General features: G+C 35.6%; 95 protein-coding genes, 1 tRNA gene and 1 pseudogene (2 of these 97 only partly in view). 71 read left to right on the forward strand and 26 right to left on the reverse strand.

Annotated features, from left to right (window positions below):
- From tuf to L3049_RS12895, 11 genes are all read left to right on the forward strand, one after another.
- Window positions 1–1155, forward strand: the 3' portion of a protein-coding gene (gene tuf, locus L3049_RS12850; RefSeq protein ID WP_275110217.1) for an elongation factor Tu. 33 nt of this gene lie to the left of the window's left edge; only the last 1155 of its 1188 coding nucleotides appear in the window; the start codon falls outside the window, past its left edge; the stop codon is at window positions 1153–1155.
- 43 nt (window positions 1156–1198) lie between these two features.
- Window positions 1199–1274 (forward strand) — tRNA-Trp (locus L3049_RS12855).
- 16 nt (window positions 1275–1290) lie between these two features.
- Complete coding sequence (gene secE, locus L3049_RS21655) at window positions 1291–1482, forward strand: preprotein translocase subunit SecE (protein ID WP_275123968.1); 192 nt, start codon at window positions 1291–1293, stop codon at window positions 1480–1482.
- A gap of 16 nt (window positions 1483–1498) precedes the next feature.
- Entirely contained in the window at window positions 1499–2047 is a 549-nt protein-coding gene (gene nusG / locus L3049_RS12860; protein WP_129251813.1) for a transcription termination/antitermination protein NusG, read from the forward strand.
- Between the two features lie 23 nt (window positions 2048–2070).
- Window positions 2071–2514: a 50S ribosomal protein L11 gene (rplK, locus tag L3049_RS12865; RefSeq protein ID WP_275110218.1), complete on the forward strand. Its 444-nt coding sequence runs from the start codon at window positions 2071–2073 to the stop codon at window positions 2512–2514.
- Window positions 2515–2534: 20 nt separating this feature from the next.
- Window positions 2535–3227, forward strand: coding sequence for a 50S ribosomal protein L1 (gene rplA, locus L3049_RS12870; protein WP_275110219.1), 693 nt, complete (start codon window positions 2535–2537; stop codon window positions 3225–3227).
- Between the two features lie 33 nt (window positions 3228–3260).
- The gene (gene rplJ, locus L3049_RS12875) at window positions 3261–3779 is read left to right on the forward strand and encodes a 50S ribosomal protein L10 (protein ID WP_275110220.1); all 519 of its coding nucleotides are present in this window, start codon (window positions 3261–3263) and stop codon (window positions 3777–3779) included.
- 38 nt (window positions 3780–3817) lie between these two features.
- Window positions 3818–4186, forward strand: coding sequence for a 50S ribosomal protein L7/L12 (gene rplL, locus L3049_RS12880; RefSeq protein ID WP_275110221.1), 369 nt, complete (start codon window positions 3818–3820; stop codon window positions 4184–4186).
- A gap of 110 nt (window positions 4187–4296) precedes the next feature.
- Window positions 4297–8109 carry a DNA-directed RNA polymerase subunit beta gene (gene rpoB, locus L3049_RS12885; RefSeq protein ID WP_275110222.1) on the forward strand — a complete coding sequence of 1271 codons (3813 nt, stop codon included), beginning with the start codon at window positions 4297–4299 and terminating at the stop codon, window positions 8107–8109.
- Between the two features lie 81 nt (window positions 8110–8190).
- Entirely contained in the window at window positions 8191–12456 is a 4266-nt protein-coding gene (rpoC, locus tag L3049_RS12890; RefSeq protein WP_275110223.1) for a DNA-directed RNA polymerase subunit beta', read from the forward strand.
- 131 nt (window positions 12457–12587) lie between these two features.
- Window positions 12588–12914 (forward strand): DUF3467 domain-containing protein, encoded by a 327-nt coding sequence (locus L3049_RS12895; RefSeq protein ID WP_275110224.1) that lies wholly within the window; start codon window positions 12588–12590, stop codon window positions 12912–12914.
- A gap of 53 nt (window positions 12915–12967) precedes the next feature.
- Here the strand turns inward: L3049_RS12895 and L3049_RS12900 are convergent, their stop codons facing one another.
- Window positions 12968–14431 (reverse strand): carbon starvation CstA family protein, encoded by a 1464-nt coding sequence (locus L3049_RS12900; RefSeq protein ID WP_275110225.1) that lies wholly within the window; start codon window positions 14429–14431, stop codon window positions 12968–12970.
- A 509-nt stretch (window positions 14432–14940) separates the two neighbouring features.
- Here L3049_RS12900 and L3049_RS12905 point away from each other — a divergent pair.
- From L3049_RS12905 to L3049_RS12975, 15 genes are all read left to right on the forward strand, one after another.
- Window positions 14941–15816, forward strand: a complete 876-nt coding sequence (locus L3049_RS12905) for an electron transfer flavoprotein subunit beta/FixA family protein (protein WP_275110226.1) — start codon at window positions 14941–14943, stop codon at window positions 15814–15816.
- Window positions 15817–15866: 50 nt separating this feature from the next.
- Window positions 15867–16886 (forward strand): electron transfer flavoprotein subunit alpha/FixB family protein, encoded by a 1020-nt coding sequence (locus L3049_RS12910; protein ID WP_275110227.1) that lies wholly within the window; start codon window positions 15867–15869, stop codon window positions 16884–16886.
- Between the two features lie 57 nt (window positions 16887–16943).
- Window positions 16944–18659, forward strand: a complete 1716-nt coding sequence (locus L3049_RS12915; protein WP_275110228.1) for an acyl-CoA dehydrogenase family protein — start codon at window positions 16944–16946, stop codon at window positions 18657–18659.
- A 198-nt stretch (window positions 18660–18857) separates the two neighbouring features.
- Window positions 18858–19892: an outer membrane beta-barrel protein gene (locus L3049_RS12920; protein ID WP_275110229.1), complete on the forward strand. Its 1035-nt coding sequence runs from the start codon at window positions 18858–18860 to the stop codon at window positions 19890–19892.
- Window positions 19893–20535: 643 nt separating this feature from the next.
- Window positions 20536–21870 carry a glycerol-3-phosphate transporter gene (gene glpT, locus L3049_RS12925; protein ID WP_275110230.1) on the forward strand — a complete coding sequence of 445 codons (1335 nt, stop codon included), beginning with the start codon at window positions 20536–20538 and terminating at the stop codon, window positions 21868–21870.
- A 93-nt stretch (window positions 21871–21963) separates the two neighbouring features.
- Window positions 21964–23274, forward strand: a complete 1311-nt coding sequence (locus tag L3049_RS12930; protein ID WP_275110231.1) for a glycerophosphodiester phosphodiesterase family protein — start codon at window positions 21964–21966, stop codon at window positions 23272–23274.
- A gap of 26 nt (window positions 23275–23300) precedes the next feature.
- The gene (locus L3049_RS12935; RefSeq protein WP_275110232.1) at window positions 23301–24653 is read left to right on the forward strand and encodes an OprO/OprP family phosphate-selective porin; all 1353 of its coding nucleotides are present in this window, start codon (window positions 23301–23303) and stop codon (window positions 24651–24653) included.
- Between the two features lie 149 nt (window positions 24654–24802).
- Window positions 24803–25999, forward strand: a complete 1197-nt coding sequence (locus L3049_RS12940) for an OprO/OprP family phosphate-selective porin (RefSeq protein ID WP_275110233.1) — start codon at window positions 24803–24805, stop codon at window positions 25997–25999.
- 105 nt (window positions 26000–26104) lie between these two features.
- Complete coding sequence (locus L3049_RS12945; protein ID WP_275110234.1) at window positions 26105–26605, forward strand: hypothetical protein; 501 nt, start codon at window positions 26105–26107, stop codon at window positions 26603–26605.
- A gap of 10 nt (window positions 26606–26615) precedes the next feature.
- Window positions 26616–27395 (forward strand): Rossmann-like and DUF2520 domain-containing protein, encoded by a 780-nt coding sequence (locus L3049_RS12950; protein WP_275110235.1) that lies wholly within the window; start codon window positions 26616–26618, stop codon window positions 27393–27395.
- Between the two features lie 26 nt (window positions 27396–27421).
- Window positions 27422–27949, forward strand: coding sequence for a KdsC family phosphatase (locus tag L3049_RS12955; RefSeq protein ID WP_275110236.1), 528 nt, complete (start codon window positions 27422–27424; stop codon window positions 27947–27949).
- A gap of 24 nt (window positions 27950–27973) precedes the next feature.
- Window positions 27974–28927, forward strand: a complete 954-nt coding sequence (locus tag L3049_RS12960) for a UbiA family prenyltransferase (protein WP_275110237.1) — start codon at window positions 27974–27976, stop codon at window positions 28925–28927.
- Between the two features lie 3 nt (window positions 28928–28930).
- Window positions 28931–29287: a four helix bundle protein gene (locus tag L3049_RS12965; RefSeq protein WP_275110508.1), complete on the forward strand. Its 357-nt coding sequence runs from the start codon at window positions 28931–28933 to the stop codon at window positions 29285–29287.
- 49 nt (window positions 29288–29336) lie between these two features.
- Window positions 29337–29915 (forward strand): Maf-like protein, encoded by a 579-nt coding sequence (locus tag L3049_RS12970; RefSeq protein WP_275110238.1) that lies wholly within the window; start codon window positions 29337–29339, stop codon window positions 29913–29915.
- Between the two features lie 31 nt (window positions 29916–29946).
- The gene (locus L3049_RS12975) at window positions 29947–32130 is read left to right on the forward strand and encodes a S46 family peptidase (protein WP_275110239.1); all 2184 of its coding nucleotides are present in this window, start codon (window positions 29947–29949) and stop codon (window positions 32128–32130) included.
- Window positions 32131–32216: 86 nt separating this feature from the next.
- Here the strand turns inward: L3049_RS12975 and L3049_RS12980 are convergent, their stop codons facing one another.
- Window positions 32217–32978, reverse strand: coding sequence for a hypothetical protein (locus L3049_RS12980; RefSeq protein ID WP_275110240.1), 762 nt, complete (start codon window positions 32976–32978; stop codon window positions 32217–32219).
- Window positions 32979–33361: 383 nt separating this feature from the next.
- Between L3049_RS12980 and L3049_RS12985 the strand changes: the two genes are divergently transcribed.
- The 11 genes and pseudogenes from L3049_RS12985 (at window position 33362) to L3049_RS13035 (ending at window position 42112) form a co-directional block, all read left to right on the forward strand.
- Entirely contained in the window at window positions 33362–33709 is a 348-nt protein-coding gene (locus L3049_RS12985; RefSeq protein WP_275110241.1) for a hypothetical protein, read from the forward strand.
- Window positions 33710–33718: 9 nt separating this feature from the next.
- A complete protein-coding gene (locus L3049_RS12990) occupies window positions 33719–34132 on the forward strand; it encodes an ATP-binding protein (protein WP_275110242.1) in 414 nt (137 codons plus the stop codon).
- Between the two features lie 4 nt (window positions 34133–34136).
- Window positions 34137–35504 (forward strand): [Fe-Fe] hydrogenase large subunit C-terminal domain-containing protein, encoded by a 1368-nt coding sequence (locus L3049_RS12995; protein WP_275110243.1) that lies wholly within the window; start codon window positions 34137–34139, stop codon window positions 35502–35504.
- Window positions 35505–35506: 2 nt separating this feature from the next.
- Window positions 35507–35845, forward strand: coding sequence for a DRTGG domain-containing protein (locus tag L3049_RS13000; protein WP_275110244.1), 339 nt, complete (start codon window positions 35507–35509; stop codon window positions 35843–35845).
- Window positions 35846–35853: 8 nt separating this feature from the next.
- Window positions 35854–36594: a PHP domain-containing protein gene (locus tag L3049_RS13005; protein ID WP_275110245.1), complete on the forward strand. Its 741-nt coding sequence runs from the start codon at window positions 35854–35856 to the stop codon at window positions 36592–36594.
- 94 nt (window positions 36595–36688) lie between these two features.
- A pseudogene (locus L3049_RS13010) lies at window positions 36689–36996 on the forward strand (four helix bundle protein).
- A 16-nt stretch (window positions 36997–37012) separates the two neighbouring features.
- Window positions 37013–37552, forward strand: coding sequence for an ATP-binding protein (locus L3049_RS13015; RefSeq protein WP_275110246.1), 540 nt, complete (start codon window positions 37013–37015; stop codon window positions 37550–37552).
- A 36-nt stretch (window positions 37553–37588) separates the two neighbouring features.
- A complete protein-coding gene (locus L3049_RS13020; RefSeq protein WP_275110247.1) occupies window positions 37589–37981 on the forward strand; it encodes a (2Fe-2S) ferredoxin domain-containing protein in 393 nt (130 codons plus the stop codon).
- A 21-nt stretch (window positions 37982–38002) separates the two neighbouring features.
- Window positions 38003–39793 carry an NADH-quinone oxidoreductase subunit NuoF gene (locus L3049_RS13025; protein WP_275110248.1) on the forward strand — a complete coding sequence of 597 codons (1791 nt, stop codon included), beginning with the start codon at window positions 38003–38005 and terminating at the stop codon, window positions 39791–39793.
- A gap of 21 nt (window positions 39794–39814) precedes the next feature.
- Window positions 39815–41578, forward strand: a complete 1764-nt coding sequence (locus tag L3049_RS13030; protein ID WP_275110249.1) for an NADH-dependent [FeFe] hydrogenase, group A6 — start codon at window positions 39815–39817, stop codon at window positions 41576–41578.
- 54 nt (window positions 41579–41632) lie between these two features.
- Window positions 41633–42112, forward strand: coding sequence for an NADH-quinone oxidoreductase subunit NuoE family protein (locus L3049_RS13035; RefSeq protein WP_275110250.1), 480 nt, complete (start codon window positions 41633–41635; stop codon window positions 42110–42112).
- A gap of 172 nt (window positions 42113–42284) precedes the next feature.
- Here the strand turns inward: L3049_RS13035 and L3049_RS13040 are convergent, their stop codons facing one another.
- On the reverse strand, window positions 42285–43295 hold the full coding sequence (locus L3049_RS13040; protein WP_275110251.1) for a Kelch repeat-containing protein: 1011 nt from the start codon (window positions 43293–43295) through the stop codon (window positions 42285–42287).
- Window positions 43296–43561: 266 nt separating this feature from the next.
- Here L3049_RS13040 and L3049_RS13045 point away from each other — a divergent pair, with 266 nt between their 5' ends.
- The 4 genes from L3049_RS13045 (at window position 43562) to L3049_RS13060 (ending at window position 48283) form a co-directional block, all read left to right on the forward strand.
- The gene (locus L3049_RS13045; protein ID WP_275110252.1) at window positions 43562–44977 is read left to right on the forward strand and encodes a DUF4270 family protein; all 1416 of its coding nucleotides are present in this window, start codon (window positions 43562–43564) and stop codon (window positions 44975–44977) included.
- Between the two features lie 31 nt (window positions 44978–45008).
- Window positions 45009–46289: a BamG family beta-barrel-assembly machinery protein gene (bamG, locus tag L3049_RS13050; protein ID WP_275110253.1), complete on the forward strand. Its 1281-nt coding sequence runs from the start codon at window positions 45009–45011 to the stop codon at window positions 46287–46289.
- 171 nt (window positions 46290–46460) lie between these two features.
- The gene (hydG, locus tag L3049_RS13055; RefSeq protein ID WP_275110254.1) at window positions 46461–47933 is read left to right on the forward strand and encodes a [FeFe] hydrogenase H-cluster radical SAM maturase HydG; all 1473 of its coding nucleotides are present in this window, start codon (window positions 46461–46463) and stop codon (window positions 47931–47933) included.
- Window positions 47934–48019: 86 nt separating this feature from the next.
- Window positions 48020–48283 (forward strand): hypothetical protein, encoded by a 264-nt coding sequence (locus tag L3049_RS13060; RefSeq protein ID WP_275110255.1) that lies wholly within the window; start codon window positions 48020–48022, stop codon window positions 48281–48283.
- Between the two features lie 35 nt (window positions 48284–48318).
- Here the strand turns inward: L3049_RS13060 and L3049_RS13065 are convergent, their stop codons facing one another.
- A complete protein-coding gene (locus L3049_RS13065; RefSeq protein ID WP_275110256.1) occupies window positions 48319–52119 on the reverse strand; it encodes a sensor histidine kinase in 3801 nt (1266 codons plus the stop codon).
- A 129-nt stretch (window positions 52120–52248) separates the two neighbouring features.
- Entirely contained in the window at window positions 52249–53337 is a 1089-nt protein-coding gene (gene hydE / locus L3049_RS13070; RefSeq protein ID WP_275110257.1) for a [FeFe] hydrogenase H-cluster radical SAM maturase HydE, read from the reverse strand.
- A 274-nt stretch (window positions 53338–53611) separates the two neighbouring features.
- Here hydE and L3049_RS13075 point away from each other — a divergent pair, with 274 nt between their 5' ends.
- The 12 genes from L3049_RS13075 (at window position 53612) to L3049_RS13130 (ending at window position 65576) form a co-directional block, all read left to right on the forward strand.
- Entirely contained in the window at window positions 53612–55669 is a 2058-nt protein-coding gene (locus L3049_RS13075; RefSeq protein ID WP_275110258.1) for an acetate--CoA ligase family protein, read from the forward strand.
- 38 nt (window positions 55670–55707) lie between these two features.
- The gene (locus L3049_RS13080; protein ID WP_275110259.1) at window positions 55708–55860 is read left to right on the forward strand and encodes a hypothetical protein; all 153 of its coding nucleotides are present in this window, start codon (window positions 55708–55710) and stop codon (window positions 55858–55860) included.
- 51 nt (window positions 55861–55911) lie between these two features.
- Window positions 55912–56601: a hypothetical protein gene (locus L3049_RS13085; RefSeq protein ID WP_275110260.1), complete on the forward strand. Its 690-nt coding sequence runs from the start codon at window positions 55912–55914 to the stop codon at window positions 56599–56601.
- 62 nt (window positions 56602–56663) lie between these two features.
- Window positions 56664–57185, forward strand: a complete 522-nt coding sequence (gene fldA, locus L3049_RS13090) for a flavodoxin FldA (RefSeq protein ID WP_275110261.1) — start codon at window positions 56664–56666, stop codon at window positions 57183–57185.
- Window positions 57186–57391: 206 nt separating this feature from the next.
- Window positions 57392–58708: a pyridoxal phosphate-dependent aminotransferase gene (locus L3049_RS13095; protein ID WP_275110262.1), complete on the forward strand. Its 1317-nt coding sequence runs from the start codon at window positions 57392–57394 to the stop codon at window positions 58706–58708.
- Between the two features lie 359 nt (window positions 58709–59067).
- The gene (locus tag L3049_RS13100) at window positions 59068–59295 is read left to right on the forward strand and encodes a 4Fe-4S dicluster domain-containing protein (RefSeq protein ID WP_275110263.1); all 228 of its coding nucleotides are present in this window, start codon (window positions 59068–59070) and stop codon (window positions 59293–59295) included.
- 45 nt (window positions 59296–59340) lie between these two features.
- Window positions 59341–60426: a 3-methyl-2-oxobutanoate dehydrogenase subunit VorB gene (locus L3049_RS13105; RefSeq protein ID WP_275110264.1), complete on the forward strand. Its 1086-nt coding sequence runs from the start codon at window positions 59341–59343 to the stop codon at window positions 60424–60426.
- 3 nt (window positions 60427–60429) lie between these two features.
- Window positions 60430–61203 (forward strand): thiamine pyrophosphate-dependent enzyme, encoded by a 774-nt coding sequence (locus L3049_RS13110; protein WP_275110265.1) that lies wholly within the window; start codon window positions 60430–60432, stop codon window positions 61201–61203.
- A gap of 31 nt (window positions 61204–61234) precedes the next feature.
- The gene (locus L3049_RS13115; RefSeq protein ID WP_275110266.1) at window positions 61235–61786 is read left to right on the forward strand and encodes a 2-oxoacid:ferredoxin oxidoreductase subunit gamma family protein; all 552 of its coding nucleotides are present in this window, start codon (window positions 61235–61237) and stop codon (window positions 61784–61786) included.
- A gap of 341 nt (window positions 61787–62127) precedes the next feature.
- Window positions 62128–63447, forward strand: a complete 1320-nt coding sequence (locus L3049_RS13120) for a M16 family metallopeptidase (RefSeq protein WP_275110267.1) — start codon at window positions 62128–62130, stop codon at window positions 63445–63447.
- Between the two features lie 64 nt (window positions 63448–63511).
- Complete coding sequence (locus tag L3049_RS13125) at window positions 63512–64591, forward strand: M16 family metallopeptidase (RefSeq protein ID WP_275110268.1); 1080 nt, start codon at window positions 63512–63514, stop codon at window positions 64589–64591.
- Complete coding sequence (locus L3049_RS13130; protein WP_275110269.1) at window positions 64560–65576, forward strand: M16 family metallopeptidase; 1017 nt, start codon at window positions 64560–64562, stop codon at window positions 65574–65576. The genes L3049_RS13125 and L3049_RS13130 overlap by 32 nt, the downstream gene beginning before the upstream one ends.
- 288 nt (window positions 65577–65864) lie before the next feature.
- Here the strand turns inward: L3049_RS13130 and nadD are convergent, their stop codons facing one another.
- The 5 genes from nadD to L3049_RS13155 form a co-directional block, all read right to left on the reverse strand.
- The gene (nadD, locus tag L3049_RS13135) at window positions 65865–66440 is read right to left on the reverse strand and encodes a nicotinate (nicotinamide) nucleotide adenylyltransferase (RefSeq protein WP_275110270.1); all 576 of its coding nucleotides are present in this window, start codon (window positions 66438–66440) and stop codon (window positions 65865–65867) included.
- 18 nt (window positions 66441–66458) lie between these two features.
- Entirely contained in the window at window positions 66459–67025 is a 567-nt protein-coding gene (gmk, locus tag L3049_RS13140; protein ID WP_275110271.1) for a guanylate kinase, read from the reverse strand.
- 79 nt (window positions 67026–67104) lie between these two features.
- Window positions 67105–67983, reverse strand: coding sequence for a YicC/YloC family endoribonuclease (locus tag L3049_RS13145; protein ID WP_275110272.1), 879 nt, complete (start codon window positions 67981–67983; stop codon window positions 67105–67107).
- Between the two features lie 119 nt (window positions 67984–68102).
- A complete protein-coding gene (locus L3049_RS13150; RefSeq protein ID WP_275110273.1) occupies window positions 68103–69449 on the reverse strand; it encodes an MATE family efflux transporter in 1347 nt (448 codons plus the stop codon).
- 84 nt (window positions 69450–69533) lie between these two features.
- Window positions 69534–71396, reverse strand: coding sequence for an ABC-F family ATP-binding cassette domain-containing protein (locus L3049_RS13155; RefSeq protein WP_275110274.1), 1863 nt, complete (start codon window positions 71394–71396; stop codon window positions 69534–69536).
- A 187-nt stretch (window positions 71397–71583) separates the two neighbouring features.
- Here L3049_RS13155 and nth point away from each other — a divergent pair, with 187 nt between their 5' ends.
- Window positions 71584–72246, forward strand: coding sequence for an endonuclease III (gene nth, locus L3049_RS13160; protein WP_275110275.1), 663 nt, complete (start codon window positions 71584–71586; stop codon window positions 72244–72246).
- Between the two features lie 18 nt (window positions 72247–72264).
- Here the strand turns inward: nth and zupT are convergent, their stop codons facing one another.
- Complete coding sequence (gene zupT, locus L3049_RS13165; RefSeq protein WP_275110276.1) at window positions 72265–73083, reverse strand: zinc transporter ZupT; 819 nt, start codon at window positions 73081–73083, stop codon at window positions 72265–72267.
- Window positions 73084–73263: 180 nt separating this feature from the next.
- On the opposite strand from zupT, the gene L3049_RS13170 reads away from it, so the two are divergent.
- The 4 genes from L3049_RS13170 (at window position 73264) to L3049_RS13185 (ending at window position 79870) form a co-directional block, all read left to right on the forward strand.
- Complete coding sequence (locus L3049_RS13170) at window positions 73264–73434, forward strand: DUF362 domain-containing protein (protein WP_275110277.1); 171 nt, start codon at window positions 73264–73266, stop codon at window positions 73432–73434.
- A 650-nt stretch (window positions 73435–74084) separates the two neighbouring features.
- Complete coding sequence (locus tag L3049_RS13175; protein WP_275110278.1) at window positions 74085–77270, forward strand: SusC/RagA family TonB-linked outer membrane protein; 3186 nt, start codon at window positions 74085–74087, stop codon at window positions 77268–77270.
- 12 nt (window positions 77271–77282) lie between these two features.
- A complete protein-coding gene (locus L3049_RS13180; RefSeq protein ID WP_275110279.1) occupies window positions 77283–78983 on the forward strand; it encodes a SusD/RagB family nutrient-binding outer membrane lipoprotein in 1701 nt (566 codons plus the stop codon).
- Window positions 78984–78997: 14 nt separating this feature from the next.
- Entirely contained in the window at window positions 78998–79870 is an 873-nt protein-coding gene (locus L3049_RS13185) for a hypothetical protein (RefSeq protein WP_275110280.1), read from the forward strand.
- Between the two features lie 98 nt (window positions 79871–79968).
- On the opposite strand, the gene L3049_RS13190 is transcribed toward L3049_RS13185, so the two are convergent.
- Window positions 79969–81564: a YfcC family protein gene (locus L3049_RS13190; RefSeq protein ID WP_275110281.1), complete on the reverse strand. Its 1596-nt coding sequence runs from the start codon at window positions 81562–81564 to the stop codon at window positions 79969–79971.
- A 304-nt stretch (window positions 81565–81868) separates the two neighbouring features.
- On the opposite strand from L3049_RS13190, the gene hutI reads away from it, so the two are divergent.
- From hutI to L3049_RS13205, 3 genes are all read left to right on the forward strand, one after another.
- A complete protein-coding gene (gene hutI, locus L3049_RS13195) occupies window positions 81869–83122 on the forward strand; it encodes an imidazolonepropionase (protein ID WP_275110282.1) in 1254 nt (417 codons plus the stop codon).
- Between the two features lie 237 nt (window positions 83123–83359).
- Window positions 83360–85060 carry a glutamate formimidoyltransferase gene (gene ftcD / locus L3049_RS13200; protein ID WP_275110283.1) on the forward strand — a complete coding sequence of 567 codons (1701 nt, stop codon included), beginning with the start codon at window positions 83360–83362 and terminating at the stop codon, window positions 85058–85060.
- A 254-nt stretch (window positions 85061–85314) separates the two neighbouring features.
- Window positions 85315–86253 carry a M23 family metallopeptidase gene (locus tag L3049_RS13205; protein ID WP_275110284.1) on the forward strand — a complete coding sequence of 313 codons (939 nt, stop codon included), beginning with the start codon at window positions 85315–85317 and terminating at the stop codon, window positions 86251–86253.
- 55 nt (window positions 86254–86308) lie between these two features.
- Here the strand turns inward: L3049_RS13205 and odhB are convergent, their stop codons facing one another.
- Window positions 86309–87547 carry a 2-oxoglutarate dehydrogenase complex dihydrolipoyllysine-residue succinyltransferase gene (gene odhB / locus L3049_RS13210; protein WP_275110285.1) on the reverse strand — a complete coding sequence of 413 codons (1239 nt, stop codon included), beginning with the start codon at window positions 87545–87547 and terminating at the stop codon, window positions 86309–86311.
- Window positions 87548–87575: 28 nt separating this feature from the next.
- Window positions 87576–90425, reverse strand: coding sequence for a 2-oxoglutarate dehydrogenase E1 component (locus L3049_RS13215; RefSeq protein ID WP_275110286.1), 2850 nt, complete (start codon window positions 90423–90425; stop codon window positions 87576–87578).
- A 249-nt stretch (window positions 90426–90674) separates the two neighbouring features.
- Between L3049_RS13215 and L3049_RS13220 the strand changes: the two genes are divergently transcribed.
- The 4 genes from L3049_RS13220 to L3049_RS13235 are packed head-to-tail and all read left to right on the forward strand — an operon-like array spanning window position 90675 to window position 97327.
- Entirely contained in the window at window positions 90675–91352 is a 678-nt protein-coding gene (locus tag L3049_RS13220; protein WP_275110287.1) for a YiiX/YebB-like N1pC/P60 family cysteine hydrolase, read from the forward strand.
- Between the two features lie 17 nt (window positions 91353–91369).
- Window positions 91370–94240: a PD-(D/E)XK nuclease family protein gene (locus tag L3049_RS13225; protein WP_275110288.1), complete on the forward strand. Its 2871-nt coding sequence runs from the start codon at window positions 91370–91372 to the stop codon at window positions 94238–94240.
- Between the two features lie 9 nt (window positions 94241–94249).
- Window positions 94250–96184, forward strand: a complete 1935-nt coding sequence (locus L3049_RS13230; RefSeq protein ID WP_275110289.1) for an OmpA family protein — start codon at window positions 94250–94252, stop codon at window positions 96182–96184.
- 6 nt (window positions 96185–96190) lie between these two features.
- Complete coding sequence (locus L3049_RS13235) at window positions 96191–97327, forward strand: cysteine desulfurase family protein (protein WP_275110290.1); 1137 nt, start codon at window positions 96191–96193, stop codon at window positions 97325–97327.
- A 9-nt stretch (window positions 97328–97336) separates the two neighbouring features.
- Here L3049_RS13235 and L3049_RS13240 read toward each other — a convergent pair whose 3' ends face one another.
- Window positions 97337–97870, reverse strand: coding sequence for a DUF4468 domain-containing protein (locus L3049_RS13240; protein WP_275110291.1), 534 nt, complete (start codon window positions 97868–97870; stop codon window positions 97337–97339).
- A gap of 472 nt (window positions 97871–98342) precedes the next feature.
- Here L3049_RS13240 and L3049_RS13245 point away from each other — a divergent pair, with 472 nt between their 5' ends.
- Entirely contained in the window at window positions 98343–101453 is a 3111-nt protein-coding gene (locus L3049_RS13245) for a serine hydrolase domain-containing protein (RefSeq protein ID WP_275110292.1), read from the forward strand.
- Here L3049_RS13245 and L3049_RS13250 read toward each other — a convergent pair.
- From L3049_RS13250 to L3049_RS13260, 3 genes are read right to left on the reverse strand one after another with little or no spacing between them, the layout of a single operon-like run.
- Window positions 101424–101882, reverse strand: a complete 459-nt coding sequence (locus tag L3049_RS13250) for a CYTH domain-containing protein (protein ID WP_275110293.1) — start codon at window positions 101880–101882, stop codon at window positions 101424–101426. The two genes, L3049_RS13245 and L3049_RS13250, sit on opposite strands and share 30 nt — an antisense overlap.
- Window positions 101883–101894: 12 nt before the next feature.
- On the reverse strand, window positions 101895–102662 hold the full coding sequence (locus L3049_RS13255) for a type III pantothenate kinase (RefSeq protein WP_275110294.1): 768 nt from the start codon (window positions 102660–102662) through the stop codon (window positions 101895–101897).
- Between the two features lie 27 nt (window positions 102663–102689).
- Window positions 102690–103640, reverse strand: a complete 951-nt coding sequence (locus L3049_RS13260) for an NAD(P)-dependent oxidoreductase (RefSeq protein WP_275110295.1) — start codon at window positions 103638–103640, stop codon at window positions 102690–102692.
- A 167-nt stretch (window positions 103641–103807) separates the two neighbouring features.
- On the opposite strand from L3049_RS13260, the gene L3049_RS13265 reads away from it, so the two are divergent.
- Both L3049_RS13265 and L3049_RS13270 read left to right on the forward strand, forming a co-directional pair.
- The gene (locus L3049_RS13265) at window positions 103808–104965 is read left to right on the forward strand and encodes an ATP-grasp domain-containing protein (RefSeq protein ID WP_275110296.1); all 1158 of its coding nucleotides are present in this window, start codon (window positions 103808–103810) and stop codon (window positions 104963–104965) included.
- A 389-nt stretch (window positions 104966–105354) separates the two neighbouring features.
- On the forward strand, window positions 105355–105807 hold the full coding sequence (locus tag L3049_RS13270) for a cold-shock protein (RefSeq protein ID WP_275110297.1): 453 nt from the start codon (window positions 105355–105357) through the stop codon (window positions 105805–105807).
- An 89-nt stretch (window positions 105808–105896) separates the two neighbouring features.
- Here the strand turns inward: L3049_RS13270 and L3049_RS13275 are convergent, their stop codons facing one another.
- The 6 genes from L3049_RS13275 to L3049_RS13300 all read right to left on the reverse strand — a co-directional run bounded on the left by L3049_RS13275 (window position 105897) and on the right by L3049_RS13300 (window position 109993).
- Complete coding sequence (locus tag L3049_RS13275; protein WP_129253834.1) at window positions 105897–106088, reverse strand: cold-shock protein; 192 nt, start codon at window positions 106086–106088, stop codon at window positions 105897–105899.
- Window positions 106089–106490: 402 nt separating this feature from the next.
- Window positions 106491–106682, reverse strand: a complete 192-nt coding sequence (locus tag L3049_RS13280; protein WP_275110298.1) for a cold-shock protein — start codon at window positions 106680–106682, stop codon at window positions 106491–106493.
- Between the two features lie 429 nt (window positions 106683–107111).
- On the reverse strand, window positions 107112–107303 hold the full coding sequence (locus L3049_RS13285; RefSeq protein ID WP_275110299.1) for a cold-shock protein: 192 nt from the start codon (window positions 107301–107303) through the stop codon (window positions 107112–107114).
- A 404-nt stretch (window positions 107304–107707) separates the two neighbouring features.
- Window positions 107708–107899, reverse strand: a complete 192-nt coding sequence (locus L3049_RS13290; protein WP_275110300.1) for a cold-shock protein — start codon at window positions 107897–107899, stop codon at window positions 107708–107710.
- A 330-nt stretch (window positions 107900–108229) separates the two neighbouring features.
- Window positions 108230–108985, reverse strand: a complete 756-nt coding sequence (locus tag L3049_RS13295; protein WP_275110301.1) for a DUF4197 domain-containing protein — start codon at window positions 108983–108985, stop codon at window positions 108230–108232.
- 120 nt (window positions 108986–109105) lie between these two features.
- Entirely contained in the window at window positions 109106–109993 is an 888-nt protein-coding gene (locus tag L3049_RS13300) for a hypothetical protein (protein WP_275110302.1), read from the reverse strand.
- Between the two features lie 179 nt (window positions 109994–110172).
- On the opposite strand from L3049_RS13300, the gene trhA reads away from it, so the two are divergent.
- The gene (gene trhA / locus L3049_RS13305) at window positions 110173–110943 is read left to right on the forward strand and encodes a PAQR family membrane homeostasis protein TrhA (RefSeq protein ID WP_275110303.1); all 771 of its coding nucleotides are present in this window, start codon (window positions 110173–110175) and stop codon (window positions 110941–110943) included.
- A 100-nt stretch (window positions 110944–111043) separates the two neighbouring features.
- Here the strand turns inward: trhA and L3049_RS13310 are convergent, their stop codons facing one another.
- Together L3049_RS13310 and tnaA are read right to left on the reverse strand one after the other, a co-directional pair.
- Window positions 111044–111370 carry a hypothetical protein gene (locus tag L3049_RS13310; protein WP_275110304.1) on the reverse strand — a complete coding sequence of 109 codons (327 nt, stop codon included), beginning with the start codon at window positions 111368–111370 and terminating at the stop codon, window positions 111044–111046.
- 230 nt (window positions 111371–111600) lie between these two features.
- Window positions 111601–112977 (reverse strand): tryptophanase TnaA, encoded by a 1377-nt coding sequence (tnaA, locus tag L3049_RS13315; RefSeq protein ID WP_275110305.1) that lies wholly within the window; start codon window positions 112975–112977, stop codon window positions 111601–111603.
- Between the two features lie 584 nt (window positions 112978–113561).
- On the opposite strand from tnaA, the gene L3049_RS13320 reads away from it, so the two are divergent.
- Both L3049_RS13320 and L3049_RS13325 read left to right on the forward strand, forming a co-directional pair.
- Window positions 113562–115193, forward strand: a complete 1632-nt coding sequence (locus L3049_RS13320; protein ID WP_275110306.1) for a DUF3078 domain-containing protein — start codon at window positions 113562–113564, stop codon at window positions 115191–115193.
- A 99-nt stretch (window positions 115194–115292) separates the two neighbouring features.
- Window positions 115293–115343, forward strand: the 5' portion of a protein-coding gene (locus L3049_RS13325) for an HAD family hydrolase (RefSeq protein WP_275110307.1). The gene runs 417 nt beyond the window's last position; 51 of the gene's 468 nt are visible here — the first part of the coding sequence; it begins with the start codon at window positions 115293–115295; the stop codon falls past the right edge of the window.

Below are 115343 nucleotides of genomic sequence, written 5' to 3' on the forward strand. Positions count from 1 at the left end.
CACGTAAATATTGGTACTATCGGTCACGTTGACCACGGTAAAACTACCTTAACTGCTGCTATTACAACTGTATTGGCAAATAGAGGTCTTTCTGAGGTTGCATCTTTCGATTCTATCGATAATGCTCCAGAGGAAAAAGAGAGAGGTATTACTATTAATACTGCTCACGTAGAATATCAAACAGCTAATCGTCACTATGCGCACGTTGACTGTCCAGGTCACGCGGATTACGTGAAGAATATGGTAACTGGTGCTGCTCAGATGGACGGTGCTATTCTTGTTTGTGCTGCTACTGATGGTCCTATGCCACAAACTCGCGAGCATATCCTATTGGCTCGTCAGGTAAACGTTCCTAAAATCGTTGTTTTCTTGAATAAAGTTGACATGGTTGATGATGAGGAAATGCTTGAGCTAGTTGAAATGGAAGTTCGTGAACTTTTAGATTTCTACGAGTTTGATGGTGATAACACTCCTATCATTGCTGGATCTGCTCTAGGTGGATTGAACGGTGAGCCTGAGTGGGAAGAGAAGATCATGGAGCTTATGGAAGCTGTTGATACTTGGATTCCACTTCCTCCACGTGATGTAGATAAGGCGTTTTTGATGCCAGTTGAGGATGTATTCTCTATTACTGGTCGTGGTACTGTTGCTACAGGTCGTATCGAAACTGGTATTGTAAAAACTGGTGAGGAGCTTCAGATTATCGGTCTTGGTGCTGAAGGAATGAAGACTGTTTGTACTGGTGTTGAGATGTTTCGTAAGATTCTTGACGAAGGTCAAGCTGGTGATAACGTAGGTATCTTGCTAAGAGGTATTGATAAAGCTGCTATCAAACGTGGTATGGTTATCTGTCACCCTAACACTATCAAGCCTCATACTAAGATTAAAGCTGAGGTTTATGTATTGAAAAAAGAAGAAGGTGGACGTCACACTCCATTCCATAACAAATACCGTCCTCAGTTCTATATCAGAACTCTTGATGTAACTGGTGAGATTACTCTTCCAGAAGGTGTTGAGATGGTAATGCCAGGTGATAACGTTACTATCAACGTTGAGTTGATTACTCCAGTAGCTTGTGACTTAGGTCTACGTTTCGCTATCCGTGAAGGTGGTAGAACAGTGGGTGCAGGTCAGATTACTGAAATTGTAGAGTAATTTTGATATAAAGAGTGATTCGTTTTTCGAATCACTCTTCTTTACGGGTGTAGCTCAGTTGGCAGAGCACTGGTCTCCAAAACCAGGTGTCGGGAGTTCGAGTCTCTCCACCCGTGCCAAAGACAAACAAGCCTTATGAAATTAGTAAATTATATTAAAGACGTTTATAACGAACTTACACAGAAAGTATCGTGGCCGTCATGGTCTGAACTTCAAAGCAGTGCTATCGTAGTAATGATAGCTTCAGCAATTATTGCAACTGCAATTTCCGTAATGGATTTGGGGTTTAAGAGTTTGATGGACACTGTATATAGTATGTTTTACTAATCACTGAAAAATTAAGATGGCAGAAATTGAAAAGAAATGGTATGTTCTACGGGCTGTAGGAGGAAAAGAAAAGAAGGTCCAAGAGTATATCTTAAGTGAGATTTCTAATCTTGGTCTTCAGGATTACGTATCACAGGTTCTCATTCCAACCGAGAAAGTGTTTGTGGTGCGCAACGGTAAAAAAATTAGCAAGGAAAGAATTTTCTTACCAGGCTATGTTTTAATCGAAGCTGCATTGACAGGCGAAATTCCTCACATCCTTCGTAGTGTTACGAATGTGATTGGCTTCCTGGGGGATACTAAAGGCGGCGACCCGTCTCCATTGCGACAATCAGAAGTGAATCGTATTTTGGGTAAGGTTGACGAACTTACTAATAAAGATGAGGAAATTAGTGTTCCTTATTTTGTTGGCGAGTCGGTAAATGTGACTGATGGACCATTTAATGGTTTTACTGGTGTGATAGAAGAGGTTAATGCAGAGAAGAGAAAACTGAAAGTTATGGTTAAGATCTTCGGACGTAAGACTCCTCTTGAATTAAGTTTCATGCAAGTAGAAAAAGAATAAGAAACCTTTAGAAAAGTAAAACTATGGCTAAAGAAGTAGCAGGATTAATAAAGTTGCAGATCAAAGGTGGTGCTGCAAATCCTTCACCTCCAGTAGGACCAGCATTAGGTGCTAAGGGAGTAAATATTATGGATTTCTGTAAGCAATTCAATGCTAGAACTCAAGATATGGCTGGAAAAGTTGTTCCAGTTGTAATCACTGTTTACAATGATAGTTCTTTTGAATTTATTACAAAAACTCCTCCTGTTGCTGTTCAGGTTTTGGAAGCTGCAAAATTGAAATCAGGTTCTGCGGAATCAAACCGTGTTAAGGTTGGTTCAATTACTTGGGAACAAGTAAGAGCTATCGCAGAAGGAAAGATGAAAGATTTAAATGCTTTTGAAGTTGAAAGCGCTATGAGTATGGTAGCTGGAACAGCAAGAAGTATGGGTGTCACTATTTCAGGTGATAGTCCGCTTAATCAATAATTTTTAATACTGCATTTAAAATGAGTATAACAAAGAATAGAAAGTTAGCTTTAGAAAAAGTCGAGGCAGATAAGATCTATACTATCGACGAAGCAGCAGCATTGGTTAAGGAGATTACTACAACTAAATTTGACGCTTCAGTGGACATGGATGTTCGCTTAGGAGTTGACCCTAGAAAAGCGAATCAAATGGTTCGTGGAGTGGTAACTCTACCTCACGGTACTGGTAAGAATGTTCGTGTTTTAGTACTTTGTACTCCTGATAAGGAAGAAGAAGCTAAAGCTGCAGGCGCTGACTATGTTGGGCTTGACGAATTTATTGCTAAGATCAAAGGAGGATGGACTGATATTGATGTTATCATTACAATGCCAACTGTTATGGCTAAAGTAGGTGCACTAGGACGTGTATTAGGCCCACGTGGTTTAATGCCAAACCCTAAGAGTGGTACTGTAACTATGGACATTGCTAAAGCTGTTAACGAAGTTAAGGCTGGTAAGATTGATTTCAAGGTCGACAAATATGGTATTATTCATTCATCAGTTGCTAAGGTATCTTTTGAAGCAGATAAAATCAAAGATAATGCTAAAGAATTTGTAGGTATTATCAACAAGTTGAAGCCATCTGCAGCAAAAGGGACTTACATCAAGAGTGTATACCTGTCAAGTACAATGAGTGTAGGAATTCAGATTGATCCTAAATCACTTATTGACTAATCAAATTTTTTTTTAATCGAGACCTTGGTAATCATGAAAAAGGAAGACAAAATTCAGATTATTGATAGCTTGACAGAACAAATCAACGCATCAAACCATTTTTATCTAGCTGACACTTCAGGAATGGATGCTGAAACAACTTCTGCTTTACGTAGAGCTTGTTTCGAAAAAGATGTTAAGTTGCTTGTTGTGAAGAATACACTTCTTCGAATTGCTTTGGAAAAAGCAGAAGGTGAATTTGACGGTTTAACGGAATCATTAAAAGGTGCTACATCTTTAATGTTAACAGAAACTGGAAATGTACCTGCAAAGCTTATCAAAGAGTTCCGTAAGGGACATGATAAACCTATCCTGAAGGCGGCCTACGTTGAAGAGTCGATTTATATTGGAGACAATGAGTTGGAAGCTCTTTGTACTATCAAGTCTAAGGAAGAACTTATTGGTGATATTATTGCAGCATTGCAATCTCCAATCAAGACTGTTATTTCTTCGTTGGAATCAGGAAAGAACATTCTAGCTGGTGTTGTTAAGACACTTGCAGAAAAAGAGTAATATATTTAGAGTATTTTAATTTTAAAAAATAAATCAAAATGGCAGATTTAAATAAGTTTGCAGAAGAATTAGTTAATTTGACTGTTAAGGAAGTAAGTGAATTAGCTACAATCTTAAAAGAGGAGTACGGAATTGAGCCAGCTGCAGCAGCAGTTGTAGTTGCTGGTGGTGGTGCTGAAGGTGGTGCTGCTGAGCAGACTGAATTCGACGTAATTCTTAAAGCAGCAGGTGGATCTAAGCTAGCTGTTGTAAAATTGGTTAAGGAATTAACTGGTCTTGGACTTAAGGATGCTAAGGCTGCAGTTGACGCTGCACCAGCTCCATTGAAAGAGAAAGTTTCTAAAGAAGAAGCTGAAGCATTAAAAGCACAATTAGAAGAAGCTGGAGCTGAAGTTGAACTTAAATAGAAGCGCTAAGACCTTTAAATAAGGTTATTCTTGGTTTAGAGTTTCATTAATTTGGAACTCTAAGCCTTTTTGTTGTTTATTATTGTTTAGGTTCAATTAATTTCAAGTAAATGTCTTCAAATACTATTAGTCAAAGAATTAGTTTTGCTTCGAATAAAGATCAGTTTTTATATCCTGACTTTTTGGAAGTACAATTAAAATCTTTTCAAGACTTTTTTCAGTTGGAAACAATTTCTGAAAAAAGAAAGAGCGAAGGATTATTTAAGGTATTTAGTGAGAATTTCCCAATTACAGATACGAGAAACAATTTCGTATTGGAATTTCTTGACTATTTTGTTGATCCACCACGTTACTCTATCGAAGAGTGTATTGAACGAGGCCTTAGTTATAGTGTGCCCCTTAAAGCCAAACTAAAGCTATATTGTACAGATCCTGAGCATGAGGATTTTGATACAGTTATTCAAGATGTATATCTTGGAACAGTTCCTTACATGACCGAAAAAGGTACATTTGTTATCAATGGTGCAGAACGTGTTGTTGTTTCTCAGCTTCACCGTTCACCAGGTGTATTCTTCGGACAAAGTTTACATACCAACGGAACTAAGTTATATTCCGCTCGTATTATTCCTTTCAAAGGATCATGGATCGAGTTTGCTACTGACATTAATAATGTCATGTATGCTTATATCGACCGTAAGAAAAAGCTTCCTGTTACCACTCTGTTAAGATCGATTGGTTTCGAAAGCGATAAAGAAATTCTTGAGATCTTTGATCTCGCTGATGAGATTAAAGTTTCAAAAACCGGACTTAAAAAAGTTGTCGGTCGTAAACTTGCCGCTCGTGTTCTTAAATCTTGGATTGAAGACTTCGTAGATGAGGATACAGGAGAGGTTGTTTCTATCGAACGTAACGAAGTTATCATCGATAGAGAAACTATAATTGAACCAGAACACATAGAAGAAATTCTTGAGTCAGGTGCTAAGACTATCTTATTACACAAGGAGCAGCAAAATCTTGCTGACTATGCGATTATTTATAATACGTTGCAGAAAGACCCTTGTAACTCTGAGAAAGAAGCAGTTCTTCATATCTATCGTCAATTAAGAAACTCTGAGCCACCAGATGAGGCGACAGCTCGTGATGTAATTGATAAGTTGTTCTTCTCTGACAAACGTTACGATTTAGGTGATGTTGGTCGTTACAGAATCAACAAAAAACTTGGTTTAAATACTGATGGTGATACTAAAGTATTGACTAAGGAAGATATTATAGAAATTATCAAGTACCTTATTAAGCTATTGAATGCGCGTACTGATGTGGATGATATTGACCACTTGAGTAACCGTCGTGTTCGTACCGTAGGGGAACAATTATATAGTCAGTTTGGTGTTGGTTTAGCTCGTATGGCGCGTACTATTCGTGAAAGAATGAATGTTCGTGATAACGAGGTATTTACTCCAATTGACTTGATTAACTCGAAGACTTTGTCTTCAGTTATCAATTCATTCTTCGGAACAAATGCTTTATCTCAGTTTATGGATCAAACGAATCCACTTGCCGAGGTAACTCATAAAAGAAGAATGTCAGCTCTTGGACCAGGTGGTCTGTCTCGTGAGAGAGCAGGTTTCGAGGTTCGAGATGTTCACTATACTCACTATGGTCGTTTATGTCCTATTGAAACACCAGAGGGACCAAATATTGGTTTGATCTCTTCTTTATGTGTTTTCGCTAAGATTAATGATCTTGGGTTTATTGAAACACCATACCGTAAGGTTGTGGATGGGAAAGTTGATCTTAGTCACGAAGGTGTAGGTTATTTATCTGCAGAAGAGGAAGAAGGATTGACTATTGCACAAGCAAATGCTCCACTGAATGAAGATGGTTCATTTGTAAATGCAAAAGCAAAATCACGTAAAGATGGTGACTTCCCATTTGAAGAGATTGAGAATTTAGATTTGATGGACGTTGCGCCTAATCAGATTGCTTCTATGGCGGCTTCTTTGATTCCGTTCCTTGAGCATGATGATGCCAACCGTGCTTTGATGGGATCGAATATGATGCGTCAGGCTGTTCCTGTAATCAAACCTGAATCTCCAGTTGTAGGTACTGGTCTTGAGGCAACTGTTGCTAAGGACTCCCGTACTCAGATTGTAGCTGAAAGAAATGGTGTTGTTGAATTTGTTGATGCAACAAAAATTGTAATCGCTTACGAAAGAAGCGAAAATGAAGCATTTGTGAGTTTTGAATCAAATGTTGTCACTTACAATTTACCAAAATATCAAAAAACAAACCAGGGAACTACTATTGACCTTAAGCCTATTGTAGCTAAAGGTGACAAGTTAGTTAAAGGCCAAATCCTGACTGATGGATATGGTACACAAACTGGTGAGTTAGCACTTGGTCGTAACCTTAAGGTGGCATTTATGCCTTGGAAAGGTTATAACTATGAGGATGCGATTGTAATTTCTGAGCGTATTGTTAAGGATGATGTATTTACTTCAATTCACGTTGATGAATATACTCTTGAAGTACGTGACACGAAGCGTGGTATGGAAGAATTAACTTCTGATATTCCTAACGTAAGTGAGGAAGCTACACGTAACCTTGATGAAAATGGTTTGATTCGTATTGGTGCGAATGTAGAACCAGGCGATATCCTTATCGGTAAGATTACTCCTAAAGGAGAATCTGATCCTTCTCCAGAAGAGAAATTGCTTCGTGCAATTTTCGGTGATAAAGCAGGTGATGTAAAAGATGCATCTCTTAAAGCTTCACCTTCACTTCGTGGTGTTGTGATTGAGAAGAAATTATTCTCTCGTGCCGTGCGCGATCGTAAGTCGAAGCAAAGTGATAAGCCATTATTGCAGAAACTTGATGAAGAGCTAGAACAGCGTATTCATGAATTGAAGAATAGGTTAATAGATAAGTTATTCATTTTAGTAAACGGAAAAACTTCACAAGGTGTTAAGGATTATTTGAGTGTTGACTTGATTCCTAAAGGCGTTAAGTTTACTCAGAAATTATTAATGGAGATTAATTACCTTCAGGTTGACCCTAATAAGTGGACTACTGATAAGGAAAAGAATGAAACCATTAAGACCTTACTGCATAATTACGTTATTAAGTACAAAGAACTTGATAGTGCAAGTAAGCGTAAAAAATACAATGTTACTATCGGAGATGAAATGCCAGTAGGTATCATCCAAATGGCTAAGGTTTATGTTGCTAAAAAACGTAAGCTTCAGATTGGTGATAAGATGGCAGGTCGTCACGGTAATAAAGGTATTGTTTCACGTGTTGTTCGTCAGGAAGATATGCCATTCCTTGAGGATGGAACTACTGTTGACATTTGCTTGAACCCACTTGGTGTACCATCTCGTATGAATCTTGGGCAGGTTTTCGAAACCGTTCTTGGATGGGCTGGTATTGAACTAGGGTTGAAGTTTGCGACACCGATTTTCGATGGTGCAAGTCTAGACGAAATTACTGCATATACTGACAAAGCTGGTGTTCCTGCTTTCGGTAAAGCTTACCTTCATGATGGAGGTACTGGTGTAAGATTTGATCAGCCTGCTACGGTTGGTGTTATCTACATGCTGAAACTAGGTCACATGGTTGATGATAAGATGCACGCGCGTTCTATCGGTCCTTATTCTCTGATTACTCAGCAACCACTTGGTGGTAAGGCTCAGTTTGGTGGTCAGCGTTTTGGAGAGATGGAGGTTTGGGCTCTTGAGGCCTTTGGTGCTGCCCATATTCTACAGGAAATCTTGACTATTAAGTCGGATGATGTGATGGGTAGAGCGAAAGCTTATGAAGCTATCGTTAAAGGTGAACCTATGCCAGCTCCAGGTATTCCTGAATCTCTAAACGTGTTATTACACGAATTAAGAGGTCTTGGCTTGAGCGTTAAATTAGTATAAGCCTTATATAGAAAGTGAATGTTGGTTCTTCCGACATTCACTTTTCATGAATCAATTTGTTAATATCCTAATTTTCAATATATGGCATTCAGAAGAGATAACAAAGTAAAGAGTAATTTTACAAAAATCTCTATCAGTCTTGCTTCTCCTGAGGAGATCTTAGAAAGATCCAGTGGTGAAGTTTTAAAGCCTGAAACCATCAACTATCGTACTTATAAGCCAGAACGTGACGGTTTATTCTGTGAAAGAATTTTCGGTCCTGTGAAGGATTATGAGTGTCATTGTGGTAAATACAAGCGTATCCGTTACCGTGGTATTGTTTGTGACCGATGTGGTGTTGAGGTAACCGAGAAAAAAGTACGTCGTGAGCGTATGGGGCACATCCAGTTGGTTGTACCTGTAGCACATATTTGGTATTTTAAATCGTTGCCAAATAAAATTGGTTACCTTTTAGGTTTACCAACAAAAAAATTAGATACTATCATTTATTACGAACGTTATGTCGTAATTAACCCAGGTGTAAAAGCCGCTGATGGTGTCAATTACCTTGATTTCCTAACAGAAGAAGAATATTTAGATATTCTTGATGAACTTCCAATGGAAAATCAATTCCTAGATGATGAAGATCCAAATAAGTTTATTGCTAAAATGGGTGCTGATGCACTTTGCAGTTTATTATCACGTTTAGATCTTGATTCATTATCATATGAGTTACGTCATAAGGCTAACACTGAGACTTCACAGCAGCGTAAAAACGAAGCTTTGAAACGTCTTCAAGTTGTTGGTGCTTTCCGTGATTCAAAGGAAGTAAACAATCCAGAATGGATGGTTGTTAAAGTTGTTCCTGTAATTCCACCAGAATTACGTCCATTGGTTCCATTGGATGGTGGTCGTTTCGCAACTTCTGACTTGAATGACCTTTACCGTCGTGTAATCATTCGTAACAACCGTCTGAAAAGATTAATCGAAATCAAAGCTCCGGAAGTAATTTTACGTAACGAGAAACGTATGCTTCAGGAAGCTGTAGATTCACTATTTGATAACTCACGTAAATCTAATGCGGTTAAGACAGAAAACAACCGTCCTTTGAAATCTCTTTCAGATTCATTGAAAGGTAAGCAAGGTCGTTTCCGTCAGAATCTATTGGGTAAGCGTGTTGACTATTCTGCTCGTTCGGTAATTGTTGTAGGTCCGGATTTGGAAATGCACGAGTGTGGTATCCCTAAGGATATGGCTGCTGAACTTTATAAGCCTTTCGTTATTCGTAAGCTTATTGAGCGTGGAATTGTAAAGACTGTTAAGTCGGCTAAGAAAATCGTAGATCGTAAAGATCCTGTGGTTTGGGATATCCTTGAGAATGTATTGAAAGGACATCCGGTACTACTTAACCGTGCTCCTACGCTTCACCGTTTGGGTATCCAGTCTTTCCAACCAAAACTTATTGAAGGAAAAGCGATTCGTCTTCATCCTCTTGCATGTACCGGTTTCAATGCCGATTTTGATGGTGACCAGATGGCGGTTCACTTGCCTTTAGGTAATGAAGCTGTTCTTGAGGCTCAGATGTTAATGTTGTGTTCTCACAATATTCTGAATCCTGCCAATGGTACTCCAATTACTGTTCCATCTCAGGATATGGTACTTGGTCTTTACTATATTACAAAGGCTAGAACAGGTTGTAAAGGTGAAGGTATTACTTTCTACTCAGCGGAAGAGGCAATGATTGCTTTTAATGAAAAAGCCGTTGATCTTCATGCTAAGATTAAAGTAAAAGTTAAGGATCTTAATGAAAATGACGAATTGGTTGACACTATTGTTGAGACAACTATTGGTCGTATCATCGTAAATGAGTGTACTCCTGCACAAGCTGGTTTCTTAAACCAACTGATTACAAAGAGAGCTCTACGTGATATCATTGGATACGTTTATAAGAAGTGTGGTGTTCACGCTACTGCTAAATTCCTTGATGATATTAAAAACTTAGGTTACCGTAAAGCATTCGAAGGTGGACTATCGTTTAACCTTTCTGATGTTAAAGTTCCTGATGAGAAAGAAGGAATGGTAGCTGACGGTTACGCGCAAGTTGAAGAAGTATTGAATAACTATAATATGGGTTTCATTACGAACAACGAGCGTTACAACCAGATTATTGATATCTGGACGCATGTAAATGCTAATCTGACTCAAACATTGATGACTCAGTTGGAAAACGATAACCAAGGTTTCAACTCTGTATATATGATGCTTGATTCTGGTGCTCGTGGATCGCGAGAGCAGATTCGTCAGTTGGGTGGTATGCGTGGTTTGATGGCTAAGCCTCAGAAATCTGGAGCTAAAGGTGGTCAGATTATTGAGAATCCAATTCTTTCAAACTTTAAGGAAGGTCTTTCTGTACTTGAGTACTTTATTTCTACTCACGGTGCGCGTAAAGGTCTTGCGGATACGGCACTTAAAACAGCCGATGCGGGTTACTTAACTCGTCGTTTGGTTGATGTTGCTCAGGATGTTATTATTCATGAAGCTGATTGTGGTACATTAAGAGGTCTTTCTGCATCTGCAATTAAGAATCAGGAAGATGTTGTAGCATCACTTTTCGAAAGAATTTTAGGTCGTACAACTGTTCACGATGTTTTCCATCCATTAACTGGTGAGCTACTTGTAGCTTCAGGTATGGAGATTACAGAGGAAATTGCTGAAGCTATTGAAACTTCTCCAGTTGAAACTGTTGAGATTCGTTCAGTATTAACTTGTGAAGCTCGTCAGGGTGTTTGTGCTAAATGTTATGGACGTAACCTTGCTAGTGGTGAACTGGTTCAAAAAGGTGAAGCTGTCGGTGTAATTGCTGCACAGTCAATCGGTGAGCCGGGTACACAGTTAACACTTCGTACTTTCCACGTAGGGGGTACCGCGGGTAACGTATCTGCAGAAAACTCGGTTGTTTCTAAATACGATGGTATTGCAGAGTTCGAAGAATTAAGAACTGTTTCGCATACTTCTGAAGATGGAAAAACTTATGATGTTGTAATCGGTCGTTTGGCTGAATTACGTATCATCGATAAGAATACAAATATTGCAGTATCTACACATACTATTCCTTACGGTTCTAAACTGTTTATTAAGGATGGTGTTGATGTTTCAAAAGAAGAATTGATTTGTGAGTGGGATCCATATAATGCCATGATCATCTCTGAATTCTCAGGTAAGATTTCATTCGATAACTTGATTGAAGGTGTTACTTATAATGAGGAGTCTGATGAAGCAACAGGTTTTGCTGAGAAAGTAATTATCGAATCTAAGGATAAAGCTAAGAATGCAAGTGTTAGAATCTTAGGAGCTGACGGTGAAATTCTTAAATCTTATAACTTACCAGTAGGTGCTCACGTTTCTGTAAACGAAGGTGACATGATTACTATTGGTCAATCAGTTGTTAAGATTCCTAGAAACGTTGGTAAGACGGGTGATATTACCGGGGGGCTTCCTCGTGTTACTGAGTTGTTTGAGGCTCGTAACCCATCTAATCCAGCAGTTGTTTCTGAGATTGACGGTGAAATTACTTTCGGTAAGATCAAGCGTGGTAATCGTGAGGTTATTGTAACTTCAAGAACAGGTCAGGAGAAGAAGTACTTAGTACCTCTATCTAAGCAAATGCTTGTTCAAGAGAACGATTACATTAGAGCTGGTACACCACTTTCTGATGGTGCTACTACACCTGCTGATATCTTAGCAATTAAAGGTCCTACAAAAGTTCAGGAATATATCGTGAACGAAGTACAGGATGTATACCGTATGCAGGGTGTGAAGATTAACGATAAGCACTTTGAAATTATCGTTCGTCAGATGATGCGTAAGGTTGTTATTGCTGATCCGGGAGATACAACTTTCTTGGAGAAACAAATCGTTGATAAACAAGCATTCATGCTTGAGAACGATGAGATTTTCGGTAAAAAAGTTGTTGTTGATGCTGGAGATTCTAACGAATTAGTATCAGGACAGATTGTTACTGCCAGACAATTACGTGATGTGAATTCAGTATTGAAGCGTAAGGATATGAAATTAGTTGTTGCTCGTGATGTTATCGCAGCTACTTCTACTCAGATTCTACAGGGTATTACCCGTGCGTCACTTCAAACTCGATCATTTATTTCAGCTGCTTCTTTCCAGGAGACAACTAAAGTATTGAACGAGGCTGCAATTCGTGGTAAGGTTGATCAACTTGAAGGATTGAAAGAGAACGTTATTTGCGGTCACTTAATTCCTGCTGGTACTGGTCTTCGCGACTACAAAGACATCGTTGTTGGAGCTAAAGAAGATTACGAAAAACTTCTTGCTAATACATCTACAGAAGAGTAAAAATCTCTTACTAAATACGAAGGCTGTTTCATTTATTGAAACAGCCTTTTTTTATTTTCTATTTAATCGTAATCAGGAATATTTTCATAATTTAGCAGTACAAGAAGTAACCAAAAAATTAAAGAGCAATTATGAGCGATAAGAAACCATCGAATCAAATCGATATTCAACTTAGCGAAGAAGTTGCACAGGGAACGTATTCAAATCTAGCTGTAATTACACATTCAAGCTCTGAATTTGTAGTTGATTTTGTACGCATTATGCCTGGAGTGCCTAAGGCGGATGTAAAGTCAAGAGTTATTCTAACACCTGAGCATGCAAAGCGCTTGATGTTGGCTTTACAGGATAATATTAACAAGTTTGAGTCTATGAATGGACCTATTAAAAATGTTGATGGTGGACAAGGACCACAAGGACCAATTATACCAATGGGATTTGGGCCAACAGGACAAGCATAGACTTCAGATAAATTATTGAAAGAACCGGAAAGCACAAATGCTTTTCGGTTTTCTTATTTAACGGGTACTTGTTCTGTATTAATTGTTGATGTCTTTCTGCTTTTAAAGTGAAAGAGTAGATAAATTCCAAGAGCAATTCCTAGTCCTAGAATATAGCCTATTTCGGGAGTTATGGCTAAACCTCCATTTTTATAAGGGGCTACAAATAAATAGGTAAAACAAATGGCGGTCATAAACACAGCAGGTATGCTAAGATAGAAATGATTCTTTCCTTCTTTAGCAAGATACATTGCTGCTGTCCAGAGCATGACCATCGATAAGATTTGATTAGACAAACCGAGATATTTCCAAATAGTAGAAAAATCTAGCTGAGATAAAAGAAAACCAATTACAAAAAGAGGAATTGAAACAATTAATCTACTTTGTATTGAACTTTGCTTGTACTTAAAAATATCAGCTATAGTTAAGCGTGCGCTTCTAAAGGCTGTATCACCTGTAGTTATAGGACAAGCAATTACACCAATAATAGCGAATATTGCTCCGATTTTCCCTAACCAAGTATTGCAAATTTCATTAACCACCCATGCCGGATTATGGCCTGATGTAAGTGTATCATTTAAGGCATAAGTATCACCAAAGAAATTCATAGCCGCAGTTGCCCAAATAATTGCTACGATTCCCTCAGCTATCATCGCTCCAAAGAACACAGGTCGTCCGTAGCTCTCCTTTTTCATACATCTCGCCATCATTGGAGATTGAGTGGAGTGAAATCCGGAAATAGCACCACATGAAATAACGATAAACATCATAGGGTAGAGGATATTCTGGCTGGGGTTAACATGTAGATTTTTTAATTGGAGAATAGAAATTTCATTTAATTGGAGGCTTCCATTAAAGGATTTATAGATCATTATTCCTGCAATACTAATTGCCATTAGTAAGAGGGCTGCACCAAAAATGGGATATATTTTGCCAATGATTTTATTTATTGGAAGGAGGGTAGCAAGTAAATAGTATGCGAATATTCCATACAACCACCAGTTTAAACCGCCACCGGTTAAATCTTTTAATAAGCCAGCAGGACCAGTAACAAAAGCTACACCTACGAATATCAGTAATAGAATGGTAAAAAGTCTGATGAAGTTTTGAATGCCAGAACCTAAATATTTACCTACAATTTCAGGAAGTGAGGCACCATCATTTCGAATGGATAACATCCCTGAAAAGTAATCGTGAACAGCACCCATGAAAATGCATCCAAAAACGATCCAAATGTATGCTATTGGGCCATACATTGCCCCTAATATGGCACCGAAAATAGGACCTAAACCAGCAATGTTTAAAAATTGAATGGTAAACATTTTCCAGCTAGGCATAGGAATAAAATCAACTCCATCTTCTAAGCGGACTACTGGTGTTTTTACATTGTTATTTGCTCCAAAGAAACGTTCTATGAATTTACCGTAAAAAAAATAGCTAAGTACTAAGGTGATAATTGCAGCTAAGAATGTGATCATGTTTTTACTAGTTGAGTAATTTATTAGCAAATTTATAATTTTATATGAAAAAGTATTTGATATTGATATCGACTTGAAAGGAAAAAATAGTTGTTATATTTCCTTTAGGAATTGTACGAAATGTTAAAATTAAACAGAATTGTGTTGATGAATTTGTTTTTAAAACCATTAATAATAAAAATATCACAGCATTGATATCGGTAAAGTGTTAAAAATTAGGACGATAATAATCTTAGCGCTATGGTTTCCGATATCGATTTCGGTATTTTATTGCTAACTATTAATCTGTTTTTTAACTCACAATCTAGATTTGTTTTAAGTACTCTAATCTTTATATTTGCTAAGCTCAGAATTAAAGAATTCAATTATTAAATGAGCAAACCTGAATAAGGAAATAACAATTAGTGATTAGACGGTTTAAATGACTTAAAATCTTTACTCGAAGCTATTGGGTGGGAAAGTTTGTTGTGATAAACCAGAATCAATTACAGATGATAAAACATATAACAATGAAAGGATTAAAAATTGTTGTTCTTGCTAAGCAGGTTCCTGATACTCGTAATGTTGGGAAAGATGCTATGAAAGCTGATGGAACTGTGAACAGAGCTGTTTTGCCTGCTATCTTCAATCCTGAAGATTTAAATGCACTTGAGCAAGCATTGCGCTTAAAAGATAAATACCCTGGAACTGAGATTACTATTTTGACAATGGGACCAGGTAGAGCTGCTGAAATTATTCGCGAAGGTTTATACCGTGGGGCTGATAATGGTATCCTTTTATCTGACCGTGCTTTTGCTGGATCTGATACTTTAGCAACTTCTTACGCTTTGTCTTGTACTCTAAAGAAAATGGGTAAGATTGATATTATCATTGCAGGTCGTCAGGCTATTGATGGTGATACAGCTCAGGTTGGACCTCAGGTTGCCGAAAAATTAGCTATACCACAAATTACTTATGCTGAAGATGTAATTTCTGCAGAAAAGGGTAAAATTGTAGTTAAGCGTCGTTTAGAGCGTGGTGTTGAAACTGTTGAAGGTACTCTTCCAATGGTTGTAACAGTAAACGCTTCTGCTCCCGATTGTCGCCCACGTAACGCGAAGTTTGTAATGAAATACAAGCACGCAAGAGCGGTTTCTGAAATGCAGGATGCTGACGAAGATTATATCGCATTGCACAACAACCGTCCTTACCTAAATATTGGTGAGTGGAGTGTGAACGATATCGACACTAAAGCTGAAGAACTTGGTTTAACTGGATCACCAACAAAGGTAAAAGCGATTGAAAATGTCGTGTTCCAAGCTAAAGAAGCTAAAGTACTTGAGCCTAGCGATGCTGATATGGATGAACTAATGAAAGAGTTAATTGCTAATCATACTATTGGTTAATCGATTGGTTTTTCCTATCATTTCAATGTAGAATTTTAAAATTAAGAACCGTGAATAACGTATTTGTATATTGCGAAATAGAAGAGGGACAGATTGCTGATGTAAGTCTTGAACTTTTAACTAAAGGTAGATCGCTAGCTGATGATTTGAAGTGTAACCTGGAAGCGATTGTAATTGGCGCCGATCTTAAAGGTGTTGAGAAACAAATTATCCCTTTTGGTGTTGATACTTTATGGATGGCTGACGATAAACGTCTTTATCCATACACAACTTTACCTCATACCTCAATCATTGTAAAATTATTTGAAGAAGAGAAACCACAAATCGCTTTGATGGGTGCTACTAGCATCGGTCGTGATTTGGGGCCTCGTGTATCTTCTGCACTTCACTCAGGTCTAACTGCTGACTGTACGAGTTTGATCATTGGTGATCATACTGATAAGAAGAACAAAAAGGATTATAAAGATCTTTTGTATCAGATTCGTCCTGCTTTCGGTGGTAATATTGTTGCTACAATTATTAACCCAGACTGTCGTCCACAAATGGCTACAGTGCGTGAGGGTGTAATGAAGAAAGAGATCCGTTCTGAAGCCTACAAAGGAAAAGTTAAGAATATCGAAGTTGCTAAATACTTGAACGATACAGATTTTGTTGTGAAAGTTATTGAGCGTCATATGGAAGCTTCAAAAGTAAACATCAAAAATGCAGGTATTGTAGTTGCTGGTGGTTATGGTGTTGGTTCAAAAGAAAACTTCGATAAGTTATACGAACTAGCTGATGTTATTGGTGGTGAAGTAGGTGCTTCTCGTGCGGCAGTAGATGCTGGTTATGCTTCTCACGAACGTCAAATTGGTCAAACAGGTGTTACTGTACGTCCTAAGTTATATATTGCTTGTGGTATTTCTGGTCAGATTCAACATACAGCAGGTATGGAAGAATCAGCAATGGTTATTGCGATCAATACGGACAAGAATGCTCCAATCAACAATTTCGCTGACTATGTGATTACAGGTGATATTGCTGATGTTGTGCCTAAGATGATCAAGAAGTACAAAGAGAATACCAAGTAATCGTACTTCCAATTTGTATTTAAGCTTGAATTATTAACAAAAAAACATCCAAAAGAAATGGCTAATTTCTATACAGATAACGAGGACATGAAGTTCCATTTGGAACACCCGTTAATGAAAAAAATTGTTGCGCTTAAAGAGCGTGGCTTCGAAGATAAAGATAAGTATGACTATGCACCTCTTGATTTTGAAGATGCAATGGATTCATACGATCGCACATTAGAAATCGTTGGTGAAATTTGTGGTGACATTATCGGCCCTAACGCTGAAGGCGTTGACCAAGAAGGTCCACAGGTTGTAAACGACCGTGTTATTTATGCAAAAGGTACTGCCGAAAACCACGAAGCTTTAACTAAAGCTGGTTTAATTGGTATGTCTCTTCCACGTGAGTACGATGGATTGAATTTCCCAATTGTACCTTACGTAATGGCTGCTGAATTGGTATCTCGTGCCGATGGTGGTTTTGCTAACATCTGGGGGCTTCAGGATTGTGCTGAGACAATTCACGAATTTGCTTCAAAAGAGCAAAAGGAGAATTACTTACCACGTTTCGCTAAAGGTGCTACTGCAGCTATGGATTTAACTGAGCCAGATGCTGGTTCTGACCTTCAGGCTGTACAGTTGAAAGCAACTTACAACAAGGAAGAAGATCAGTGGTACTTAAACGGTGTGAAACGTTTTATTACCAATGGTGATGGCGATGTTTCATTGGTACTTGCTCGTTCTGAGGAAGGAACTAACGACGGTCGTGGTTTGTCAATGTTTATCTATGACAAAAAGCACATGGCTGTTAAGGTTCGTCGTATCGAGCATAAAATGGGTATCATCGGTTCACCTACTTGTGAGTTGGTATTTACTGATGCTCCAGCTGAGCTAGTAGGATCTCGTAAGATGGGTCTTATCAAATATGTAATGTCATTGATGAACGGTGCTCGTTTAGGCGTAGGTGCTCAATCAGTAGGTATTGCAGAAGCTGCTTACCGTGAAGGTTTAGCTTATGCAAAAGAGCGTCGTCAGTTTGGTAAAGCGATTATCGAATTCCCAGCTGTTTACGAAATGTTGACTAATATGGAAGCTAAGCTTAACGCTTCTCGTTCTGTATTGTATGAAACATCTCGTATGGTTGATGTTTACAAAGCATACTTCCACATTTCTCAAGATCGTTCTCTGGATAAAGAAGAGAGAATGGATATGAAGAAATATCAGCGTTTAGCTGACGTATTTACGCCACTATTGAAGTTGTTTGCTTCTGAGTTCTGTAACGAAGTTGCTTACGATTCATTACAAGTTCACGCGGGTTCTGGTTATATGAAAGATTACCCAATTGAGCGTTTGGTTCGTGATGCACGTATTACAAACATTTACGAAGGAACTACTCAGTTACAAGTTGTAGCTGCGGTTCGTGGGGTAACGACAGGACAGTATCTTTCTCAGATTAAATTCTACGAAGGTGAAGAACTTAATCCACAATTGGAGTACATCAGAACGACTCTTAAGGGTATGACTGAAAAGTACGAAGAGGCTGTTGCTAAAGTAAACGAGATTAACGCTACTGCTGATCACAACGACTTCCTGGATTTCCACGCACGTCGTTTGGTTGAGATGGCAGGTTATATCATTATGGGTTACTTGATGTTGTTAGATACAACTCGTAATGAGAAATATCAGGCATCAACAGAGGTATTTGTTAAAATGGGTAAAGCTAAGTGTGCTGCTCACCTTGACTATATTTCAACTTCAGACTTGAAAGACTTAGGTATCTTCAAAAAATAATTAAGTTTTGACTTAATTCAGGAGGTTTCCAGTTGGGAACCTCCTTTTTTTGTGTTAATTTTTCGTTAAGACGAATTAACATTTACTTAAAATACTAAAGTGGGTAGGTTGATGGAAAGAAATTAGTTTTGTGACAGAATATTAAGAAAACATGTCAAGTTAATTACAATAAAAAGTCAAAATACTAAAACAACCAAAATGAAAGTAAGAACTTTACTAATCGGTGTACTAACTTTATTCATGGGATTTTCAGTAATTGCCCAAGAGCAAACGGAATTTAAGCCATCAGGAAAAGCAACAGGAAAAGTATTCTTTAATTACCATTACGATATGACTGATGGAGAAGAACAGGAGAGTAGTTTTGAAATAAAGAGAGCTTATTTGGGATACAACTATAATATTGCAAAAGGTTTAAAAGCAAGTATTACGCTAGATGTTGGTAAGAATGATGGCGGTAGCGACTACACGGCTTATCTTAAGAAAGCCCAGTTAGAGTGGAAAGCATCATCTGCAGTAAAAGTATCATTGGGGATGATTAGTACAATCCAGTTTAAAGAACAAGAAAAATTCTGGGGGTATCGTTATATTATGAAATCTTTTAATGATCAGTATGGCTTTGGCCCAAGTGCTGATGTAGGTATTAAAGCTAATTTTAAATTGAGCGATTCTTTTTCGGCAAATGCTTTTATTATTAATGGAGAAGGCTACAAAAAAGTACAGGATGAAGATGGTAAACAAAAAGTAGGAGCCAGTTTAATTTATAAGCACAAAGGCTTAATTGCTAAAGCTTACGCAGATGTACTAACGACTACCCTTGCCGATGAAGAAGGTAATGAGACAGACGTAACTTCAAATACTTTTGCTGGATTCCTGGGGTATGAATTTTCTGATCAATTTAGATTAGGCGCAGAATACAACTTGTTAACCAATGCAACAAATTTTTCTGACCTGGAAGAAGGTAAGGACATGATAGGTTGGTCTTTCTACTCAACATACACATTCAATAAGAAATGGGAAGTGTTTGGAAGATATGACAATTTATCTTCGAATAAACTTGAAGGGGAAGCAGAAAAGTGGAACCTGGCTAAGAATGGTAGCGCAATTACAACAGGTGTTCAATATGCACCAGTAAGAGGAGTTAAGATGGCACTAAATTACCAAGGGTATAATTTTAAGGATTCTAACAATGAAGATAACTCGTTGGTTTTTGTGAATTTTGAGTTTAAATTCTAAAAAGAGATTAAAATATTAGAACCGCTTGCATCACAGATGTAGGCGGTTTTTTTATGAGGTATTATTAAACATTAAAAATTATTAGATGTAATTTTGAATTTGATTGATTTCATGATTATTCTCTTTTTTTCATTGGATTAAGTTTTATGGCTACTTTATTAAGTTTTTATTATTAAAGCTTTAATATAGATTGTCTTTGTAGTTAACTTAATTTGTATTGTCGAATTATTATGAATGTAATGGTTTTTGATAATTAATTATTTATAATCATAAAATTAATAATAAGCGAATTGTAAAATAGCTTAGTAGACAGTAAATCAAATAGATAAACTTGTTTTATAGAATGATTACAAATAGATAATTTATTTAAATTTGTTAGGTGAAAAATATTTTTTATGCTTATGTTTGTCGCCACAGAAGACAATTTGACTAGCTCGAGTTGTTTTTTTTGGCTAAAGAACATAGTAATACTACATATTATACGAATGGATGTATTTTACTATGTAAAGTATATAACATTGGAATATATTTTACAAATGATTATTCTGTTATAATAAGAGTTATAGGAAAGCTTTAAAGAGAAGATTTAGTTCCCTGATAATTTTTGATTGAACTCAAATATACTTACCCAAAATAGATTAATATGATTGGCTTTTTAAAACCAGCATCTCACAAAGAGATGCTGCCTGAGGATAAGATTGACCCTACCTACAAACGATTGCGTTTACAAGTATTTCTGGGTATATTTTTTGGATATGCAGGCTATTACCTTGTAAGAAAGGTGTTTTCTTTAGCTATACCTGATTTAATAGAATTAGGGTATTCAAGAACAGAACTAGGTTTTGCCTTATCAGGTGTTTCTATAGCTTACGGTTTAAGTAAGTTTATTATGGGTAATGTTTCTGACCGAAGTAATGCGCGTCGATTTTTAACCTTAGGCCTTGTATTATCAGCCATTACGATGATTGCAATGGGTTTACTACCTGTTGCGACTTCATCAATTGGAATCATGTTTGTTCTATTATTACTGAATGGGTGGTTTCAAGGAATGGGCTGGCCTCCTTGTGGTCGTGTAATGGTGCACTGGTTTTCGATACGTGAACGTGGAACAAAGATGTCTATATGGAATGTAGCACACAATGTAGGTGGTGGAATTATTGGACCTCTTGCAATTTTAGGTGTTGCCATCTTTGTTGATTGGCACTCTATATTATACTTTCCAGGTTTCGTGGCATTAGGTGTTGCCTTTATTGCTTGGTTACTAATCCGTGATACACCTCAATCATGCGGGTTGCCTAATATCGAGAAGTATACAAATATTTATCCAGATAACTATTCTGAAAAATATGAAGTGGAGATGACAGCAAAGGAAATCTTCATGAAATACGTCTTTAAAAATAGATTGTTATGGTCTATAGCTTTCGCAAATGCCTTTGTTTATTTGGTGCGCTATGGCGTGCTCGATTGGGCTCCATTATATCTTAAGGAAGCAAAGGGGTTTTCTATTCAAGAGTCGGGGTGGGCTTACTTTGCTTACGAATGGGCAGGAATACCAGGGACTCTTCTTTGTGGATACTTGAGTGATAAAGTTTTTAAAGGTAAACGAGCTCCTGTAAGTATCATTTATATGGTATTGGTATTTGTTTCTGTACTAATGTATTGGTTTAGCCAATCGATTTTGATGAATTCTATAGCTCTTATTTTTATTGGCTTCCTAATCTACGGTCCCGTTATGCTAATCGGCGTTCATGCATTGGATTTAGTACCTAAAAAGGCTGCTGGAACAGCTGCTGGCCTAACCGGTTTGTTTGGATACGTGGGAGGTGCATTATTTGCAAATATTGCTATGGGTGCAGTTGTAGACACCTGGGGATGGAACGGAGGTTTCATTGTTCTTCTTGGAGCCTGTGTTGCAGCTATAATTTTAATAGCAATGTCTTGGGTTTTGGAGAATAAAGGCCATAATGGCTTGCATTAAGACCTTATAAAATCCGATCAAATTTTATGAGTGTAAAATTGATACTTGTATCAAAATATGAGTTTACTATTTATCAACTATAATTTAAAACTAATGAAAAAAATTAATGTGAGAAATTTGTTGGCAGGTGCTCTTATCCTGTCTAGCATCGGATTTGCAGGATGTGAAGATGACACACCTGATTACAATCCGTTGAACCTTTACAAAACCTATCCGTTAAACGAGCTTAGTGCTGAAGCTAAGATTGTTCGCGACTATGTGAAGCCAGATGCTGTGATTGCTCACCGTGGATCTACTTTTTGGGCACCGGAAGAGACTGAGGCAGCATTCCGTTGGGCACGTAATATGGGTGCTGACTATTTAGAAATAGACCTTCAGAGAACAAGTGATGGTGTGTTATTAGCATTGCATGATGGCAACCTTCGTCGTACTTCTAATATTGAAAGTATTTTTCCAGGGAAGGAAGATTATCCGGTAAGTGTATTTACATTAACTCAATTGCGCAAGCTTGACGCAGGAGCATGGTTCAATGTTGCCGTACCTGAAAATGCTCGTAACTCATTCATAGGTCAAAAGATTTGTACACTGGAAGAGGTTTTAAAAATTTCTGAAGGTTATAGAATTAAACGTGATGTTAGTGGTGAGCCGGTAAAAGATATGACTCGTTTGACTGACGGAGGAGAATGGGCCGGATTTTATGAATTTGAGATTGATCCTCAGGATAATGGTAACCGTCCAGGTGTATATGCTGAAACTAAAGAGCCATATTTATTTCCTAAAATGGAAGCTGATTTAGCTACTTTCTTATCAGAAGAGGGATGGAATGTTACTGATTCTCCAAAAACAATTCCTACAACTGCCGGTAAAGTAGATGTTGCAAATACCATGGGACGTTTTATCTTACAATCATTTTCCCGTCAATCAATTGTATCACTAGAGAAAGAGCTTCCTGGTGTACCTAAATGTATGTTGCTTTGGGAAGACGAAAGTGCGAGTTATGTTCGTCCTTCTAATTCAATTGAATCATTGGCTGAATTCATTAATTTTTCAGTAGAATACAACTGTCATATTGCAGGTCCGTCTATTGAGGGAAAACCTAATAAATATCCTGATTTAACTGAACCTTGGATGTGCGAAATGTATCACCGTGCAGGAATGATTGTTCATGCTTACTCTTTCGATACTGAAGATCAGTTGAGAAAATACAATGGTGATTATTTCTATGGTGGTGTTTCTCGTTTTGAAGATGCTAACAGATCTGTACAAGGTAATTTTGAGTACGATGTAAACCCTAATATGTTTATTGATGGTGGTTTTACAAACTTGACAGATTTGTCAATGAAGTACCAAGGTCGTGAACTTGTTGGGACAGCTCAAGAAGTGTTAAATAGCTTAGGTTACTAATTGTTAAATCTATAAACGATAAAGATATGTTAAGAAAGATATATATCGCTACACTAGCTTTAGGAATGGTAGCGGCAAGTGCAGTAGCTCAGGAAAAACAATTGACTGCTGAATCAAAAAAAGGAGGAATTGTGTTAACCTCAGCTGATAAGGATTATCAGGTAAGCCTTAATGGTAGAATTTATATGGATGGTGTTCATTATTTTGATGATAAGACTGATTTAAGTTCTGATGCATCTGTTGAGGATATCCGTTTAGGAACAACTATTAAGTGGAAACAATGGAGTGCTAAGGTAAATGTAAGCTTTGGTAATAATGAAGTTAAGATTAAGGATGCATTTTTAAGATACAATCAAGCTAAGAACAGTATTTTTACAGTAGGTAACTTTTTTGAGCCATTTGGTATTGAAGCATCAGCTTCAAGCAAAAACCTTCGTTTCATCGGAGGAGCTAATACAACACAAGCAATGGGTATTGGTCGTAGTATTGGTTTAGGATATACTTATTATACCGATAAATTCTACGGTTCAACTGGTCTTTTTGCAGGTTCGGTAGATAACCACAATAAAGGTGACCAAGGTTTCTCTACGACAACTAAATTGGTCTACACGCCAATTGTAAACGATAAAGTTCTTTTCCAGTTAGGAGGTTCATTTACTTATCGTATGCCGGAAGCCAATGGATTTAACGAGTCATTAAATGATGATGATTATAACCGTGAAGTTTTACTAGCAGCTGGTCCGGAGCATAAATTCTTAAATGCTGATATTAAAGGTGCAAGAACAGACATGCGTTATAACTTCCAATCGATGGTTCTTAGTGGCCCTGTTATGTTGCAAGCAGAGTACACTAAAACGAAAGTGACTCGTGATGATGATTACGTTTCAAGACTTATGAAGGACAACCCATATTGGACTCATACTGCAACAGGCGGATATGCCTGGCCAACAAAACCAGAGGATTACCCGGGGTGGTATGGTGAAATGCGTGACATTGAAACAGAAGCTTTCTATGTAACAGCAGGCTTCCTTTTAGGTGATAACTATTCATATAATTCTTCAACAGCTTATATCAATAGACCCAAAGCTGGTTCTTATGAGTTCCTTTTACGTTACGATAATACAGATTTGAATGATATTGATGGTACTTATTTCAATGGTTCATACGGACCAGCAGATCTGGATGCTGCTTTAGGCGGAGCTGGAAACATGAGTATTCAAGGTGGAAAAGCAGAAACAATTAGTGCTGCTGTTAACTACTATTTGAATGATAATGTGATGTTTCGTTTAAACTATAGTTATATGGATGTTCAGAATCAAGTGTATCCATTAGACGAAAAAGTTGGAATGATTAAAGCTAGAGTACAGGTTAATTTCTAGTAAGTACAACGTACTATTTATTTATACGAAAGAGGAGCAATTTTATTGCTCCTCTTTTTTTTGTTAATTATGTTTTGGTGAAATTATTTATTCTTAATCTAAAATCTCTATTTAGTACATTTAGATTGCTAATCACTAATTAATCTAACATGAAAAAGTTCTACCTACTTATTTTCTGCTTTTGTTTTTTTGCAGCAAGTTTATTCGCCCAAGATTCTAACAAACTAAAATTAAGTGTTAAAAAAGGTTCTGTGCAATTGGCATCTGACGATGGTCAGTTTAACTTTGGTTTTGGAGGACTACTATTTATGGATGCCGCAAGTTATTTTGATGATGAAACAGATTTAGGAAGTGGTAGTGAAATTAGAGATGTTAGATTTTTAATGAAAGCTACTCTTTGGAAAAAATGGGATGCGAAAATCAATATTGGATTTGCTGATGGAGCAGTATCTCTTAAAGATGTTTTCTTAAAATATAAAATCGACAAGAATAGTTTTGTTCGAATTGGCCATTTTCTGGAGCCTTTTGGAATAGAGCAAACAGAAAGTTTTACCTCCATCAAATTCTTGTATGCTTCAAGTACTATGGAAGCATTCCGACCAAGAAGAAATCTTGGCGTATCTTATGCTACTTGGGGAAATAAGCATTTTTGGGAAGCAGGATTATTTGGTAGTGATACCAATAACAAAACTCAAGGTGACGAAGGATATGGATTAACCTCAAGATTTGCATTTGCTCCAGTTCAAACAGATGCTGGTGTGTTTCATGTAGGAATATCGGGAATTTATCGGACCGCTAATTCTGTTGGTTTTGATGAAAGTGGTATCGAGAATCCAAAATCAATTCGTTATAGATCAAGACCTGCCACTCATATCGAAAGAAGAAGATTTATTGATGCAAAAGTTAGTAATGCAGAAAATGAGGTAAAGCTAGGTTTCGAAATAATAGCTGCCACAGGTCCTTTATTTTTGCAAGGAGAATACATCGATGCAAGTGTATCTAGAAAATCAGGAAATGAGGATTATCACGCAAAAGGATGGTATGCTCAATTAGGATACTTGCTTAAAGGTGGTAATTACAAGTACAAGATGAAATCAGCACGTTTGGCTAAGCCTGCGCCCGGATCTATTGAATTATTGGCTCGGTACAACGAGACGGATTTGAATGATTCTGACGCCTTAATTTTTGGAGGGAAACAAAAAGATATAACAATTGGTTGTACCTGGTATATGAACCACAATATGCAAATGAAATTTAATTTTGCTAATGTTGATTTGGATGAAAATGCGTTAAATGGAGAAGAGAATTTTAATCTGATTCAAACTCGATTTCAACTAGCATTCTAAATTGAATTATTGAAATTATTATATTTTTACGAAGCCTGATTTATTATCAGGCTTTTTTGTTTTTGATCGAGTAAAGTCTTTGTTGTATTTATATATCTTTGCTTTATGGACAAAGAAAAAGCTGAACAGGAGAAACAGTTTATACGCAAAATCTTCATCGATGAAATTGGCCGCTTGCAAAAAGAAGGCTTCTATTTTTTTTCCTTTATAATGATGGGACAAGCCATTGAGGCATTAGGTTGTTTTTTAGATAATAAACCATTAAAAGCTCGTGCTCAATCATCAAAACGATTTTCAAAATCATTAAATATATTAATGGGGAACGATTATCGTGCTGTGAATAAGGATTTTTGGCTTTACGACAGACTTAGAAACCAATTAACGCATTCATTTGTTCCGAGCAAATCTCTTCTGCTTTGCGCTCGAAATAATCAACCGGAAGATGCAGATCATTTAGACTTTTTAGATGATAGGTTGGTTTTGGTTGCCGAAGATATGTATGAAGATTTGGTAAAGGGATGTGAAAAACTCTTTGGAATGATCGATAGAGGTAAAGTACCTTTGAAAAATATTGCAGCATCTCCTGAGGAGTTGGGAATAGTATAATATCCATAATATGATTGAAAAAATTGTAATAATTGGTGCAGGAAATTTAGCCACACAACTTTCGCTTGCTCTTCACGAAAAAGGCTTGGGAATTATTCAGGTTTACAGTCGAACCATAGAGTCGGCTAGTGAACTTGCTGGCAAAGTAAATGCGGAAGCAAGCAATTCCTTACAGGATATAAAGACAAATGCCGATTTGTATATTTTGGCAGTAAGCGATAAGGCTTTGCAATCCGTTTTGAATGGAATTTCAATTCCAAAGGCTAAGCTTGTCCATACCGCAGGGAGTATCTCTGTTGATGTTTTTAAAGATTACACCGATACCTTTGGCGTCTTCTATCCTTTACAGACCTTCTCAAAAAATAGGAAAGTAGATTTTTCAAACATACCCATCTGTATTGAGGCAAATCAAGAAGCCTTTGCAGCTGAATTGTTCGAATTGGGAAGGAAAATATCTTCGAACTTACATGCGATATCATCCGATCAGAGGAAGCAATTGCATTTGGCTGCAGTTTTTACTTGTAATTTTGCAAACCACATGTATAGTATTGGGCAGGAGTTATTGGCTGAGAAAAATGTAGATTTTAATTTGCTTCAACCTTTAATTAAAGAGACAGCAGAAAAAATCACAGAATTGGATCCAATAGCCGCGCAGACGGGACCTGCTGTTCGTTTCGACGAAGATGTTATAAAAGCACATGAGGAAAGCTTAAATATGCATCCTGATTTTCAAAAATTGTATAGATTTGTGAGTCAAAGTATTTATAAGATGCATTCTTCAATAAAATAATAGAGAAACACATAGATATTAACATTATGGCCTTTTTTAAAGAAGATTTGATGAAAGTTAAGGCTTTCATTTTCGATGTAGACGGTGTATTGTCTACAGAGTGTATCACTATCGATTCTGATGGGGAGTTGTTGAGAACAGCGAATACCAAAGATGGTTACGCGATTCAGTATGCTGTAAAGAAAGGTTATCCGGTCGCTATTATCACGGGAGGAACATCAAGTGCGGTTGAAAAACGTTACCGTGGTTTGGGTGTTCAAGATATTTATATGTCGTCGAAAGATAAGATAGCTGATTTTGAAGATTTTCTATCAAAACACAAGATTGAGGAAGATAATATCATGTATATGGGTGACGATTTACCTGATTATGAGGTGATGAAAAGAGTGGGTGTGCCGACTTGTCCTAAGAATGCTGTAACACAGATTAAAGAAATTTCAGCTTATATTTCTGATATGGATGGTGGTTGTGCAGCTGTTCGTGATGTAATGGAGCAAGTACTTCGTGCTCATGGTAACTGGTTTGCAACAGATACTAAGATTCAAAGCATATAATCTAATTCTAAACCGATACGACCAATGAATAGTTTCCTAAAATTAATTCGCTTACCCAATCTGATAATTATTGCTCTGACACAATACGTAATGCGATATTTTATTATTCAGCCACTTTTAGGAATAAACGGCATAAAGCTGCAGTTAGCTGATTTGAATTTTGCATTACTTGTTCTTGCTACTGTTTTTATGGCGGCTGCAGGTTATATTATAAATGATTATTTCGATACCAAAGCAGATCGATTAAACAAGAGAGAGGTAATTGTAGGCCGAAAAATTACCCGTAGAATTGCACTTTTTTTGCAACAAATAATTGCTGCAATTTCGATATTGCTTGCTGGTTATGTCTCATATAAAGTTGGTCATTGGCAATTTGTCTTGATCTTTTTTATGGCTGGAGGTTTGTTGTGGTTCTACTCTACATCTTATAAATATTACTTTTTATTAGGAAGCTTTTTAATTGCATTGGTTGTTGCGGCTATCCCATTTATTGTAGTGATATATGAAATTCCACCACTTAATAAGGTATATGCTGATGTATTAATGAAATCGAAAACCAACTTTAACTATTTATTGTATTGGGTTGGCGCATTTTCATTCTTTTCTTTTTTCAGTGTCCTGATTGCTCAGTTTATTCGCGATCTAACCTCTATAAAAGGAGATCGAGAAATATATCGCAGAAGTTTACCGATCGTTATCGGATTAAAATGGTCTAAAGTGGTAATCATACTGCTTATTCTCTTTTTGTCTGTTTCTGTATTTGGCGTTTGGTATCAGTTTTTGAATGCACCAATGGATAAAATTACACCATGGTATTTTGGTGGTCTTATTGTTTTACCCCTGCTATTTCTAGCTTATCAGGTATACAAATTTGAAGAAGGTGATAAATTACGCTTGGGACTGTATTTGATGCGTTTTGCAATATTAACTGGTATTTCATATGCTTTTGTTGTCAATTATATAGTTAATAAATTATAAGTTATTAATGATAATAGTGTTAAAATTAAATCTTTTCATTTTGCAGCTCGAATTGTTAAGTTGTATAAACATCTTTGTGATAATAAAAGGGAGTTTGTGTTAAGCAAGCAATTGTTGCGTTCAGGAACCTCTATTGGGGCTAATGTTAGAGAGAGTCAGAATGCTGAAAGTAGTGCTGATTTTATTCATAAATTAGCAACTGCTCAAAAGGAAACGGATGAAACATTATACTGGCTTGAGTTATTGAAAGAAACTGATTTTATTGTAGAGAATGAATTTCAATCGATGCATGCTGATGGTGTTGAGTTGTTAAAGATCATTCGTAGTATCATTATTACAAGTAAGAAGAAAAATTGTTGAGGTATGATAAACTTATAATTCATAACTCTTAATTTATAATTATTAAATCATGTTGAATAATCTAAAAGATTATCAATTGATATTGGCATCTCAATCGCCACGACGTCATCAGATGTTGAAAGAGTTGGGCCTTGATTTTAAAATTCAAACTAAAGATGTTGAGGAAGTTTATCCTGATCATCTAAAAGGCGAAGAAATTCCTGTTTATCTAGCTAAGCTAAAAGCAGAGGCTTTTGTGCTTGATATGAATGAAAAGGAATTGGTGATTACCGCTGATACCATTGTTTGTGTTGACGATATGGTATTAGGAAAGCCCAAAGATAGGGCTGATGCCGTAAAAATGTTGAAAATGTTATCTGGCCGTTCGCACCAGGTGATTTCAGGTGTTTGTCTGAAATCAAAAGAAAAGGAAGCAACATTCTCAACGACAACGCATGTTCACTTTAAAGAATTAAATCTGGAAGAAATAGATTACTATATAGACAATTATAAACCATTTGATAAAGCAGGAGCCTATGGTATTCAGGAGTGGATCGGCTTTGTAGGGATAGACGGAATTGAAGGTTCGTACTTTAATGTTGTTGGCTTGCCAATTCAACGACTATATCAAGAATTATCAACTTTTTAAATACGAATTACTTACACAACACATAAATAAAATGATAAAGAAAATTAGTTTACTATTATTTGCCGCTGTAATGATTTTGGGTAATCAGGTAAAAGCAGACGAAGGAATGTGGATTCCTATGCTGTTGAAAAAGTACAATATTGAAGACATGCAGAAAGCTGGATTTAAGCTGACTGCTGAGGATATCTACGATGTTAATCAGGCTTGCTTGAAAGATGCTGTAGTAGGATTAGGACGCGAAGGAAGACCGTTTCGTCACTTTTGTACAGGAGAATTGATCTCTGATCAAGGATTAATGGTTACCAACCACCATTGTGGATACGGTGCTATTCAGAATCACTCAACACTTGAGAACGATTATTTGAAAGATGGTTTCTGGGCAATGAACAAAGGTGAGGAATTGGTAAACGAAGGTATTACAGCTTCATTTCTAATTCGCATGGCTGATGTAACTGCTGAAGTTCTTAAAGGTGTTAATGATGATACCAAAGAAGAAGATCGTTCAAAGATTATCGGAGAAAACATCAAGAAAATTGAAGCTGAAACTGAGAAAAACTCAGAATACCGTGCTAGTGTAAAAGCTTATTTTGCAGGTAACCAATATTTCCTTTCAGTTTACGAAATCTTTAAGGATGTTCGTTTAGTAGGAGCGCCTCCATCAGCTATCGGTAAATTTGGTGGTGACACTGACAACTGGATGTGGCCTCGTCATACAGGTGACTTCTCAATGTTCAGAATTTATGCAAACAAAGACAATAAGCCTGCTTCTTATTCAAAGGACAATGTACCATTGCAAGCTAAGTCTTCATTCAAAATTTCGTTGAAAGGTATTAACGAAGGTGATTTCACAATGGTATTTGGTTACCCGGGAACAACAACTGAGTATTTAACTTCGTATGCATTAGAGATGATGACTCAGGTTGACAATCCTCATAAAATTAAGTTGAGAACTAAGAAGCTAGACTTAATGCGTGCTGATATGGATGCTTCACCAATGGTGAGAATTCAGTATTCAGCAAAATATGCTGGTGTTGCAAACTCATGGAAAAGATGGCAAGGTGAGATCAAAGGTTTAAAGAGATTAGATGCGATTACTAAGAAGAAGGACTTAGAAGAAAACTTTGTTACTTGGGCAAATACAAACGAAGAGCTTAAAAAGAAATACGCGGGTATTGTTGATGAAATGGGATCTTTGTACAAAGAATTGGCTCCTTTAAGTTTGGCTCGCGATTACGCTTTAGAGGCAGGTTTTAGAGGATCTGAAACAGTTGGGCTTGCGGCGAAGTTTAAAGGCCTTTCTCGACTCACTAAAAAAGATGCGGATAAGCTTAAAGATGCGGTTGAAGCACTTAAAAAGCAAAGCGATAAATTCTTCAAGAATTACAACATGCCAACCGATAAAAAATTGTTGGCAGCTACCTTAAAAATGTATAGCGATAATTTAGAAGATAAGTATTTACCAAAAGAAATTATCAATATAAGAACGAAGTACAAAGGAAATTTTGATGCTTATGCTGAGAAAGCTTTAAGTAAATCAATTTTTGCTGATGAAGCGAAGTTGAATAGTTTTTTGGCGAGCTATAAAACTTCAATGGCGAAGAAGTTGACTAAGGATCCAATTTTTGCTTTAGCAAGTAGTATTAGTTTCCATTACGAGTCGGAAATTGCTCCAGGCTATGGAAAGATTTCAAGAAAGACAACGAAGTTACAACGTACCTATATGGCGGGTTTAATGGAGATGCAAAAGGATAAAACTTTCTATCCAGATGCTAATTCTACTTTTAGAGTTCATTACGGTAAGGTGGCAGGTTACAAGGCCCGAAATGCGGTTACTTACGATCATTACACCACTTTGGAGGGAATCATTGAAAAGGATAATCCTGAAATTTTCGATTATGATGTTCCACAAAAATTGAGAGATCTTTATCATGCAAATGATTTTGGACAATATGCGAATGATAAAGGAGAAATGCCTGTTTGTTTTGCAGCTACGAATCATACCACAGGTGGTAATTCTGGTAGTCCAGTATTAAATGCAAATGGTGAATTGATTGGTTTAAATTTCGATCGTGCTTGGGAAGGTGTTATGTCTGATTTGATGTACGATGCTGAAATTTGTAGAAATGTGTCTTTAGATATTCGATATGTTCTTTTTATAGTAGATAAATTTGCTGGAGCAGGTTATTTATTGGACGAAATGAATATCGTTAAATAAAACTCTAAGCAGTTAATATTGCTGTTAAAGTAAAAGGGAATTGCCATTGGTAATTCCCTTTTTTATGCTTTAGATTATAATTTGCATTAACTACAAGGTAGGTAATAGTCTTTTAATGGATTGATAAAAAGGACTGGGTTTTTCTCTTCTCTGAGTATTTTTTTTAGTTGACCAGGACCATAATGAGAAGCAACCCATCCAGGATTGCGATTGGACATTAAAATAAGTAAATCAGATTTTAAATCTTTTGAGATTTCAATAGCTTCTAGATTAATATTCTTACTCTTACTATTTGTTTTTATTATTTGATATTGAAACGTGAAAGCTTCAAACATTTTTTTCGTGAAAATGAGCGTTGCTTTTATCGTCCTAATGTAGCTTGCTGATTTTTCTTTTGGTGTTACAAGATGGACAATAGCTTTATTGAATCGTCCAAAATAGCTTGCCCATATCATTTTTTCTTTACTTTCTTTCCGATGATCTATCGGCACGATTATATTCTCGTACGAGCAATTTATATTGGAATGAGCTGTAAGTGCTATGGTTGGAATTTTTGCATTTAAAATCCAATTGTAAATTGAATGCCTTTTTAAGTTATTTAGTGATTTAGGAGAGAATTGAGTCACGATTAAAATTGCATCAAGTTGTTGAATACTATTGTTTGGTTCTTTTTTTAAGTTACCAAATTCAAAAAAGCGATAGGAGATACTGAATTGTTTAGATTTTTCATGTATTATCTTTTCAATTGAGACTAAATTTTGATCTTTTTTAGGTGGATAGAATGCTATTGCAACCTTCGCACTAAATATCCTTGCAAGAGTAAATGAATGTTCAATTGCAATATTCATATTCTCTTGATCTTGTATGAGTACTAATATGTGTTGTTTTTTTTGGCTCATTGATTAAAGAAAAAAATAAGTAATGCAGGTATTGTTATTCTCTGTATCTAGCGAATATAATCAAAAAAACATTCGTCATATCACGACATTCAAAAAATGCGATATCCTTAAAAATTCTTCACATAAAAACTAACTGTTTTTTAGATTATTATTCCGAAATGTTTTTGAAAAAAAGATTAAGATTATTCATTCTAAATTGAGTTATTTAGATTAAATATTTATTTTCTCTTTTTAGTGCTATTCAGTTATATATCATTTATTAATCTTACTCAATTTCTTATCTTAGTCCCATTAATAAAGAGTAAATAATAAACATAAGTTGGTACTGCGATATGGTGAAAGTGGCGGATGTAGTTGATAAACTTAATGCAAGTGTTATTTGTGGGAATGGGGATTTAAATCAGGATATAGATTTTGGTTTTGCTTCTGATCTCATGAGTGATGTCTTAACTATTGATTCTGATAATCTATTGTTGGTGACAGGTTTAAATAATTTACAGACGATAAGAACCTCTGAAATGTCGGATATTCCATACATATTATTTGTTCGCGACAAAAAAGCTTCTGAAGAAATGAAAAATCTGGCAGAAGAAAGTGGGATTACTATTTTAGAGTGTCGTTATTCAATGTTTCGCGCTTGTTCTATTTTGTGTAATATGGGTCTGGAGCCCGTTTATTAATTCTGATGTATGGATTTTAAATTTGATATAGAAGGAGGCAATTTTTCAAAAGCAGGGACTGCATCAAGCGACGTGAAGAAAGTGTTGAAGAAGTTGAATGTTGACCCAAAGCTAATTAAACGAATTGTTGTTTCGATATATGAGGCCGAAGTGAATGTTGTTGCTCATGCCTATGAAGGTGAAATGAATGTCTCAATATTTCCGGAAAAAATAATAGTACGTATTGTTGATAAAGGGCCTGGTATTCCTGATATAGAATTAGCAATGCAGAAAGGGTATTCGACAGCCTCTCCTGAAGTTAGAGAAATGGGGTTTGGAGCAGGTATGGGCTTGCCAAATATAAAAAAGAATACGAATGAGCTAAATATTAAGTCAGAGGTTGGAGTTGGAACCGAAGTTGAACTAATTAACTATTTAAATTAGAACGATGGAGAAGCTGCCCTTTTATCACGCGCTAAAAGTTGTCGAAAACGTTTGTATTGGTTGTACACATTGTATGAATGTGTGCCCCACAAAGGCAATTCGTGTGAAATCAGGAATTGCTGATATTGACAAGTATGCTTGTGTTGATTGCGGAGAGTGTTTAAAAGCTTGTCCTGTGAATGCTATAATAGTGGAGCAAGATGACTTTAATCAGATATTTAGCTTTAAACAAAGAGTGGCCTTGTTACCAACTGTGCTGTTAGGACAATTTCCTGATGGTGTTTCCGAAGTGCAAGTTTATGAAGAAATAAAAGATCTAGGTTTCACGCATGTTTATGAAGTGGACGGAGCTGTAGGTGTACTTTCCGATGCAACTAAAAAATACATGCATAAGCACAATCAGGAAAGACCATTTATTTCGAGTTTTTGTCCTGCAGTTGTTCGTTTGATACAAGTGAGATTTCCTGGATTAGTTGATAATATCATTCAGTTGAAACCGGTAATTGATATATCGGCGCAATTCTATCGTAAGAAATTAGAAGATAAAGGTTATACTCAGGACGAGATTGGTATTTTTTATATAACGCCATGTGCAGCTAAAATTGCATCAGTAAAATCACCAGTAGGCGAAGAAGAGTTGCTGATTGATGGTGTCATAAACATGGACTTTATTTATAATAAAGTTCTTCTAAGTATTAAGCAAAATAACAAAGAAGCAAAAAAATATCCTGAAAATATTCACATGTCCCGAAGGAGTATTGAGTGGTCATTAACCAATGGCGAGGCTTCTCAATATTCTGGTAGATGTTTAGCAATAGATGAGATTCACAATGTGATTGCATTTCTAGATAAGTTGGAGAATGAAGAGATCACGGATGTTGATTTCTTAGAACTAAGAGCTTGTGACAGGTCTTGCGCTGGCGGCGTTTTGAGTACAGAAAATAGATTTATTGCAATTGAGCGCTTGCGAAAAAGAGCAGCTTGGTATCACCGAAACAAACCGGTGATAATGGAAGAAAAAGAGATAGAAGAATACAAACCATATTTATTAGAGCATATTTCGATTAATAAAGTTGAGCCAAGATCAATTTTGAGTTTGGATTCGGATATGATGATTGCCATGGATAAGATGAAGAAAATTCAGCGTATCATGAAAGTTTTACCCGGTATAGACTGTGGAGCTTGTGGTGCGCCTAAATGCAAAGTATTGGCTGAAGATATCGTTCAGGGAAAAGCCAAAATGACGCAATGTGTGTTCTTGCAAAAGATGCTCACAAAAGAAGAGTTAATTACCCCTCAGGAATCTTTTGATATATCAGAAGGTACATGGGGAAAAGAACGTTTTGAGAAAAAGACGATTAAAAATAGATAAGAATGAAGGTAAGTGATATTGTTGAAAAATTGGGTTTAAAAGTTTGTTCGGGAGAACAAGGCTTGAACAAAGAAATTGAAGGTGGCTATACATCAGATTTATTAAGTGATGTTATGGGGAATGCCGATGCAGACCAGGTGTGGGTAACACTTCAAACTCATAAAAATATCATGGCAATTGCTTCATTAAAAGAATTAGCTGCAATTGTGTTGGTTAAGGGCTACGAGCCAGAAGCTGATGCTGCAGAGCAAAGTAACGAGGAAGGGATTCCAATTTTGTCATCAGAAGAGGAAGCCTTTGAGTTGACAGGAAAGCTTTATAAGCTATTGAGTGTTGAATAACTGAAATCATGAAAACGTTTCGAGTCGACCTACATACACATACAGTACTTTCTCCATGTGGAGATTTGGAGATGAGTCCGGTAAATATTGTAGAGAAGGCGAAAGAGCGAGGAATTGATGTTTTAGGCATAAGCGATCATAACTCAACTTTACATGCCCCTTTGATTAAAAAGTTGGCAGCAAAAGAAAATATTGAGATTATGATGGGCGCAGAGGTGACAACCAAAGAGGAAGTACATTGTCTTTGCTTTTTTGAGACAGAAGAGAAGTTAGTTGTTTTTCAAAAGTATTTGGATAAGCATTTGCCACATATAGCTAATGATAGCGATAAATTTGGTTATCAGGTTGTGGTAAACGAGGAGGAAGAGATTTTAAATGAAGTTGAATGGTTATTGATTTCAGGTATAAATCAGAGTATTGATCAATTAGAGAAAAAGGTTCACGAATTGGATGGTTTGTTTATACCAGCTCATGTAAATAAGATGCAGGATAGTATAATCTCGCAACTGGGATTTATTCCCATCGATTTAAATGTTGATGCTTTGGAAATATCACAGCATACAACAAAGAGTGAATTTTTAAAGAAGAATAAGTATCTGAAGAATTACAATTTTATTCGAAGTTCAGATGCACATTATATAGATAATATAGGAAATACCTGGACAAACTTCTTTATGGAAAGACGAAATTTTGAAGAAATAAAAATGGCATTAGCAGGTATTGAAGGAAGAAAAATTGAAATAAAATAAGCCATTGGTATTTAGCTGTTGGTTTTTAGTTAAAAAAGGAATGAAGAATTTTAGGAAGTTAAATATTTGGCAAAATGGAATCACAATCGTTAAGATGACTTATCGATTGGCTGATATGCTTTCTAATGATGAAAAATATGGCTTGAGAAGTCAAATTTGTCGAGCGGCAGTTTCTGTTCCTTCTAATATTGCTGAAGGTTCTAGAAAAATAGTGATGCTGATTTTAGACGTTTTCTTGATATTGCTTTGGGATCTTTGTTCGAATTGGAAACTCAACTAATAATTATAGTAGAGTTGAATTTTATAGAAGAAAATAAGACTAAGGAATTAGCTGAATTAATTCAGCAGGAAGAAAAGATGATAAACAGTTTAATAACAAAGCTAAAGGCTAACTGCCAATAGCTAAAAGCTTAAAATATTGAAAGATTTGTCAATGCATATAATGGATATCATCCAAAATTCAGTGAGAGCTGAAGCATCTAATGTACAGTTGGAAATTGTAGAGAGTCAGAAAGATGATCTGTTTTCAATTGGCATCAAAGATGATGGGTTTGGTATGTCGAAAGAGGTGTTGGCGAAAGCGATTGATCCATTCTTCACATCCCGAACAACAAGAAAAGTTGGTTTGGGGATTTCACTATTGAAGCAAAATGCCGAACAGACTGGTGGAAGTTTAAATATTTGGTCTAAAGAAGGAGAGGGGACTCAACTTGAAGTCATTTTTTCTCATTCGAATATTGATAGACCAGTGTTAGGTAATATAGCCGAAACCATGATGCTGTTGGTTGGAGCTAATCCGGAAATGGATTTTTTGTATAAGCACACAACTGCTGAAGGTGAATATGTGTTTGACACAAAAGAAGTAAAAGAAATTTTAGAAGGGGTGTCATTAAATGACCCTAATATTTTGGTTTATCTAAAAGAGATGATAAACGAAAATATAAATACAATAATATAATTTGAATTTAGTTTCTAACCTTTAATATTTGAGATTATGGCAAAAGTAAAATCTCTTGCAGACCTGAAGAAAATGAAAGAAGATCTTCAGTCGAAAATGGATCTTAGAGAAAAGAGTGATGCGCCAGATAGCATGGTGCAGGTAAAAGTAGGTATGGCTACTTGTGGAATCGCTTCTGGTGCAAAAGAAGTGATGAATTTCTTTATCGAAGAAAGTGCTAAGAGAGGAATTTCAGCTGTTGTTACCCAAACAGGATGTATGGGCTATTGTTTTGCAGAACCAACTATCGAGGTAATTATGCCTGGTAAAGATCCAATCGTTTTTGGTGATGTTGATGTGAAAAGAGCTGATGAGATTATTGAGAAGTACGTTAAGAATGGTGAGTTGGTTGATGGAATTATTCCTGTAAACTATAATACTATTGACTAATATCTAAACCCAAACACTGTTATGGAAAAGTATAAAATGCATATTCTTATTTGCGGAGGTACGGGATGTCGTGCGTCTGAAAGTGAGCTTATTCAAACTAATTTAGAAGATGTTCTTAAGGCCAAAGGTCTAGAGGATGAAGTGCAGGTTGTGACCACGGGTTGCTTTGGTTTTTGTGAAAAAGGACCTATTGTAAAGATTCTTCCGGATAACACATTCTATATTGAAGTGAAGCCTGAGGATGCAGAAGAAATTATTGAGGAGCATATTGTAAAAGGACGCCAGGTGATGCGACTTCTTTACACAGATCCTGATAAGAAAGAAACTGTAAGTGATGCGAAAAACATGGGTTTCTATAAGAAACAAATTCGTATTGCTCTTAGAAACTGTGGATTTATTAATCCTGAGAATATTGACGAATATATTGCTCGTGAAGGTTATGGTGCACTAGGTACGTGTTTCGAAATGACGCCACAGGCAGTTATCGATGTAATTAAAGAATCTGGTCTGCGCGGACGAGGAGGAGGAGGATTCCCAACTGGTTTGAAGTGGGAGTTTGCTTCTAAGAACGATGCTGATCAGAAATATGTGGTTTGTAATGCTGATGAGGGAGATCCGGGAGCATTTATGGACCGTTCAATCCTTGAGGGAGATCCACACTCAGTACTTGAAGCGATGGCTATTTGTGGTTACACAATGGGCGCTGATTTGGGTGTGATTTATATTCGTGCGGAGTACCCACTTGCAATTGAGCGTTTAAAGATTGCAATTGCTCAAGCTCGTGAATATGGTTTGTTAGGTAAGGATATTTTGGGTTCTGGTTTCAATTTCGACGTAGAAATGCGTTATGGAGCTGGTGCTTTTGTTTGTGGTGAGGAAACTGCATTGATCCACTCTATGGAAGGTCTTCGTGGTGAGCCAACTGTTAAGCCTCCATTCCCAGCTGAATCAGGATATAATGGAAAGCCAACTAATGTAAACAATGTTGAGACATTTGCTAATGTTCCTGTTATCATCAACAAAGGTGCTAAGTGGTTTAGTGCAATTGGAACTGATAAGTCAAAAGGTACTAAGGTATTTGCTTTAGCAGGAAAGATCAATAATGTTGGTCTTATTGAGGTGCCAATGGGTACTACTCTTCGTGAAGTAATTTACGAAATTGGTGGTGGTATTAAAGATGGTAAGAAATTTAAGGCTGTTCAAACAGGTGGTCCTTCCGGAGGTTGTTTAACTGAGAAGCATCTTGATACACCTATCGATTTTGATAATCTTATTGCTGCAGGTTCTATGATGGGATCAGGTGGTATGATTGTTATGGACGAAGACGACTGTATGGTTTCTATGGCAAAATTCTATCTTGACTTTACGGTTGAGGAATCTTGCGGTAAATGTACGCCATGTCGTGTTGGTAACAAGCGTCTTTATGAGATGTTAGATAAGATTACTGAAGGTAAAGGAACTAAAGAAGACTTAGATTTATTACGTAACCTTTCTGGTGTAATAAAAGATACGTCTCTTTGCGGATTAGGTCAAACTTCTCCAAATCCAGTTTTATCTACTCTTGACAATTTCCATGATGAATATATTGCTCATGTTGAGAATCATAAGTGTACTGCTGGACAGTGTAAAGCATTGATGCAGTATGTTGTTGATCCGGAGCTTTGTGTTGGTTGTACGCTTTGTGCGCGTAACTGTCCGGTTGATTGTATTGCTGGAGAACGTAAGGAAGCTCATATTATCGACGTTGAAAAATGTATTAAGTGTGGTGCTTGTATGGATAAGTGTAAGTTTAACGCCATTAGCATACAATAAGGAGGATTGAAAATGGAACAAATGATAAAATTAACCATTGATAATAAAGAGGTAGAGGTTGCTAAAGGCACCACTATGCTCGAAGCTGCAAAGCAGATTGGTGTTGAAATACCAACGCTTTGCCACATGCACCTTGAGGATATGAATATTGAGCATAAGCCTGGTGGATGTCGTATTTGTGTTGTTGAAGTAGACGGTAGAAGAAATCTAGCGCCTTCATGTAACTCAAAGTGCGAAGCTGGAATGAATATCAAAACTCACTCTATGAGAGTTTTGAACGCTCGTAAAACCGTAATGGAATTGATGCTTTCTGATCATCCGTTTGATTGTTTAGTTTGTGCGAAGTCAGGAAATTGTGACTTGCAAACTACAGCTCAAAATATGGGTGTTCGTGAGATTCACTACCAAGGTGAGCAATCAACTTATAAGGTAGATTATTCTCCATCGATTATCCGTGATATGGATAAATGTATCATGTGTCGTCGTTGTGAAACGATGTGTAACGATGTACAAACTGTTGGAGCTCTTTCTGCTGTTAACCGTGGATTCGAATCAGTAGTCGCTCCAGCTTTTGAGATGGATCTTGAGAAATCTACTTGTACTTATTGTGGTCAGTGTGTTGCTGTATGTCCTACAGGTGCACTTACTGAAAAAGATCATACGAATCAGTTGATTAGAGACCTTGCTAACCCGAATAAGACTGTGGTAGTTCAAACGGCTCCTGCTGTACGTGCTGCTCTAGGTGAAGAGTTTGGTATGGAAGCTGGTACTTTGGTAACGGGTAAAATGGTTGCTGCGCTTCGTAACTTAGGTTTCGACAGTGTGTTTGATACTGATTTTGCTGCCGATCTTACTATTATGGAGGAAGGTACTGAGTTGCTTCAGCGTCTTGATGCTCACCTAAAAGGTGACAAGGATGTGAAGCTTCCTATTTTGACTTCATGTTGTCCAGGTTGGGTGAATTTCTTCGAGCATCACTTCCCAGAGATGAAAGAGATTCCTTCAACGGCTCGTTCTCCTCAGCAAATGTTTGGTCCTATTGCTAAAAACTATTTGGCAAAAGAAATGGGAATCAAGCGTGAGGATATGATTGTTGTTTCTATAATGCCATGTTTGGCTAAGAAATACGAATGTCAGCGTGATGAGTTTAAGGTTGATGGTGATCCTGATGTGAATTATTCTATCTCAACTCGTGAATTAGCTAACTTGATTAAGCAAGCTAATATGGATTTCGTTACTCTTCCTGAAGAAGATTTTGATAATCCATTGGGAGAGTCTACAGGTGCTGGTGTAATTTTCGGTGCTACTGGTGGTGTTATCGAAGCTGCAACTCGTACTGCTTACGAAGTATATACTGGAAAAACACTTGAGAAAGTTGATTTCAACGCACTTCGTGGTATGGAAGGTATTCGTAGTGCTAAAGTTGATTTTGATGGACTGGAGTTAAATATTGGTATTGCTCATGGTTTGGGTAATGCTCGTAAGCTTCTTGAAGAAGTAAGAGATGGAAAATCACAATATCACGCAATTGAAATCATGGCTTGTCCTGGTGGATGTATTGGTGGTGGTGGTCAGCCATTGCACCACGGTGATGCTTCTGTTTTAGGTAAGCGTGCTGCTGCTCTTTATCGTGAAGATGAAGGTAAAGCAATTCGTAAGTCTCATGAAAACCCATACATTATTAAGTTGTATGAAGAGTTCTTGGGTAAGCCTTGTGGTGAATTGTCGCATAAATTGCTACATACTCACTATTTCGACAAGAAAAATGAAATCGAAATTGAATAAATTATTTTGAACCATTCGGATTAAAAAATCCAATTAATATAAGGAGTTTATATTATGGCAAAAATAAAATTAGCAAAAGACAAGATTGAAAAGCTTGTTGAAATTTGCAAATCATTTAATAATGAAGGCAGCGAGCTGATTAATGTACTTCATAAGGCGCAAGAAAATTTTGGTTATCTTCCTGCTGAAGTTCAAGAGGTTGTTGCTCGTGAGCTTGGAGTTTCTGTAGCACACGTGTATGGCGTTGTTACTTTCTATTCTTTCTTTACTATGGTTCCTATGGGTGAATTCCCTATTTCAATCTGTATGGGTACAGCTTGTTATGTGCGTGGTGCTGAGAAGGTCTTAGAAGAGTTTAAAACACAGCTTAAGGTGCCGATTGGTGAAACGACTGAAGATGGTAAATTTTCGATCTCATGCCTGCGTTGTGTAGGTGCTTGTGGTTTGGCTCCGGTTGTAACAATTGGTGAGCGTACCTATGGCCGTGTGGCTGCAGGTGATGTTGCTGACATTCTAAAAGAGTATCAAAACTAAATAATTGTTGATTCTAAAATAGAAACCTCCGACTAGCGTCGGAGGTTTTTTTTGTTTTCTATTTGAAAGAATGACGAATAATGTATGTTCTACTTTTAGTTTAAAGTGGGCTATTTATAGGCATAAAAAAAGCACTGCGAGATGCAGTGCTTTTATATTATTAGTATGACAATTAATTGTCATCATCAGTTTCATCCATTTTTGGGTTGAATTCCCACATGTCACCAAGGTAACCGCCACCAGCATTACCCGTAACGAAGAATCCTCTGTTGTTCAAAGTAAAGGCAACAGCATCTTCTCTTGCAGAAACTTCTCTCTCTAAAGAAGTTCTTTCAGTCCAATCATCTTTAGCAGGATTGTATTCCCAAACTTCAGTAGTGTAATTTCCATTTTTCCCAGTAGCAAGATATGCTCTATCACTAATAACAAAAGCAACCGCTTCAGCACGTTGAACATCTTCCCATCTGTTATCATCATCTAGGTATTCTTTTCTAGTCCATCCATTAAAGTCTGCACTAATTAAAGTTGGATCGTACTCCCAAACATATTTTAAACTTCCTGTTCCAGAAACAACATATGCTTTATCATTGATTACGAATGTTGCAGCATTAGCTGACTTTTCACCATCAAAAGCAATCTTTGACCATGTACCATTGTCAAATTTGTAAAAATCTTTAAGGTAGTTTCTATCTTTTCCGTCAAGGTAACCGTAACCTGTACCAACGTAGCCAACACCATTAATAGAGAATGAAATTGCATTTTGACGTGCAGTACCCATAAAATCAGGAGCTGGGCTCCATGTTTCAGCAACAGGATCAAACGCATAAAAATCAGCTAAACGATTATCGTCTTCATCAACTCCTAAGCCAACGTAAGCCATTTCTTTACCATCTACAATAGCTGTAAATGCAACAGCTTCTTTTCTTTCTGTTCCTGGGAAATCCGCAATCTTAATCCAACCAGACTGAATGCTATATTTGTAGAATTCTTTCAGGCAATCTTCACCATCATAACCAGTACCTACATAAGCGAAATCACCTACCACGAAGCTTACAGCTCCACCACGAGGACGTCCTTCGAATGAAGATCCTTTAATCCAGTTACCATCTAGGCCATTGTCACTACCACAGCCAGTGAAAAATAGAGATAATGCAAAAAATGCAAATAATAATCTTTGTTTCATGTGTTATGATTTTATCAATAATTAATTTGTTTTAATAGCAAAAATACATCGCTTTTTTTCTATATGACGACAAATATAAATAAAAATCAATAGGATTGGTTTTTCTCCACATAAAAATAAAGTGTCGTTTAGAAATTTTAACAATTATAATCACGATTTTTTATATACATTTGTCCGTTATCTGATATTTTGATTGAAATCAATTAATGATATTAGCTCATTATTTACTCTTTATTCACATGATTAGGAATCTGTATTTATTAAATATGAGAAAATTTAGTTTCATAATAATTGTTAATTTATTTGCCTTTTTAACGGCATGTGATTCTGATGGATTTCAGGAGCATGAAGTTGGGGATAGCTTGATTGATAAGTCAACTGAAGTTAGGTTGATTGATACCTTCACGATTGAGAGTTCAACGGTGAAAATGGATTCTGTTTTAACTTCAGGTCAAAACAATATTCTTTTTGGTAGTTATGAAGATGAATTCTTTGGACGCATTAGTTCGGATTTTTACGCTATTGTTGGTTTAGGAGGAACGTTTAGCTTAAAACAAGTTACTGTTGGAGAAAACTTAGAAAAGACACCCATTCGCTACGATTCATTAGTTTTTATTAGCTACCCGGATGGTAATTATATGGGCGATACTATACCGACGCAAAGTATGTCAATTCACAGGGTTACTGAAGAAATAGAAATTCCAGATGATCAAATTGGATTCTATGCACACAGTTCATTTCCTTATGATGAGGAGAGCTTAGGGAGTAGTGATTTTATTGCTAAGCCAATATCTCAATTCTTAGAGTATAGCGATGAAAAAGAGGCTGATGTTGAGATTGATGATCTAGGGATAAGATTTAATATGGAAGATGCCTTAGGTATGGATATTGTTCGAATGGTTAATGCTGAAAACGATACTATTAAATTTTCGGACAAATGGCTTAAATATTTGAATGGTGTTGTTTTAAAAGCAGGTGAGGATAATTCAGTTATGCTTTCCTATAACTTGCAAGCAGGAAGAATGAAAATGCGTTTGTATTATACCTATACCGCATATGAATTAAGTGGAACTAGAGATTTTCATGATTTTCCGATTATTGCATCATCCTTAAATTTCACAAATGTAAAGTCAGATTTTAGTTCCGCTCCATATGATTTAGATCAAATAACTGACGAGACTGAAGATTTAAGTTCTGAGGAAACAGGTAATTTGGCATTTATCCATGGTGGATTAGGTATGCTTACTAAAATTAAAATTCCTCATTTAGAAAGATTAAACACTGTTGGTTTAACAGGAGGTGTTCTTAGAGCAGAGTTAAAATTTTATCCAAAAGATGAGAGTTTTGATGATGATATATTCAAATTGCCAACATTACCATTTACACTGTATCAAACAGATAAGCAAAATCAAATTTTAACACAATTGGTAGGTTCCACAGGATCAGCTGCAAGTTCAAATTATGTTGAGAACAGAGATAATCAAGATGAATCTTTTTATTCTTTTGATGTTACTAGCTATGTTAACAGTGTATTAGCAAACGGTCAGGAATTTGATGATGCACTTTTACTAACACTACCAATATCTAGTTTAGGTGTTTCAATGGATCGTTTAATCATTGAAAATGAAAGCGATTCAGATTTTAGAATTCGTCTTAAAACAACCTACGTAGTACAGAATTAATAATAAAAGAATCAATTTAATTACAATATATATGTGGAGCGTAAGCATGATTAAGCCTTTTAATTCTACAAAAAAACTAATTGCAATATTAAGTTTCGCATTGTTATTTGTGACGACTAATGCATTTGCTCAAAATAATACTAGTTCAACCTACTCCTATTTTGGATTAGGGGAATTAATGCAAAATTCTAACGGGCAAACGATTGGTCTTGGAGGAACAAGTTTAGCTTACAAAGGTGGAAGTGTTCTGAATCTTGATAACCCTGCATCTTTGAGCCAGATTGATAGTTTGAAATTTCATTTTAATATTGGATCAGTAATTAAATTTACACGATTGAATCAAGGAAATGACCATGATGTAATTAATGACTTTAATTTGTCACGAATTGCTTTGGGATTTAAAGTTTCTCCTAGATATGCTACTGCTTTTTCTATTGCCCCATATTCAGGCTTAGGTTACGAAATCACAAAACGTGAAAAAGTTTTGGGAGATGAGACCTATGTAATTCGATCATTAAAAGGAACTGGAGGATTGAATCAGTTTATGTGGTCGAATGGAGTTAAGATTACAAATGATTTATCTTTAGGAGTAAATGGAATCTATATTTTTGGAAATAATACACGTACTGAGAGTGTTGTTATAGAAAATGGTGGAACCAATGTATATATCAATAATTCAGAATTGATTTCCAAAGGTTTATATTTTAATGTAGCTGCACAGTATGCAATAGATTTTGGTAATTATGCAATTACAGTAGGAGGTAAATATCAACCTAAAATCGGTGTAAATGCTAAACAAAAAGTGGTGATTACAAATTCAAATGATCTTGTTGAACGCTACAGTGATGAGGATGATGGAGATTTCGATATGCCAGAATCGTATAGTGTTGGATTCGGTTTAAATAAAAGTAAACACTTATGGATTGGTGGGGATTATCAGTATGAAAAATGGAGTGATACTGAAATTTTTAACGAAAATAATGAATTTGTAGATCGTAATAAATTTAGTTTTGGTGTTGAGTATAATCCTAATGATGGCTATGCTCGAAAATTTCTACAACGATTATCATATCGCTTGGGTAGTTTTTATGATACTGGATATATAAAAGTCGAAGACAATAAAATTAGTTCGATGGGTATAAGCGCTGGTCTTGGTATACCGATGGCTCAAGGAAAAGGAATGATTAACTTAGCTGTGGAATTTGGTACTACAGGCACATTAAATAATAACTTAGTACGTGAAGACTTTACCCGAATTACAATTGATGTTAGTTTATTCGAACGTTGGTTTCAGAAGAGAAAATATAATTAGATCGACAATTACAATATTAAAAAGTCTGAAACATTCGTGTTTTCAGACTTTTTTTTTATTCCTAAAAGTGTAAAAAGAATATAATAGATCTTAAACTCTAAATTATTATTGAATCAAAATAATAATGTTTAATTTTGCTCTGAAAACTAACAATATACATGAAGATGGAGGATGAGTAATTCTCTGTTTTTAGACAATACAGCGCAAAACATGAAAATGATTTATAAACCTCAAGAGTACAGAATTAAAGATGAGAGGATGAAGCCTTTTATTGATGAATCTGAAATTTGGGAGATATTAGATTCAGCTAAACCTACTCAAGAGGATGTCAGAGCTGTTATTCAAAAATCATTGGCTAAAAACCGCTTAAGCCTTCAAGAAACAGCTCTTTTATTGAAAACAGAGGATCCTGAATTAATTGAAGAAATAAAAGCAGGTGCTCGTTCTTTAAAAGAGAATGTATATGGCGATAGAATTGTAATTTTTGCTCCGTTATACGTTGGGAATAAATGTGTAAATAATTGTACTTACTGTGGATTTCGTGCTTCTAATAAAAAACAAAAGCGTACGACATTAAATGAAGTTCAGTTGCGTTCAGAGGTGAAATCATTGGAGGATAATGGACAAAAGCGTTTAATTCTTGTTTATGGGGAACACCCGATGTATGATGCAGATTTTATTGCCGATTCGGTTCGTACTGTTTATTCGGTAAAATCTGGTTCAGGAGAAATTCGCCGTGTAAACATTAATGCTGCTCCACTTGATGTTGAAGAATACAAAAAGGTTAAAGATGCTGGTATTGGAACCTATCAGATTTTTCAGGAGACCTATCATAGAGAAGCCTATGCCAAATATCATTTAAGTGGGCAAAAGAGTGATTTTGACTGGCGATTGACTGGTTTAGATCGTGCTCAGGAAGCTTTAATTGATGATGTGGGTATTGGAGCATTATTTGGCTTGTATGACTGGAAATATGAAGTTTTGGGCCTTCTTCGTCATGTAAATCATTTTGAGGCATGTTATAATGTTGGACCACACACAATCTCTTTTCCAAGAATAAAAGCTGCTTCTGACTCGACTATTGACCCAAAATTTGAGGTTAGTGATGAAGATTTTGTTCGTTTGGTTGCTATTCTTCGATTAGCAGTGCCATATACAGGTCTGATTCTTACGGCACGTGAAACGAAAGAGCTTCGCGAAGAAGTAATCAAGTTAGGTGTTTCTCAAATTGATGCCGGAACAAATATTCAATTGGGAGGCTATTCGGAAGAGAGTCGTGAAGAGCAAAAATTAGATCACGAGCAATTCGAAATTGGAGATACAAGAAGCCTGGGAGAGGTGATTGATGAATTGTTGGATAAACAATATTTACCCTCGTTCTGTACTGCTTGTTATCGTAAGGGAAGAACTGGAGAGCATTTTATGGAATTTTCGGTTCCAGGATTTATCAAACGTTTTTGTACTCAAAATGCTATTTTGACTTTGGCCGAGTATCTTGAAGATTATGGTACGGAGGAAATGAAAAAGAAAGGCTATGATTTGATCACGGTCAAAATTGATGAGCTTAAAGATTCGCAAAAAACGGAAGACTTGCAAAAACGACTGGAGATGGTTAAGCAAGGTGAGCGTGATCTTTACTATTAGACTTTAAACTTTAATTTTCTTTTTTAAGGGTGAAATGTTTTTTGTAACTTGTTGCTAGTCCTTTTGATTACTCTAAATTTCGGTTTATGGAAACATCAGCAATTTGGATATTTGGTGTATTAATTCGCGACAAGGAGAAGGAAGATGGTTGTGTGCAAAAAATTCTTGTGCGATATGCAGATTCTATCAAAACTCGTTTAGGCTTATACGATGTAGAACATCGGGATAGTCATCCTCAAGGCTTACTATTAATTCAGGTAATAGGTTCCGAAAAAGAAATGGATTTATTCGAAAAAGAAATCTATATGATTGAAGGTGTTGAAATTCAACACATGATGTTTGAATCGTAATGAATAAGGAAAAGTCCGATAATATCGGACTTTTTTTATATTACTTTTTTAAGGTCGATATAAAAATGAGCTCCTTTCCCAGGTTCACTTTCACACCATACTTTTCCTTGCATGGCATCAATGTATTTTTTAACAATAGATAGGCCTAATCCGGTGGATTTTTCTCCTGCTGTTGGTTTCGCGCTTAAGACTTGAAATTTACCAAAGAGTTTTTTCTGATCTTCAATAGGGATTCCAGGGCCTTCATCGCTAACTACTGATCTAATTAAATCTCCTTCTTCCCATATTTTCACGTTTATGTTTTTATTTAAAGGAGAAAATTTGATGGCATTTGAAATAAGATTTTCGTATACCTGTGTCATGTAATTGCGATCTACAAGAGCATAAGCATCATTAACATCGAGTTCAAGAGTGATCTGTTTTTGTTGTAAATGATTTTTGAAATTTAGATTGACAATCTCTATCAACTTTTTGAGGTTTGTCTTTTCTAATTGTAAATTAATGCTTCTAGACTCAATCATTCCAATGTCAAGAATATTTGAGATCATATCGTTCATCCGTAAAAGAGCTTTTAACATGAAATTGATACTTTCTAAATCTTCAGGATTATTAGTTCCTTCTATTTGCGATTGCAAGTGTTCTGTTATCGAAATAGTAGAGGTTAGAGGATTTTTTAAATCATGAGCAATGATTCCTATCAAATGATTCTTTTCATTGTTTAGTTCAGTTAATTCATTGTTTTTATTCTCGATTTGCTCCTTCTTTATTTTTACATCTTTGTTAACCTTTTGCAATCTTTTGGTTTGTGTCTCAATTTTTCGATAAGCTTGAGCATTTTCTATGGCAATGCTTGCATATACAGCAATGTTTTGCAGAAGGGAAAGATGATATTCTTGGAATGCTTTTTTTGCGAAACTTTGAACCGTAATTACACCATTTATCTTGCCTTTTATTCTTAATGGCAGGTAAATTACAGATTGGGGAGTACCTGTTTTTTCTACTGGGATTAATTTTGTGATGTATTTGTGATATTCATTTTCCAAATCAGTAATAAACAGTTCTTTATCATTGTTAAAGCAGTATACGGCTAATCTGGTTTCATCTTCTAAAGCAAATGTGACTTCATCGAGGTTTAACCCATCTTCTTTTATTCTAGGGAATACCAAGCAATTGTTATCTTTTTGGTAGATTCCTATACCAAATATAGAAGCATCCATCAGTTCATTTACAGATTCGTAAACGGTATCTATTATTTTCTCAATAGATAGACTTGCAGTGACAGCTTTTCCGATATCATTTAAATGAATCAAATTCATATATGATTTTTGAAGTCGATGAGCCTGTTGTAAGATTTCATCCTTTTGATTCTGTAGTACGCTATTTTTAGATTCAATTTCTGTATTCTGAATACTTATTTCTCTTGTTTTTTCTTGTACAAGCTTTTCAAGTTCTTCTTTTTTTTGTTTGATATTTTTGATCCGAATTCGAATAATAAAATAAATTGTGAGCCCAATAAGGAGGAGTCCAATAAGTTTAGCCCAAATGGTATTCCACCAAGGAGGAAGGATTTCAAAAGGATACTCATAGGCATTTGGGGTCCATATGCCATCGCTATTCGAAGCCTTAATTTTAAAATTGTAATTGCCAGGTGGAATTCTTGAGTAAATGGCTTCGCTTTTTGAACTTACTGGAGACCATGCTTGATCCAAACCTTCCAATATCCACTGATATTTGACTTTTTCGGGTGATTTATAGCTTAGAGCTTCAAAGTTGAAGCTTAGGTGGTGCATATCGTGTGTTAATTTTAAATCTTGAGGTAAGGGGAACCATGGATTAACACCACATAAGCATTGACTGTATTTTGCATCTCTCCAATTAACTTTCTTGAAGAATAACTTAATGTCAGTAAGTTGTATTGTTGGAGGAGTTGGATTTATTAGATCTTTACTAGGATTAAACATCATTGCTCCGTTAACCGTTCCAAACCACAAGTTTTTGTTTGCATCAATATAATTACACCCACCATTGTTTTCTATTCCAATAAATCCATCGTATTTGTTGTAATTTCGAATAGATGAGATCTCACCAGATTTGGTATAGGTTATTTTGTCAACACCATTTTGTATGCCAGCCCAAATTACACCATCTTCATCTCTTAAAATAGAATAAATTATGTCAGAGGTGAGGCCTTCATCTGTTGTGATGTAGGTCCAATCTTTGCCGTTCCAAATGTTAATACCACCACTAAAGCTAGCTGCCCAAATTCTTCCAAGCTTGTCTTCAGTAACCTGCATTATCCAGTTGTAGTTTAATCCATTAGTGTCATTAAAATTCACAACCTTTTCTCCATCAAACATCGAAAGGCCTTGAAAGTGGCAAAACCAAGCTCTGTTTTTAGAATCAATAAAAACATTGGATATAAAATCGACTGCTAATCCATGACTTTGAGCGGTGATGTGGGTTCTTTTTTGATTTTTATCGATATGCATTACTCCAGCTCCACGAGTTGATAGCCATAAATCTCCTTGGTCGGTTTTTAGTATGTTTGAAATCCCGGTACCGTTAGGAAGGCCATATTGCCTAGAGACCTCTCTGAATGAACTTCCATTAAATTCAAGAAGACCACTAAAACTAGCCATAAGAATTTTACCGTTTTTTAATTCAAGAAAATCCCTAACATCTAAAAGACCATTATGATCTTGTGGAGTATAAGCTTTCCGAATATTTTTCTTGAATTCGATAATTCCTTTACCTGTAATACTAAACCAATACCGATTTTTGCTGTCTTGATATATGGCTCTAACAATATTCCCATCGATATCATTAGAGAAATCTAAGGATAGAAATTTATTGTTAGCGTATTGGATTAGGCCATTTCCTCTGGTCGTTAACCAGATATTGCCAGAAGAGTCTTCAACGATGGTATTTATAAAAGGGGTTATCAGACCTTTGTCAGCATCAATTATGTAGCTCTTTGTTCCATTAACAATTGCAACTCCTCGGCCATTTATACTAACCCATAATTTTTGATCCGAATCAAGTGTGAAATTTCCAATATTCATTGGCGATATTCCATCAGGCAAATTTACTTGTGTAGGTTTGCCATTTTCCATTTTGAATATTTGCGATCCGAAGCCTGCAATAAAGATTCGAAACCAAATTTCATTATTAATATCTTGAAGAACAGGTTGAATTATATGACCGTTAAATTCAATAAAATCGTTGTATGTAGATTTTGATAGTATTTCGTTTTCGTAGGAATAAAGACCATTTCGAGTGGTAATGAATAAAGTGTTTTGGCTGTCAAGAAAAATGGATAGAATGCGATTATTGGTGATAAGTTCTGGTTTTTCTTTACCAAAATCGTAAAACTGGCCATTTTTAAAGTACATCAGAATGGGCGTATTCTGATTAACCCCAAGTGCCCAGATTTGTTTTTTGTCATCTTCAATAAGCTGAAAATAAATAGCATTTGGTAAGCCATCTTTTTGATCGTAATTTCGAAAAGAGACACCATTAAATTGAGAGATACCAACGCTGGTTCCAATCCATAAATTGTCTTTTTTATCTTGTATTAGTGATCTAATATTATTGTCTGCAAGTCCATGTCTTTTGGTGTAAGAAAAGAATTCTTTGCCATTAAATCGCGTAATGCCTCCACCATTTGTCCCTAGCCATAAATTGCCTTTTTTATCTTGTATTAAACTAAAAACTTCAGATTGAGGCAGTCCTTCTTCAAGAGAGTAGTTCTTGAAGTTGTACTCTTGTGCTACTGTCGGATTTTTTTGAATCAGACCTAAACAAAGGATTAGAAGAAGGAATTGTAAATGTTTCATGTACGAAAAATTCATGTTGCCAGAATTTATTTAAGGTACAATTTTTTTAGACCAATTAAAAGCATTCTAAATAAGCTGGAGTGTTTTTTTGCTGAAAAATGGGATATAAAAAAAGCGGCTTAAGCCGCTTTATTTGTTCTGTCTGTTTTTAAAATGTTTTGAATCTCCCCATTGACCATATCCAATTTCACCATCAGCCATATTGATTCTGGCTTCCATGCAGTTTGTACAATCATCAGCACCTTCATCAATACAAGGCTTGTTCTGGTACAATAAATAGTTAGCTCTTTCCTGAGTAGGTGTAATGTTTGGCATGATAATGTTCGCACCAATCTTTAAGGCTTTTTCTCTTCCTAAAGGATCAATGGCTTGAAGAGCAGTAGCTGAAGCAATATTAATATCTTTCATGATGATACGAAGAACTGCAATCATTCTAAGTGTAAGTCTAAATCTATCATTCAGGTTCATTAAACCATCTTTGTGTTCATAAAGAGGTGTTTGATCATGCTCAATGAAAGGACCCATACCGACCATATCAATATCAAATTCCTTCATAAAAAGGATGTCGTTAGCTAGATCTTCATAGGTTTGAAACGGAAGTCCAATCATAACACCAGTTCCTGTCTGGTAACCTATGTCCTGTAAAGATTTTAGACATTTCAAACGAGTCTGATGTGAGTGTTCGTCGTTATCAGGATGTATTTTGCTGTATAATTTGGGATTGCTCGATTCTACACGAAGTAAGTAGCGGTGTGCACCAGCATCAAACCATTTTTTGTATGTTTCTTCGCTTTGTTCTCCAATGGAAATGGTAATACCAAGTTCGTTATTGCTAAGCTTCTTAATCTCCTTAAGTAGATTCGTAATTCGATCTACAAAAGCTGAATCGGAACGTTCACCTCCTTGTAAAACCATAGAGCCATAATTGTGTTCGTGGGCAAATTTGGCTGCTTTTAGAATTTGATCGTCAGCAATGTCGTATCGGTCTACCTTCGGGTTGCCAGCTCTAATTCCGCAGTATAAGCAATCTTTTTTACAGATGTTTGAAAATTCAACTAATCCACGAAAGTGCACGTTTTTACCAATGTTTTCCAACTTAATTTCAGAGGATTTAACGAACAAGGCCTTCTCTTCATCGTCTTTCGATTGTAACAATCGAATGATATCATCTTTTGAAAATTGATCTTGTAATAAGATCTGTTCTATTTTTTTACTCATTGGGAATTATTAGCTTTTAATTCGTCAGCAAAATTACAGATAAAAATTAAGCTTTTAATGTTAGCTGTCGAAAAATGGATATTAGCACTTTAAACTCCGAAATTAATACTTTTTGCAATCGTTTGAAAGAAAAATTTCTTGTTAAGCCTTTGTAAGACTTAAGTTTTCGCGTAACGCGTTGTTTTACTTACAGATTGTTTGCAAAAATCATGATTTTCGCAACAGATTATTACTATATTTGTCGCAATTCGTAAAATAATAAAAAACACATACAATGATAAACGAACAGTTATTAAATCCTAAAAGTATTGTTGTTGTCGGAGGTTCTGACGATGTACAAAAGCCAGGTGGTAAAGTTTTGAAAAACCTTATCGATGGTGATTTTAAAGGAAACCTATATGTTGCTAACCCAAAGTTAGACGAGGTTCAAGGCGTTAAATCATATAAAAATCCTCAAGATTTACCTGAGGTAGATTGCGCTATTCTTGCAATTGCTGCTAAATATTGCCCACAAACTATTGAGATGTTGGCAAAAGAAAAAAACACACGTGCATTCATCATTCTTTCGGCTGGATTTAGTGAGGAGAACGAAGAAGGTGCTGAGTTAGAAAGACAAATTGTTGAGACTGTAAATTCAGTAGGTGGTGCTTTAATCGGACCAAACTGTGTTGGTGTTTTAAATCCTAACTATAATGGTGTTTTCACAACGCCAATCCCATCTTTAGATCCTAAAGGATGTGACTTTATTTCAGGTTCGGGTGCGACTGCTGTATTTATTATGGAGTCTGGTGTACCAAAAGGACTTTCTTTCTCAAGCGTATATTCAGTTGGTAACTCTGCACAGATGGGTGTTGAGGAAATTATCAAGTATATGGATGAGAATTACGATCCAGCTACATCAAGTCCCGTTAAATTATTATATATCGAGAACATCGATAAGCCGGAGATGTTGTTGAAGCACGCTTCTTCTTTGATCCGCAAGGGATGTAAGATTGCGGCTATTAAATCTGGTAGTTCTGAGGCTGGTTCTCGTGCAGCATCTTCACATACTGGTGCCTTAGCTAGTCCAGATGTTGCGGTAAATGCATTATTTAAAAAAGCGGGTATTGTTCGTTGTTCAGGTCGTGAAGAGTTAGCTACTGTAGCTTCTATCTTTATGCATCCTGAGTTGACAGGTAAGAATATTGCTGTTATTACTCACGCAGGTGGACCAGCAGTCATGTTGACTGATGCACTTTCAAACAATGGTCTTGATGTACCACATATCGAAGGGCCTAAGGCTGATGCTCTTCTAGAGAAACTTTACGGAGGTTCTTCTGTATCAAATCCAATCGATTTCCTGGCGACAGGTACAGCTCAGCAATTGGGGGATATCATCGATGCTTGTGAGAATGACTTCGATAATATCGATGCCATGGCTGTTGTATTTGGTAGCCCCGGATTATTCCCGGTTTACGATGTATACGACTTATTGGACGAGAAGATGAAGCAGTGCAAGAAGCCTATTTATCCAATTCTTCCATCAGTAATCAATGTGAAAGATGAAATTGAGCATTTCTTGGCAAAAGGAAGAATCAATTTCCCGGATGAGGTTGTATTTGGTGATGCCTTGGCCAAGGTTTATAACACGCCTAAGCCAGAGCCAGAGAACGTTGTTATGCCTGAAGTTGATAAAAAAGCAATTCGTTCGATTGTCGATGAGGCTGATAATGGCTATTTAAGTCCGGAGCAAATTCACAATTTGTTAGACGCTGCAGGTATTGCACGTGCTAAGGAAGGTGTTGCTGATACTGAAGAAGAAATCGTTGCTTTGGCTAAAGAAATTGGTTTCCCATTGGTAATGAAAGTTGTTGGACCCGTTCACAAGTCAGATGTAGGTGGTGTCACTTTGAATGTGAAAGATGAAGCAACTGTTCGTTCTGAGTTTAAGAGAATGATGCAGATTAAAGATACTTATGCAATCATGTTGGCTCAGATGTTGAGCGGTACTGAGGTGTTCATTGGTGCGAAGCGTGAAGAGAAATTCGGGCATATGGTTCTTTGTGGATTAGGCGGAATCTTCATCGAAGTATTTAAAGATGTGAAAGCTGCTTTAGCTCCAATCTCAGTTGAAGAAGCTCATGAAATGATTCAAGGATTACAGTCATACGGTATTATTCAAGGTGCTCGTGGACAAGAGCCGGTAAACGAAGAGAAATTTGCAGATGCAGTTTCTCGTGTTGCTGCTTTAATGACTGTTGCTCCGGAGATTTTCGAAATGGATTTGAATCCACTTCTAGGATCGAAAGATGCTGTAGTTGCTGTTGATGCTCGTATTAGAATTGAGAAATAGTCCCGAAATTATTTCGGAATTAAAATTTATAAGTTGTGATGAAAAAGTTGAAAGATCTGAGTTTAAATGAGAAGTTGATGATCAGTTTTGTGGTAGTTCTTTTGTTAGGAATTGCGGTGAAATGGAAAGATGTGAAAGAAGGTTTTTTTAAAGGTCTGGATAGCTATACAGAACAAACAGATAATAAATAAAAGCAATAGCATGAGAATTTCTCATGCTATTTCTTCATAATAAAACGACTCATGAAAAAACAGGATATCATATTTGCATTAGGATTTATTCTATTGTTTTTACCCTTCTTTTTATCTCAATCGGTTTTTGATTTTTACATCGATTTTAACAAAGCACATGGTATGATTACCAGCTTTGTGAAATTTGCAATATTGGCAACAATTGGAGAAGTAATTGGCTTACGATTAAGAACAGGTAATTTCTATCAAAAGGGTTTTGGTATTTTACCAAGAGCTATTGTTTGGGGATTTTTAGGACTTACCATTAAGCTGGCTTTTGTAATTTTTGCAAAAGGAACACCTATATTTCTAGCCTACCTTGGCGTTGAGGGAGCAATTGAGGCAATGCAAGGGCCATTTACCATGAATAAACTTTTGGTAGCTTTTAGTATTAGTGCATTTATGAATTTAATTTATGCTCCGGTAATGATGACACTTCATAAAATTACCGATATGCATATCGTAAACAATGGAGGAACATTAGCTGGCTTATTTAAGCCAATTCAAATGACAAACATATTTGTTAATTTGAACTGGGGTGTACAATGGAATTTCGTTTTCAAAAAAACAATTCCATTTTTCTGGATTCCGGCTCATACTTTCACTTTCTTATTACCTCCCGATTATCAGGTGTTATTTGCAGCATTGGGTATTGTGCTAGGTGTGTTACTTGCAATTGCGAGTTTGAAAAGTTCTAAATAAGTTTAACTTTGTAAGAACGATAAATACACAAACAAAATTAATAACATTAAATACTGTTCCTTATGAGTAAAATTGGATTGTTTTATGGCCCTACAGAAGGTAATGTAGAAAAAGTAGCAAAACTTGTTGCAGAAAAGATTGGTGCTGATCTTATCGAAGTACATAATGTAAGAGATATAGAGACAGATGTAGTCGTGCAATATTCCAATATCATTTTGGGTATCTCCACACTTGGAAAACACACTTGGTCTTCGGATAATGAAGGGAATGACTGGGATCAATTTCTTCCAAAAATGAATGGCATCGATTTGAAAGGGAAAAAAGTAGCGATATTCGGTCTTGGGGATCATATTGCTTATGCTGATTTCTTTGTTGATGCAATGGGTGAACTGTTCGAAGTTGTCGGGAAAACAGGTGCTACTGTTATTGGTAGTGTTAGTGACGAAGGGTATGAGTTCAACGAATCGCGTGCTTTTGTTGATGGAAAGTTTGTTGGCTTACCAATTGATGAAGATTTTGAAGAGGATATGACTGAAGAAAGAGTAGATAATTGGCTGAAAATTATCTTACCTGAAATGAAATAAAAGATTTAATAATATAGCAAGGCTGATTCATAAGGATCAGCCTTTTTTTTGCCTTTTAGTAATGATTCGTTAGAACTATAACGATTACTTTGTTTGGATTGAAATAAAATTAGCTGAATAAGTTTTAAATTGTTATAGATTTTAGTAAAATTGCAGACATCTAATAAAATACCAAATTTAAAACAATAACACTTAACGATATAAGTATGAAAACCCCCATAAATTCTGAAATAGTAGATAGCAAATTAGCTGTTTGTGAAATTGATAAAATGGAAGATGCAACCATTCGCGACGTGGTGCGTGTGGTTAACATGATTGAAGAAGAAAGTGGTGAAAAATTCATTCGAATGGAAATGGGTGTTCCGGGTTTAGCTGCGTCTAAATTTGGAATCGAAGCGGAAAAAGAAGCCTTAGATCATGGTGTAGCTGCGGCTTACCCAATGCTCGAAGGAGTAAAACCTCTGAAAGAAGAAGGATCTAAATTCATCAAGAATTTTATGGGTGTTGATTTAGATGCAGAAGGTGTAATACCAACTGTTGGTTCTATGCAAGGAGGATACGCTTCATTTATGGCAGTTTGTTCTGCTACTGAAGGCAAAGACACCATGCTTTTTATCGATCCGGGTTTTCCGGTTCAGAAAACCCAAATGGATGTTTTGGGTATGAAATACGAGACATTTGATATCTACAATCATCGAGGTGATAAGTTAGAGGAGAAGTTAGAGTCAATTATGTCGAAAGGAAATATTGCGGGTATTCTTTACTCTAACCCAAACAATCCGGCTTGGATTTGTATGAACGAGGATGAGTTGAAGACAATTGGTGAGATCGCAACAAAATATGATGCTATTGTATTGGAAGACCTGGCATATTTTGCTATGGATTTCAGAACAGATCTTTCAAAGCCAGGGGTAGGACCATACCAGCCAACAGTTGCTAAATATACCGATAACTATATTTTGATGATTTCCAGTTCAAAAGCATTTTCATATGCCGGACAGCGTATCGGACTACTTTGTGTTTCTGATAAATTATTCCATAGAAGATATGAGAATTTGAAATCGAGATTTGGTGCTGAAGAATTTGGCTACACAATGATTTACCGAATTATTTATACACTTTCATCAGGAACTTCTCATTCGGCTCAGTATGGCTTACATGGTATGCTAAAGGCTGCCAACGAAGGGAAATTCAACTTTGTTGAGGATGTAAGAGAATATGGTGAACGTGCTAAAATCATGAAGAAGATGTTTATTGACAATGGTTTTGAGTTGGTTTACAGCAACGACCTTGATATGCCTCTTGCTGATGGTTTCTATTTCACTATTGCTTATCCGGGATTAACCGGACCGGACTTGAACAAGAAACTTTTATACTATGGTATTTCAGCTATTTGTTTGAACGAAACAGGAAGTTTGAAAGAAGGACTTAGAGCTTGTGTGTCACAAGTTGGAAGAGAAAGATTTGAAGACTTAGAATACAGACTAAAAGAATTTCACAAACACAATCAAGTGATTGCCTAAATTTTCTTGGCTGTATTGATAATATGATATTTAATTGAAGGGTTTAAACTTCAATTTGTAAGGTAAAGGGTTTTATGGATTGATATTCATAAAACCTTTTTTATTACAATATATAAGCAAATAGAAAGTTAGACTTGTGATCTGTTATTTACTTGTTTGATGCATTATTGCAACTTAGAAGTGCCTAGGTCTTGCAAATGAATACTTTGTCTAATTATTACAAAAAATAAGGCGTTTTATTTAGACTGATTGTAAATTTAATGAATTGGTGATAAATCGAAAGCTAAATGACTGAAAGTGCTATTGAATTGTTATCTTTACAGAGCAAATTAACATTAAATACTTAATATATAAACGCTATGGCAAAATTTAAAGGTGCTATTGTTGTTGATACCGAAAAATGTAAAGGTTGTGGCCTATGTGTTGTAAGCTGCCCTACAAAGGTTATCGAACTTGCACGCGACGTTAATGGCAAAGGTTACCATTATGCTCACATGGCCAATCCTGATGCATGCATCGGTTGTTCAAGTTGTGGCTTAGTTTGTCCTGATACAGTGATCACTGTTTACAGAATGAAAGCAAGCTAAATTTCTATTTAATCAAAATCTGAAAATCTTAAAAATATTTTTGTAATGGGAGATATTCGATTAATGAAGGGGAATGAAGTGATCGCTGAAGCAGCTATTCGTTGTGGATGTGATGGGTATTTTGGTTACCCAATTACACCTCAGTCCGAAATTATGGAAACCCTTATGATTCGCCGTCCTGAGCAAGAAACCGGAATGGTTGTTGTACAGGCGGAGAGTGAAGTCGCTGCAATTAACATGGTGTACGGTGGTGCGTCTTGCGGTAAAAAAGTAATGACATCTTCATCTAGTCCCGGGATTAGTTTGAAAGCTGAGGGTATTACTTACCTGGCGGGTGCTGAGCTTCCTGCTTTGCTTGTAAACATTGTACGAGGAGGACCAGGTCTGGGGACTATTCAGCCAGCTCAGTCTGACTATTTCCAAGCTGTAAAAGGTGGTGGACATGGTGACTACAAGTTGATTGTTTTAGCTCCGGCATCGGTTCAGGAAATGAACGACTTTGTAGACTTAAGCTTCGAGCTTTCGTTTAAATATTTAAATCCGGCAATGATTCTTTCTGATGGTGTTATTGGCCAGATGATGGAAAAAGTTGAATTGTCAGACTTTAAACCACGTTGGACTGCTGAAGAGATTGAGAAAATTTCAGGATCATGGGCTACAACTGGTAAGAAAAAAGGTATCAAGCGTAGAATTTCTACATCTCTTGATCTTGATTCAGCTAAGCAAGAAGTTTTCAATCACAAATTGCAAGCGAAATATCGCGCAATGGAGGAGAACGAAGTTCGTTTCGAGAAAATTGATTGTGACGATGCAGATTACTTATTCGTAGCTTACGGTTCAAGTGCTCGTATTTGTCAGAAAGCTATCGAAATTGCACGTGCAAAAGGCATTAAAGTTGGTTTGCTACGTCCTATAACTCTTTTCCCTTACCCAACTAAGCAAATTCAAGAAATGCTAGGTCAGGTAAAAGGAATCTTATCAGTAGAAATGAGTGCCGGTCAAATGGTAGAAGATGTTCGTTTGGCAGTTGAAGGTAAAGTGCCGGTAGAGCATTTTGGTCGTTACGGTGGAATCATTCCTACTCCTGATGAAGTAGTTGAAGCATTAGAACAAAATTTTTTAGGAGAATAAGTTATGACAGCAACAACAGAACTTAAAAATATAATCAGCGAAGAGAATAAGGTCTATGGTAAGACTTCTGTTCTTTTAGATAACGAAATGCATTACTGCCCGGGTTGTACTCATGGTGTTATCCATAAGGCAATTGCTGAAGTTATCGAAGATATGGATATTCAGGAAGAAACAATTGGTGTTTCTCCGGTAGGATGTTCAGTATTAGCATACAATTATTTAGATATCGATTGGCAACAAGCTGCTCACGGTCGTGCTCCTGCATTGGCTACAGCAACAACTCGTTTGATGCCTGAGAAATATGTATTTACTTACCAGGGTGATGGTGATTTAGCATCTATCGGTTGTGCAGAAATTATGCACGCTTGTAACCGTGGCGAAAACATCGTTGTATTCTTTGTGAACAATGGTATCTACGGTATGACTGGTGGACAGATGGCTCCAACAACTCTTGAGGGACAGGTTACTGCAACATCGCCTTACGGACGTGATTGCCAGACTACAGGTTTCCCAATGAAGATTTCAGAAATGGTATCTTTATTACCAGGTACTCGTTACGTAACTCGTGAGTCTGCAGAAACAGCAGGTGCCGTTCGTAAACTTAAAAAAGCTGTTAAGAAAGCTTTTGCTAATACCAGAGAAAATAAGGGACTTTCTTTTATCGAGATTGTTGGAACATGTAGTTCAGGATGGAAACAAACACCTGTACAGTCTAACGAGTGGATGAAAGAGCATATGTTCCCATATTACCCACTTGGTACATTAAAAGACGAGTAAATCCATTTTAATCGATTAAAACTTTAAAAAAATGACTGAAGAAATTATAATTGCAGGATTCGGTGGTCAAGGTGTACTTTCAATGGGTAAGATTCTTGCTTACTCAGGAATTATGCAAGATCAGGAAGTATCATGGATGCCATCATACGGACCTGAAATGCGTGGAGGTACAGCTAACGTAACTGTAATCCTTAGCGACAACCGTATTAGTTCACCTGTATTGAAGAAGTTCGATACAGCTATCATTCTTAACCAGCAATCAATGGATAAGTTTGAAGCAGATCTTAAGCCAGGTGGAACTTTATTGTACGATCCAAACGGTATCACACGTCATCCGGAAAGAAAAGATATCAATATCTTTAAAATTCCCGGAGCGGCATTAGCTACTGAAATGGGTAACCCTAAAACTTTCAACATGATTATTATGGGAGGTTTCCTTAAAGTGAAGCCTATCGTAAAAATCGAGAACGTTCAGAAAGGTCTTGAGAAATCATTACCAGAGCGTCACCATAAATTGATTCCATTGAATATTGAAGCGATTCAAAAAGGAATTGAGAATGTTGAAACGGTTCAAGCTTTGTAAGAAAAAACACAGCAAAACTAGCATATTTAGAAGAGAGGATATCCATTGGATGTTCTCTCTTTTTTTTTTATGTTTAAATTTTAATTATTTGGATTGATATCAGTGGGAAAAGGTCTATTTTTCATCATATCTGCTTGTGAGTTTACGCAGTCATTTAAATTAACAATTTGCAAATATTTTGTTTATCAGATTGCGTTTATCTGTGTTAAACTTTACTTCATCGAGTTCTATTGGAGTTTATCCAATAAAGTTGACAATCGTATCAGATTAAGCTAATATTGTTTTGCAGATTTCGATATAGATCGAATTTATTTACTAACGTAAAACTAAATCAAATGATGATGAAAAGGCTTCTACTACTTTCTTTGCTAGTAGTTACTGTACTTGCAAGCGGTTTTGCTCAAACGGGGAAAATTAAGTTTGAGGAATATGATCTTGATAATGGCTTACATGTCATTCTTCAACAGGATCATACAACACCAAATATTGTTGTTTCAGTGATGTACCATGTTGGATCGAAAAATGAAAGTCCGGAATTAACTGGTTTTGCTCACTTTTTTGAGCACCTTATGTTTGAAGGAACTAAAAATATACCACGCCATCAGTACGATAAATATGTATCGAGAGCAGGTGGTGAGTTAAATGCAAATACCTCAACGGATCGTACCTATTACTATGAGCTGTTACCATCCAATCAGTTAGCTTTAGGTATGTGGTTAGAGTCGGAAAGAATGATGCATGCTAAGGTTGAGGCAATTGGTATCAAGACTCAGAAAGATGTTGTTATTCAAGAGAAGAAACAAAGTATCGATAATCGTCCGTATGGGAAAATTATGCCTGAAACAATGAAAAGAGCATATTTAGAGCATCCATACAGATGGGTTGTTATTGGAGATGAGGAGCATATTCGTAATGCAAAAGATGAAGATTTTGTGAATTTCTACAAGGAGTTTTATGTGCCTAACAATGCTGTTTTAACTATTTGTGGTGACTTTAAAACTGAAGAAGCTAAGAAATTGGTAAACGATTATTTTGCTGAGATTCCAAGAGGAACAAAAGAGATTTACCGTCCGTCAATTGTTGAACCGGTAAAAACAAAAGAAGTTAGAGATACCGTTTTCGATAACATTCAACTACCTGCAGTTATCCAGGCTTATCACATTCCTGCAATTGGAACACCAGATTTTTATGCAGTGAGTATGTTGGGGAAACTTTTAACTGATGGTAAAAGTTCAAGAATGAACAAGACATTGGTTGAAGAGAAGCAACTGGCTTTGCAAATGATGGCTATGCCTATGCCTTTCGAAGATCCGGGCTTGTCTTTAGCATTTGGTATTCCAAATATGGGTGTAGATCCAATGGATCTTGAAAAAGCGATGGACATCGAGTTTTCTACTGTTCGCGAAGAGTTGATTTCTGATAATGAGTTTCAGAAGTTGAGAAATAAAATCGAGAATGAATTGGTGAGTTCTAATGCTACAATTGAAATGCGTGCCTCAAATTTAGCAACTGCATATACATATTACAAAGATGCTGATAGAGTAAATAAGGAACTTGAAAAATATTTTGCTGTAACAAAAGAGGATATTAGAGATGTTGCACAAAAATATTTTGTCTCAAAAAATAGAGTGGTTCTTTATTATATGCCAAAGCAAAATTAATAGTATCGTGAATATGGATTTTAGTTGAAAATCCGATTGTTCTAGAATTGAAAAAAGAGAAATAATGAAAAATACATATAGATTATTCGCACTGTTTATTGCAATTTGTTTTGTGATATCTGCAAGTGCTCAAGTTGATCGAACAAAGGCTCCTGCTGCAGGACCTGCTCCAAAAATTCAGATTGGAGACTATGATAGCTTCACTTTAAAAAATGGATTAAAAGTGCTAGTGGTAGAAAACCACAAACTTCCTAAAGTTGAATTTGCATTGTCTTTATTAATTGACCCAATTGTAGAGGGAGACAAGGTTGGTTACACGTCTTTTGCAGGCGATTTAATGGATAGAGGAACAATTAGCCGAACAGCAAATCAAATTGCTGAAGAAATTGATTTTATTGGTGCAGAGCTAGGTGCTAGTTCTGGTGGAGTGCAAGCTGGAGGTTTGTCTAGATACAAGGAGCAAATTCTTGAGCTTATGGCTGATGTTACTTTAAATCCAATTTTCCCTCAAGATGAATTTGATAAGATTGTAAAGCAAACTTTATCGGGTATTCAAGCTGATAAGACATCTCCTAAAAGTATTGCAAAAAATGTTAGAAGAAAAGTTTTGTATGGTGATGCTCATCCTTACGGTGATGTGATGACTGAAGGAACTTTAGCAAATGTTACTTTAGAAGATTGTAAAAGCTACTATGCTAACTATTTTAAACCTAATGTTGCTGTATTAGCTATTGTTGGTGATATCACTACAAAAGAAGCAAAGAAATTGGTGAAGAAGTATTTTGGCAAATGGGAATCGGGTACAGTAGCTAAGCATACCTATGATATGCCTGCTAAAATTGAAGGTAAGCGTGTTGTTTTAGCCAATAAAGATGCTGCTCCTCAATCAACTGTTCAGGTGGTATACCCAATCAATTTGAAAAAAGGAACAGCTGATGTCATTCCGGTAAGTGTTATGGATGCAATGTTAGGTCGTGGTTTTGCAGGTTTATTAATGAAGAATCTTCGTGAAGATAAAGCTTATACTTACGGAGCTTATTCAAGCATTTCTGCTGATCAGTTAGTCGGTGATTTTTATGCTGGTGCAGAAGTGAAAGCAAATGTAACAGATAGTGCATTTATTGGAAATGGCTTTGGAAATTAATAAGATTCGCGATACGAAACTTACCCAAGACCATTTGGATATGACCAAGGCTACTTTAGCTGGTGATTTTGCAAGATCATTGGAAGATCCATCAACAATTGCAAGCTTTGCATTGGCTATTGAACGTTACAACTTGCCATCGGATTATTATGCAACTTATCTTGAAAAATTAGATAAAGTAACGCTTGAAGATGTTCAGGCTATGGCTAAAAAGTATGTTGATCCAAACAATGCAGTTTATTTAGTTGTAGGTGATAAAAAATACAAAGATTGTTTGGCAAAACTGAGTACAACAGGAGAAGTTGAAGAATATGACTACAAGGGCGATATCGTAAAGGAAGATCCAAATGCGATTCCTGAAGGCTTGACTTGTAGCTCTATTATTGAAAACTATATTACTGCCATTGGGGGCCGCGATAATTGGTCTGGAATTAAAGATCTTGCGATTAAAGGTGTTATGAAAATGGGACCAATGAGCATAAATGTTGAGCAAGCTTATAAGAACAATGAGAAGTTTTGCTTAAAAATGATGATGAATGGTCAGATTATGCAGGCAATTACATACAATGGTACTTCTGGTAAAGTTGTTGCAATGGGGCAAGAAAAAGAAGCTGGAGAAGCTGAATTGGCAAAGTTCAAGTTGCAAGCTCAAATGTGTCCTGAATTGAATATGAAGGAGCTTGGTTACAAGATGAATATTGTTGGAGCAGAAGTTATCGATGGTCAAAAAACGTATAAAGTTGAAGTGATAGATGCTGATGGTGTATCAAGATTTGACTTTTTTGCAGCTGATTCAGGCTTAAAGCTAAAAACAATTATGCAGCAAAATGGAATGAGTGTTGTAATGCTTTACAAAGAATATAAGGAAGTAGAAGGTGTAAAATATCCTTACTTAACGGTTACTAAAATGGGACCACAAGAAATGCCATTGACCATTACAGAATTATCTGTAAACAAAGGTGTAGAAGATTCTATTTTCAATTAGAAAAAGTATAATTTTAAATGTGAAAAAGGCTGCAATTTGCAGCCTTTTTTATTTGGTATAATATGTCCAAAATTAATTGTTTTGGATCGTATTAGAAATAATTTAAAAACGCTTTGTATTTTCAAATTAATATTTACCTTTGCACTCCGATTCAGGAGTGTAGTGGTTAGGCATGATGATCGAATCGGTTTTCCATATGAAAATTTTAAGGTTTTAGGGTTAAACTTCATATAGGAAATCATTTTGGGTTAGAGAAAAGGCTGGTGGGGACCAGCCTTTTTCATTTTCTTATTTTTCGTAAAAATGCATCTCTTTCAGGTAGTTGTATGCTGACTCTGGCATAAAGAAAGGAATTTCCTTTTGTTCGCTAATTGCTTTTCTAATAAAACTTGAAGAGACTTCCATTAGAGGTGCTTCTACAATGGAAATATTCCCTTTTAGTTCAATATTCTCACTCTCAAAATCGGGTCTAGGATACACGAAAAGACCATGATTCTTCAGAATTAAGTCATAATTTTTCCACTTTGTGAAATTTTTCAGGTTATCCGATCCTACAATTAAGGAAAATTGATGTGTTGGATTTTTTTCTTTTAGGTAGGTAAGGGTATCGATCGTATAGGATGGCTGTGGCATTCCAAATTCGATGTTTGAGGCCTTAAAATTAGGATACCTTTCAATTGCTCGATTAACTAATTCCAAGCGGTGATAATCGGTTAAAAGACTGCTTTTATTTTTAAATGGATTATGTGGACTAACTACAAACCAAATTTGATCCAAGTCGGTATATTCAGCCATGTAATTCGCAATGGCCAAATGTCCGATATGTATTGGGTTAAATGAGCCAAAAAAAAGTCCTATTTTCATATTAGCTAATTTACTTTATTATTTGTCTAGAAAGTTGGTAATGCTTGCTTCAGCTTCAGCGAAAGCATCTTCTAATTTGTCATTCACAATTACTTTATCAAATTGATCCGAAAAAGCCAATTCGAATTTGAATTTTTCAGTTCGTTGTGCAATTACTTCATCTGAGTCTGTGTTTCTATTTCGCAGTCTGTTTTCTAATTCCTCTATTGAAGGAGGTTGAATAAAGATAGCTAAAGCTTCCTCTTTATAGTATTTTTTGATATTTGTTCCACCAACAACATCAACATCAAATATTACATTCTTACCTTGATTTCGGATTCTATCAACTTCACTTTTAAGGGTTCCATAAAAGCATCCTTCGTAAACTTCTTCCCATTCCAGGAATTCATCTTTTTCAATTTTTGCTTTAAATTCTTCAGCTGATAAAAAGTGGTAGTCTTTACCATCTACTTCGTTGCCTCTTTTAGCTCTACTTGTAGCCGAAATTGAAAACTCTAATTTGAAATCTTGTTTAAGCAAGTGTTTTACAATGGTTGTTTTCCCCGATCCACTTGGGGCAGAAAAAATGAATAATTTCCCTGGCATCTGTTTGTTGTTATTGAGTTGATAATATAAAAAAGCGTAGAGTGAATACCCTACGCTAAAATATGATTTATTGTAATAATTACAATACGTTTAATAGTTGTTCTTTGATTTTCTCCAACTCATCTTTCATATCAATTACGATCTTTTGGATGTTTGAATCGTTGGCTTTAGATCCCAAAGTATTTATTTCACGACCAATTTCCTGAGCTATGAAACCTAGTTTTTTTCCAACAGAATTTCCTGCACTAGACGTTTCCATGAAATACTTACAGTGATTTGCTAACCTTACTTTTTCCTCAGTAATGTCTAGCTTTTCAAGATAGTAAATGATTTCTTGCTCAAAGCGATTTTTATCTACGTTTTGCTTTTCAACAAAATCGTTAAGATTGTCGTTAATTCTTGTTTTAACCGTTTCAATACGATCATTTTCATATTGAGGAACTTCATCTAAAAGTTGTTCGATATTTTTAATTCGAGCAAAGATATCTTCCTGAAGAGCTTTTCCTTCCTGATTACGGAAATCCATAATTTCAGAAAGAGCTACTTTGAAACCATCAAATATTTGATTCCATTCTTCCTCGTCAAGTGCCTGATATTCTACTTTTAGAGCATCTGGTAACTTCACTATAGTTTGAAGAATTGGTTCTTTGTCTAGTTCGATACCTAATTCTTTTGACAATTCGTTTAGTTGTCTATAGTAAGCTTCAACAATTGGCTGATTGATTTTTGTCTCTTTTTCAGCACCAACACTTTCAATAAAAATTGAAAGTTCAACCTTACCTCGCTCTAGCTGTTTTTTGATATCATTGCGTAATACCAAATCCTTTTCTTTATACAAATTAGGGATTCGTGTAAAGATATCCAGCTGTTTGCTGTTAAGGGATTTTATTTCGATGGAAACTTTTTTGTTTTCCAATTCAAGAGTGGCTTTTCCGAAGCCCGTCATTGATGTTAGCATAGTAGCGAAAGTTGATTTTTGCAAAGGTAAGGCTTTGAATGCGATTTGCAAGTGAAATCCTTTATATGCTTGAATACTAGAATTGGAATTGAGTAATTTAATAAGTTGACGAGCGATTATTATTGATTTCCTAGGGTAGAGATAATCGATTTTGTTTTCCACTTACCAGTTCTGTAGTAAATATATGAGAAACTCATCCCAATAACCCATCCCATTGGAATTGACCACCAAATACCATCAGCTCCAATTTTATCTGATAGCAAGTATGCAGCAGGAATTCTAATTATCCACAGTGAAAATAGAGTGATAAACATTGGAATAATAGTGTCTCCGGCACCTCTTAATACACCATGAATGGTAAACATTGATGAGAATACAAGGTAGAATGAACTTACAATGATTAAATAATTTTGTCCTATTTCTATAACTTGAGGATCTCTAGTAAACATTCTCATTAAATCTCCTCCGAAAATAACGATCAAAGCAGTCATGGCCAGACAGAAAATATTAGACATGATAAAAGTAGCCTTAAAACCTTTTTTTACACGCTCAATTTTGTTCGCACCTAAATTTTGTCCAACAAATGCTGAAACGGCTTGTGAAAAATTCATGGCTGGCATCATTGCCAATGAATCTATACGACCAGCGGCAGTGTATGCGGCTATAACATCGGTTCCAAAAGTATTTACAATTCCAAGTAAGGTCATCATTCCTACTGCCACAAAAGTATGTTGTAAACCAGATGGCAAGCCAATCTTCAAACTTTTTTTGAAAAGATCGGTATCGAATCGAAGTTTTGCAAAGGAAAACTTCATGATCTTGTGTGTGTTATTTAAATAAAGGAGTGCCGCTACAAAAGCTACACCTTGAGCAATTACAGTTGCCCAGGCAGCACCGGCAATTCCCCATTTAAATACCATGACAAAAAGTAAGTCGAATGCAATATTTAAGATGGATGCTAAGATTAGAAAGTAGAGTGGCGTTTTAGAATCACCAAGACCTCGAAGTACAGAGCTTGTACCATTGAATCCAAAGAAGAGGATCATTCCGGCCATATAAATATTTAAGTAGGTTGTAGCTTGTGGAATCAGCTCTACAGGTAGTTGTAGTAATAAAAAAAGTTCTTCACTATAGTAAATGCCCAATACGCTTGCAACTATACCCGACACGAACAAAAAAATATACATGGTGTCTATTGACCTCTTAACCCGATCAATGTCTCTGGCACCATAAAATTGAGATATAACAATGGAGAAACCAGATCCAATACCTATTAATAGAGCTATAAGAGTGAAAATGATTGGGAAAGAAGCGCCAACTGATGCTAAAGCCTCTTTACCTAATACTTTACCTACAATAATACTATCAACAATATTGTATAATTGTTGAAATACATTGCCCAAAAGCATGGGTAGGGCGAAGTTGAAAATTAATTTGCTTACGTTTCCTGTTGTGAAATCTTTCATGCACAAAATTGGCTTAGAAATACAAAGCTCTTATTTTTCTAATGATTCTCAAAAAAGCACGTGATGTTTAACAGAAGTTAACTGTTAGGCACGTTCGCTAAGTTCTAACCAACGAAATTCTTTTTCATCTATTAATTCTATAACTTGTTCTATGCGACTAGCTTTTTCCATCAATTCATCATTGGAAAGGCTACCAGAACTCATTGCTGTTTCAATTTCTTCCTTTTCGGATGTTAAGGTTTCGATATCAACTTCAAGTTGCTCAAATTCCCTTTTTTCGTTAAAGGATAATTTTTTAGATTGTTCCTGTTTTGGCTTTTCCTTTTTAGGCTTTATCTGCTTTTCGCTTTTTTTCTGTTGCTTTAATTCCTGATCAACAGAATCTCGATAAATGGTGTAATTACCTGGGAAGTTTCTGATTTTTCCTTGTCCTTCGAACACAAACATATGCTCAACTACCTTATCCATAAAGTAACGGTCGTGAGATACAATAATCAAACAACCTTTGAAGTTCATCAGATAATCCTCCAATACATTCAGAGTCATAATATCCAAATCATTGGTTGGCTCATCAAGTATCAGGAAATTTGGATTTTTCATCAAAACCGTCATCAAGTATAAACGGCGTTTTTCTCCCCCACTCAATTTAGAGACTAAATTGTACTGAGTCTTCGTTGGAAACAAGAAGTATTCCAGAAACTGAGAAGCTGACATCTCTTTGCCATTACCTAAATCGATACTCTCAGCAATTTCCTTTATGACTTCAATAATCTTCTGATTCTCGTTTATCTTGATACCATCTTGCTTATAATAGCCATAAACAACCGTTTCACCAATTTCTATATTTCCCGAATCAGCTTCAATATTTTGGGTAATGATATTTAAGAAAGTCGATTTTCCTGTTCCATTCTTCCCAATAATCCCGATTTTCTCTCCTCTTTGAAATTTATAGGAGAAATCTTCCAATATTTTTAAATCACCAAAGCTCTTGTACAGGTTATCAAATTCTAAGATTTTTTTACCCAGTCGAGCTGATTTGATATCAATATCCATTTTATCTTCCCAGTAGCCTTGTTGCGCTTTTTTCTTCAATTCATAAAAAGCATCAATTCTCGATTTAGCCTTTGTTGCACGAGCCTGAGGCATACGACGCATCCATTCCTGCTCTGTTTTCAAAAGACTCTTAGCCTTACCAGCTTCGGCATTCTGATTCAGAATTCTTTCTTCTCGTTTTTCAAGATAATACGTGTAATTCCCTTTGTAGGAATGGATACTGTTAGAATCCATTTCAATAATCTCATTACAAACCCGATCTAAAAAATATCTATCGTGAGTCACCATTAAAAGGGTTCCTTTCGATTTTTTCAGATACTCTTCAAGCCATTCAATCATTTCCAAATCCAAGTGGTTAGTTGGCTCGTCCAAAATCAAGAAATCAGGGTCAGTAATTAATACTTTAGCCATACCAACACGCTTTTTCTGGCCTCCGGATAATTGCGATATGGGCTGGTCAAAATTGGTAATCTTCAATTTCGAAAGAATCTGTTTCACCTTCACTTCGTAATCCCAGGCCTTATGCAAATCCATCTTTTCAAGAATTTCAGCCATTGCCTCCTGATCATCTTCATTGATAATTCGTTCGTAGTCACGAATTACCGAAAGAACAGGGTCTGTGGAGTTAAAAACTTCGTTAAGAACAGTGTTGCTGTGGTTTAAATCAGGATTTTGCTCCAAATAAGCGATTTTCAAATCACTTCGGAATGAGATTTCTCCACTATCTTGACTATCTTTTCCTGCGATGATATTTAAAAGCGAAGTTTTCCCTGTTCCATTTTTTGCAATCAGAGCAATCTTTTGCCCCTGTCCTACGCCGAAGCTAATTTCTTCAAATAGTGTAAGATCTCCGTAACTCTTGGTAAGGTTTTCAACCTGTAAATATGATATCATCTAATCTGTTCTTAATTTTTGGAGTTCAAATTTACGAATAAGTAATGATAGATTACTACAATAGCTATTTAGAAGTGGATTAATCGCTTATTAAGAATAAAGTATTTGAAGGGAATGGTGATAATTTTAAGAAAAATCGTGTTTTATGCTATGACTTTTTTAATTTCGTTTACCAAAGAATTAAAGTATGCGAAAGAAAGAACGTTTTGAGAAAGTCATAGCTTGGTTCCAGGAAAATATGCCAATTGCAGAAACCGAGCTTCATTATACCAACCCATACGAATTACTAGTAGCCGTTATTTTATCAGCACAATGCACCGATAAGCGTGTAAATATGATGACTCCTGCTCTTTTTGAGAAATATCCTACAGCATTCGATTTATCTCATGCCACACAGGAAGATATTTTCAACTTTATTCGTTCATGCTCTTATCCTAACAATAAAGCTAAACACCTGCTTGGGATGGCTAAAATGCTGGTCGAAGAGTTTAAGGAAGAAGTGCCTGACGATATTAAAGAACTTCAAAAACTACCTGGTGTAGGTCGAAAAACTGCCAATGTGATTGCCTCTGTCGTATATGACAAGCCAGCTATGGCTGTAGACACGCACGTTTTTAGAGTATCGGCCCGAATGGGTTTAACAACCAACTCTAAAACGCCTTTGGAAACCGAAAAGCAACTAATGAAGTACATTCCTGAAGAATATGTTGCAACAGCCCATCATTGGCTGATACTGCATGGTCGTTATGTTTGTATTGCCAGAAAACCAAAGTGTAAAACATGCAAGATTACCGAATACTGTAAGTATTTTGAAAAGGAAGAAAAGAAAAACAAAAAAGGCTCAATTTGAATTGAGCCTTTTTGTAATTTATAGGAATAAGAGTAAGCTTACTGCCATAACTGCCATGCCAGCAATTAATCCGTAAATGGCAATGTGATGTTCACCATATTCTTCGGCAGTTGGTAAAAGTTCATCTAGTGAGATGAAAACCATAATTCCTGCTACACCTCCAAATAAGACTCCAAAAACAGTATTGTTTAAGCCAAGAAAAGAGTAGATTAATACAAAACCAATTAAGGCACCAACAGGCTCAGCTAATCCAGAAAGAAAAGAATATAAAAATGCTTTCTTTCGACTACCTGTTGCGTAGTAAATTGGAACAGAAACTGCGATTCCTTCAGGAACATTGTGTATTGCGATTGCAACAGCAATTGGAATAGCGATTGTAGGATCAGCTAAAGCTGCAGCAAATGTTGCTAAACCTTCAGGGAAATTGTGAATGGCAATTGCAAGGGCAGAGAACATGCCCATTCTCATCAATTTTTTGTCTACAGGTTTTTTATCATCAAGATCTTCAATTTTTTTCACTTCATGAGGGTTCTCGAAAGAAGGAATCATCTTATCGATTATGGCGATTAATAAGATCCCTCCGAAGAAAGACAAAACGGTATACCACGATCCAGCAACCGTACCATGTTGCTCAACTAATGCAGAATTTGCCTTTGGGAATATTTCAACTAAGGATACATAAATCATTACACCTGCTGAGAATCCTAAAGACAAGGCTAGAAATTTTGTATTTGTTCGTTTTGCAAAAAAAGCGATTGCGCTACCAATTCCGGTAGCAAGACCCGCAAATAAGGTCATCCCAAAAGCAATTGCAACTGTATTAAATTCAAATTCCATATATAGATTGTTATTTTTTGTTTGTGTGGATGTAATCTGGGGTAAATATAATAATTTGTTTGGAATAATTCTAAATAAGATATAAAGATGTTAACATCTTGTTTTGCGAAATGGCAAGTCGTAAATTTATTCTAATTATATTGAATTAAGTGTGTTAGTTAAATTTAAAACAAGAGAATTATGGCTTATGTTATTTCAGATGATTGCACTGCTTGCGGTTCTTGTATTAATGAATGCCCCGTAGATGCAATTTCGGAAGGTGATATTTATGTAATTGATCCGGATACATGTATTGATTGTGCTGCTTGTGCTGAAGTTTGTCCGGTAGAAGCGATATCGGAAGGAGATTAAATGCTTTTCAATTACAATGTAAAATGGAATCTTTTTTAAGATTCCATTTTTTTTGTTTGGACTATTAGGGAAAAAAGTCTTAACTTGAATAGGTAAATACTATTGTAATCATTTGCAACAGTGATAGTTTACTGGTTTCTATAAAGTAAATAGAGGTGAATTTAATTCTTGAATAGGTAACTTATTTATAGAATATAAATTTTCGTATTGAAATAGCTATACTAACCTAAAATCTTAAATCATGAAAGTATTTGTCTAAGCCTATTTTCTTCATAAGGATTCTGACCTTTTAAAATAAGCAGAATATTTTGCCCCCTTAGCCAGCCGGCTATTCCTCTTGAGAAATAAAATTTGTTTTAATGAAGTGCCCGCATTTTTGATAATGCACTAGTTTGCGAGTTTTGTATTCTCAGTTTTCCAAATTAAAGAGAACCGACCCCTGTTTTCAGGGTGATTTTGCTTTTCACCAATATGTGATTTTTGACAATAATTTGTTGAGGTTAGATAATTCTAGCTTCAATAATGACCATGTCTGAAATCGTTATTTGAGAATTGATTCAATGGATAGATCTGTCCTTGTAAAAGGAAGGATGCTATTTAGTCGGGATCAGTTATGAACACAATTGAATTTCTAACTTAAAATTTATTTTATGAAAAAAATGATTTTAGTAGTTTGTGTTTTCATCTTAACTTTTCAAATAGTTAATGCACAAACAAAGCAAATAACCGGTACAGTTACTAGTGCCGATGATGGCCTAGGAATGCCAGGCGTTTCTGTCTCAATAAAAAATACGACGCAAGGTACGAGTACGGATATTGATGGAAAATACTCGTTGGATGCTCAATCAACAGATATCCTTCTTTTTAGTTTTGTTGGGATGGTTCCTCAGGAAATACCGGTTGGAAATCAAGCGGTTATAGATGTTGTGATGGAAACGCAATCTATCGGTATGGAGGAGGTTGTTGTAACAGCATTTGGTATTGAGCGAGTAGCAGAATCAGTTGGATACTCGGTGGCACTGGTAGACGAAGAAGAGCTGCTTGACAATGCAGAACCAGATATACTTCGTTCTATGACTGGGAAAATCCCTGGGGTGACCATTGGATCAGCTACAGGAGCACCAGGAGCAGCAAGTAAAATTAACATTAGAGGTGCTACCTCATTCACAGGAGATAATCAGCCTTTGTTTGTGATTGATGGGGTTCCTTACTCTAATGACAATATTGCAACTACTGATAGTGATGCAAGTATCGTTGGAGGTCAATTTGCTTCGGGTATTTCATCTGTAGATCCTAACGATATCAAAAATATTCAGGTACTTAAAGGTGGTGCAGCATCGGCTCTTTATGGATCACGTGCTGCAAATGGAGTAGTATTAATCACTACAAAATCTGGTGCCTCAAAAATTGGAGGTGTAAAGAAAGGATTTGGTATTAATATTACTTCTTCTTATGGATTTGAAGAGATTAAAAGTAATCTTCCTGATTATCAGAACAAGTATGGAGCTGGAACTAATTTCGAATACGCTAATTTCAATGGTTCGTGGGGAGCTGCCTTTAATACGAGAGATTCTATCCCAACGCCTGGGAATTTAACAACAAATTTTCCTGATCAGTTTGGAGATAATATTGCCTATGTTCCTCGTCCAAATAATGTTAAAGATTTATTTGATACTGGTATTATTCGTGAAAACTCTATTAATATTACTCACGGAGGAGAAACCTCAACATTTAATCTTACAATGTCCGAAGTAGACCAAAAAGGTTATATTCCACACAGTGGGTTTGATAGAAAATCATTTGCTCTGGGAGGAACAGCTAAGTTATCAGAAAAATTGACTGTTGGAGGAAATATGAGTTTCTCTCATGTTGATCAAGATGGTCCATTGTTTGGTAATAACCAAATAAGCGGAGGAGCCTCTTCGTTTGCACGTGCACTTTGGCCAGCGCGTCACTGGAACTGGACAGAATGGCCTTACGAAAATGCTAATGGTGAACCTGTTATTCCTAATGGTGGTTATGACCACCCACTATGGTCATGGAAGCACAATACGAATAATCAGACTATTGATCGTACAGTGCTAGGTATGAATACCTCATATGAGATTTTTCCTTGGTTAACTGCAGGTATAAATGCTGGTTATAACAAGAGTCTTCAGGAGCAACAAACAGTTACGGATATTGGATCACGCGGTGCAGAAGGTCTGGGAGAAATTAGAGAAAATACTTATGTTACGGAAAGAATGGAGTCTACATTTACTTTATCTCTGAATAAAGACTTAAACGAAGACTTTAATATTCAGGCAACAGCAGGATTCAACCTAAGTCAGAATGATGTCAGTGTGTATAGAATAACAGGAACAGAAATTATCAATCCTGGAATTTATAATTTGAGAAACACCAAAAGTCAGTCCGTAATTGATGACTATACAACACGAGATAGGATCATGGGTGTATTTGCACAAGCTACTCTTGGATATAGGGATTACCTATACTTAACTTTAAATGGTAGAAATGACTGGAATTCTGCGCTTTATCTTCCTAAAGGAGGCGTGGGAAAAGAAACAACTAATTTCTTCTATCCGGGAGCTACACTTGCATATGTATTTACAAACCAATTTGATTTGAGTGATACACCTATCGATTTTGGTAAATTGCGTTTGGGTTGGTCAAAAGTAGGTGGAGTTGGTGCATTAGGTGCATATGACAACAATGCTGTATTTATAACTGATCCTTCTGCATTTGGAGTTAATCTTATAAGAAACTCTATTAGTTTAAGTAACCCAGTCTTGTCTCCTGAATTTACAACAGAATTTGAAATAGGTGGTGAATTTAGGTTTCTGGAAGGTCGCATTACTTTAGATGCTACCTATTATGACCGAACGACAACAGATATATTGGTGCCTTTAACTGTTCCAAGATCTACAGGATTTCAGACATATTTTACCAATATCGGAGAAATGACAAATAACGGTGTTGAAATAGGTCTTGGATTAACTCCTATAAGAATGAATAATGGTTTTTCTTGGGAAATCTTTTCTTCATTTACTACAAACAAAAATGAAGTAACAAAGATTATCGAAGGTATTGACCAATATGCCATTAATGTTAATGAGGTTGCTTTTGTGAAAAAAGGAGAACCGCTAGGTGTTTTTGTAGGAAGTTCAAATTACAGAGACGATAATGGCAACTTACTAATCGACAGGACCACGGGACAATTAATTAGAGATAATGAGGAAAAAGTGATAGGAGATCCTAATATTGACTTCAGACTTGGTATAACAAACACATTTAAATACAAAGGATTGTCCTTACGTGTATTCTTTGATTGGAGAGAGGGAGGAGACGTATTCTCTAACACCATAGCTTCTTTATTAGGCCGTGGGGTAACAAGAGATACTGAAGATAGAGAAAATGGAAATTATATTATTCCTGGAGTATATGGAGATCCTAATACAGGCCAACCAATCGTGGATGGAAGTGGAAATGCGATCCCAAACACTACAGGTGTAAATATGAACAATTTGTTCTTTGGTGAGTCTTTTGCTATTAATTCTTCTGATGAAATGAAAATTTATGATGGAACAACTTACAGGTTACGTGAACTAAGTTTAAACTACACTCTTCCTAGTAAGTGGTTGGAAAAGACATTTATAACTAGAGCATCTGTAGGATTTACGGGTAATAATCTGTGGTTTCATGCTCCTAATATTCCTAAATACACCAATTTTGATCCGGAAGTATCAAGTTTTGGAGCTTCTAATGTACAGGGAATTGAGCAAACTGCTGCGCCAAATCCAAGAAGATATATGTTTAACGTGAAGTTCTCTTTCTAAAATCAGGAAAATATGAAAATAAATAAAAATATAATTATACTATGTATTTGTGGGGCGTTATTAGGAGTGACTGGTTGTAATGAATACCTTGATGTTAATACAGATCCTAATAATCCTACAGTTGCACCTTTGAATCAGCTGACTTCTAAAATTCAGAAAGATGCTGCGGATACCTATAACTCAGGAGATTTTTGGATGGCTAATTTCCTTGGAGTTTTTACGCACCAAATAGTGGTTAGGGAAGAATCAGATCAATATGGTTTATCGACTGGAAGTAATTTTATTTCAAATTCTTGGTCGAATTTATACCTAACCAATACCAATTTGAACAGCTTAATAAGTACTGCTACAGATCAAGGAAACATGATCTATGCTGGGATAGGAAAAATTATTCAAGTAGATGCTTTCACCAAGGCTGTTGACATATGGGGAGATATGCCTTATTTAGAAGCTAATAAATTAGGTGAATCTATAATAGCTCCCACTTTTGATGATCAGATTGAAATTTACACATCCTTATTTGCGCTGTTGGATGAAGCTATTGCAAATTTGAACGATGAAACAGCCGAGAATTTGCAAACTCCTGGAGATGATGATTTGATCTATGGAGGAGATGTTGATTTGTGGATAAAAGCAGCTAATACACTAAAATTAAAAATGTACAACAATGTTCGCCTTTATCCTGCATTGTTTGATGCGACTGCTGTGAATTCGCTTATCTCAGAAGGAAATCTAATAAGTAGCTTAGGCGAAGATTTTGAGTTTAAATACTCATCTGCACTAGCTCCAGTAGACGAAAGACATCCTTTGTTTGCTGCAGAATATGGAGGTGGCCAGATAACTCAGTATATAAGTCCTTGGCTCTACGAGATTATGATGGGTGTGAATCCAACTCCTTATTTTACCAGTGTTGAAGATCCTCGGATACCTTATTATTGGTTTAATCAATTGACTGGAGGAGAATTAGCTCAGAATCCGATTGATTATCACGATCCTAATACCGATTTTGTTTCAATACGATTTGGTTCTATTGGAGATGGTCGTGATAGCGGACAAAGAGGATCAGGAACAATGGTAGGTATGTATATTTGCGGTGGACGATATGATGACGGAGAGGGAAGCCCAGACGGAGACTTAGGTTCTAGTGATGGTACAGGAGTTGCTCCTTTCCAATATATAAATTATTACGAACGCTTATTTATTGAAGCCGAATTGATACAAGCAGGCGTTGTTACAGGTGATGCTAGTGCTAAACTACGAGAAGCTATAACAGCAGCTTTTGCCAAAGTAGATGATATAGCTGAAAACAATCAATCAACTCAGACTATTCCTGTATTATCTGGTACTACAGAGGTAACAGCTTACATTGATAATGTTATTACTTTATTTGATGCTGCAACAGCGGATCAAAGAATGGAAATCATAATGACTCAGAAGTGGATTGCCAGTTTTGGGAAATTTGCAGATCAGTACAATGATATCAGAAGAACAGGATACCCTGTTTTGGCTAATCCTAATGGTACAAATGAATACCAAATTAATGCAGGACAAAACTCTGATGGTGCACTAGGTGATCCATTACTTGATTCCGAAACAACTTTGGGGCGAGATTATCCTCTTTCTATTTATTGGCCTGCAAGTGAGATCAATACAAACTCAAATGCGCCTGATCAGAAACAACAAGCGACTTATTCAATTTTTTGGGATAATTAATAAACATTAAAATTATGAATAAAATATATATAATATCAATTTTTTTGATTGGACTGTTTCTTTCTTGTTCTACTTCAGATTTAGATCAGATTGATTTAGCAAAAAGTTCTGCAGTTCCAAACTTCACCATTGATGATACAAAAGATGGTTTTATCGATAAGGCCGATCCTGCTTCAGGAGAGGTAGGTTTTGCATTAACCATAGAACAAGGTTCAGTTGCATCTGCAACTGTAAAGGTTGTATACAATTCTGTTGCTGGAGATAGATTCTTTGCAACACTTATTGCGGATGCAAGTACATATCCTCAGAATGTTTCATTAACGGTTAATGAGATTGTAGACTTATTTCCACAGTTGACAGATGCAACTGATTTAACTGCTGGAGATATTTTTAGCTTTTTTGCAGAACTTACATTAACTGATGGTACTGTTATTCCAGGTTATAAGGAAGATGGACCTAATTACAGTGATGACGTAATTACTTCTCCATTGTTCACGGCAATATTGAATTACACAGTTGCTTGTGGATTACAGGCACCATTTACAGGACAGTATACACTAACTGACCCTGCAGGAAGCTGGGGTGATCAAACTGTAACGGTTGTTGAGGATGGACCAACTGAAAGATCATTTGAAGGATCATTCTTCGGTTTTGATGGAATTCCATTTAAATTTAGTTTGATATGTGATCAAGTTATAATACTACAAACTTCATCAGGACTTGCATGTGCTGGTGGACCTGACTGGGAGTTTGGTCCTGACCCTGATAATGTTGCTAGTTTTGACCTAACAGATGATAGTGTTATAGTATTAGATTTTCTAGATAATAATAAAGGTGCTTGTGGTGGAGGCCCAGGTGCATATCAAATGACTCTTACTAAACTTTAGTGGTAGTTATGAATTAAGTGAGATTTAATTCTAATGGTAATTTAGGTAAAGGGGAATATGTTTACTCATATTCCCCTTTTATCTTTAATAGTTTTATATTAAAACCCATTCAACTCCATAGTTACTGTTGGAATAAGAAGTAGGAAGCCTAATATAATAAGCACCACCATAAACTTCCCAAGCCATTTAACCCATTTGTCGTAAGGGATTTTGGCAACACCAAGTACACCGATTAAAACACCAGAGGTTGGTGTTATCATATTTGTGAAACCATCACCAAATTGGAAAGCCATTACAGTTGCCTGACGTGATACGCCAATCAAATCAGAGAACTGAGACATCATCGGCATGGTCAAAGCAGCTTTAGCAGATCCTGAAGGGATAATCACGTTGATAAAGTTTTGAATCACATACATCATACCAACCGAAGCAATCTTACCAAAATCGTTCATCGATTGTGAAATATAATATAGGATAGAGTCAATAATTTGTCCTTCTTCAAGTACAATTAGAATACCACCAGCTAAACCAACAATAAGAGCCGCAGACATGATATCGTTTACCCCTGCAAGGAACAATTTGGTGATTTCATTTGCGGTATTGCTGAATGCAATACCAGAGAAAATACCCATTGCAAAGAATAAAGTAGAAATCTCCATGATATACCAGCCATAGCCCATTACACCAACAATTAGATAAATGATGGTGAACAAAAGAAGGTTGAGAATAAAGAAGTGAACTGATTTACGCAAAGACATAAATCCGAATAAGGCAAACAAGCCTGTAATTATTGGCAATACCATAAATGTGGTTTCGGAGTTTCCGATTTTAAGTGTACTCACAGGATAGTAGTATGAAAATCCAATCATGGAAACTAAGATGATAATATAGGTTACCCAAGCAGAAGCAGGTGTATAATATTCGATGTTCTCAATATCCGAAGCATGGTGTTTTCTCCAGTAACTATCATCGGTGTAAACCAATGAGCTTTCAGGATTCTTACGAACCTTAGCTGCATACCTAAGGATAAAAGCGATTCCGATAATATTGATTACAAACCAGCAAAATAGGCGATACTCAATTCCTGAGAATAAAGGCAAGTTCGATAAACCTTGTGCAATACCAATTGTAAATGGATTCAGCAATGCTCCAGCGAAACCAAGGCCTGCAGCTACAAAACAGATTGCAACACCTACAATCGAATCGTATCCCATCTTAATAGCCATTGGCACAAAAATAATAACAAAGGCTATGGTCTCTTCACTCATTCCGAAGGTGGCCCCAAAGATCGAGAATATGAGCATGATGAGAGTTAGAATGATATTGTTGACACCAATTTTCCGTATGAGTTTGTTTTTCTCCAGTTTTTTTGTGAATTCGAGAAAGGAATATATCCCCACATCAATCGATTTACTGGCATTCATAATCCAAAAAGCACCACCAATAATGAGAATAAACATGATGATATCAGCTTTATCTACAAAGCCTTTGAAAAATGAAGCAAAAACTTCCCAGCTTTGCCCACTATTATCAACCTGGTGATAGGAATCTTGAACAATAACAGAACGGTCGGTGCCGTTAACATTTACAACAGTTCTGTCGTATTCTCCACCTGGGATAATCCAAGTTAAAATGGCTGATAAAACGACTATTGCAAATACAATAACGTAAGTGTGAGGTACTTTCTTAAACATATTTTTTAATTTGAGGTATTAGTATCAATTGTGAATGAATCGAGTTATCTATTCGATTAGTCGACTCTTAAATTTTCGGGGGTAAAAATAATAACATTCCACAGAAAAAGGTCAATATTACTGATAGAATAAATTTAACTTTTGTATGTTATCGAAAAGGTTTGCGATTTGATGATTTTTCGTTGTCTTCGTCGTGTAATATTGTTTCATTTTTTCTACTTTCGCAAAGTAGTTAAATTTAAAATTATCAATTGATTACGTTGATGAATGAATTGATAAGTACTAGTTATTAAAAGAATGTAGTATGAAGTTGCTAATAAGTAATATAAAGACCTTGGTTCAGGTAGATGAAAATTCGCGTAAGTGGGTGGCAGGAACTGACATGGCAAATTTAAAATGTATCGACAATGCTTATTTGTTGATAGAGGATGAAAAAATATCGGATTTTGGTAAAATGGAAGATATTCCAAATTTCGATGAGATGGAAGGTGTTGATATGATGCAGGAGATTGATGCAACAGGCCGTATGGTTTTTCCATCATTCTGCGACTCGCATACTCATTTGGTTTACGCTGGTTCTCGCGAAATTGAGTATACTGATAAGATTAAAGGTTTATCATATGAGGAAATTGCTGAACGAGGAGGAGGAATTCTGAATTCTGCTAAGCGTATGCACGATGCTACCGAAGATGAGCTTTATGAATCGGCAATGGAACGTATTCATGAGATTATCAGTTTAGGAACAGGAGCTGTAGAGATTAAGTCGGGATACGGTTTAACTGTTGAAGATGAATTGAAAATGCTTCGTGTGATCAAACGATTGAAAGAAACAACGCCACTTAAAATCAAGTCTAGCTTCCTGGGAGCTCATGCTGTGCCTGCTGATTATAGAGGTCGTCAAGGCGAATATGTTGACATGGTAATCAATGAAATGATTCCTTTAGTAGCTGCAGAAGATTTAGCTGACTATATTGATGTATTCTGCGATAAAGGATTCTTCACAGTTGAAGAGACTGATCGTATTTTGAATGCAGGGATGAAACATGGTATGCGTCCAAAGATTCATGCCAATGAATTGGATTACTCAGGAGGTATTCAAGTAGGTGTAAAATACAATGCATTATCAGTTGATCACCTTGAGTTTGTTGGTGATGCTGAAATTGAATCATTGAAAGGGTCGGAAACGATGCCAACGGTATTGCCAGGAGCAGCTTTCTTCCTTAACATGGTTTGTTCTCCTGTACGTAAAATGATGGATGCAGGTTTACCAGTTGCTTTAGCTTCTGATTTTAACCCGGGATCATCACCATCAGGTAACATGAAGTTTATTTTGTCTTTGGCTTGTATCAATTACAAAATGCTACCACAAGAAGCGATTAACGCTACAACAATTAATTCGGCTTATGCTATGGGTGTTGAAGATGAAGTAGGAAGTATCGCTCGTGGTAAAATTGCTAACGTGTTTATCACAAAAGAAATTCCATCAATCGAGTTTATGCCGTATGCATATGGTAGTAACTTGGTCGATACAGTTATCCTTAATGGACAAGTCCTTTAATGTAATTGATAATTATAAATTATTAATTATTCTCCCCTTTTCAGGGGAGATGTCCGAAGGACAGAGGGGTGTTCGTACAAAACTAAAAGCACCCTTTCGCCTGTCGGCACTTTCCCTTAAAAGGGAAAAATCGTTGATTTTGAAAGAAGTACAATTGAGAGAAATCATATTATAATCATTTACAATCAGCGTCAAGCTTTATAAAACAAATTATAGAATATTTAAATACAATATAAGATGAAACAATTAATCGAATGTGTTCCTAATTTCTCTGAAGGGAACGATATGAATATCATTAAGCAGATTACTAACGAAATTGAATCTGTAGAAGGTGTAAGCCTTGTTGATGTTGATCCAGGTAAAGCAACGAATCGTACTGTAGTAACTATGGTTGGTACGCCTGATGAGGTTTTGGAAGCAGCTGTAAAAGCTGTTAGAAAAGCGGCTGAGTTAATCGATATGAGTAAGCATTCCGGTGCTCACCCACGTTTTGGTGCAACTGACGTTTGTCCATTGGTTCCTGTTGCGAACATCACAATGGAAGAAACTGTAGCTTATGCACACAAACTAGCTCAGCGTATTGGTGAGGAAGTTGGTGTACCAGTTTACTGTTACGAGAATGCAGCACGTATCGAAGAACGTAAGAACTTAGCTGTTTGTCGTGCAGGTGAGTACGAAGCAGTAAAAGATCGTATTGGAACTGAGCGTTGGAAGCCAGATTTTGGACCAGCTGAGTTTACTGAAGCTGTTGCTAAATCGGGTGTTACTGCAGTAAGTGCACGTAACTTCCTTGTAGCTTATAACTTTAACTTGAATACAACTTCAACTCGTCGTGCCAATGCAATTGCATTCGATGTTCGCGAGAGAGGTCGTACAAAGCGTGAAGGTAATGCAGCTACAGGTAAAATTGTAAAAGATGAGAACGGAAATCCAGTAATGACTCCGGGAACATTGAAAGCGACTAAGGCCATTGGTTGGTTTATCGAGGAGTTTGGCGTAGCTCAAATTTCTATGAATATGACTGATATCTCTATCACGTCTATTCACCAAGCGTTTGATGAAGTTTGTGCTAAAGCTCAAGCTCGTGGTATCCGCGTTACAGGTTCTGAATTAGTAGGTGTTGTGCCATTGCAGGCGATGTTAGATGCAGGTAAACACTACCTACGTATGCAAGGTCGTTCAACAGGTATTGCCGATCGTGAGATTATCAAGATCGCCGTTAAATCTCTAGGACTAGACGAGCTTTACCCATTCGATGCTGACAAGAAAATCATTGAGTATATTCTTGAGAACGAAGCTAAAAAAGGAACGAAGAAATTAGTTGACATGAGCTTAACTGCTTTTGTTGAAGAAACAGCTTCAGAATCTATGGCTCCAGGTGGAGGATCTATCTCTGCTTATATGGGGGCAATGGGTGCTGCTCTTGGTTCAATGGTTGCTAACCTTTCGGCTCACAAGCCAGGATGGGACGAGCGTTGGGAAGAGTTTTCTGATTGGGCTGAGAAAGGAAAAGAGTATCATACGAAACTAAACTGGTTAGTAGACGAAGATACCAATGCTTTCAACAAAATTATGGATGCCATCCGTTTGCCTAAGAAAACTGAGGAGGAGAAAGCTGCTCGTGCTGAGGCTATGGAAGACGCAACTAAATTTGCGACTATGGTTCCTTTCCAAACAATGGAGCTTTGCCTTGGATCTATGGATGTTGCTAAAGCAATGGCTGAGATCGGAAACCCTAACTCAGTAACCGATGCTGGTGTAGGTGCATTAGCTGCTCGTTCAGGTGTTATTGGTGCTTTCATGAATGTGAAGATTAACGCTGCTGACCTTACTGATAAAGCTTGGGCTGCAGACATCATCGCAAAAGGACAAGCAATTGTTGACAAAGCACAAGCCCTTGAAAATGAAATTGTAGAAATGGTAAACGCTAAGATCTAATACCACTACATCATTATATTTAGGGATACGTTACGGCGTGTCCCTTTTTTTTAGTTTGTATTTTATGATATGCGTATTTTTTTGTTCTATCTCTATTTATTTGATTATATACATCATGCAAAACTGCTGTTAAGAAGAGGATTTGAGATGTTTATTGGATGTGAAAAAGGCTACTTAGAAATAATATAAATATTTAGTACTGTTCAGTATTTTTGATTATTGTGAGTATATTTAATTCGCTTAAAAAAAATAATATGAAGAATAGAAAAATCATCTTGTTAATTTTATTTGTGTTGTGTGTAAACAGTTTTGTATTAAAATCTCAAGAATATTTAATTGAGATTGAGACTAAGCGAAATGCAGATAATAGCGTTGATTTTAATTATCGTAAAAATTGTTATGGAACTTATTGTATTCAGTTTACTTTTAGACAATTATCTAATTCATTTCAATCAAATTTCCAAAGTACGGTTAGTGGATTATCAGGTAGGGCCATAAGTTTGAAACCTCGAGATGCTACTCAAGGTATAGGTTTTTCTTTTAGTTATATATATCAATTGGGTAGTCCTAATGTAAAGATCAATGATGATTTTATTTATTTACTTCCATTTAGAAATGATGTGAAATTGGAAGCTATTTCTTTGAATAATTTGAATAGATCATTTGGGAAAGGAGTTTCTGAAACGTGGAAGGCATATCGATTTGTAGTTGAAAATCCAGAATCAATTGTTGCCTGTCGAAAAGGATTAGTAGTTAAAGTGGTTGATGAATTTAATGTAGATACAACTCAAAATTTCAACTACAAAAGAAGTCAAAATGAAGTGATCGTAGAGCATAAGGATGGGACGTTGGCAAGATATTCTGGTTTTAAAGCTGGAAGTATTAAGGTTGAAGAAGGTCAAATGATATATCCTTATTCTGAAATTGGTATCGTTGGTAGAAATGGAAAGGATGTGAATTATAAATTAGATCTTTGTATATATTATTTAAATACGAAGAATTTAAATGATTTTAATGATGTTGTGAAAAAAGCAAATGCTTTGGCTTATGTAAACCCGAAATTTAATTATAAAGGTGCTGCTGCTACATTATTATCAAGAAATAAATATGTGACTGAATGTAATGATGAAATTATTACTCAGGAATTTTCACGAAGGGAAAAGAAGAAATATCTTAAAGGAGAGTTGAAGTAAAAAAATAGCCAAATTCTCAATCGAGAATCTGGCCTTAATAGACTATGTTGTAATTCTATATTCCTAATAACAAGCTATCAGGATCTTTTCCGTCGAATAGCATTTTGTGTGGGTTTTCAATCAGTTCCTTAATTTTCACCAGGAATCCAACCGAATCTTTACCATCAATTACCCGGTGATCGTAAGATAGAGCAATATACATCATTGGGCGAATTTCAACCTTACCATTAACAGCAATAGGTCGCTCAACAATATTGTGCATCCCTAGTATACCAGACTGAGGAGGATTGATGATTGGCGTACTTAATAGTGATCCAAACACACCACCATTGGTAATGGTAAATGTACCACCAGTCATTTCGTCTAAGCTGATTTTTCCGGAACGCGCTTTATTGGCAAGACGCATTAACTCTCTTTCAATTTCTGCTAAGCTAAGGTTTTGAGTATCTCTAATAACAGGAACCATCAAACCTTTTGGTGTTTGTACTGCCATGGCCACATCCATATAGTTTGGTGTGATAATCTCATCACCATCCATCATAGAATTCACTGCTGGATGAGCTTTAAGAGCAATACTAACAGCTTTGGTAAAGAATGACATGAATCCTAATTTGATATCATGAGTCTCAACAAATTGCTTCTGGTATTTCTTTCTCAATTGCATAACAGCTGACATATCAACCTCGTTGAAGGTTGTAAGCATAGCTGTTTCGTTTTTAACCGAAACCAAACGGGCACTTAACTTCTTACGAAGATTACTCATTTTCTTACGGTCGATATGGCGTTCAACAGCTTCTGGCTGCACCATAGCTGCTGGAGCCTGTTCTTTATTGTTAACAACTTGCTCGATATCTTTCTTCGATAATCGCTGAAGACCAGCAATAACGTCATCAACAGAAAGTTGATTCTCTTCCATTAGTTTTTTGGCTACAGGAGAAATCTTAACATCCTTAAATTCTTCAGAAGATTTTATTGGAGCTGCTTCAGAGGTTTTTGTCTCAGTTTTAGGCGTTTCTTCTTTAGCCTCAGCTTTGGGACTGGTAGATGGTGCTTCACCAGCAAAACTTGTATCAATAGTACAAGCTACCGATCCTACAGCAACAGTGTCACCTTCATTTGCTTTAATAGATATTTTACCTCCCTCGTCAGCAACAAGTGTAAGTGTTGCTTTGTCAGATTCGATCTCAGCTATTTCTTGTTCTTTTTCAACAATATCACCTTCGGCTACAAACCAATTGGCAATTTCAACTTCTGATATGGATTCTCCCGGACTGGGAATTTTTATGTCGATCATTATATTGATTGTTTTCTTGATTGTACTACTACATTAATAACTTGCTCTTCTTTTGTTCAAAATATTCGTGCTGTCGAAGAATTTCTTCATGAGATCCACCTTCAACACATTGCAAGCCACAATATTTGAGTTCTCTGTCACAGTCGCATCTTCTGAAAACCTTACGGATAATTTCGTTTTGACCAATATTGTGAATTTTAGCAAGCCCGGTAGCTGTACTACCACTAGCCATACGAGCAATAGGTGCTAAATCTACATTTTCAATATTGTAATTTACGAACTGCCATGGTCCCATATTCTCAGGTTCTTCTTGTACCCAAAGGTGAAGTATCGAGTTTGGATATCTTTCCAACACCTGATTGATCTGCTTGTTTGGGAACGGATACAATTGTTCCAACCTTACCAGTGCAACATCTTGGGCAAATAGTTCTTCTTTCTGAGCTAGTAAATCGTAATAAACTTTTCCTGAACAGAAAACCACACGACTTACCTCTTCTGCAATAACGTCATTATCGTCTATTACTTCCTGGAATCTGCCATTGGCCAATTCGTCCATGGTCGAAACACAACTTGCATGTCTGAGTAAACTCTTAGGTGTAAAGCAAATTAATGGAATTCGAATATCTCGCTTAACCTGACGACGCAGAGCATGGTAATGGTTTGCAGGAGTCGTAGGGTTGATTACTTGCATGTTGTTATTTGCACAAAGCGTTAAGAAACGCTCCATTCTCGCACTTGAATGCTCAGCACCTTGTCCTTCGTAACCATGTGGTAAGAATAGAACGAGTCCATTTTTAACACCCCATTTATCTTCACCGGAACTGATGTACTGATCGATAACGGCTTGTGCTACATTGTGGAAATCACCAAACTGAGCTTCCCAAATCGTTAAGCCGGATGGATGTGCTAAAGCGTATCCATATTCGAACCCAAGAACAGCATATTCACTCAAATGTGAGTTGTAAATATGGCAAGGAGCTTGGTTTTCGCTTACATGTTTAAGTGGAAAATATTTTTTTGCTGAATCACTAATCGTTAATGCAGCATGTCTGTGAGAAAATGTCCCACGTTCCGAATCCTGACCACTAATTCTAACACCATACCCTTCATCAAGCAAACTAGCATAAGCTAAAAGTTCACCCATAGCCCAGTCTAACCGATCTTCACTAACCATCTTCTTACGATCAGCCATTAGCTTGCCAATCTTCTTGAAAAAGCTTAGGTTTTCAGGTAAATTGGTTATGTTTTCAGCCAATTCAAGCAATTTCTTTTTAGCAACACCTGTAGTTGGTGATTGCTCAAAATCTTGATCGTTCGAATAGCGAATATTATTATAATAATCTCCTAGAAATGGCTGAATAATTACCTTGTCGAATGATTTAGAGAGCTCAAAATCATTATCTAAAAGCTTGTTGTAATCAGCATTTAATTGTTTCGTGTCTTCTTTTGAATAAATGCCTTTTTCAATAAGATAATCGCCATAAAGATCTCTTGGGTTTTTGTGCTTAGCAATTTGGCTGTATAGTAATGGCTGTGTAAAACGAGGTTCGTCACCTTCGTTATGTCCATACTTTCTATACGATAGAATATCGATGAACACATCAGTTTTAAATTCCTGACGATACTCCATGGCCAAGCCAATTGTATAGATTAAAGCCTCAACATCGTCACCATTAATATGGAAGACAGGACAACGTGTTACTTTAGCAACATCAGTACAATAAGTACTCGATCGTGCATCAAGATAATTGGTTGTAAAACCTATTTGATTGTTGATAACCAGGTGAATGGTTCCACCAGTTCTGTAGGCTTGAAGTTCAGCCATCTGAACAGTTTCGTATACAATTCCCTGACCTGCAATTGCAGCATCGCCATGAATAACGATAGGGACTAGTTTGTTCTCATCGCCTTTGTAATCGTTGTCAATTTTAGATCGGGAAATACCTTCAACAACAGCACCTACGGTTTCAAGGTGCGATGGATTTGGTGTTAAGTGAAGCTTTACTTCATTTCCATCATCCGTTTTAACTGTACTTCCATATCCTAAATGGTATTTAACATCACCAAGGGCAATGTCATCTTCAAATTCTTCCCCAACGAACTCTTTGAATATATTTTCATATGGTTTCTCAAGAATATTCGCTAATACATTAAGACGACCGCGATGAGCCATACCGAATACAAATTCTTCAACTCCTAATTGCGCACCTTTTTCTATTAGGGCATCAAGAGCAGGAATTAGTGTTTCTGTACCTTCAAGAGAGAATCGTTTTTGTCCAACAAACTTTTTATGAATATAGTTCTCGAAACCAACAGCTAACTTTAAATGGTAATAGATATGTTTGCGCTGTTCATCAGTGAAATTTGGAGTGTTTTTAGAACTCTCCATTTTATTTTGTAACCATCTCAACATTTGAGGGTGACGAACGAAAACATATTCTGCTCCAATCGATTTACAGTAGGTTTCTTGCAAATGAGCAACAATGTCTTTCAATTTTGATGCTCCAATTCCAAGTTCTGTGCCCGCATGAAATACCGTTTCCAAATCAGCATCTGAGAGGTTGAAGTTCTCAATATCGAGAGTTGGGAAATATTTTCGGCGAGTTCGAACAGGATTGGTTTTTGTAAAAAGATGTCCACGTTGACGATAGGCCTGAATCAAATTCATCACATTGAATTCTTTATTCATCGAATTAGATGCAGGTATTTTATCGATTGTTGATTCTTGCTTAACTGGAAATTTGGTGCTTGCAAAATCAAATCCTTGAAAAAATTGTCTCCAACTTTCTTCAACAGATTCAGGATCATTTTTGTAGGATTGGTATAGTTCGTCTATGAATTCGATTTCACTATTGCCCAAAAAGCTAAATTTATCCATATAGTTGTTCCTTGTACTTAGTCTTGTTATTGTTGTAACTAAAACAAATGTATTAAATTTTCATTCTTATGAAGATATCAAAAACGAATAAAAGATAAAAAGGTCATTTTTTTTTCATATAGGCATATAGAGAATTTCTATGAGCTGTTTTTATTTAACATTGCTGAAAAAAGATGACACAATTCTTTTATATGAACTCGCTTCGGATTACTTTAGTTTTTTATACCATAAATAAGAAAAATACTACAAATGTTTTTACTTCGACTTTTGATTGGCTTTGTGATTATCACCCAATTTTTAGCCTGTGATAATTTACAAAAAAAATCGCGATTTGCTTTAGAAAAGGGCGATCTTCTTTTTCAGGATTTAGATGCTGATTCCATTTCTAGTGCGATAGAAACAGTAACGGGAGGCGCGAATAAACTGAGCTTTTCTCATGTTGGAATTGTAGATCTTAATAAAAATGGAGATACGCTTGTTTTAGAGGCAATATCAAAAGGAGTTTGTTATACAAAATTGAGTTCCTTTTTGAAACGAAGTCTCAATAAAAGTGGAAAGCCACAGGTTGAGGTTGGGCGCTTGAATCCTGAATTTAAAGCATTAATAGATTCCGCTTTATTGGAGGGGAAGGAGCTGATAGGCAAAGCGTACGATGATGTTTACGTAATTGGGGATTCAAATTACTACTGTTCTGAACTGATTTATGAGATGTTTGCGAGTAATAAGGATTCCATAGAAGTATTTAAGCTAAATCCGATGTCTTTTAAGGATGCACAGACGGGTGAATACATGCCTTTCTGGATTGACTATTACAAGAAGTTAGGTGTTGAAATCCCGGAAGGAATGCCAGGTTTAAATCCAAATGGTATGTCGCTGTCTCCAAACATAGAAATGGTTTATTCTTACCATTCAGAAAACAAATACTAAAATATTTTATACAATATATGAATTCATTTTTACGTCAATTAACTGCAGAACTTTACGAAAAGTACGGTAGCAATTTATCCAACTGTATGTTGGTGTTTCCGAATCGTCGTGCTGGACTATTCTTTTCAAAATACCTGAATGAATTAATTGATCAGCCAATATGGGCGCCAAAAATTCTAACCATTAATGAATTTTTTAAAGAACATTCGAATCTTCAGACAGAAGATAATTTGGGTTTACTTTTTCGTCTGTATAAAATTTACATTCAAAAAATGGAGGTTTCTGAGAGCTTCGATGAATTCTATCATTGGGGAGAAATGCTTTTAGGGGATTTCGATGATTTGGATAAGTATCGTGTGAATGCGAAACACCTGTTTCAAAATTTGGCAGAAGAAAAGGCAATTGATGATTTGTTTGATTATTTAACCGAGGAGCAAATTGAAGCCATACAATCGTTTTGGAGTACATTTCGACCAGAGAAATATTCAGAGCACCAGAAGGAATTCGTGAAACTTTGGGAAAACCTGTATCCAATTTATACCGATTTCAGAAAAGAATTGGAAGGTAAAGGATTGGCTTATGAAGGTATGGCATCACGAAACTTGGTGGATAAACTAGAAGCTGGAGAGATAAAAATAAAAGAAGACAGAGTGATTTTTATTGGTTTTAATGCATTAAACCGATGTGAAATGAATTTGTTTGATGAATTAAAAAGGCAAGATAAAGCTGATTTCTATTGGGATTACGATGAGTCGTATTTGAAAAATCCATATCATGAAGCTGGTTTGTTTTTGCGCGAGAATACCAAACGATTTCCATCTCCTAAAACCAATATAACTTTTGATAATATCAAGAATAATAACACAAGTGTAGAATTTGTGTCTTTGTCGTCGGAAGTTGGACAAGCAAAATATGCACATTCTGTTGTCGATGAATTTTGCAAGAATTCGGATGATGCCCTAGAGGAAACGGCAATTGTATTGGCCGATGAGGAGTTGCTTCTTCCTGTTTTGCATTCCATTCCGCAAAGTGCAGAAAATGTGAATGTAACCATGGGATATCCGGCCAAAAATACGCCGGTAGCAAGTTTACTTCGTTTGGTTATCGATTTGCAAAAGAGCATAAAGAAGCAAGCTGGTGATGTTTTATTTCATCACAAACAAGTATTGGCTCTACTGAATCATCAATATTTGAATTCCGTAAATCCAGAATTGGCTCATAAAATCAGTCAGGATATTTTAAAAACGAATCGAATTCAAGTTCCGCAGAGTATTATTAAGGGTGATCCGGTTTTAGAAAAGTTGTTTTCACCGGTTTATAGTGTAGAGCAATTTTCTATTTATTTGCTTGAATTATTACAAGGAATTTATCAGAAACTAGATACCAATGAGGAGGAGAAATCATTGGTAGATAAAATCGAACGAGAATATATTTATCATCTATTTTTGGCTATAAAAAGATTAACTGGTTTGTTGAGCCAGCATAAAATTGAGATCAAACTTGATACTTTTTACCGTTTGTTGGATAAAATGATTCAATCTCTGAGCATTCCATTTGAAGGAGAACCCTTAGCCGGATTACAAGTGATGGGTATACTTGAAACACGTTTGCTCGATTTTAAAAAGATTATAGTTCTTTCGATGAACGAGGGGAAATTGCCTAAAACAGGAACCTCAAATTCATTTGTACCTTATCATCTGCGTCAAGGGTTTGGTATGCCAACCATCGATCATCAGGATGCTATCTTTGCCTACTATTTTTATCGCTTGATTCAACGACCAGAGGAAATTAAACTTTTGTATAGCACACAAAGTGATGGAATTCGAACAGGAGAAATGAGCCGTTTCCTTTATCAGTTGAAGTACGAATCTGTATTTAAGGTAGAAGAAAAACATCCGTCTTACGATATTTCATTACAAGAAGCCAAACCAATTAGTGTTGCTAAAAATGAGCGAATTCAAACTCGTTTAAATGAATATTGTGGAACGAGTTATAAGAGCTTTTCACCATCGGCATTAAATACCTATTTGCATTGCAATTTAAGTTTCTATTTTAAATATTTAGCAGGCTTAAAAGAGCCAGATGCAGTTTTGGAAGAGATTGATCCTCCTACTTTTGGAAACTTGTTTCACTCAGCATTGGAGGAATTATACAAGCCTTTTGATGGGAAAACAATTCAGAAAGAAGAGTTGGAAGCCATTCGAAAGAATAAAGGATTGCTAGATGATGTTTTGAAGGATGCTTTTCGATTCAACTATTTTAAATTGGAGAAGGAGCAACCAATGGAGATTAATGGAAGGAACCTTCTGATTTTTGATATCCTAAAAAAGTTTATCGATCGAATCTTGGTTTTGGATCAGAAGTTCGCACCCTTTAAAATTGTTTCTTTGGAAGGAAAATACAAAATACAAGTTCCTATTGGCGAGAAACAGGATCGAATGGTTAATATTAGTGGCTTGATTGATAGAGTAGATCAGTTGGGTGATACCATTCGAATTTTGGATTACAAAACTGGAAAAGCTGATTTGATTTTTAAGGATATCGCTTCTCTTTTTGAAAAGGAAGGAAAGAATAATAATAAAGCAGCCTTTCAAACTTTATTGTATTGTTTGTTTTATGATGAAAATTTCAATCCGGGATTGCCAATATCACCTGGTATTTATAGCTTAAAAGAGTTTTATAACGATAGTTTTGATTGTATTCTCTCACAAAAAGAGGGTAGAGGGAAAGCTGTTAAGGTTGAGGATTATAAAGTATTTAAAGAGGAGTTTGTAGATGGCTTAAAAGTACTTCTGGAGGAGATTTTTAATCCAGAAATTCCATTTTCTCAGGTAGAAAACAAAGATATTTGCCGAACTTGTGTTTATTCAGAAATCTGTCATCGATAAATCCGTAAAATGTTTCGACATTCTTTTATATTGATTATTTGTTTGCTGATTGGCCTTACTTCCAATGGGCAGAAGAAATATAGCATTAAGTCAAAAAAGGCGATTAAGAACTATGAGGCTGCTGCCGAAACTTATCGTCAAATGGACAATGTAGAATCCTTAAAATACCTAGAACAAGCTGTTGAGAAAAGTCCTAAGTTTATTGAAGCTTGGTTGTTTATGGCTGATGTGTTGCATGAAACAGGTGAAACACAAAAGGAAATTGCGGCCTATTTAAAGGCTATTGAAATCAGTCCTGATTTTTTTTCGAACGTTCATTTTAACTTGGGGAATGCTTATTTGAAAATTGGTGAGTATGAAAAAGCACAAAAAAAATACAAAGATTTTTTAGCCATCCATAAGATCTCATCTCGAAACAAAGCCTTGGCAAAATCGAATTTGAAAAATTGCCAGTTTGCATTGGAAGCGATCTCAAATCCAGTGGATTTTAATCCTGAAAATTTAGGCGAAACGGTCAATTCTAAGTTTGATGAATACTGGCCAAGTCTTACCGCCGATGAGGAATTATTAGTTTTTACTCGCTTGGTCGGAGATGAAAAGGAAGTAACGATTAAAAGACAAGAAGATTTTTACTATTCCTATAAGCAAGATAGTTTATGGCTGCCTTCGAAACCATTATCGACCGTTATTAATACAGCGAAAAATGAAGGAGCACAAAGTATAACTGCAGATGGTAAATACATGTATTTTACAGCTTGTAGTCGTCCAGATGGTTATGGGAGATGTGATATTTACTATTCCGTAAAGGAAGGCTCAGAATGGTCTACTCCAATAAATTTAGGTAAACCAATTAATTCGAAAGGCTGGGAAGCACAGCCAAGTATTTCTGCCGATGGACAAGAGTTGTATTTTGTTAGCAATCGAAAATCGGGTAAAGGAAAAATGGATATTTGGCATTCGCGACTAATCGAAATTCAAGCCAACGGAAAACCTCGATGGACACAGCCAGAAAATCTTTCAATTAACTCTTCAAAAAACGAAATGTCTCCCTTTATTCATGCAGGAAATAGATATCTGGTATTTTCATCGGATGGCTTAACTGGAATGGGTGGATATGATCTTTTTAAAACCGAGCTTGATGAAGATCAAAAATGGAGTGAACCTGTAAATATGGGCTATCCAATAAATACTTACCATGATGAAGTTGGTTTGGTTGTTACAGCAAGAGGAGATAAGGCCTATTTTTCATCGGACCGTTTAGAAGGAAAAGGAAAGGATATTTTCAGCTTCGATATGCCGATTGAGCTTCAGCCTCCTTCGGTTTCCTGGTTGAAAGGTAATGTGTTGGATGCAAAAACGAGGAAGCCAATTTATGCTTCCTTAATGCTGATTGATTTGCAAAATAAGGATACAATAAGTCAGATTAAATCGGATCGAAAGAATGGTAATTATTTGGTTTGTTTACCAGCCGGCCGAGATTATCTTTTTTCCGCTAAAGCGGATGATTATTTGTTCTATTCTGATCATTTTGAGATGTTAGATCAAAAGAAAAAGACAGATCCTCAAATATTGGATATTAATTTGAGTAGAGTTGAAAAAGGAAGTGAAATTGTACTTCGAAATGTCTTTTTTGAGCTGGATTCATGGGAGATATTGCCAAAATCAGAAATTGAGTTAGAATATTTATTTGATTTACTACTTAAAAATGAGGAGTGGAAAATAGAAATTGGTGGTCATACGGATAATTCAGGAAGCGAAGACCATAATATTTCACTTTCCAATAAAAGAGCCAAAGCTGTCTGCGATTTCTTAATTTCTTCAGGAATTGATAAAGATCGATTGCAATTTAAAGGTTATGGAGCTTCTCAGCCAATCGCTACAAATGATTCGGAAAAAGGACGAAGTGTAAACCGAAGAACAGAATTTAAAATCCTCGAAAAATAAAATAATATGCTGCCTATTTATTTAGATTACAACGCTACTACACCTGTAGCACCAGAAGTTGCTGATGCGATGTTGCCGTATTTAAAGGATTTTTTTGGCAATCCGTCTAGCGCTCATATTTATGGTCAGCAAAGCAAAAAAGCGGTTGACAAGGCTAGAGGACATGTTGCTCAATTGCTGAATTGCCATCCGAAAGATTTGATTTTCACCAGTGGAGGAACAGAGTCAAATAATTATGCTTTAAAAGGCTATGCTTTTGCAAATAGAAGTAAGGGAAATCATATTATCACTTCTTCCATAGAGCATCCCGCTGTTAGCGAGGTTTGTAAATATTTGGAGACAGAAGGTTTTGAAGTGACATATTTACCGGTTGATGAAACAGGGCGTGTGCAAATCGCTGACGTGGAGGCTGCTATTCGACCCGAAACGATTTTAATTTCGGTGATGTATGCTAATAATGAGGTAGGAACTCTTCAACCAATAGCAGAAATTGCGAAAATTGCGAAGCAAAATGGGATTGTTGTACATTCTGATTGTGCGCAGGCAGTAGGCAAGGTTATCGTAAATGTTGAGGAGCTAGGTGTTGACTTGTTAACTGTTGCCGGTCATAAATTTTATGGACCAAAAGGAATTGGTGCTTTGTATATTAAGAAAGGTGTTAATTTACAAAAGTTGATGCATGGGGCTGATCATGAAGGCAATAGAAGGGCAGGAACAGAAAATGTATTGGAAGCTGTTGGATTGGGAAAAGCTGCTGAACTGGCTGCGTCAGGAGAAGACGAAAGAATAAAATATGAAAAAACACTGATTTCACAATTACGAAATGAATTAGAGCAATTAGATGAGATTCAGTTTAATGGAAACCCAGATTTTTCATTGCCTAATACTTTAAGTGTCTCTTTTAAAAACCTACAGGCAAATAGAATTTTAGGTAGAATGAAAAATGTGGCTGCTTCGGCAGGGGCTGCATGTCATACTGATTCTATAAGCATATCCGCTACATTAGAAGCTATGAAAGTTCCTATGGAATATGCAATGGGAACCATTCGCTTTTCGGTTGGTAGATACACGACTAAATTAGAAATGGAAAAAGCTGCACAAGAAATAATAGACAGCGTTCAAGCACTTCGCAAAGAATTGTAAAATCTTGCTCTAATGGGAGAATCTCTCACTGCTTTGTAATAGTTTGCTTGCCATTTTAATCGTATTGTCTTTTAAGGTTTGATTTAACCAACGAGTTTTTCCTGATTTTTTATACAACTTGCTTTTGGAGAACCAATCAGTAGGATAGGAAGTTACAGAAGGAATTCCTTGTTTGCCATATTCAGGTATGCTCTTGTAATAAATATTGCATAATTCAATTGTAGAATTATCATGAACGAGTATTGTAAAGTGCATTTTGGTTTGATAAACAGATTCCTTTTTGCTTAAAAAAATAGGTACTGAAGCTTTGTATTTCACATCTCCAACCTTTGGATTAAAATATACTATTTCACCAATTACATCATTAGGAAGAGCGTTTAACCAATTTGTAATTTGATTTGATTCAATCTGCTTCTGCTGATTTTTCGCTTCAAATTTTAGATTTCCACTGTCATCCGTTATCAAAATAATGTTATCAGACACTTGTGCAAACAAGGAAGTGTTTATTGAAAATGCTAACAATAAAAATAGAAGATGTTTCATAAGAGAAGGTTTTGAATTAGTAATTCAATAGTGTGTCACACTCTTGTTTAATTTACTGCATTTTGCTGATTTTTCAAAATGATAAAAATTAAAAGGAAAGATAAGTATTGCTTTGTTTGCGTGTAATCAGAGAGATAAGGTGCTTGTGTTATGTTCAATACGATAAATTTGGCATACTTGACACTTGTTTATTAATTGATCTTGAGATAAATTTACTATTGTAGTAAAAAGGTAGAAGTACCTTAGTTTAGCATATTAGGCTTAGCGTGTTTTCAGTTCATTCTAAGTTTTTAGTATGGTTTTAGTTGTAAGTAATAGGAAAGGGGCATTGCCCCTTTTTCTTTTTCCAAAAAATCTAAGCTTATTTTCTTTATCAACCTTTCATTAAAAGTGATGAATAATTCTCTTTATTGATAATGGATTCATAATTTTGTTATACGCACAAATTTTATGCGAAAAGGACAACTTTTTTATGACTCATATATATTCTCATTATAGATTACTTTTAATTCTTATTTTTCTTTTTAGTAGTTTTTTAGTTTCAGCTCAACGTATTCCTATTCAAGAAAACAGATTGATTGATCGATTAAGTGAAAACAATCAATGGGCAGATTCAATTTTATCTACTTTGAATGAAGAGGAGAGGATTGCTCAATTGTTTATGGTTGCGGCATACTCCAATAAAAGTAAGGCAGAGGCAGATAAGATTGCCAAGCTAGTAGGAGAATATCAAATTGGGGGTATTATCTTCTTTCAAGGAACACCTGGCAAACAAGCAGAATTAACCAATAAATATCAAAGTTTGGCTAAAGTTCCGCTTTGGATTGGAATGGATGCCGAGAATGGCCTCGGAACCAGATTGAAGCAAACTTTGCGTTATCCTAGACAAATTACTTTAGGTGCAATTCAAGATGATGAGTTGATTTTTCAATTGGGGAAGCAGATAGGAAAAGAATGTAAAAGATTAGGCGTTCACGTTAATTTTTCGCCTGTAATGGACGTTAATAATAATGCGCTTAACCCTGTAATTAATAGTCGTTCATTTGGCGAAGATCGTTTTAATGTCAGCAATAAATCTCATGCTTTTGCAACAGGAATGCAAAAATCAGGTATTGTAGCAGTGGGTAAACATTTTCCAGGACATGGAGATACCGAAACAGATTCACATTTTGAACTTCCTTTGGTTGATCATCAAAGAACAAGGTTAGATTCAATTGAATTGTTTCCATTTCGTTTGTTAATAGAGAATGGTTTAGGAGGAATCATGGTTTCTCATTTAAATATTCCAGCCCTCGATTCTGTTCAGAAAGTTGCAACCTTATCCAAGCCAATTGTTTCCAATTTGCTAAAAGAAGAAATGGGTTTTAAGGGAATTGTATTTACCGATGCTTTGAACATGAAAGGGGTAAGTAAGTATTATTCCAAAGGAGTGGTTGATGCTAAGGCATTAATTGCAGGTAACGATGTGCTTCTATTTACCGAAGATGTGGCAAAGGCGATTAAGGAGATAAAACTTGCAATTCAAAAAGGAGAGCTTTCGCAAAAAGAGATTGATGAGAAATGTTTAAAAATATTAAAAGCCAAGCATTGGTTGAATTTGTCAAAGTACAAACCAATTGAGATGAACCGCTTGTGGTCTGGCTTAAATACTCAAGATGGTTTTTTATTAAGAAGGAAGTTAACCGAAAATGCAATTACGCTCGTAAAGAACGATGACGATTTAATTCCTTTAAAGAGACTGGATACTTTAAAGATTGCATCGGTTGCAATGGGTGTTCCAATACGAAATCGGTTTCAGGAATACATGGGTAGATATGCAGATATTGACTTTTTTCAGATCGAGAAAAATGCATCCATTGAGAGCTATTTCAATTTGTTGAAGAAGTTAGACAAGTACAACTTAGTGATTGTTAGCAAGCACGATAGCGATCTTCGTGTTACAAGGAGATTTGGAATCACAAATCAGACTATTGAGTTTCTATCCGAGATATCAAAAAGAAAAAAAGTGATTTTTGATCTCTTTGCAAATCCTTATGGCTTGGATCTATATGAAGATACCGATCGATTAAAAGGAATCATGGTTTCTTATGAGGATAATCGCGAAACGCAGATGGCTTCTGCACAAATTATTTTTGGAGGTCTTGCTTCAAAAGGAAAGCTGCCAGTATCCGTAGGAAATAACTTCCCTATTGGAACAGGATTTGAAACGAAACATAATCGCTTAGGATTTTCTTTGCCAGAACAGGTTGGCTTAAAAACCTTACAATTGAATGTTATTGATTCTATTGTGGAGGATGCGATTAAGAAAAAGGCAAGTCCTGGATGTCAAGTATTGGTTGCAAGAAAAGGTAAAATTGTTTTTAATAAATCATACGGACATCATACTTATAGCAAAAAGACAGAAGTACGTAATCCTGATATATATGATTTGGCATCTCTTACGAAGATTACTGCAACGCTGCCTAGTATTATGCAGATGAGTGATGAGGGCTGGATTGATGTTGATAAAACACTAGGTGACTATTACTCAAAAGCGAAGAACTCGAATAAGGATACTTTGGTTTTAAGAAAGATATTGGCACATGAGGCTCGCTTGTTGAGTTGGAAACCATTTCATTGGGAATCTATCGATTCAACAAGTTTTGACAAGGAGTTGTTTAGTCGGAAATATTCGAAACGATATAGTTTAAAAGTGGCGGACCGATTGTATCTCGATCGGAATTACAAATTTAGAAAGGGAATTTTCTCTAAAGTAAAATCCGATGAGTTTCCAACACGTGTAGCGAATGCAATGTATATCAACAAAGGGTATCACGATACGATTATCAATCAAATTTTGGCTTCAGAATTAAGAGAATCGAATGGCTATAAATACAGCGATTTAGGCTTTATTTTAATGGGTGAGATGATTAAAGAAACTGCAGGCAAAAGAATTGATCAATATGTGAAAAAGAATTTTTATGACATGTTGGGAGCTTCAAGTTTAGGTTACTTGCCGTTAAAACGATTTAATTCGAAACGAATTGTACCAACTCAAAACGATAAATTCTTTCGTAAGCAGTGGCTCGAAGGTTATGTGCATGATCCTAGTTCTGCGATGTTAGGAGGGGTTTCTGGACATGCAGGTGTATTCGGGAATGCTAGTGATTTGGCAAAAATGATTCAGATGTATCTGCAGGGTGGAACTTATGGTGGTGAAACATACATTAGTGCGGAGACCATGAATCAATTTACCTCAAGAGCATATCCTGATACTGAGAACAGAAGAGGAATTGGCTTCGATAAGCCTTTTTACGACACTAAAGAAAAAGGAGGACCAACTTGTGAACAAGCTTCGGAATTGAGCTTTGGGCATACTGGCTTTACGGGAACGATGGTTTGGGTTGATCCAAAATATGATTTGGTATATATATTTCTTTCGAATCGTATTTGCCCCGATGAATCAAATACAAAATTGATGAAGATGGATGTACGAACGAAAATTCAGGAAGAGATTTACAAAGCTATAATTTCGGACGATTCATCTAATCCTGAATATTTAAGTTTGCCATTTTCACCATTTGGAAAAGGGGTGCTTTATTAGTTCAACGTTTAAATATTTGGGATCCTTGGTTACTTCGGTGTTAATCCAGTTTGGTAAATTGATTTCTTGTTCTTCCGAGGAAAGTTCTACTTCAGCAACAATCAATCCTTTGTTTTCGCCTTCAAAAACATCAACTTCCCATAGTAAATTTTCATACTTGATTAGATAACGAATCTTCTCAATTTTTGATTCGCAAAGTACTAAAAGTTCATTCGCATCCTTCATTGGGATTTCGTATTCAAACTCCGATCTACGAAGTGGATTAGTTCCTGTTTTAATAGTTAACAATGCTTTATTACCGGCAATTCTTATGCGTAGACTTTTATCTGGATCGCTCCAAACATAGCCTTGAATCAACTTTTTTCCTTCATTTGGAAGTTGCAGTAATTCTGGCTTTACCAGATATTTCCTTTCTATTTCTAATGGCATCGTATGTTGGTATTACTTGTAAAATTGTTTTCCGATAATCTTAAGACCATCTAGTGTAAGCATCGGTTCATGATGATCGAAACAATCAATCAAAGGTAGCATTACAGATGATAATCCTCCAGTAGCAATTATGGTAGTTTCTCCATTTAGCTCTTCCTTCATTCCTTTTAGTAATGACTCAATTAAACCTTTATAACCGAGTACAATTCCGGCTTGCATGGCATGAACCGTATTTTTTCCAATACAGGATGGTGGAATTGCAATTTCAATATTTGGTAATTGAGCTGTTTTCTGTGAGAGTGATGCCATTGCAGTTTTTAACCCAGGAGCAATGGTCACACCAAGAAGGTTTCCGTCAGATTGTATCACTGTGAAAGTAAGAGCAGTTCCAAAATCAACAACAATACAATTACCTGAATATTGATTGTGAGCAGCAACTGCATTGGCTACTAAATCTGTTCCAATTTCATAAGGATTGCTAATTCCAATATTGAGTTGAGGGTAGATCTCAGGGCCCAATACTAATGGATTCTGATTGAATAGTTTTTGAATCATCTCTTTAATTGGATGAATCAAAGAAGGAACGACGCTACTAAGCACAATTCGATCGATCTTATCTAAATCAATATTTCTACTTGCCAGTAAAGTTCTGTAAATAACCTCGTATTCATCTGCCGTTTTATTGGCAACGGTATGAATTCTAAATTGTTCGCACCAATGTTCATTGCTTGATATTCCACAAACAACATTTGAATTTCCAATGTCGATAGCTAAAAGCATATTTTTTAATTCTAAGTTTAATTGTACTTAGTTAACTCTGTTTTTTTCGATTCCCTTAATTAAATATGAAATGATATTTTCGCTCGCTTCTAAACCCATTTCTATTCTAGTTTCAATGGTGGAAGTGCCAATGTGAGGTACCAATACTACATTGTTTGCCTTGAGTAAATCTGAGTGAATGAATGGCTCATTCTCAAATACATCCAATCCAGCTCCTGAAATTAATTTATCTTTTAAAGCTCTTACTAAAGCCTGCTCGTCAATAACAGAACCTCTTGCTGTATTAATTAATAAGCTTGAGGTTTTCATTTTTCGAAATTCTTTTTCTGATAGTAAATGATGAGTTTCAGGAGTTAGAGGGCAGTTTAAAGATACAATATCTGATTCTTCAAGGAGTTTATCCTTCTCTACGAAAGTATAATGTTCATATTTTTTGTCAGTGATTGGTTTTCTATTGTGATAAATGATTTTCATTCCAAAAACAGATGCTTTTTCTGCTATTGATTTGCCTATTTTCCCCAAGCCTATAATTCCTAGTGTTTTTCCTCTTAAGGAATTGCCTAAGTTTTTCATAACTCCCCATTCAAAATCAGGATTTGTTTTTAATTGAAAATGGCAATTGCTAACTTGCCTTGAAAGGGATAACATAAGGGCCAAACACAATTCTGCAGTTGGTTCACAAACAGCATCAGGAGTGTTGCAAAGAATGATGTTATTGTTATTTACTGCTTCGGTGTTGATGTTATTAAAGCCAACACCATAATTACTGATGATTTTTAATTTTCGTCCAGCATTTATAATTTCTGCCGATATATCTCTATTGAATATTGACAAAAGAGCAGAACAATCGGGAATTAGCTTGATTAAATCACTATCAGAAAAGAATTCTTTTTTAGGATAAATTAATTCAAAATATTTTTCAAGTTCACTAAGTCCTTCTTTAGGAATAGCATATGTAACTAATATTTTATCTTTCACAGGATTGTCTTTTACTATTTCTTACAGCGTAAAAGGTAAGGATTTGAGCCATAATGACCATAAATAAGAATTCTTTTTTGAAGAATTTATTTAAAGTTTACTACAAGCAAATTTTGTAGCTTTGTAAAAGATTTACAATCTACAAACACACATAACACTACTGTTTAATGATTTTATTAGATAAGCCTTACGTTTCCAAATTTTTGAAGGAAACAATCGTGAAATATGAATTTCCTGTTATAGATACTGGTAATGTTACCGAACATGGAGAGTTATCACTAATTAGCAGCGACGAAATTGTTCAGAAATTTCGTGATAATCCTGATAGTAGAATTTATACAAATTCTGAGAACTCAATTAACTGGGTTGTAAATCATTTGGGATTTACCAGGTTACCGGATTACATCAACATATTTAAGAACAAGATTGAATTTCGTAAATTAATTCAATCGATGTATCCTGATTTCTTTTTCAAGGAAGTTTCTTTACAGGATTTAGATGAAGTAGACTTGGATGAATTACCTATGCCATTTATAATTAAACCTGCAATTGGCTTCTTAAGTTTAGGAGTGCATAAGGTTGTTGATGAGAGCGATTGGCTTAAAGTTAAAGCTTTGATTCATGAAGAATTTACAGATGCTAAGGCATTATTTCCTATTGAGGTTGTGAATGCATCTTCATTTTTGATAGAAGAAGTTATTGATGGGGAAGAATTTGCTTTTGATGCTTATTTTGATGAAAATGGTGATGCAGTAATTCTAGGAATTTCGAAACATCTTTTTGCATCTGATAAAGATGTAAGCGATCGGGTATATTATACTTCTAAAGAGTTAATAAAAACCTACTTACCATCCTTTTTGGGCTTTGTAAAAGATTTAGGAAATGCGGCAGAATTAAAGAATTTCCCTGTACATGTCGAAGTTAGAGTTGATGAAAATGGAAAACTAATACCAATTGAGGTGAATCCAATGCGATTTGGCGGCTGGTGTACAACTGCAGATTTAACTTATATGGCGACTAAACTAAATCCTTATCATTGCTTTCTAACCAATGTGAAACCGAATTGGGATCAGGTTTTAGAAGAAATGGATGAGGAGATATACAGCTTGGTTATTTTAGATAATTCAACAGGAATTCCATCTAAAGAAATTGTTGAATTCGATTACGATACGCTGCTAGCTAGGTTTTGTGAGCCTATTGAGTTGCGAAAAATTGATTATAAAATGTACTCAATTTTTGGAATGTTATTTACTAAAACGCCTAAAGAGAAATTTGTTGAAATAGAAGAGATATTGGTTTCAAACTTAAAAGAATTTGTACTTTAAATTATATGGACCCCTTTCAATTATTTGAAAGGGATTTTTATTAAAATCGATCAATTTTTTTACGAAACAGTCTTGTTGTTATGCCATTATTGGGGCTGTGGTAAAAGTATTTTATATTGTATTTATGTTTTGATATTGATCTTTATAGAGGATATTAGAATAATCGTGTGGAAATCAAGTGGTTTTTGTATCGAAATACTGGATATATTTTAATTATTGTTTAAATTTGTATCGTGAAGGTGAGGATAATATGGCTGCAATAAATAATATAGCGGTTTATTAGAATAATTCCGTACCTTGCACAACCTTTCTGATTTGATATGAGATAGCATTTTATCTAAAGATTGAATTGAAAGGAAATATAATGAAATTCGAATCTTAAAAAAGCTATGGCAAGATCAAAAGAAACATTCGGTAAAAAAGAGTTAGAAAAAAAGAAACTCAAGAAAAGAAAAGAGAAAGAAGCACGCAAAGAAGAAAGAAAAGCCAACGGTGGTGGAAAATCTTTTGAAGATATGTTGGTTTACGTTGACGAGAATGGTCAATTAACATCCACTCCTCCAGATCCAACAAAGAAAACAGAAGTTGATGCAGATAGTATCGTACTTGGTGCTAGAAATAGTAATGCTGGTTACGTGGAAGATCCTCTTCGTAAAGGAACAGTTACTTTCTTTAATACAAGTAAAGGATATGGTTTCATTAAGGATTCCGAAACTGGTGAGAGTATTTTCGTTCACATCAATGGTTTAGTTGATCAAGTGAATGAAAATGACAAAGTAAACTTCGAAACTGAACGTGGTCCTAAAGGCATGAATGCCGTTAATGTGACTTTGAAAAAGTAATTTTCTGTTTTAGAAAGTAAATACAAAATATTATATATTAAAAAAACCACCTCGAAAGGTGGTTTCTTTTATGTGTCGTAGTAACTGAATTAGTCAATTACTCTTACGTTTACGGCGTTCATACCTTTACGGCCTTTTTCCATATCGTACTCAACTTTGTCGTCTTCACGAATTTCGTCAATAAGACCTGTAGAGTGTACAAAAATGTCTTCACTTGAATCTGCTGGCTTAATGAAACCAAAACCTTTGGTTTCGTTAAAGAATTTTACTGTTCCTTGCATTGTAATTTTTTTAAAATAATAAAATGTTTGTTTAAAGTCTTAACTTTTTTAGTAATTACAAGCAACAATTCTATTGTTTTATTCCAACAAAATGGAGTAAATAGGATCTAATGATATTGTAATTAGTATTTCTTAAGACTCTTGAACAAAACAAATATATATAAAACAAATATTCAATCCTAAAAAAAGTATATTGTTTTGTATCTTTCTATTGGTATTATAATGAGATTATTAGCCTTATCTTATTGCTTGTATATACCATTTTTGGGGTTGTTACGTTTATACGAATAATGCGATGCTAATTCTGTAAAAATTATTGTGTTATAATAAAATAGCTTTTGTAGAATACAAAAAAAACCACCCTGTTGGGTGGTTTTTAAATTTGTATAAGTGTAATATGAACTAGTCAATTACTCTTACATTTACTGCGTTCATACCTTTTTTTCCTCTTTCTGAATCGTACTCAACTTTATCGTTTTCACGAATTTCGTCAATAAGACCTGTTGAATGTACAAAGATGTCTTCGCTTGAATCTGCTGGCTTAATGAATCCAAAACCTTTAGATTCGTTAAAGAATTTTACTGTTCCTTCCATTGTAATGTTTTTTATAAATAATAAAATGTTTGCTTAAAGTCTTTAATTATTAAGTAATTACCAGTAACAATTCTATTATTTTATTCCAATAAAATGGAATGAATAGTAACGAATGATATTGAAATTAAAATCTCTTAAGACTCTAGTTAAAACAAATATATATAAAACAATTTTTCAATCCTAAAAATAAGTATATTGTTTTGTGTTTATCTATTGGATTTAAAATGAGAGTTTTAGGCTTCTACGAATCTCTATGTGTTGTATGTTCTAGGAGTTGTTAAGTTTACAAGAAGAATATTAATTGTACTAGACCAATTAGATTTCAATATTATTAAAAAAAGATATTGTGTTTTTAGTCAATAGATTTTATAGGATACAAAAAAACCACCCTGGTGGGTGGTTTTTAAAATTGTATGAGTGTAATATGAATTAGTCAATAATTCTTACATTAACTGCATTCATACCTTTTTTTCCTCTTTCTGAATCGTACTCAACTTTGTCGTTTTCACGAATTTCGTCTACTAGACCTGTTGAATGTACAAAGATGTCTTCACTTGAATCATTTGGCTTGATGAATCCAAAACCTTTAGATTCGTTAAAGAATTTTACTGTTCCTTCCATGGTAATATTTTTTTAAAATAAATGTTTGTTTAAAGTCTTCAATATTTATAATTACAGTAACAATCTATTAATTTTTATTCCAGAAAAGGAATGAATAAAAAAGGCTGAAGCTGAAATCGGTTAAGACTTTACAACGAGACAAATGTATGCAAAACAATCATCCCCACCTAAGAAAAGTAACATTGTTTTGAAATTAGTTATTAGGCTGTTGGTGAGTGTGTTGAATAGCACTTTGGAGCAGTTGCTAGGAATATTGCCAGCAAGTTCGAATTTATAACACCTTATAAGTGTCGAAAATCCGATAAAAATCTTGATTGATAGATTTTTATAAAAAGAGTAATTGTATAAATACAAAAAAACCACCCGGTTGGGTGGTTTTTAAAATTGTATGAGCGTAATATGAATTAGTCAATAATTCTTACATTAACTGCATTCATACCTTTTTTTCCTCTTTCTGAATCGTACTCAACTCTATCGTTTTCACGAATTTCGTCTACTAGACCTGTTGAATGTACAAAGATGTCTTCGCTTGAATCGTCTGGCTTGATGAATCCAAAACCTTTAGATTCGTTAAAGAATTTTACTGTTCCTTCCATGGTAATTTTTTTTGAAAAATAATTATTTAATTGTTTAAAGGCTTTAATATTAAATAATTTTCAGTAACAATCTATTAATTTTTATTTCAAAAATGAAATGAATAGTAATGAATGATATTGATATTAATTGCGGAGAATGAATCTCCATTAAAACTTTAAAACGTGACAAAGATAAATAAAAGTTTTTTTCTTTCCTAACTTCGTGTAAAATGTTTTGAATTGTTGTATCGTAATTTATATATGATTGAGCTTTCTATTTAGTATTCGTTTGGTTTTGTATGATGCCGCAATTGTTTCGAGTGAAGGTAGTTGGATTGAGGTGTGTAAGTTTTATTTGTCCAATTCACCAAATACTCTTTTTAAAATGCTGCTAACTCTTTTTAATGGATCTTTTCTAATTAGCTTCTCTTCATCAGCAACTTTAAGGAAAAGTGCATCAAGAGCTTTATCAGTAACATATTCATCTAGCTTGGTATTCACTGGTTGTAAATTGGCTATTTTTCCAGCAAAACTATCTGCTACTTTATTATAGTTACCTGTGAGCATACTCCAAGATTCATTAGTCGATATGTTTGCTATCAATTTTTTATCAAGCGATGAGCTTACTTTAGGTAAAAATAAATCTTTTAGCTTTGTTGAGGTTTTACTTTTAAGGTAATTGGTTGCTGCATTGTCTCCACCTTTTAGGATCCCAAAAGCATCAGCGATTGTCATTTCACTAATCGCAGAAACAAAAATTGGGTTTGCCTCTTTTACCGCATCTTCTGCAGCACGATTTAAACGAATCTCTACTTTGTCAACAAGATCTTTACCCCCAGGAATTAAGCTTATGTTTTTGGTGATGGCTTGTGCTTCGGGGGGTAGAAGTATTTTAACCAACTCATCTTTATAGAATCCATCTTTAATCGATAGAATATTCGATGCGTTGAGACTTCCGACCTTTAAGGCTTCTTTCAATCCATACGATACTTCTGAACTGCTTAGAGGTTTTTCTTGGGTAATAGCATATTGGTCTATAAAAGGCTGCAATTCTGCGCAAGAGACAAAAATGAAACCTATTAGTAAGAGGTATATTTTCTTTTTCATACAGTTGTTATTTTATCATGTGATTAACAAAAGTAAAAAGATAAGGAAAATAACGGTCTTTAAATATGAAAAATCCTGCAAGAAGACTTGCAGGATTTTTTGTGATCGAAATTGAATGTTTTATTTTGTTACTGATTCCATAAACTCTTCTACATTGCCAGGAGTACTCATTATTTTCATAAAGGTTCCCATCGTTAGCTCTGGCCAATATAAAGCAAAACGATATTTTCCATGTAACATAGTCGCTTCTTTTCCTTGTAAAATTATTTCGTAAGGCATAGCTGCAATGTGATCTTCACCAATAATAGGAAGAAATTCTTTTTCTCCATCTTCGGGGTCTAATAAACCAATTCCAAAAACAGCTATTTTTTGATCTTCAAATAATTGCTCGTAGATTAATTTGGTTTTGCCTTTTTCATCTTTTAAATTTTTTCGAATTGTTGCTAATCCTTCCTCAAATGTGTTAAACTGGTTTAGTTCTACAGGATCCTTAAAATAAGGCATCATCATTTTGTAATGATATTTTTTGATGGCATTCGCACTTAATTCTCCACCGAAAGGAGTGAAGTCATTACCAATTTTTAGTAATGATTTTTTTAGGTCATCCGTAATTTTAGTATAAGCTTCTTTTTGAGAATCATAGTTCGATAAGTAAGCGCAGAACATATAATCTGGATTAATCATGCTAATGGTTACTTCATTGGCTTTTTTTACCATTCCAATTTTAAGAACGCTTGCAAGAGCTCCTCTATCTTCTGATTCTAAACACAATTTCCTTAAATCAGGTCGAGTGAGGCAAACAACGTAAAGATCCTTATTTTTTTCAGGATGATATTCGCCTATGATATTAAAATCTTGACCGACTAAACCTTCTTTAACTGTATTAATAAGATCGGTGATTTCAGAATTTGATGTTCCAACCGTAAAGAATGGTGAGAGATTTTTATTCTGAGCGTTGCTATTCTGAAGCCAAGCAAAACAAATTATTAATAGAATTAATTTTTTCATAGTAATATAAGTTAGTAGTTATTAAGATGTATACAACCTACAATATATAAATATGAAAACATGTAGAATATGTTATGCGATATGATTTTTTTGTACGTGATTTATTTTGTTTACTATAGGTGCTTCTAGCACTAGGAGAGTCTTGGTTTTGCAAGTTATTTTAAATGAATGTAAATTGATTGAGCATTAATTTTGCTGCTTGCAAACTTTTAATGAATTTAGCTGTTTATAATAAAAACACTTCGCTTAATTCAGATAAGAAATATATGAAATGGTTAATGTTGTTAATTAGTTGGGCTGGGGAGGAGAAGAAGCGAGCTTCTAAGGATAGAGAATCTGCTCATGAATTGGGAAATTGGATTTCACATCTTTTAGGTCTTGTTTTTGGTATTCCTGCAGGTGTATGGTTGTTGAGTATTGCATGGGAAACACAAAGTATGAGTGGTATAATTGCATGTCTCTTATTTGTGTTGGCTTTTAATTTGCTCTACTTCTCATCCAGTTTGTATCATTATATGTATGGGAAACCAAATCGCTTGTTGTATCGAAAGCTAGATCATATTAGTATTTTCTTTATGATTGCAGGTACTTACACACCTTTTTTGGTGATTTATCTTACCAATTCAGTTGGTGAATTATATTTGATTATTCTTTGGGCTTTGGTTGTCGTTGGTATTGTTTATAAAATATTTTTAATGGGAAAATTCCGTTGGATCTCCTTGATGCTATACTTGTCAATGGCATGGGTCTTAATATTTAATTTTCCTGCTTTTAGTTCTGCTTTACCTGCCTTGTGCTTAAAATGGATAATAATAGGAGGCGTCTTTTATATGCTTGGTGTGATTTTTTACGTTTGGAAAAAGATTCCATTCAATCATTTGATATGGCATTTGTTTGTTTGCGGAGGAAGTCTATCGCATTTTATTGCAGTTTATTACTGTATTTTATAAAGAGGCCGCCTCAACTATGGGCTTTAGATTCTTTGTCTCTTATTTCTATTATTCATTTGTGGAAACTAGGAGACAGCCTCTTGATATAATTTTGTTAAAATTAGCAGATTCTACAATTTTCAACGTACCAAGAAACAGAATGTTCTTGCTTTTCAACGAGTTCTTGTATGATTTTCTTGTTGTCCCAAACAGCACAGCAAGAAGTGGTTTGATTCAAAGCTTTAATAAGTTTTGACCACTTTTCCATAATCTCCATGCTTAGTAAGCTTTCGTATTCTTTAAATATTTCAATAGCATTAGAGCCACAAAAATGTAATTTACCTTCTAGGTGTTCAAGGTTTTCATTTTTTGTGAAGATGTGATCGCCTACCTTAAAATATTCGTTTTCTTTTAGTTGCAGGGTTAATTTCAAGTCAATTGTAGTCATAGTTTCACAGATTAGATAAGGGTTAGTTTATGCTTCTTTTTTTCTTTATTGTAATTGTGCTATTCTTGATCTACTTTGCTTTTAATCTGGTGTTTCTGTTGTTGAAGTTAATTTACGTCTTTTTGAATTATTGAAAAAATAAAATTTCAATATCGATTAAATTCTTTATTGAAACAAAAAAAGCTTCCCGAGGGAAGCTTTTTAAATTTATTATAAGTTGGTGGGATTGCTTATATTTTATCCAATTGAACAGTGAAATGACGCATGATTGGAGCTTCATCAACAATTCTTAAACCGTGCTTAATACTTTTTCTTCTGTCGAAAACATTTTTGAAGGCAGCTGCAATTACATCCATATGATTGTTCGTATAAGTTCTTCTTGGAATAGCTAAACGCAACAACTCCAGATCCGGGTAACGGTTTTCTCTTGTTTCAGGATCTCTATCCGCAAGGATAGCTCCAATCTCAACTCCACGGATACCTGCTTCTAAATACAACTCACAACCTAATGTTTGAGCTTGAAACTCTTCTTTAGGGATATGACTTAAAATTTTCTTAGCATCAACAAAGATAGCGTGCCCTCCAATTGGCTTCTGGAACGGAATGCCGTACTCTTCAAGTTTAGAACCTAAGTACTCAACTTGTTTGATACGAGTCTCCAGATAATCAAATTCAGTCCCCTCATCAAGACCTTGTGCCAAAGCATTCATATCACGACCAGACATACCACCGTAAGTCACATATCCTTCGAACATGATATTGTAAGTAGATGCTTGTTTCCAAAGATCTTTGCTCTTCATTCCAATGAAACCTCCCATGTTTACAATAGCATCTTTCTTAGAACTCATTGTAGCCATATCAGCATACGAGTACATCTCTTTTACAATCTCTTTGATTGTTTTATCCTGATACCCTTCTTCACGAAGTTTAATGAAATATGCATTCTCAGCAAAACGAGCCGAATCGTAACATACAGGAACACCATACTTATCGGCCAGAGCTCTAACACCTTTCATATTTTTCATTGAAACAGGCTGACCTCCTGAAGTATTACAAGTAACAGTAACAATAATCATAGGAATCTGCTCCTTTGGATAAGAAGAAAGAACTGATTCTAATTTTACAAGGTCTAAGTTACCTTTAAATGGGTGATCGATTTGAGTATCGAAAGCCTCATCAATTGTTACATCAACAGCCTTAGCTTTTCTGAACTCGATATGACCTTTAGTTGTATCGAAGTGAGAATTACCTGGAACAACATCACCATCTTTTACCAATACAGAGAATAATACGTTCTCAGCTGCACGCCCCTGATGAGTTGGTAAAAAATGATCGAACCCTAAGATATTCTTAAGCGCATCTTTCATTTTGTAGTACGAACGAGCACCTGCATAAGACTCATCACCTAACATCATCTCAGACCACTGCTTATCACTCATAGCACCAGTTCCTGAGTCTGTTAGTAAATCAATAAAAACCTGATCACTCTTAAGATTAAAAAGGTTGTAATTAGCAGTCTTAAGCCACTCTTCTCTTTCTTCACGAGTACTTCTTTTGATGGTTTCTACCATCTTAATTTTAAACGATTCTGCGAATGGAATTTCCATGATTATATTCTTATGTGTTGTTTATAGTTTGATACTAAAATATAGTGTAGCTTTTTGTGATCCTTAAATTAATAGGGTTCAATAATATCTCCAGTCTGTAATACTAGAATCTAAATTTGTGTGTTTTAGGTATACATGTATACGAATAATTTAACCAGATGGATTCCTCCCAGTTAATTATTTATTCAATAAGCATACGATAGGAAATAATAAGGTGTACAATACCTAAACGAGTCTAGAAGTGATACTCGTCTCTATTCTTAATGTTGAGGTAAACTTTATGTGTCAGTTTTGGAAGTTGATATTTTATTTCCATAGTTTCTGATTTTCAACATTGTAAAAATAGAATAAATATTTTTGATTCAAAAGCAGAATAAAGAATTTGTGCAAACGTTTGATATTTAAATTGGTAAATTTTTGTATTGTATTCTGTTGGAATTTATCGATTTGAAGGTGAATATACTTTTTATAAAGAAATAATTTCAACAAATTTGCATAAGCCATATTTGAGTGGTGAATTTTTAGATAATTAAGATACCCATTAGCCCATTTAACTTATTAAAAGACGTTAAGATCATTGCCCTATGATTCGATTTTTGTGCGTGTTATTGCTACTTACTCAGTCCATTTTATCATTTTCTCAGGAAAAGATAAAAAAGGATTCTTTAATTCTTGGTTCTGTTCGACTAAAGGATTCAAATTATCGTATAAAACAGAATAAAGCAGATTCAGTAAAATATTTTACAACCGATACGGTTTTGAATAATGTTCCTGATCCATTACAGCATTTAGATAATGTTGGTTTTCGTTTTATTGTTAGGGAATTAGGAATGAATTATTCGCAAAAGAAACACCAAACTGATTCTGTTCAGGATGCTGTGAACTCACTCTTACATTACGTCAAGAATGATAGTATTCGGAATATGGTATATTATCTTAAAGAGTATATCGAAACCAGAAAAACAGAAGAAGCATTACGAAAGCTTAAGAAGCAGATTGAGTTAGAGAAAATTTTAAGTTATCAACCTGACTTGCCTAAAATTGAAGAGTTGGAGAATGATAATGCTTGGAAATATCACGCATTAGAAGAATTGTACACCTATGTAGAGAAAGATCCTGTTCATCAGTGGATAAGAGAGATTAGTAGAGATTCAGTTTTATTAGGAGTAAAGAATTACTTAAATGATTCTATGCAATTCTGGATAAATAATGGCAAACAGGATTTTAAACGCTTTTGGCTGAAGAAGAATAGGAGAGACTCAATTGGTATATGGGTTCAAAATACAAAAGATAGGTCCGTTCGAATTTTAGTAGATGATGATGTGTATCAGGAATCTGTTCAGAAATCAAAAGTGCGAGGATCAAGTGGGAAGATTAAAAGAGAACTACCTTCCGATCAATATAAGCTAGCGACCTTAGGAAAGTATAAAAGATATTCACAGAAATGGAAATTAGGAGCAACGATTGGCATTTCTTTTAATCAGGGGCATGTGAGTGATAGTTGGTCTGGAGGTGGAGAGAGTTCGATTGCGGCAATATCGACTATTAATGCCTTTGCAAATTACAAGAAAGGAAATCATACTTGGGATAATAGCTTAAAAATTAAGTATGGTCTTTTGAAATCAGGAGATAATGGGTTTCGGAAAAATGATGACCGTGTAGAGTTAAATACGAAGTATGGGCAAAAAGCGGTCAAGAAATGGTATTATTCGGCACAATTTAATTTGAAAACTCAAATGTTGCAAGGATATACCTACCCTAAAACTGGTTCTCGAATATTGAAGTCAAACTTTTTTGCTCCAGCCTATATTATTGCTTCGATTGGTATGGATTACAAACCAAATAAAAATTTCTCCTTATTGTTATCTCCTCTATCCGCGAAGTACACGATTGTGCGTGATACTGCAAAAATTGATCAAACAGCTTTTGGTGTTGATAAGGATAAGAAAGTGAAGAAAGAGGTTGGTTCTTATGTCAATTTATCTCACAAAATGAAGTTTTGGGATGGCATGGAATTGCTAAATAAGGTAACCCTGTATTCCAATTATACCGAAGAACCTAAAAATGTAGATATCGATTGGGAACTTATACTCACAATGCCCATAAATCAATATTTATCTACAAAGTTTTCAACTCACTTAATATCAGATGATGATACTGGGTCGAAGCTTCAGTTTAAGGAGAATTTATCGGTAGGGGTTAGCTATCGTTTTTAGAACAAGCAAGATTAAAGATATTGCCGAAAAGATGTTTTTAAACCTTTTGGCTTTGTCTAAAAAATGCTATTTTGTTAGACTAAATTTAAAGCATAATCTATGAGTCTAATTTACAAAGTATCGGGTGTGGGAACCATTGAAATTGACACC

It is taken from the genome of Labilibaculum sp. DW002, from assembly GCF_029029525.1.
In the GTDB taxonomy this organism is placed as follows: domain Bacteria; phylum Bacteroidota; class Bacteroidia; order Bacteroidales; family Marinifilaceae; genus Paralabilibaculum; species Paralabilibaculum antarcticum.

Coding starts and splice junctions, on each gene's coding strand:
- secE (WP_275123968.1), top strand. CDS start 1,291: ATGAAATTAGTAAATTATATTAAAGACGTTTATAACGAACTTACACAG.
- nusG (WP_129251813.1), top strand. CDS start 1,499: ATGGCAGAAATTGAAAAGAAATGGTATGTTCTACGGGCTGTAGGAGGA.
- rplK (WP_275110218.1), top strand. CDS start 2,071: ATGGCTAAAGAAGTAGCAGGATTAATAAAGTTGCAGATCAAAGGTGGT.
- rplA (WP_275110219.1), top strand. CDS start 2,535: ATGAGTATAACAAAGAATAGAAAGTTAGCTTTAGAAAAAGTCGAGGCA.
- rplJ (WP_275110220.1), top strand. CDS start 3,261: ATGAAAAAGGAAGACAAAATTCAGATTATTGATAGCTTGACAGAACAA.
- rplL (WP_275110221.1), top strand. CDS start 3,818: ATGGCAGATTTAAATAAGTTTGCAGAAGAATTAGTTAATTTGACTGTT.
- rpoB (WP_275110222.1), top strand. CDS start 4,297: ATGTCTTCAAATACTATTAGTCAAAGAATTAGTTTTGCTTCGAATAAA.
- rpoC (WP_275110223.1), top strand. CDS start 8,191: ATGGCATTCAGAAGAGATAACAAAGTAAAGAGTAATTTTACAAAAATC.
- L3049_RS12895 (WP_275110224.1), top strand. CDS start 12,588: ATGAGCGATAAGAAACCATCGAATCAAATCGATATTCAACTTAGCGAA.
- L3049_RS12900 (WP_275110225.1), bottom strand. CDS start 14,431: ATGATCACATTCTTAGCTGCAATTATCACCTTAGTACTTAGCTATTTT.
- L3049_RS12905 (WP_275110226.1), top strand. CDS start 14,941: ATGAAAGGATTAAAAATTGTTGTTCTTGCTAAGCAGGTTCCTGATACT.
- L3049_RS12915 (WP_275110228.1), top strand. CDS start 16,944: ATGGCTAATTTCTATACAGATAACGAGGACATGAAGTTCCATTTGGAA.
- L3049_RS12920 (WP_275110229.1), top strand. CDS start 18,858: ATGAAAGTAAGAACTTTACTAATCGGTGTACTAACTTTATTCATGGGA.
- glpT (WP_275110230.1), top strand. CDS start 20,536: ATGATTGGCTTTTTAAAACCAGCATCTCACAAAGAGATGCTGCCTGAG.
- L3049_RS12930 (WP_275110231.1), top strand. CDS start 21,964: ATGAAAAAAATTAATGTGAGAAATTTGTTGGCAGGTGCTCTTATCCTG.
- L3049_RS12935 (WP_275110232.1), top strand. CDS start 23,301: ATGTTAAGAAAGATATATATCGCTACACTAGCTTTAGGAATGGTAGCG.
- L3049_RS12940 (WP_275110233.1), top strand. CDS start 24,803: ATGAAAAAGTTCTACCTACTTATTTTCTGCTTTTGTTTTTTTGCAGCA.
- L3049_RS12945 (WP_275110234.1), top strand. CDS start 26,105: ATGGACAAAGAAAAAGCTGAACAGGAGAAACAGTTTATACGCAAAATC.
- L3049_RS12950 (WP_275110235.1), top strand. CDS start 26,616: ATGATTGAAAAAATTGTAATAATTGGTGCAGGAAATTTAGCCACACAA.
- L3049_RS12955 (WP_275110236.1), top strand. CDS start 27,422: ATGGCCTTTTTTAAAGAAGATTTGATGAAAGTTAAGGCTTTCATTTTC.
- L3049_RS12960 (WP_275110237.1), top strand. CDS start 27,974: ATGAATAGTTTCCTAAAATTAATTCGCTTACCCAATCTGATAATTATT.
- L3049_RS12970 (WP_275110238.1), top strand. CDS start 29,337: ATGTTGAATAATCTAAAAGATTATCAATTGATATTGGCATCTCAATCG.
- L3049_RS12975 (WP_275110239.1), top strand. CDS start 29,947: ATGATAAAGAAAATTAGTTTACTATTATTTGCCGCTGTAATGATTTTG.
- L3049_RS12980 (WP_275110240.1), bottom strand. CDS start 32,978: ATGAATATTGCAATTGAACATTCATTTACTCTTGCAAGGATATTTAGT.
- L3049_RS12985 (WP_275110241.1), top strand. CDS start 33,362: ATGGTGAAAGTGGCGGATGTAGTTGATAAACTTAATGCAAGTGTTATT.
- L3049_RS12990 (WP_275110242.1), top strand. CDS start 33,719: ATGGATTTTAAATTTGATATAGAAGGAGGCAATTTTTCAAAAGCAGGG.
- L3049_RS12995 (WP_275110243.1), top strand. CDS start 34,137: ATGGAGAAGCTGCCCTTTTATCACGCGCTAAAAGTTGTCGAAAACGTT.
- L3049_RS13000 (WP_275110244.1), top strand. CDS start 35,507: ATGAAGGTAAGTGATATTGTTGAAAAATTGGGTTTAAAAGTTTGTTCG.
- L3049_RS13005 (WP_275110245.1), top strand. CDS start 35,854: ATGAAAACGTTTCGAGTCGACCTACATACACATACAGTACTTTCTCCA.
- L3049_RS13020 (WP_275110247.1), top strand. CDS start 37,589: ATGGCAAAAGTAAAATCTCTTGCAGACCTGAAGAAAATGAAAGAAGAT.
- L3049_RS13025 (WP_275110248.1), top strand. CDS start 38,003: ATGGAAAAGTATAAAATGCATATTCTTATTTGCGGAGGTACGGGATGT.
- L3049_RS13030 (WP_275110249.1), top strand. CDS start 39,815: ATGATAAAATTAACCATTGATAATAAAGAGGTAGAGGTTGCTAAAGGC.
- L3049_RS13035 (WP_275110250.1), top strand. CDS start 41,633: ATGGCAAAAATAAAATTAGCAAAAGACAAGATTGAAAAGCTTGTTGAA.
- L3049_RS13040 (WP_275110251.1), bottom strand. CDS start 43,295: ATGAAACAAAGATTATTATTTGCATTTTTTGCATTATCTCTATTTTTC.
- L3049_RS13045 (WP_275110252.1), top strand. CDS start 43,562: ATGAGAAAATTTAGTTTCATAATAATTGTTAATTTATTTGCCTTTTTA.
- bamG (WP_275110253.1), top strand. CDS start 45,009: ATGTGGAGCGTAAGCATGATTAAGCCTTTTAATTCTACAAAAAAACTA.
- hydG (WP_275110254.1), top strand. CDS start 46,461: ATGAGTAATTCTCTGTTTTTAGACAATACAGCGCAAAACATGAAAATG.
- L3049_RS13060 (WP_275110255.1), top strand. CDS start 48,020: ATGGAAACATCAGCAATTTGGATATTTGGTGTATTAATTCGCGACAAG.
- L3049_RS13065 (WP_275110256.1), bottom strand. CDS start 52,119: ATGAAACATTTACAATTCCTTCTTCTAATCCTTTGTTTAGGTCTGATT.
- hydE (WP_275110257.1), bottom strand. CDS start 53,337: ATGAGTAAAAAAATAGAACAGATCTTATTACAAGATCAATTTTCAAAA.
- L3049_RS13075 (WP_275110258.1), top strand. CDS start 53,612: ATGATAAACGAACAGTTATTAAATCCTAAAAGTATTGTTGTTGTCGGA.
- L3049_RS13080 (WP_275110259.1), top strand. CDS start 55,708: ATGAAAAAGTTGAAAGATCTGAGTTTAAATGAGAAGTTGATGATCAGT.
- L3049_RS13085 (WP_275110260.1), top strand. CDS start 55,912: ATGAAAAAACAGGATATCATATTTGCATTAGGATTTATTCTATTGTTT.
- fldA (WP_275110261.1), top strand. CDS start 56,664: ATGAGTAAAATTGGATTGTTTTATGGCCCTACAGAAGGTAATGTAGAA.
- L3049_RS13095 (WP_275110262.1), top strand. CDS start 57,392: ATGAAAACCCCCATAAATTCTGAAATAGTAGATAGCAAATTAGCTGTT.
- L3049_RS13100 (WP_275110263.1), top strand. CDS start 59,068: ATGGCAAAATTTAAAGGTGCTATTGTTGTTGATACCGAAAAATGTAAA.
- L3049_RS13105 (WP_275110264.1), top strand. CDS start 59,341: ATGGGAGATATTCGATTAATGAAGGGGAATGAAGTGATCGCTGAAGCA.
- L3049_RS13110 (WP_275110265.1), top strand. CDS start 60,430: ATGACAGCAACAACAGAACTTAAAAATATAATCAGCGAAGAGAATAAG.
- L3049_RS13115 (WP_275110266.1), top strand. CDS start 61,235: ATGACTGAAGAAATTATAATTGCAGGATTCGGTGGTCAAGGTGTACTT.
- L3049_RS13120 (WP_275110267.1), top strand. CDS start 62,128: ATGAAAAGGCTTCTACTACTTTCTTTGCTAGTAGTTACTGTACTTGCA.
- L3049_RS13125 (WP_275110268.1), top strand. CDS start 63,512: ATGAAAAATACATATAGATTATTCGCACTGTTTATTGCAATTTGTTTT.
- nadD (WP_275110270.1), bottom strand. CDS start 66,440: ATGAAAATAGGACTTTTTTTTGGCTCATTTAACCCAATACATATCGGA.
- gmk (WP_275110271.1), bottom strand. CDS start 67,025: ATGCCAGGGAAATTATTCATTTTTTCTGCCCCAAGTGGATCGGGGAAA.
- L3049_RS13145 (WP_275110272.1), bottom strand. CDS start 67,983: ATGCTAACATCAATGACGGGCTTCGGAAAAGCCACTCTTGAATTGGAA.
- L3049_RS13150 (WP_275110273.1), bottom strand. CDS start 69,449: ATGAAAGATTTCACAACAGGAAACGTAAGCAAATTAATTTTCAACTTC.
- L3049_RS13155 (WP_275110274.1), bottom strand. CDS start 71,396: ATGATATCATATTTACAGGTTGAAAACCTTACCAAGAGTTACGGAGAT.
- nth (WP_275110275.1), top strand. CDS start 71,584: ATGCGAAAGAAAGAACGTTTTGAGAAAGTCATAGCTTGGTTCCAGGAA.
- zupT (WP_275110276.1), bottom strand. CDS start 73,083: ATGGAATTTGAATTTAATACAGTTGCAATTGCTTTTGGGATGACCTTA.
- L3049_RS13170 (WP_275110277.1), top strand. CDS start 73,264: ATGGCTTATGTTATTTCAGATGATTGCACTGCTTGCGGTTCTTGTATT.
- L3049_RS13175 (WP_275110278.1), top strand. CDS start 74,085: ATGAAAAAAATGATTTTAGTAGTTTGTGTTTTCATCTTAACTTTTCAA.
- L3049_RS13180 (WP_275110279.1), top strand. CDS start 77,283: ATGAAAATAAATAAAAATATAATTATACTATGTATTTGTGGGGCGTTA.
- L3049_RS13185 (WP_275110280.1), top strand. CDS start 78,998: ATGAATAAAATATATATAATATCAATTTTTTTGATTGGACTGTTTCTT.
- L3049_RS13190 (WP_275110281.1), bottom strand. CDS start 81,564: ATGTTTAAGAAAGTACCTCACACTTACGTTATTGTATTTGCAATAGTC.
- hutI (WP_275110282.1), top strand. CDS start 81,869: ATGAAGTTGCTAATAAGTAATATAAAGACCTTGGTTCAGGTAGATGAA.
- ftcD (WP_275110283.1), top strand. CDS start 83,360: ATGAAACAATTAATCGAATGTGTTCCTAATTTCTCTGAAGGGAACGAT.
- L3049_RS13205 (WP_275110284.1), top strand. CDS start 85,315: ATGAAGAATAGAAAAATCATCTTGTTAATTTTATTTGTGTTGTGTGTA.
- odhB (WP_275110285.1), bottom strand. CDS start 87,547: ATGATCGACATAAAAATTCCCAGTCCGGGAGAATCCATATCAGAAGTT.
- L3049_RS13215 (WP_275110286.1), bottom strand. CDS start 90,425: ATGGATAAATTTAGCTTTTTGGGCAATAGTGAAATCGAATTCATAGAC.
- L3049_RS13220 (WP_275110287.1), top strand. CDS start 90,675: ATGTTTTTACTTCGACTTTTGATTGGCTTTGTGATTATCACCCAATTT.
- L3049_RS13225 (WP_275110288.1), top strand. CDS start 91,370: ATGAATTCATTTTTACGTCAATTAACTGCAGAACTTTACGAAAAGTAC.
- L3049_RS13230 (WP_275110289.1), top strand. CDS start 94,250: ATGTTTCGACATTCTTTTATATTGATTATTTGTTTGCTGATTGGCCTT.
- L3049_RS13235 (WP_275110290.1), top strand. CDS start 96,191: ATGCTGCCTATTTATTTAGATTACAACGCTACTACACCTGTAGCACCA.
- L3049_RS13240 (WP_275110291.1), bottom strand. CDS start 97,870: ATGAAACATCTTCTATTTTTATTGTTAGCATTTTCAATAAACACTTCC.
- L3049_RS13245 (WP_275110292.1), top strand. CDS start 98,343: ATGACTCATATATATTCTCATTATAGATTACTTTTAATTCTTATTTTT.
- L3049_RS13250 (WP_275110293.1), bottom strand. CDS start 101,882: ATGCCATTAGAAATAGAAAGGAAATATCTGGTAAAGCCAGAATTACTG.
- L3049_RS13255 (WP_275110294.1), bottom strand. CDS start 102,662: ATGCTTTTAGCTATCGACATTGGAAATTCAAATGTTGTTTGTGGAATA.
- L3049_RS13265 (WP_275110296.1), top strand. CDS start 103,808: ATGATTTTATTAGATAAGCCTTACGTTTCCAAATTTTTGAAGGAAACA.
- L3049_RS13270 (WP_275110297.1), top strand. CDS start 105,355: ATGGCAAGATCAAAAGAAACATTCGGTAAAAAAGAGTTAGAAAAAAAG.
- L3049_RS13275 (WP_129253834.1), bottom strand. CDS start 106,088: ATGCAAGGAACAGTAAAATTCTTTAACGAAACCAAAGGTTTTGGTTTC.
- L3049_RS13280 (WP_275110298.1), bottom strand. CDS start 106,682: ATGGAAGGAACAGTAAAATTCTTTAACGAATCTAAAGGTTTTGGATTC.
- L3049_RS13285 (WP_275110299.1), bottom strand. CDS start 107,303: ATGGAAGGAACAGTAAAATTCTTTAACGAATCTAAAGGTTTTGGATTC.
- L3049_RS13290 (WP_275110300.1), bottom strand. CDS start 107,899: ATGGAAGGAACAGTAAAATTCTTTAACGAATCTAAAGGTTTTGGATTC.
- L3049_RS13295 (WP_275110301.1), bottom strand. CDS start 108,985: ATGAAAAAGAAAATATACCTCTTACTAATAGGTTTCATTTTTGTCTCT.
- L3049_RS13300 (WP_275110302.1), bottom strand. CDS start 109,993: ATGAAAAAATTAATTCTATTAATAATTTGTTTTGCTTGGCTTCAGAAT.
- L3049_RS13310 (WP_275110304.1), bottom strand. CDS start 111,370: ATGACTACAATTGACTTGAAATTAACCCTGCAACTAAAAGAAAACGAA.
- tnaA (WP_275110305.1), bottom strand. CDS start 112,977: ATGGAAATTCCATTCGCAGAATCGTTTAAAATTAAGATGGTAGAAACC.
- L3049_RS13320 (WP_275110306.1), top strand. CDS start 113,562: ATGATTCGATTTTTGTGCGTGTTATTGCTACTTACTCAGTCCATTTTA.